Raw genomic sequence first — 115,343 nt, 5'->3', positions numbered from 1 at the left:
AGCTACCTAAAACCTTAAATACATGAAAGCACAGCACTAGCTATCAGTATATTAACAGAGCGCCGCAAGCTTGACTTCCATATAAAATAGTATATATATACTGAACCCAACAAAAAACCACTTAGGGAGCGTAATAATGCACAACAGATTAGCAGAATTTAGACATTTAGCCGGAAAATTTAGCCACAGTAACTGGTGTATCAGTAGCTTATATTAGAAAGATAGAAAGTAATAAGTCTAAAACCAATGTAACCATTAACATTGCATACAAATTAGCAAAGTATTTTAATACAGATATTGAAACACTATTTGATTTAGATCTTGACAAATATCAATAAAAACAGCCCTAATCGCATTGATTTAACAACCATCTAAAACAGGGACGGTTGCAGCGATTCAAATTTGAACGTTCTAATCATCATTGATTTAACAACCATCTAAAACTATCTGGTGCTACAACGTTTACGTTGTAAAGTTCTAATCATCATTGATTTAACAACCATCTAAAACTTTAGCGCTTTTTTTAGCACTCTCTGTAGTGTTCTAATCATCATTGATTTAACAACCAGCTAAAACCCTTAATTAAGGCTCTATCAAAATCAACATGTTCTAATCATCATTGATTTAACAACCAGCTAAAACAGTGCGTCAAGAACCTTATTAAGACCTTTTGTTCTAATCATCATTGATTTAACAACCAGCTAAAACATGATAGAAGTTTAAATAGACCATTACTGTGTTCTAATCATCATTGATTTAACAACCAGCTAAAACCGATTTTTTATCATCAAATTTTAATATAGCAGTTAGTACCAATCGACTAGATCTTGATCTACATAATAACAAGTAATGTTTTTAGATATTTTCAAATTTTGAGGATTAGTAAATTCAAGAAAAATCACACTTGAATTGACTTCCATAGCAAGATTAGCTACCTCTTGCCACTCCTGCTCATCAAAATAATGCGCTACATTACAAAATACAGGAATTGTCCCCAAATCATAATTTTGATGAATTTTTAGAACAGTTTCTATTATAGCATATGGATTAGTTAATATACTCCTATCAAAATGAATTTCCAACAACTTTAATAGCTTTTTCAAATCTTCGTTAAAGTCAATGTCTATAGGAAGATCTTCTAGTAAAAGTGAATCATGCAATACGGTCTCTAGGTTGTAATAAGCTTTAAAGACTTTATTTCTGTTTTCTTCGTCTATAGTCTTTACATAATTATTAACTACAAAAGTTAAATATCTTTTTGAAATGTTCTCACTGAGCAATGGATCTCCCACAAAATCAAAAGTTTTAGTTATTTCAAGAGAATTAAAGTCTCCATCGCTACAAAGCAGCAAATTGTTTTCTCCTTTAAATCCTGAACTAAATCACGATATGCAATTGGACTTTGTAAAGTAATAACTGTTACTCCTGAATCTGGTAAAGTCCACTTTTTGTGTGTCAAATATGACAGAATCATAGAATCACCGTCCGATCAGAAGTATTGCGTACGTCTTCGACGGGCTTTCCAACTAAGAAACGCATATCATTATATTGTTTCTCTGTTACCATTAGTGATTGAACCAGCCCACCATGAGGCAAGAAATTTTCAACCCGCTTTTCTAAGAATTTTGCAGTCTGTCTAGTTAAACAAACTCTTACATAAACAGAAAACTGTACCATTACGAAACCTTCATTAATTAGCTTCTTACGAAACTGACGGTACTCTTTTCTTTCTTGAGCAGTTTCAGTTGGTAAGTCAAACATTATCATTAAGCGCATTATTCGGTACCTCATTAGTTAAACTCATCTCCATTTCTGGTAAGGCATTATTTTCATTATTACTTAGAAACTTCAAACATTCTCTTACATATGTTGTAATTGCATTAGTTAGAATCATTTTTTTACCATTAAAAATAATTTCTAAACTTAAAAGTTCTACTAAACCATATTTTATATCTGGCGTTAATTCCTGAATCTTTTCGTGTGCCTTTACCCAGTAATCGACAAACAGACGAAAAGGTTCCATTAAGTCTGAAGCTAAATTAAATTGATTCTCATTTGAGCAATGATGAATGCCAAAGTAAGACAGGTAACCATTTACAGCAATTTCCCGTGTAAAACTTGAAAGTAAAATAGCATAACCATAATCTAAAGCCGCGTTTACCGCACTAGTATCTCGTCTAACAAAGTCTTTATTAAATAAAAGCATGAAATATTTACGTGCAGAACTTGCCTCGCGATTGGTCACGTCATTTAGTTCCAACTTATCTAACTCAGCTTGAACAGTATCTGTCTTTAAATGATAATTGCTCAAAACAGCAATTTGATTTTTAATTTTGGTGCTAACAATTTTAGTCCACAATAATTCTTTTTGACTTTGATGCCAATTAAACTGTAGTTTTAGTTTATTAGCATTACGTGCCCCAGGGTAATAATCAACCGTTTCGGTAACAGGATTAAACTTTTCATCAACAAAAACTACTTTAGTTTGATTTTGAGCCAATTTACTAATTAATGCACTGGTAATCACTGCCTGCGTTGTTGAAACAAGTAACAGATTAATATCTTCAATTGGAATTTGGTTAATGCCATCACGCGTTTGCACAATCATCATATTCATTGAGTAGGTTAGCTTGGCATGTTGTGTGATAATGACTGATCTCCATCCCATAAAATTCTCCTTGTATTTTCTAAAATAAATGTTAAAATAAAATTGTTGGGTAGCTCCCAGCAACTAATCATTATTGATTTAACAACCAGATTTAAAATCAAACGACATATCATTTAAGATATGAAGTTTCAACGCGGTATTATTACCGTCCTGCCTCAGCTCTATAGCGGAGGTTTTTTTGTACATAAAAATAGAGAGCCAGATTTCATCGGCTCTCTATTTTGCTCTACAAATCTGTTATTTTTACTCTTTTTTCAAACAAGCCAGTTGGCGACTGAAAAATTAATATAGCATTAGACGATAAAGTTATTCCACTTGGTGATTGCATTTTTCCGAATTGTGTTTTAATTCCTAAGTTCTTCAAATCGGAAGCAACCGGGTTATCATGTAGACCATTTAAAATATTACTTAGAGTTTGCTTCTTATCTTTAGCTGTCAAGTTAATAAATTTTGCTCTACCTTCATGTAACCCTGCTCTAAAGTTATTTGTATCAAATAATGGCAAATATGCATCAACCTTCGACAAAATCTCGTCATAAGCACTCACTAAGCGTTGATCTTCATTATCTTCTTTTAGATCCATATTATCAGTGACTGTCCTCATAGTCTCTTGTGACAAGGTAAGTTGTTTCGCATTAACTTGGTAGCTAACTGAATTAAGCATGAACTTTTTATCACCATCTACTATAACTTGCTTAAAGTGAACGTGGTCTTTTATTATTCTGAATCCTTTAATGCCTCGTTTGGGTTTCCCATTTTTATCAAACATAATTAATTGCTCGAGAACTTGGTGTAGCTTATCATTATAATTACCCTGTCTCTTAGCTTGTTGTAATTTAGCTAAGAACCGCATTGGAACGCCTACTACTCTATAAGTGTCCCCTTTAGATTGTTCAATTTTAACAATTACTAGATAAGCATCCGCATTTCCACTATAGCCACCATAAATTGCCGTATCAAGGTCTTTACCTTTAGGAATCAACTTTCGGGTCTTTGCTGTATCGCGCTCCCCCCGTGGATAAACAGTCATATTAAAGAGTCCACTATTTTCAGTAGTAGTTTCGCGCGAAACCAACATATACTTGTAGTTATAAACCTTACGTAGTTTATCAAAAATATCGGGATGTTTAAGAAAGACCACTCTATTACTATTATTCTCTAAAATTTCTTCTGGAGCTTTACGCTGCTTATTATCCTTTTGTAGTATTGGCCACATAAATGTAAACCCTTTAAAGTGATCAATAACTTCTTTTTGCAAATCAGGATTTTGACTAAACTTTTTATACTTCCCATAGACAAAAAATGGGCGGTACTTAGGATAAACCTGATATAAAAAGTTACCGCAGATAATTGACAAGTAAGCATCAATCGCGTGATGATAGTCGTTAACTTCACGGCTCTTGTAAAGGCCTAGCCGCTTACGCAAAGCCGAATTGTCTCCAGCTTTAACCGTAATAATCTCAGAGTCAGGATATTTATTTTGTAAAATAACTGATACCAACTTGACGATTTGGCTAGTTTCTACTAGTTGTCTATTAATAAATCCAGCCTTTTGATACTTGGTTAAGCTATCAGGATTTAATAATAAATTATTCAACTTATACTTGCTTATAATGCCAGCTTTTCGCCACCTCTTCCACATCTCACCAACCGTAATTTGCAAGTCAGAAACTTGGTTATTTGCGAATCTTTTGTAAGGAACGTCGTCTGACTTTTCTGCATTTAATGGTGTTGCTGTTAATACACGATTGTCTAATGAATCGTCTTTAACAAATGACTGTGGCAAAATATGATCAATTTGATAGCCAAAAGATATTTCGTCAATATTGATTTTTTTACCTGTATATGCATCACGTCCTGCTTGCATAAAATATAGAAAATACTTATCTTGCAAAAGCTTTCGACTGGTCATTGCATTTTTTAGATTATTAGTTAAATCCTGATCAACAAGGTCTTTAGCAGTGTCCTGATACATCTTTAATAGCTGGTTACCCCTGATTTGTGACAATTTAGGATTCTGGTCTGGGCTGCGAGTAAATTCAATTGCAAATTGAGACGGAGCCTTTCCTGCAGCTTTAACAACATCTTCGACCACTTTAACTACCTGTCTGATTGCTTTTTTATTGGCAGGAGAAGTGTAAGCGTCAGCCAGAATTTCTTCTACACCGTTTTTCTCTGTGATACTCTGATTTTCTTTTTCTATAGCATCCTTAAAGTCTGGTTCGGTGATAATTTGCATAAAGTTCTTTTGACTATCCCAAAGCTGTTCCATAACATTTTGGCCATTTTGATCATGTAAACCAACTAACAGCTTTTTCGAAAGTCTACCCCAGCCCTGCAAGCGCCAAGTTGATAACGCCTTAAATTGATCTTGAGATAACCAATTAATCTCACGTAATTTTTCTTGAAATATCTTTTTATCTTCAAAGATCGAAGAATATTCAATTATCTTCTCAAAGTCCGCGTTATATTTAGGATCGTCCAATTGGCTTTGAAATACATGTAAGTTCTTTAAGTGGTAGTAACTAGACAAGCTAGAATTAAACTTTGTCGGATCTGCTAAACCTTTTATTTCCACATTTAACAGTTTTTCATTTTGCTTCAAGTAGTTGACTAGCATTTTAGCTGTAACGGTTTTTTTCTCCTTAAATAAGTTGTTAAAAATATCTTGCTTAAGACTTACGCTTATTTTCTTTCCATTAATTCTAAGATTATTTAACTCATTTAAGACTTCAAATCGTTGATAAAGTAAACTATTTGAAGGTAAAACGTCTTCACCTAAAAGATAGGTGTCTTTAATAGTCATTCGCTTAATAAAACGGTTAGCTGATTCTTGTCGATCTATTTTTTGCTCAAAATTCCAAGGCGTAATTTGTCCAGGTTCTTTTCTTACCATCCAGGCAAAATTCTTACCAGAAGTTTTCTCTTGATCCTGTGCAGTAACCATCGGGCCAACATAATACGGTACTCTAAATCTAACTAGTTCATCTAATTTGTATGGCGCCTGCTTTCGATGCTCTTCAACAGGATTCTCAGTAGCTAGAAACGGATAGTACTGACTTTGGTTATCAATAATCTTATCTAACTCAATTTGATGCAGCTGAAATGGGATAACGCCGTTACTGTTAGTGCGCTGCTTAGGCATAAAACTATCAGCTTCAATTTCTTGTAAAATTTGACTAGCTGCCTTGGAATCATCAAGATTTTCTTTAACTACTTTATAAAAATCTTCTTTAGTTAAAGCACCATCTTGACCAAATTTAGCCTTAGCCTCTAATAAGTGACCATGACGATTATTAACATACAAGTCATAACCAAGCCGTAATGTTTTAGCCTTCTGACGATCTGCTTGACCATTAATCACTGCTTTTAGTAATTCATAATGATCTCCATGCTTTTTGTACTTGTTTACCATTGATGCAGATAAACTCTCACCTTCATCAACAATAGTACTCAATATAATTGAACTAAATAGCTTCTTAATTTCCGCAATAATAGTTTGGTCATCTTCATTTAGTTCTGACAATAACGCATCCAATTTGTCGTCTGCATCCGCATCACTAAGTTTAAATTCCCATCTTGCTTTATTGCTTTTATCAATTTCTTTAGCCAAGATAGTTTCAAATTGTGTTTTATAACCCATAATGGCATTAGCAATCTGTTTAGCTACTTTTTTTGCGCTTTTATCGGTAGAGGTTGGTAACAATAACGCGATTTTTTTGACTTTATCCTTTTTATAAGTCGTTTTGTCTGGATCCTTACCCCTTATTACCTCTTCAACAGCATGTGCATTTTTTAAGTTTAACTCCAGCTTTTCGCAGTCTTCATCAGCTTTATTATTAAAAGCCTCATTAATCGAATTTAATACTGACGCTACATCTATTTTAGAAGCTTCAAAGCTTTTTACAGGAGTATCCTGCAAAAAATTGCCACGGTATTTAACAATGTGGTGCATCGCCAAGAAAATCTCACGTAAATCAAATTTGCGGTTTTCTGTCATTAAGGCTTGACGCAGATGATAAATCGTCGGATATTTAATCGTCGGATGTTTCTGGTAAAACTTTGCATCTTCTTTGGCAGTTGGAAAAACAATTGCGGCGTATTTTTGCCGGTCTTTATCAAGGGGGGAAACCCATGATTGATGAAGACGAACAAAAAATGCTGGATCAACTTCAGCCATTGGCTCTGCAAAAATCTCTTCTAGCAATCCTAAACGCCATTTTCTTCGCTTAAGGCGACGGCGTGTAGTTCTAAAGCCGCGACGATCTGCGGCTGAATGTCCTTCTTCAAATAAATGTGAACCGATAGCGGTTTTACCACGTAACTTTAAAAGATTATTTTTCTTGTCGGCTGCAGCCCAACCACATGAGTTTGTCCCGATATCGAGACCTAATATATAGTCATCCTTTTTTTGACTCATTTTCCTTCTCCTAATGACTTTTTAATTACTATAATCATACACTTAAAAAGAAATATAATCTCTACTTTTTTAGTATACGAAAAATGATGGCTTAACTAGCCATCATTTAGCAAAAGTACTTATTTCGATTTTTCTTTAATTGTTTCTGCCGATTTTGCCAGCAGTTTTTCTTCTTCATCAGTTAAAGCCAATTGGACTTGTTGAACTATGCCATCCCTACCAACGATTGCTGGGTATGATAAGTAAGTACCGTATTTCTCCTGGTAATTTGAAACTGGAAGCTCTGTGCGTGCGTCACTTTCAATTGTTTCAACTAATCTAGTAACTGCTGCTGCAATCCCATAATTGGTGTATTGCTTACCCTTATAAACAGTTTGACCGCCAAACTTAATTTCATCATTTAGGTCTTCAAGCTTCCACGGCTTGTCTTTAACCAACTCCGTAATTGGTTGCTCCAAAACTTTAACAGTTGACCAAGCAGTAAATTGCGAGTTGCCGTGTTCACCTAAGTTAAAGCCTTCAACTGAACGAGGATCAACGTTCAAACGCGAGCCAACAGCTCTTTTCATTCTTGAGGTATCGAGAAGTGTACCCGTTCCAATGACATGCTTTTTAGGTAAACCAGTCAATTCTTGATACATATTAGTAATTGCATCAACAGGATTGGTAATTGCGACCAAAATGCCATCAAAACCACTCTTTTTGATTGAAGCTGCAATATTCCCAATTCGTTCTCTGTTGTAGTTTAATTCCGCAAAACGCTCTCCACCAGCTTCTAAGCTAATGTTACCAAAAGCACTAATAATAATATCGGCATCTTTTAAGGCAGAATAGTCATTAATTACAATGTTGGTGTGATGCTTCAAGTTAGCCATTGCATCTTGGAAATCAAGCTCATCCGCAGTGACTTTTGCCTCATTTACATCAATTAAAACTAAGTCATCAACCAAACCTGAAATAAGTAATTGATGTGCTACTGTGCTACCAACATGACCATCACCTATGATACCGATCTTATTACTCATGATATTTGTCCTCCTAGAAAGTAATTTAAGGTTTTATCTAAAAAATTTGTTATCTTTTATTATAGCTGTTTTCCATTAAAGATGAACTTAAATTTAAAAAATAATTAGATTACTAATGAAGTTTCAACAAAAATCAAAAAATGATTTTAACCCTTTTTATCTTTCATGAATTATACTAAGCATTAGGAGGTACATTATGAGACAAATAAAAATTGGTAACACTAACTTTAGTGCTTCTGCAATCGCATTTGGGATAATGCGGATGAACAAGCTGTCAGTTAATGAAGCTGTTAAAGCATTAGAAACCGCTCATGACACAGGAATTAACTTTATTGATTCTTCAGACATATATGGTCATGGCAAATCAGAAGAAATTTTTGGCGAAGCTTTGGAAAAGTCCTCACTTAGTCGTGATGATTTTTACATTCAATCAAAAACCGGAATTTTTGAGGATGAATCGCAAAACTACAAGACAACTCGCTATGATTTTTCAAAAGAACATATCATTAAAAGTGTTGATGGCATTCTTTCTCGCATGAAAATTGACTATTTAGACAGCCTACTTTTGCATCGTCCAGATGCTTTGATGGATCCTGCCGAAATTGCGGCTGCGTTTGATGAACTGCAAAAAGATGGTAAGGTGCGTCATTTTGGCGTGTCCAACTTTAACCCAATGCAAGTCGAACTATTGCAGGCTGGATTGAGTCAAAAATTGCTGATTAATCAATTGCAACTGAGCGTCATGCACACTGGCCCAATTGACTTTAACATCCACACTAATATGACTGATGCTCGCAGCATTGACCACGACCGCGGTGTCTTAGACTATTCACGCTTACACAATATGACTGTTCAAGCTTGGTCACCATTCCAATATGGTCAAATTGAAGGTAACTTTATCGGCAACCCTATGTTCCCAGAAGTTAACGATGTATTACAGAAACTAGCGGACAAAAAGGGCGTTTCTAAAAACGCAATTGCAGCCGCCTGGATACTACGTCACCCAGCAATTGGCCAGGTAATCATTGGAACCATGACACCAGAACACATTGTTGACAGTGCTAAAGGTGCAGACATCTCTCTAACAGCTCAAGAATGGTATGATATTTACCTTGCTGCTGGCAATGACTTGCCTTAAATTTCCATCTAGAAATAATACTCTAGCATTTGTAAAGGAAAGCTAACTAAATATAAAAAGCCTAGACTGTTGTCTAGGCTTTTTATTGATATAATGATTAGAATATATTCTAAAGATTTGTACTTACAATGAACGTTACACCGTTTGAATCATATCCATTATAGTATGTAACAGCTAAACCAATTCCAATGGTTTTAAGAGAGCGGCTTTTTAAATCATCTCTATGGGCAAAATTTGCCTGAGCGTCTTTATAAACAAATTGTTGAAAGGCTTCTTGTGCCATTTTTTGTGGAGTATTATACGTGACAAGTGTTTCTAGCTCTCCATATTTTGCACCAGCGTGCAATATCAGAAGCTTTATATTCTAAACAATTAATAAATAGAAGTCAGAAAAACTTTTACTTTTGTCAGTCTCTTTTGCGCTGATAGCTATTGGGAATATTTAGTTTTTTACGATATTTCGCGATTACCCTCCTACTCAAAGTAACACCGTGATCCGCAAAATGTTCAACTAATTGCTGATCACTTAATGGCTGCTGAGAACTTTCTTGATCAATTAACTTTTGCAAATCATACTCAATTCGTGCCTGAGATAAATCGGTCGTAACTTTGCGTGGAAATAGAATTTTTAAACTAAAAATTTTATTCTGACACTGGATGTACTTGTCCTTTATTGCCCTACTAATCGTACTTGGAGCTAAGTTCAATGCATTAGCCGCATCCTTTAAGCCTAAAGGTTTTAATTCCTGCGTTTGCATTGTAGTTAAAAATGCTCTTTGATATTCACCAGCATATTTTCCCAAGCGAAGGATAGTTTGTTGCCGCTGGTCTATTGCATTTTTCATTTCTAAATAATCTTGACGTTGTTGCGAAAAATATTTACCTTGATCAGATTGTGTTTTTAATTCCTTGTAAGTTTTTTCATCAAATAGTAATTCGGGAATTTGCGACTTCGCTGTTTCAATTGTTAGGCGTCCATCATCAACTTTAAAAATCAAATCAGGTAGCAAATATTGAACGTTTTGCTCAGTCACATATTCACTTGCTGGTATCGGATCTAGTGTCTGAATGTTAGCTAGTGCCTGAGTTAATTGACTAGTCGAAAAATCTGACTGCTCCCATTTTTGTGGATCCGCAAGTAATTCCAAACTGTCAGAAAGTAAAATTTGCATTGCAGTTTCATCAAAGTTCTCTTTTTGACGAGCTTGAATTAACAGGCATTCATTTAGACTACTTGCACCAATCCCACATGGATCTAAACTTTGTAATAGTACTTTTGCTTGCTCCAAATCTGCAAGTGAAAATTCTGATGCTTGAGCAAGTTCATTTAATTTGACGCGCAGGTATCCATCATCATCCAAATTATAAATTAGTAACTTAACAGCACTCTTTTCCCTACTACTCCAGTCACTCATCCTTACCTGTAATAAAAGATGATCGGGCAAGCTTTCACTTTCAGTATCACCAATCCATTCCAAGCTATGAGTTTCACTCTTAGGTTCAGCCAATGTAACAAAGGGATTGCTTTCGCTTAACTCCTTCATTGCACTAACCAAATCATAGGTGCTATAAGACAGAACAGTTAGGTTTTGCTGAAGTTTAGGCGACAAAAAAAGCCGCGTAACTAACTGCTCTTTCGGTTTTAAGACCATTTTTTGCAATCGTGTCATCGGCTTTTCTCCTTTATTATTAATATTATAACAGATAGTCGAGTTATAATAATTGGTATTTTAGCGTGGACGCAAGCTTTCTAAAGTAGGTAAACTTGCTTCTATTCCTTCTGCCTTACCACCATACCAGTATGAAACGGATGAAAGATCATCACTACGTTCAAATAATCCAACGTCATCATTTCCTATTTGCTGTAAAGATACTTGAATGTCTTTCTCAAATTCAATTGGATCAACCAAGTGCCATCGATATAGGGCATTCTGAGGTAATCCGTCATTGCCAAACGCATGCGGTGAATTTGGCTTGCCTGTGCTAAAGTGCTCACGTGAATGATCTACATTACTATGATAAGGGAAGCCGAGATAAGGTGTACAGAAGGTAGCAGGATATGTAGTTCCATCTTCATGATACTTATGAAATGCCCAAGCACCACCAAAATAATCTTCCATTCCAGTGGATGTTACTGTTGGATACTCATTGTCACCATCAAGATAAAATTTGAATTCACCTTCACCCCACCAATATCTTTCTAATGCTGTTAAGCCAATAAATGTACCTACATAATAGCCATGATCATTTAATTTGGGTAGGAGAACATAATCTTCTTGTAGCTCTGTTTGGCGCTGCCTATTCCAATAAGCATGGAAATACAATTTGTTTTCTACATCGGATTCTTCATGGAGTTCATAATTTATTGTGTAAAAGAATGAACGAATATCTTCTCGAAATAGGTTAGTTATAGTGATTTTTGCACCCTTTTTAAAAGGCATTTCAAAATAAGAATTCATTCCACCAGTTGGAGCAACTACAATTGGAATCGAATTAACATCATAGCGTTCCCCAAAACCATTACAGAAAAAATCACCTAGTGGGCAGTTAACTGCCGGTACATTACTGCCGTCCCAATAAATCCGTAATATTGTATTACGCATCACAAAGCTACCTTTTTCAGTATGATCACGAATTGTAAACCAAAGATGTTTAATGGTGCCAGGCCCCTTAATGTCAGCAATTGTCACTTCTTCACTCTTAGGTAAAGTAATACTTGCCTTCCCTTTTCGCGAAGGACCTAGATCACTCGCAGTCATTGCTGCTTTGCCTTTTTGTCCAGTAGGGTTTTCTGGAGTTATTGCTCTAGTCTTAAATGAAGAAAACTCTGTCAGATTATTGAACATCCCTAATTTCTCTCCTTTTCAAATCGAACCTTAGTATCAGAAGTTAAATCTTTACTTATCCCAGTTGACCAACCTTGTGGCTTAAATTCTAGTGTAACTTTTCTCTGCTCTGCGCCATGCAAGTTAGCTATTAATTTTTGTTGTCCACTCTCACTTTGATAACTAAGATTTACTTTTAAGTTATCAGTCAGAGGAAAATCATTCCAGTTAAAACTAGGTATAACTGTTAACGGCCTAATCTTCAATAGGTCTTTTTGTGCATCAAATTCTATACCTAAAACGTTTTTAATCATTAAAACACTGAATGAGCCATCACTCCAGCCACATTTACCGCAGTGGTTAAATCGCATGACATTATCTCCACTGCTTCCTACTTCATATGGCCACCACCACCAGCTACCATCTAAGTCGGTTAACTTCTCTAATATGTCAATCTTTTCCATAAATTTTGAATGGTCATTGACAGTACCCATTAACAAAGTGATGTAGCCGGGAAAGGTTGCTTCGGACTGATCACCCCACGATATTCCCTTACTTAGCTTGCTGTATGTAGGATTATCTGAGCTACTAGCAAATTGGAGTGTTTCCAAATAATAGCCTTCCAATACATCATTAAAGCCATAAAATGGGGCAAGTGTTGTATCAGATTCTTCGCCATCATGAAATTCTAAAGTGATCTTGTCTTCTTTAATAACTCTAGTTAAAAAGTCTAGACCTTGATCTACAATATCAGTTTGATATTGCTTTAAGTCTGTCGCTAATTCTCCATTTTCAGGATTAACGCCTTCTATGAATCGTTTTCGTCCTTGATTGTTTTCAATTAAACAATATTCTAGAATTTGTTTCTTTAGTTCATCAGCAATTTCTTCATAACGCTTTGCTTCATCTGGTTGATTTAAAACTTCACGGTAGATTTTACCAATGCCATTTACAGCTGTCCAAAAGGTGATTTGTGTACCAGTGTGAAATTCCCCTAGCGCAATACCGTCTGATATCCATTGTGATTTTATCAAGCCAAATTTGGAATCGCGACGTGCAATTAGGTAATTTACAACATATAAAATATGTTCCCACATTTGAAGGTTTTGCTTAAGAAATTCAACGTCGTTAGTTTCAGTAAGATATAGTGTTAATAAAATCGCGCTATTCAAAGAATTTTCAACTGAATGTTGGATTCCACCATTAAATTTTCCACCCTTTGGTTTTATTTCATATTGAACAAACCAAAGAATTACCTTTTTAGCTAGTTCATGGTCAAAATATATTGCTGGCAAACTAGCATAAAACATGTCACGAAGCCACGTTCGATCAACAACTGGACTTGAACCCCAATTAGCACCTACCACTTTCCCATTTGTGCTTTCTGAAATACTATTCAGCGCATTAGCTGCTTTACGTGTAATCAAAGTAGCTAATTCTGGATTAGTCGGTATTTCTAGCTGACCGTATTTTCCAATAAGATAATTATAAGAAGAAATTATTATTTTGTTCATTTCTTCATCTGTCACATTAAAAGCTGCGTTAGGATCAGTTAAAGTAGCCCAGCCTGCTTGATCATCCATTACACGCTGATTATTAGCATAGTTAAATTCAACATTATGACGATCAGAATATTTCAAGTGATAGCATTTAGGAAAAATCAGCTTTACATCCTTCGAAGAGTCATTTCTTATGGCACAGAGTTCAATTAACCCACTGACCGATTCTCCTGATTCCAGATAAATTGGTAAAAACAATTGCAAAACTGTGAAATCAGAGTAGCGATGAATAAAACGAGGTATCAGCTTAAACAACAAATCGTATTCAATTTGATGGTCTTCTTTATCTAGCGGAGTTGCATGCCCATTTACTTCGATTTCTGTGCTGATATTTGCCTCTTGAACAAATCCATTTGAGACCCAAGTACCAGGCTTATCTTCCGTAAAATATGCATCTCTAAAAAAGCTAATTGCTTTTATAAGTCCCTTTTCGCTTATACTAGCTTGCATTTTTTGATTACTGACTTCAACCGAAAAGTCTGTAGCAGGAAATAAATGACCATAATAACTCTTTTGGTTAGTAGTTATTTGGCTGTCGTTATTAGTAGTGACATTATAAAACTGATTCTTTTTAGTTTGCCAGCCAGTTTCAAAAATAAATCCAAGTTCTTCTTTCATCTTAAACAATACCAATCAGTGAAGCCAATACAGACAGAATAACAATTGCAAATATCAATGTAATTACGCCAATCTTCTTGTCCTTTAACAGTTTGTAGCAAACTAAAGTAATTGCTACGGGTAAAAGACCTTCAAAAATTTGATCAAGAACGGATTGGACATTCATAATTGTTTTTCCGCCCATTGTCCATTTAATCGTTGTCTTAAAAATGACCATTTGCACAGTCATAGCACCAACCATCACAAGCCCTAAGATACTTGCTGCTTTGGTCAGAACATTCATTAGCCCATTTTCGTAAAGTTTCTTAACATAACTTGATCCAAGTGAATATCCCAAAAAACCACCATAATAACGAATAACATAGTTAGGGATGTTAAACATTACCAAGAAGATAATTGGAGCCAAAAAATTGTCATTACGTGCGAAGTTAATTGCTAATGCTGCACACACTGCACGCCAGACTCCCCAGAATAAAGAATCACCAATACCAGCCAAAGGTCCCATTAAACTAGTTTTAACTGCATTAATTGAGTCCGCATTAAAATCCGGTTCTTGACTATTTTCTTTTTCCATTGAAGCAGCAATTCCCATAACAAAAGTCGACATCGGAACTGTTGTACTGAAGTAAGAAGTTTCTCGTTCTAGAGCTTTTCGTCTACCTTCCTCATTGTTTTTGTAGAATTTATTGATGAATGGCATTAGTGAAAAACAGAAGCCACCACCACCCATTAGCACTGGGTTAACGGAAATATACATTGTTGATGACCGCCAGAACATGCTGCGGATCATTTTCTTTTCATCTTTGGATAAATTTTGTGTTAGTTTCATGCGAAGAAATCCTCCTCTTCTTGACTAATGGTCGCTTTTTCATCCGTTTGCTTAGCTTCAGCTGCAGCAGCTGGCTTATTCTTCATAATTTTCATTTCACTCATATCACGTTCAGCGACAACAACAGCGACAATAGCTGCGAGTACGGCAATAGCCATCAATGGTAATTTTAGGTAAGCCATTAAAACTACGCCCAAGAAGTAATATTGTGCCAATTTATTGTCCCATAGAAGCAGCAGTAACATGGCCATTCCAACGGCTGGTAACAAATTACCTGCAACAGTTAGACCATTCATGATTGTCTTTGGAATTGCTTGGAGAGCAATCTGTACAGCCTTTGAACCGAATAAAACGGCAAAAAATGGAATCATTGCATATAGGCCATAGTGAAGAACCCATAGTCCAAAGTGAAGTCCAACCATTTTCTTGTCTTCACCTTTTTTAGCAAACTTATCAAACAGCGGTGCAAAAGGCCCAATCACAAATGAAAGAATCATGTTCAAAAATTGTAGACCCAAAACGGCGAGCGGGAATGCCAACGTAATATTTGCTCCCATGTTACCTGACTGGATGGTGAAAACAGTTGCTAAGGCTGCTGCCAAAGCAGGCTCTGCTGTACTGGAAATACCAATATTAACTACTCCCATAAAAATAGTTTCAACTGATGCTCCGACCATAAGACCTGTATGAACGTCACCCAATAAAAAGCCCAAAAGTGGAGCTACAACAATTGGTCGACTCAACATCGCGTTACCGAAAAACTCGTGACCAGCTGTACCAATAAATACAGCAATCGCGGTCATTAATGCGTCATAAAACATTTTCTATCCCCTATTCCTTGATTTTCTTCAAAATTTCTTTTCCCGTATGTTTTTCCATATTAGGAGTACCTTGGAAATATGTATCTGGGAATTCATCTACTAACTTCCTTAGATTTTCGATTTCTGCTGGTGACAGCCTAACTTCTTTGGTTAAAGTTATTTCATCTCCTTCAGCATTCATTTTTCCAGCATTACCAATAATGACCTGATCTGGCTTTTCATTAATATGATCTGCTACTGTCAGTGCGTCTTTAACCGTAGTTGTAATCACTAGAAGGCGCATGTCTTTAGAGCGAGCATCATTCAATAACTCAGCTGCATTATCAACTGATAAAACAATTGTTTTAATATCAGACGGTGCCGCCATTTTTAACATCATTTTTTGCATATCATCAGCTGCTGCCTTGTCGTTAGCAACAACAATTCCATTCAGTCTCAGCGCCTTGCTCCAGGACATTGAGACTTGTCCATGAATTAGTCTTTCATCTACACGTAAAGCTGCAATCATTTCTTAACTCCTTATTCAAAAAAATCAGATTTCTGATCTTCTACATTCTTTTGTTCTTTTTCCAACTTAAAAAGTTCAACCTGACTTTGGCCAATCAATTCTTCTAAATGTTCTTCTGTCAGCTCTTCACTATCAAGAAAAACTGCCATTACAATTGCTAGATTAGTTTGAGTAACTATAAAAATATCTTTTTCCTTAGCTGCTTCTAAAACCACTTTTTGATTAACGCTACCACCCTTTAAATCTGTGAAAATCACGGCTGGGCGTTGGGCGCCTTTAATAAAGTCGGTGATTTTACTTGTATAATCAGTTTTGTCTACATAAGCGTCTATCACTTGGATTTTGTCTCCCATGCCAGTTAAGATATCAACTGAGCTTTTCAGACCACTGGCTAAATGCCCGTGACTTGCAATCAATATATCAGTCATCTTGTCCCTCCTTTATTTCCTGTTTACTTTTCTTTTAGCAAGATCTATGCCAGGTTAAACAAAGCTTGAAATAGCAACACAAAAAAAGAAGTGTTTAAAAATTAAACACTTCTTTTTACGCTTTTAAACACTCTTAGATAAACTGTCTAAACAGCTCATATAGCAATGACATTTCGTATGTTGAAACTTTAATATTATATTTCAATTCAATTGGTTGAAAGATACTCTTAGTAATTTTAAAAAATGCACTTTCTTTTTTCGAAGATGGTTCAACCTCAACTTTACCTTCATTGTGCATCATCAATCGTTCAATCATTAAAGCAATGTGCATATAAAGATTCAGCTTGACCTTGCCGTCCAGTTTTAAATTATAAAAGTCTTCGTATTTTTTATTAATTGTTTCAACCTCACTTAAGACAACGTCAGGATTTAAAAAACTCAGTCGTTCTGAAATTCCCTCTTTTGAAAAGAAACGTAACAATTCATTATTAAAACTGTCCAACTGCTCAGGACTTAAATATGGAGAGAGCCACTTCTTGAGCTTGTTTTCCCCGCTTGAATCCAAGATATCGTATAGATTCATGAAGTTAAATTCAACTTCATCTGTAATGTCAATTGTTGTTAATACGAATAGTGTCTGCTTAAAGTATGACCATTTCTTTTCTTCAATTTTTTCCTTTAATGCGTTATAGCCAAGTGGGATGACCTTAATATTATTAGGCAAATACTGTCTCATAATTTCGCTAATCTTTTCGGCAATTCCCAAGCCAGAAATACATGAAACTAAAATATTTAGTGATTGTGAAAAGCCTTCATAATACTTCACACTAATGCCATAGTCTTTATCTGCTTTTTCAGCAATTTGTTTGAATGGCAAGTTTTGCTTCATTTTCAATGCTAAATCAAGTGCCGTTAATGTCGTTAGGTTGTTAACGACCAGTAGATCGCCATCTAATTGAGAGCTAATTTTTGCATAAAGTTGACTTAAAGAGCCCATATCGACCATTAAAATAAACCCATTTGTTGTGTTAAAACTGGCAATTAACTTGTTAGCTTCATTAATGATTAATTTGATATCAGCATCAATTGGCATATCAATTGCATCAAACACATAATTACCACAAAGTGAATTAATAACGCTTTGAATGCTCGTAGCAGTACTCTCCCCGTGCGCAACCATCAGACCACGCAATTGGATGTTTTCATCCACATGATCACTCAATAAGATTGCCAAAATCAAAATCAATCCATTTTGACTTTCTTTATCTAAAACGGATAACTGTTCATAAAACTTATATGACACATGCAATGATCGCGGTAAATGCTCTCTAATAGCTTCTTTAAGATCCTCTAAGTTACAATCGGGCTTAAAGTGATGCTCATAAAGAACGTAGATAATTGGTTCAAGATAATGAGTTTTATTCAAACCATATTGTTTTTCAATGATTTTTTTAAACAAATAACGATGCTGTACATGTAACCCTGATACCAATTCATCGTCAGTAAGAAACTTATTAATTGCTTGAATTTCTAACAGGCAATTATTTAAATTTTTCGTAGAATAGTTAGATGCTAGCTCATTTAACGAATCGTTAATACTTGCCAATTCGTTGGCTAGACTGAAGTTTTTTGTATAAAATCCTTTGTTGCCTTTACCTACCTTGATCTGACCATAATCTTTAAAAAGTGGTAAAGAATTGGTCCGTAAATTCTTTAATGCCAAAGTAATGACATCAGCATCTTGCTCATCATGATAAGCAGCAGCACATGAAACCTTGATAATGTTTTTTAAATAGCCAATATTTCCTGAGTGGTTGAGCTGAACAAGCGATGAAACGACTCGCTTATCAACTATTATTTGTTTATCGATTTTTTGAGCTTCTACATAGAAAAGCGAACTAATTAATTCCAAGCGCTCATCAACTGGCCGATCGATAAAATCAGGCAAATCCACTCTTACTGGTATTCTACGTAAAAAAGTTGGGAGCAAAACTTGCTCTGGCTTCTCTGTAGTTGCCATCACTAGACGGACACTTGCACTTACGGGATGAACATTATCACCAACTTTATAAAATTGTCCTGTGTCTATAAAACTGAATAATTTCTCTTGATTTTCATTGCTCAAGCGATGAACTTCATCTAAAAAAAGATACCCACCGTCTGCTTGCTTTAATAAACCTTCTTTTTCGTTATCAGCTCCTGTATATGCACCTTTAACATAGCCAAATAACATACTGGATATCAACTCTGGATTATTAGCATAATTAGCACAGTTTAGAACAACATAGGGTGCTTTTTCTGTGATAGCACCTTCTTTTTTAGCGTATGTAAAAATTTTGCTCGCCAGATAGCTTTTTCCTGTTCCCGAATTGCCAGTAATTAGCACATCCAACCCGTTTGGTGGATAAGTTACTGCTGCACTTACCTGCTCAAGCACTTTTTCTAGTGAGCCATGATTTCCAATAACGTCGTCAAACTCAGGTGGATTTCTTGTAACTTTTCCTGAAACTTTAGTCCACTTTACAGGACGCTCATCAATCTTTTTTACTTTACCATCCTTAACCAATTGATTAAGATAATGGCTTACAACTGATCTTGATAAATCCAACTCATCAGCTAACTCACTAGTGCCAATTGCTGCATTAGTGGGCAAATTATCAATTTGTCTTAGGACTCGGTTCTTAGCAGTACCCATTATTTCAAACTCCCTCAACTTAACTACCTGTTATAGTTATAAATAATAGCGCTTTCCATTGCAAAAAACTAAAGAAATTTTGAAAAATGTTTTTCCTAGGCGAAAACACTAATTAATAAGCCTTTTGCACTGCCGCATATATTTAGATCCAGTTGACACATTTTTATTAATACTTTATGCTAATCATATTAAAGGTTTGGAGGTAATTTGATGATTTCTAATCAACAATTACAGCAGAATAACCGTTATTACTATAGCTACTATAGATAAGGTCTAAGTTCATCTAGATGAATTTAGACTAAAAAGTTTAAATTTATCTATGATGGCTATAGCTTTTTGAGTGTAATTAGTCACATAGGTTTCTAAGTGGCTAATTATTAGAGCAAAATAGTACTAATAATTAATTTACAGATTAGTTAATGATATCCACTTAGAAATAAGTGGGTATTTTTTATGGAGGATTGCAAAATGCAAATCAAAAAATTAATGGCAGGATTAAGTTTAGCTGGATTACTATTATTAGGAGGCTGCAGCAATGATAAAAAAGCTGATAATGATTCAGACGTAAAACACGTTGGTGTTTTACAAGTCGTTCAACACCCTTCTTTAGACAAAGCATACAAGGGCTTTAAAAAAGGGTTAAAGGAAGAAGGCTATGTCGAAGGTAAAAACCTTAAGATTGATTACCAGAATGCACAGAATAATCAAGATAATCTGAAGAGTATGAGTGAAAAATTGGTTAATGAGAAATCCGATTTAATGCTTGGTATTGCAACTCCTGCTGCTCAAAGTTTGGCAAATGCTAGTCAAGATATCCCAATTGTGGTTACCGCCGTCACCGACTTAAAGGCAGCTAAGCTAGTTAAGTCCGATGCTAAACCTGGTAAAAATGTTACTGGGACCACTGATATGGTTTCGATCGAGAGACAGATTAAGCTACTTCTATCAATTGTTCCCAAGGCTAAAACAGTCGGTATTATGTACAATGCCGGTGAGTCAAATTCAAAAATTCAAGCAGATTTAGCTACAGCTGTTCTTAAAAAAGCAGGAGTCAAAGTTTTAATTAAGACAGCTAACTCAACTAACGATGTTCAACAAGTAACTGAAACTTTAGCTTCAAAGGTTGACGGTATTTTCGTTCCTACCGACAATACTTTTGATTCCGCTGCAGACGTTGTTGGTAAAGTTGTTAAAGAGAAGAAAGTGCCACTAGTGGCAAGTTCAGTTGATCAGGTTAAAACCGGTGGACTTGCTTCAATCGGAATTGATTACGAATTACTTGGTGAACAAACTGGGAAAATGGCAGCTAAGATTTTAGCTGGTAAAGCTAAACCAGCTGAAATGCCGGTTGAGAAAGCTCATGACATGAAATTAGTTGTCAACAAGAAAATGGCTAAGACACTTGGAATTAATCCCAAGTCAATCAAAGCTCCTAAATAACTGCAAGAAATGTAATTCTGGCCACTGATATCAGCGACCTTTTTATTCGGCTAAAATACTCTCCTTCCCTTTTTCAGATACAACCATTACAAAACTTGACTTTTTCTTCTTTTTTTCCTATAATTTTTTCATCAAGGTTGGAGGTATTTGATAATGAATATTTGTCAAAATTCACAACTGAATAACCGTTATTACTTTAGCTACTTTAGATAGTGTTTGAATTCATCAAGGTGAGTTCAAACAAAACGCAAGTTTGAGTTTATCTATGATGGCTAGAGCGATTTGTTTACGGTTAGCCACATAACTTTTAAGTGGCTAGGCGCAACTATTAAAATTACAAAATAATTTTTGTGATACCCACTTAGAAGTAAGTGGGTATTTTTTTATGGAGGATTGCAAAATGCAGATCAAAAAATTAATGGCGGGGCTAAGTTTAGCCGGATTACTCTTATTGGGTGGATGTAGCAATAATAAAAAAGCTGATAACAGTTCAGAAGTTAAGCATGTGGGGATTTTGCAAGTTGTACAGCACCCATCCCTTGACAAAGCATATGCTGGATTTAAAAAGGGTCTTAAAAAAGGTGGCTACGTTGAAGGTAAAAACCTTAAGATTGACTACCAAAATGCTCAAAATAGTCAAGACAACTTAAAGAGTATGAGTGAAAAACTTGTGAACGAGAAGTCAGACTTAATTCTTGGAATAGCAACTCCAGCAGCACAAAGTGTGGCTAACTCAACTCAAGATATCCCAGTAGTTGTCACTGCCGTAACGGATTTAAAAGCTGCTAAGTTAGTTGATTCGAACGCAAAACCAGGCAGAAATATTACTGGTACAACCGACATGGTTTCAATTGACAAGCAAATTAAATTGCTTTTATCAATTGTTCCAAAAGCTAAAACAATTGGTGTTATGTACAATGCTGGTGAAGCAAATTCAAAGATTCAGGCAGATTTAGCAATCAAGGCTCTTAAAAAAGCTGGTGTAAAAGTAGTAGTTAAAACAGCTAATACAACTAATGACGTTCAACAAGTAACTGAAACTTTGGCAGGAAAAGTTCAAGGCATCTATGTTCCAACTGACAATACTTTTGCTTCAGCAGCTTCAATCATTGGTAAGGTTGTTAAAGAAAAGAAAATTCCGTTGGTTGCCGGCTCAACTGACCAAGTTAAAACTGGTGGTTTAGCTTCAATCGGTATCGACTATGAATCACTTGGCGAACAAACAGGAAAAATGGCTGCTAAAATTTTAGATCGCAAAGCTAAACCTGCTGATATGCCAGTTGAAAAAGCAGAAAAATTACAATTAGTTGTTAACAAAAAGATGGCTAAGGCCCTTGGAATTGATCCTAATTCCATTAAGGCCCCCAAATAAATAGCAGAAAGGTAGCGTGAATGTAGAACAATGTTAAATACTTTTTGGGAATTACTTCTCTCAGCGTCCTCACAAGGATTGCTTTGGTCACTAATGGCCATTGGCGTATACTTAACTTTTCGGATTCTTGACTTGGCCGATATGACCGCAGAAGGCAGTTTTCCCTTGGGCGGAGCAATCGCCACAATGTGTCTAGTTAAAGGTGTTAATCCCTTTATAGCTACACTAGCAGCTTTTGGCGGTGGCTTAATTGCAGGACTAGTGACAGGAGTTTTAAATACTAAATTACGAATTCCATCGTTATTGGCCGGAATCATCACAATGACTGGTTTGTACTCGATTACTTCAAGAGTCATGCAAAATGCCGCTAACGTTTCTCTCTTAGGTAAAGAAACAATTTTCTCAATCGCGCAAAAATGGGGCTTATCTAGAAATAATGCAGTTATCGTTATGGGATTAATCATTGCCCTACTTGTAATAGCTTTACTTGTGATTTTCTTCAGAACTGAAATTGGCTTAGCAATGCGCGCAACTGGTGACAATCCACAAATGAGTGCCGCAAATGGTATCAAAACTGAGCAAATGAAGATTTTAGGTTACATGATTTCTAACGGTTGTATTGCTCTTTCCGGTGCATTGCTTGCCCAAAATAATGGTTTTGCCGACTTAAACTCTGGTGTAGGTACCCTAGTTATCGGTTTAGCTTCAATCATTATCGCAGAAGTTCTTGTGCGCAACTTGCCAATCTGGGGACGCTTACTAACTTTAGTCTTGGGTGCAATTATTTACCGCTTGATTTTAGCGCTAGTTTTCCAGATGAACGTTGAACCTGCAGACGCCAAATTGGCTTCAGCCTTAGTTCTAGTTGTTTGTCTTGTATTACCTAATTTCCATTTACCGCGTAATCTAAAGGGAGGAAAAAATCATGCCAGAAGTACTAAAGATTAAAAATTTACACCAAACTTTTGAGAGTGGCACCGTTAATGAAAACAGAGTACTGCGCGGCGTTAATTTAGATTTAGAGGCTGGTGATTTTGTTACCATTATCGGTAGTAATGGTGCTGGTAAATCCACTTTACTAAACAGTATTGCTGGAACCATTCCGGTCCAAGAAGGACAAATCATTTTAAACGGAACTGATATTACCAAATTGCCTGTTACCAAGCGTGCTAAAAATATAAGCCGAGTTTTTCAAGATCCAAAAATGGGAACAGCAGTAAGATTGACTGTAGAAGAAAACTTAGCCTTGGCAATGAAACGTGGACAAAGACGTGGCTTTCGTCCGGGAGTTAAAAAGCAAGATCGCAAGTTCTTCAAAAAACAACTCGCTCAGTTAGGACTTAACCTTGAAAACCGTTTGGATACAGAAATTGGTTTATTATCAGGTGGTCAACGTCAAGCAATTACATTATTAATGGCCACATTGCAACGGCCAGATTTAATTTTACTTGATGAGCACACTGCTGCTCTTGATCCCAAAACTTCAATCACAGTAATGGAATTAACCGAAAAGCTAATTAATGACCAAAAGCTAACTGCTTTCATGGTTACGCACAACATGGAAGACGCTATTCGCTACGGTAATCGACTAATTATGTTGCATCAAGGAAAAGTTGCAGTTAACTTAGCAGGTGAAGAAAAGCAAAGCTTAACAGTGCCTAAGTTAATGGAATTATTCCAAAAGCAAGTTGGTGCTGAAGTTGAAGACGATGCTATGTTATTAGTATAAAAATTCCAAAATAAAAGCTCTGGAATAATACTTTCAGAGCTTTTATTTTTGTTTCAAATCAAAAAAATGATTGCAATCATCTTTCTCCCCCGCAATATTTTTTGTCTTCTAATAACCAAAATATCAATTACATACTAAAAAAAGTTTCACTCACAATAGCAAGTGAAACTTTTTTAATATAAGTACTTCTTTACAGCTTCTTTAGGATCCATCCCCGCACGAATTTTCAATTCTAACTCAATCGCTACATCAGCAATGATTGATTGAGGATCAATCACCTTATAAGGATGATCAGGGGCTTTTTCTTGGGCTAAAGAAAGTTCAGTGCAACCTAACAAAATAACGTTACAGCCGTACTCATCATGCATCTTACGTAAAATACTATGATATAGTTCTGCGTCCACTACACCCTTTTGCTTGATGTTAGTATAAATCAGTTCAGTAACCATCGGCTGAATTTCAGGGCCACCCAGTTCTGCCTGACGGCCAACTGCCGTAATTTCATCAACATATAAATGGTCATAAATTGATCCCTCAGTCGCAATTACGCCAATTTTCTGCTCATTAGGATATTCTTCAACAAACCGGTGCACTGCAATCCGCATCATATGCAAGAAAGGGACATCAGTTAGACTAGCAAGGTCATCATAAAAATAGTGTGCTGTATTACACGGCATAATAAAGAAATCAGGACCTAATTGCGCCTGTTGTAAAACATCCTCACGCAAATTGATGAAAAAGTTTGGTTTGGAATGGTCTTTAATATAGGCTGTTCGATCAGGTACTTGGGCGTCATTAACCAAAACATAATTTAAATAGTCTTGGTCTTTAGTGATTTTAATTCGGTGGTTAAGTTGTCTTGCAAGACTTTCAGTTGCAATTGTCCCCATACCACCAAGAATTGTAAAAAAGTTTCTCATTATTGCGCTTTTCTCACTATTTAAAGTGCTCGTTCTGTCCTTCCAGCTCATTAATCATTTGCTGGGCTACATTGATATCAGAAGGATAAGGAGTATTGACCCCGCGAACCTTTTGGAAGCCATCTTCACCCTTACCACAGATTAGAACAACGTCACCATTTTTTGACATATTAATTGCATCATAAATTGCTTTTTGTCGATCTAATTCGATTGTGACATCAACTTTAGAGTGGTCAATTCCCGCGTCAATTTCCTGGCAGATCTCCATTGGATCTTCAAAGCCTGGATCATCAGTTGTCAAAAAAGCCTTGTCAGCATATGCATTCAAACTCTTACTAAAACCAGGACGTCGTGAAATCCCCTTATCACCAGGTGCACCGACTACTACTATGATTTTTGGATTATCAAATTCGCGTTGCATGAAGCCCATTAAAGCCATCATTGATGCTTCATTATGAGCATAGTCAACAACTACCACACCATGATCCTTAGTAACTTCAGTTTGCATTCTTCCGGGAACAGATACTTGGCTTATCCCTTTAGCAGCAGGGGCATGTTCCATGCCTGCCAGACCTGCACCAATAACTGCTGCAGTTCCGTTGGACTCGTTAAAATCACCAAGCATCTTCAACTGATACTCACCAGCTATCTTAAGCTGCTTTGCCTTGTCACTTACACAGAGAACTTGGAACTTCGTACGAGCCATATCAAGTTCCTCCGTAGAAAAGCGGAAGTCAATTGTTTGCTTTAGGCTCGGATTGGTAAACTTTTCATCCGCAAATAAGTAAATACTATCGGGATCTGTTGTTGTTGTAGCTGCTGCGTAGACTTCATCAAAGTGGGCTGTTTGCGCATTGATAATACACTTGCGCGCATTAACCAACAGTTGTAACTTACAATGTAGATAATCTGCAAAGTTTGGGTGTTCATTTGGTCCAATATGATCAGGCGAAATGTTCAAAAAGAAGCCTAAATCATAAGTTAAGCCAAAGACACGGTTACGCTTATAAGCCTGACTAGAAACTTCCATTACCAAATGAGTCATTCCGTTATCAACTGCTTCACGCATATCACGGAACAAATCAAGTGACTCCGGTGTGGTTAAACTCGACTTAAAAGTATCTTCTGGCTTTTGACCAACAACATTGTTAACAGAAGAAATTAATGCAGTACGTCCACCATTAACTTGATCTAGCATCCCCTTTAAAAAGTAAGAGGTTGTTGTCTTGCCCTTAGTTCCAGTAATTGCAATTACATACAAATCATCTTGTGGAAAACGGAAAAATGTCGCAGATAGCAATGCCATTGCCTTTGAAACATCGCGAACAATCAGTGCGTGCATCCCTTTACCTTCTGGGTATGGCTGTTCAGCCACATAACAGTTAGCACCATTATCTTTTGCCATTGATAAATAAGTTGGTCTAAAACCGGCACCTTTGCAGAAAAACAAGGTGTTGGTTTTAATATCACGTGAATCGTATGACACATATTCCATTTTGGTCATAACAGTATCTTGAACTGCGCTCGATTTAAGTAAGTGATGTTCTTTTAATATTAAAATACAGGTATTTAAAGAAATACTCATGCTATACCCCTCTATTTGTTATCTAGTCAAAATTATAACACAGCTAGGCTAGAGATTTTGTATTCTTTGGGTCTAATGGCAAACAAATGATAAAACGTGTCCACTTATCGTCGGATTCACAACGAATCTTGCCATGGTGCAAGTCGACTATGCTCTTGGTAATAGCTAAGCCCAGTCCAGTTCCACCAGTTTGAGTATTCCGCGAGCCTTCCATACGATAAAAACGCTCAAAAATTTTCTTTAAAGAGTCCTTGGGAATGCGCTCACCGTTATTTTCTACCCGTAATTCAACCTCATTGTTATTAACTAAATTGGCAATCAAGTTTATTTGGGTAGCACCGGTACCATATTTCAAGGCATTAGTAATCAAGTTATTATACACACGCACTAATTTTTCTGGGTCAGCTTGAATCGTCAAGTCCTTGGGTCTTGTTTCAATGTTAAAAACAACCCCCTTTTCATCTGCTTCAAATTCAAAACCAGCTGCTACTTGTTCAAGCATTGAAAAAATATGCAGGGAGGTCAGGTTTAAACTAGTATTAGTAGATTTTAGCGTTGTATATTCAAGCAAATCATGTGCAAGCGACTTCATTTGTTCTGCTTTAGAATACGCAATGTTAAGGTAGCGTTGCTGTTCTTCTGGATCGTCTACACCAGATTTAAGCAAGCCGAGATAACCAATAATTGATGTTAATGGCGTCCTAATATCATGTGAGACGTTGCTAATTAATTCATCTTTTGATTGCTCAATTGCCCTTTCTTCATTAATTGCATTTACAGTACTGTCAACTAAAGAATTGATTGAATCAATTACCTTTTGTAAATCGGTTTTCACTTTAAACGAAATAGTGTGGTCAAAATGACCTTGAGCAATATAGTGCAGCTCTGAAATAACATGGCGCAACTGCATTTGATGATATCGTCTAATTAAACGCCAATATAAGACAATCAAATCGCCGATGCCCATCATGACCAAAAACGTATTTTGCCAGGACCATAGGTGCCGACCCCCAGCAAACGTGATTGTTTTTTTCAAAAAATAAATACCGTTTACCAAGTTCTTATTTTGCAAAATCGTTAAATTGATCAAAATAACGATGGATAAATTGAGTAATAGGAGTAGCACAATTGTAATCACGCCTTCAGCAAACAGTTCACTTTTTTCCGTAGCTGTTAACTTGACATGTTCTTTATTCATTTTTATTTAGGCCTCAACCTTATAACCTACACCCCAGACAGTCTGGATAACGTCTTCGCCGCCAGTAGCTTTCTGGATTTTGTCACGCAAATGCGAAACGTGGACCATTACAGTCTTGGCCGAGACAATAGATTCCTGTTGCCATACTCGTTCGAAAATTTCGTCGGCAGAAAAAACACGATTTGGGTGACTAGCAAGTAAATACAAAATGCCAAATTCCAAAGCTGTTAATTGAATATCTTTGCCATCAATTGTTTTTACTTCGTGTGAATCGCGGTTAATAACTAGAGGGCCGATTTCCAAAACATCCGGTTCGTCATCCTTAACTTGCTTTTGACTACGACGCAAAAGTGAACGGACCCGAGCCATTACTTCAAGCGGATTAAATGGCTTTGAAACGTAGTCATCAGCACCAGTAATTAGGCCTTGAATTTTATCCATATCTCCGGTCTTAGCTGACACAATAATAATTGGAATATCAGAGTCCTTTCGAACTTCTTTAATTACATCAATTCCGCTCATACTTGGCATCATTACGTCCAAAATCATTAACGAAATATCAGGTGTAGTAGTTAATTTAGTGATAGCTTCTTTACCACTATATGCTATAACCGGAGTATAACCTTCATTCTTTAGATAAATACTCAATAATTCAACAATTTCTTTATCGTCATCGACTACCAAAATTTTCATAGGGCTTTGTCCCTTCTTTTTATTTATTAATTATTGTGAATAATCTCTACCACTTATAGTGTAGCAGACTCTATAATTCATATTTTAGCTAATTTTGTTACAATCACCTAACATTCACACATAACTTATCTTTTTGTTAAAAAAGCTGGGCACTTGGCCCAACTTTTAGCTAAAATCATTTATTCCATTTAAGTATTTAATTATCCATTGCCGGTCAATTAAACCAATAAATTTACCATCATGATCCTGAACCGCAACTTTTTCGGCATTACATAAAAGGCTGAGCACTTTAGCCAACTTTTCGTCAGCGCTGATTGCTAGAAGCTGGTCGCTTTCTTGTCCATAATCTTCAGCCAGCTGATTGAAGAGGATTGCTTGTCTTACAGGCGTTTCGTAGATATCCTTACCCAAGCTGCCACGGAAAAAGTCTTGGACGAATTGATTAGCCGGATGACGCAAGATTTCATTGGGCTCGCCCACTTGAAGCAGCTCACCATCTTTCATGATTCCAATTCGATCTGCTATTTTAAGTGCCTCGCTCATATCATGGGTGACAAAAACAATTGTGTTATGTAGATTTTCATGCAGGTCGACAACTAAGTCTTGTAAATTAGTTCGAGATAATGGATCAAGCGCACTAAACGGTTCGTCCATTAAAACAATTGGCGGCTGAGAAGCAATCGCACGTAAAATACCTATTCGTTGCTGCTCTCCGCCAGATAGTTCACTAGGATAGCGAGAAGAATAGCTTTTAGGATCAAGTCCTACTTCGGTTAACAATTGCTCAGTTTTCTTTTGCTGCTTCTTATCCTTGCGCCGACATTCGCCCTTAATTTCTGGAATTAGTGAGATGTTTTGAGCAACGGTCATATTCGGAAATAATGCAATTTGTTGTAAAACATAACCAATATTCCAACGTAATTTTTGTAAATCATATGAAGTAGTTGGTTGCTCATTCACCAATACCTGTCCGGCCGTAGGGTCTTCCAATCGGTTAATCATCTTAATTGATGTTGTTTTACCACTACCTGAATTTCCAACTAAGACGAACAATTCACCCTGCTTAATTTCAAGATTAAGGTCATTAATTACTAACTTATCGGCAAAAGATTTTTTTACATGCTCAAATTTTATTGCTGTCGTCATCTTAATTCTCCTTAATCAAATGATGCTTAACCAAGTATTGGTGTGCAACTTTGCCAGGATCAACGTTTTTTACGTTAACTTCATAGTTCATTTCCTGCATTTCTTTTTCAGTAATCTTACCCGCAAGCTTATTTAGGCTTTGAACAATCTTTGGATGTTTATTGGCAAAATCTATGCTCATTAAAGGCGCACCCTGATAAATAGGAAAATTATGTTTATCATCCCGCAGAATGCTCAAGTGGTATTGTCGTAACTCACTATCAGTAGAATAGGCATCAACAATATTTACCTTATTTTGTTGAATTGCTTGGTAACGTAGTGCTGGTTCCATTGATTTAACAGGAAAGTCAATATCATAACGCTTTTTAATTCCTTTGAAACCATCACCACGATCAATGAATTCCATGGTCATTCCACCCTTTAATTGAGACTGAATTGGTGCTAAATCGCTGATTTTATGCAGATGATGCTTGTTCATAAACGAAGTTTTTACTGCTAACGCATATGTATTGTCGTACACCATTGGCTTTAACAAAGCTAACTTGTCTTGCTGTTTCATTAATTGCCGAGCTTTTTGATAAGTTTGCTGTTCGTCAAGCCCGGAAGTTGAAATTGGCTTTTTAGCAAAAGTCTCTAAAATTGTTCCGGTAAATTCTGGATAAATATCAATTTTATTATTTTTAAGTGCACTATATAAAAAAGTAGTCTTACCAAAATTCGGCTTCAAAACAACTTTAACGTGTGCATCGCCATCTTCAATTAATTCCTTATACATATTAATCAAAATTTCTGGTTCTGAGCCAAGTTTACCTGCAATAGTAATTGTTTCGGTACGGTTCTCCACAGCCTGATAAATACCTGAACCTGCTAAGAAAAGCAGACAAACTGCAAAAACGCCTAAAGCCTTTTTCACAGATGCATGCTCAAGCCATTTAATTAGAGCGCTCAAGCAGATTGCCAGCGCACCTGAACAAACCGCACCAATAATAATCAAAGCAGTATTATTGCGATCAATTCCCAGTAAAATAAAACTACCTAGACCACCTGCACCAATTAATGCAGCCATTGTCGCCGTTCCAACAATTAACACCAGTGCAGTTCGAATACCAGAAATAATTGTTGGTAAAGCTAGCGGTATCTCAACCTTGCATAACTTCTGCATCCTTGACATGCCGAAGGCATTTGCAGCTTCTTCTAATGCCGGATCAATTCCAGTTAGGCCGATATAAGTGTTTTGAAAAATTGGCAGTAACGCGTAGACAACAAGTGCAATTACTGCTGGAACAGTGCCAATTCCAACAAGTGGAATTAATAATCCCAAAAGAGCTAGCGAAGGAATCGTTTGTAAAATACTAGTCACCTGTAAGAGAAATTCCGCTGCCTTTTTGTGTTTCGTTGCCCAAAAAGCAAGCGGCATGGCAATTATCATCGCCAACAATAGCGAAACAAGCGAAATTTGTAAGTGCTGTAAGAGTGCTACCCACAAATCGCCCCTGCGTTCGCTCAGAATTTGAAGTATTTGATTCATCACTAATTTCCTTTTATTAATACCACATGCATGCTAATGCTGAATATAGTATTTTTAACCTATCATTATAATTTTATCTTTGTATAATGATAACACAAACAAGTGTTCTAAGCCAAACATCTGCTTTACGGTATTTCCTTTATTTGAGCGTTTTTATGAGCATACAAAAAATCCCAACCTCTTCTAATAAGAGATTAGGATTTCTTAATTTAAGACTATTCGATTTCCTTTTTACCAGTATATAACTCGTAGTAATAGCCTTTTTCTTTCAATAGTTCTTGGTGATTACCAGCTTCAATAATGTGACCATGGTCGAGAACCAGAATCAAGTCAGAGTTAACAATTGTCGATAACCGGTGTGCAATTACAAAACTAGTTCGTCCGGCCAGCAGGTTATCCATTCCGGCTTGAACAAGTTTCTCAGTTTGAGTATCAATGCTTGAAGTAGCTTCATCTAGAATCATTACTGGCTCATCAGCAATCATTGCTCGCGCAATACTTAGTAACTGCATTTGTCCTTGGGAAAGATCTCCACCATTACCATCAATCACAGTCTTATAGCCTTCATCTAGATTATGGATGAATTCATCAGCATGCGATAAATGCGCTGCTTGGTAAACATCATCATCACTTGCTTCCATATTGCCAAATCTGATGTTATCCATTACAGTTCCGGTAAACAGGTGAGTTTCCTGCAAAACAATTGATAGTGAATGACGCAAGTCATCCTTCTTAATTCTGCTAATTGGAATTCCATCGTAGGTAATTGTTCCTGAATTAATCTCATAAAACCGATTAATCATATTGGAAATAGTTGTTTTACCCGCACCAGTTTCACCAACAAGTGCAACTTTCATTCCTGGTTTTGCATCAAGAGAAATGTTATACAAAATTTGTTTATTTGGTGAGTAGCCAAAGTTAACATTGTCAAACACAATGTGACCTTTGACAGTTACTTGCTTAACAGATCCATCTTTTTGAGGAACATTCCAGTGCCATGCACCCTTAACGTCGCGGTCCTTAGTGATAGTTACATCACCATCATCAGTTTCAACCGGTTCATCTTCCAAATCAAAAATTCGTTTAGCACCAGCCAAAGCCATTACGATTGAGTTTAATTGTTGCGAAATTTGTGCAATTGGCATTGAGAACTGTTTTGCTAGCTGCAAGAAGGCACCAATCACACCCAATGAAATTGGTGCGAGGTGGTTAAGTGAAACGGCACCACCAATAACTGCAATTAAAACATAAAGTAAGTTACCCATGTTACCCATAATGGGGAACAAGACAGTAGCGTATGTATTTGCCTTACCAGCTGCATTTTCTAGGGCATGGTTGTAAGTTTCAAACTCCTCTTCAACTTCTGGCTCATGACTGAAGACCTTGATAACTTTCAGTCCATTAAGCATTTCTTCGTTATAGCCGTTAACTTGCCCAAGTTCTTTTTGTTGCAATTGGAAGTAGTGCGATGAACGAGAAGTTAGGAAACGCACAATTCCTAGTGAAAGCACAAACATCACTAAAGTGAAAATTGTTAACTGCCAACTTAAAGTAAACATTGCCACTAAGGCGAAGACAATGTTTAAAGTTGAGTTCATAAATTGCGGAATTGACTGGGAGATCATTTGCATTAATGTATCAATATCGTTTGTATAACGACTCATGATATCGCCATAGTCATTTTCATCAAAATATGAAATTGGCAATTTTTCCATGTGCTCAAACATTTCATTACGTACCCGATACTGAACCTTTTGAGCTAAAACAGCCATTAAGACGGCAAACAGGTAACTAGAAATAAAACCAATTGCATAAAAACCAAACATCACCACAATTGCTTGCCAAAGTGGACCAAAATTTGGATGTGCTTGTTTTGTTAGAGGAATAATATAAACATTAATTAACCGTTCAATAAATAGTGATCCGATTATGTTAGCCCCTGCCGACAAAATAATGGCGATGATAGATGTAATAAGCATCCAGGGACTAGTATTTGCGATTAACTTCAATAATCTAAATAAGGTAGTAGTTCGCTGCCCCTTCATTTCTGCATTTTTATTTGTCACTGCTTTATCCAAATTCATCACCTACTTCTTTTGTTCTTCTTGGAATTTAGCAATTGAGCTATACAGATCGTTACGTTTCATCAACTCATCATGGTTACCAATATCTTGAATGTTTCCATCATCCATTACGATAATTCGATCTGCATCCTTAATTGAAACAATTCGTTGGGAAATGATAATTTTAGTCGTATCAGGCATTTCTTGTGCTAACGATTCACGAATTTCACGTTCCGTTTGCGTATCAACTGCCGAAGTCGAGTCGTCCAAAATTAAAATCTTTGGTTTCTTCAAAAGTGCTCTGGCAATAGTAATTCTTTGCTTTTGTCCACCAGAAACGTTGTTACCGCCTTGTTCAACCATTGTGTCGTATTTATCAGGCATTTCCTGAATAAAGTCATCTGCATGGGCAATCTTTGAAGCAGCTAAAATTTGCTCGTCAGTTGCATTCTCATTTCCCCATTTCAGATTGTCCTTAATTGTGCCAGAGAATAACACGTTATTTTGCAAAACAACCGCAACATTATCACGTAAAGTCTTTAAGTCGTAAGATTTAACGTTATGTCCAGAAACACGAACTGCGCCCGAATCAGTATCATATAGACGCGGAATCATTGAAACTAAAGTTGACTTTGATGAACCGGTCTTACCAATGATACCCAATGTTTCTCCAGGTTTGATTTTTAAATTTATATCGCGTAAAGCGAAATTTCTGTCATCTGGATTGTACTTAAAGTTAACGTGATCAAAGATGACTTCACCATTAGTTACTTCTTTTAATGGTTTAAGTGGATTTTCAATGGATGGCTTTTCATTAATTACTTCGGCAATTCTTCGACCACTAGCAGCTGAAACGACAAGCTGAGTAATGATCATTGCTAAAATATTCAGACTGTTTAAAACGGAGTTTGAATATGAGAACATTGAAATCAATTGACCGGCTTGTAAAGTACCACCAACGATTTCCTTTGCACCAAACCAGCAAATTGCTAAGTTTGAAATATTCAAAACAGCTATCACAACCATTGAGTTAAGTGACATGATTTTTTGTGCTGTTGAAAATAGCTTGTAAATAAAGCCAGACGACTTCTTAAACTTAGTCGTTTGCTCATCTTCTTGAACATATGTCTTAACTTCACGAATACCACGAATGTTTTCACGAACCACTTGGTTCATCTGATCGTAGCCCCTAAAAATTTTAGGGAAATATGGGTTAGCACTTTTAATAATAAGTGCCATGATAATCACGAAAACAGGAGCAATAACGACAAAGATTAACGACAATCTAGGGCTGATGATTAAAGACATAATGATTGAAACAATCAACATCATTGGCGCTCTAACAGCAATTCTGATCATCATTTGATATGCCATTTGAATGTTGTTAACATCTGTCGTCATTCTAGTTACAAGACTGGAGCTGGAAAATTTATCGATATTTTCAAACGAAAAGTCTTGAACATGGTAAAACATATCTTTTCGCAGATTAGCAGCAAAACCTGCTGCAGCGTGAGCGGAGAAATAGCTCGCACCTGCACCTAAAACAAGTGACACAATTGTAATCACGAACAACAGCAAACCTGTTTTCATGATATACGGCATGTTACCCTTCATGATTCCATTATCAATTAAAATACCAACTAAATATGGTATCAGCATTTCAATGATAACCTCACAAATAACAAAAAGTGGGGACAGCAAAGATTGCTTCTTATACTGCCTAATTGATTTACGCAGTGTATTAATCATTAAGTACCTCTTTCTATCCACGGGAAAATAGCTATTTCTCGGAGTGCAAATTTAATTTAAAAGGATAAATAGACTTAAAAATCTATTTATCCTTGTAAATATATAGTTATTTAATTATAGACCTTTTTTTTACAAAAAGCACCTACTTGTTTGTTGTCGCCGGATTAAAAACTGAACCAATTATCTGGAAATGACGCCGGAATACCCAACGAATTCCGTATGCTGCAACTGCAATAATAATGTTAGCTATTCCAGGCAAAACAGGGTTAATAACTCTTAATGCTGGAATTGCTAATACCCAGAAGCAGGCGAAGAGGACTGCCAACATCAGGACAAAGCCCCAAATCAGTTTTGACCAAGGAATTTTTCTGTTTTTCCCAGCTGAAGGCAAGACCCACTCATTATACTTGGTCATGAAGACACCCATTACACCACCTACAAGAACTAGTGACAAAATCCCCATTTGTGAATTATTCTTCGAGTTTGGTGTAAAGAGTGCAATAACACCGAAAATACCAACAAACAAAGCGATATATAAGAGAGCACTATCTATTGCATATTGCCAAAACGGGATATCAGCTGCTGTCTTTTTCTTTGGCTTCAACATATCAGTTGCTTTGAGCTTGGGTGCCATGCCATAGAAAGTAGATGCTGGTTGACCATGACGTTGAGCAACAACCAAGTCAGCCAATAAATCATCAACGCGTTTATTTGCATCTTCAGTGCTCATTTTGCCTTGAGTTTCTAATTCTTTTTGCAAGCGATAAATGTAATCAGAGTTTTTATTACTCAACTGCTGACGCAGTTGCTCTGGATTCATTTCCTTCACTTCGTCGTCTTTATTTTGAATCTCAACTTTTTCTTTCAGCTTTTCTTGCTTACTCGTATCTATTTTTACTTCTTCTTCAGTTTTCTTTTCAGCCATTATCTTTTCCTAAACATTAAATCTAAATTCAATAATGTCACCGTCTTCGACTTCATAGTCTTTTCCTTCAAGGCGCAACTTGCCGGCTTCTTTAACCTTTTGCATTGTTTCATATTTGTCCAAGTCAGCAAATGAAACAACTTCAGCACGGATAAAGCCACGTTCAAAGTCTGAGTGAATTACACCAGCAACTTGTGGGGCTTTCATACCTTCATGGAAAGTCCACGCACGTGTTTCTGGTCCACCAGCTGTGAAGAATGTTCTAAGTCCTAAGATATGATATGCTGCTCTGATTAAACGGTCTAGTCCTGACTCACTAACACCTTCAGCCTCTAAAAATTCAGCTTTTTCATCATCATCAAGTCCGGCTATTTCTTCTTCAGTAGCAGCTGAAATGCCCAAGCACTCAGCATTTTCACTTTCTGCATGCTTTTTAACGATTTGGAAGTATTGATCACTTTCAGGATCGGCCATAGAGTCTTCAGCAATATTGGCAACATAGATAACTGGCTTAGCTGTCAATAAGAACAAACCTTTAACAATTTTTTGTTCTTCTTCATTGAAGCTGATTGAGCGTACGGCCTTGCCCTCTTCTAAAACTGGCTTGATTTTTTCCAAAACAGCAAGTTCAGCTTTAGCTTCCTTATCTTTTTGCTGTGCAAGCTTCTTTACCTTGTCAATTCTACGGTTAACTGCATCCAAATCGGAAATTGCCAATTCCAAATTAATGGTATTGATATCCTCTTCTGGATCCACCTTACCAGTTACAGAGGTAATGTTGTCATCTTCAAAGGCACGTACTACATGAACAATCGCATCTGTTTGACGAATGTTCTCTAAGAACTTGTTACCCAGCCCTTCACCTTTTGACGCACCCTTAACCAAACCTGCAATATCAGTAAATTCAAAAGTTGTGTGAACAATTTTTTTCGCAGGTACTAATTCCTGAATTCGTGCCAAACGCTTATCAGGTACTTCGACCATCCCTACGTTTGGTTCAATCGTGGCGAATGGGTAGTTAGCCATTTCGGCCCCCGCCTTAGTAATTGCGTTAAATAAGGTTGACTTCCCAACATTTGGCAATCCAACAATACCAGCAGTTAATGACATCTTTATCCTCTTCTTTTTACTTCTAAATTAATTATTATCTTGATTAAAATTTGGTTGGGCAATATTTTCCTTTGGTACAAAGAACTCGTTTTTCTTATTTACAGGATCATTTGCCTTAGTCATAACTTTTTTAAGATTGTGTTCAAACTTTGATCTCGGCATCATCACAATATGACCACAGCCCATGCACTTTAGACGAATGTCTGCGCCCAAACGCAAAATTTCCCACTCATTTACTTTGCAGGCGTGCGGTTTTTTCATTAAAACTGTATCTGCTAAGTTATAACTGATTGTCTTACTCATCAAGATCAACACCCAAGATATCGAGAATTCTGTTCAGCTCATCGACTGAGGAGAATCCAATTGATAAACGACCGTTACCTTTTTTGCTTTCGGAAATATTAACTTTGGAACCCAATTTATCAGATAATTGGTGCTCACTTTCTCGAATAAAGGCTGATTTTTTGGTCGTCTTCTTATGAGGCTTCTTTGCGTTAAGACTAGCTACAAGGGCTTCTACCTTACGAACAGGCATCCCCTCTTTAACTACTTGCTTGGCAACCTCATCAATTTTATCTTTGTTCTTTAGCCCTAGTAGTGTTCTAGCCTGACCCATTGAAAGGTCACCATGCTGCAGAAGGTGCTTAGTTTTGCTAGGCAAAGTAAGTAAACGCAGGTAGTTGGCAATATATGGACGTGATTTGCCCATTCGTTTTGAAACTTCTTCCTGTGTTAAGCCCAAGTTCTTTTGTAGCATTTCATAGGCTTGAGCTTCTTCTAGCGGTGTCAAATCTTCACGTTGTAAGTTTTCAAGAACAGCCACTTCCATCATTTGGCTTTCGGTGAATTCACGTACAATCGCTGGGACTGTTGTTTTCTTGGCTAACTTGGAAGCACGGAAACGGCGCTCACCAGCAATAATCTCATAACCATTAACAGACTTACGAACAATAATTGGTTGAAAAACGCCATTTTCCTTAATTGAATCCGATAGTTCTTTCAGAGTTTTATCGTCAAAACTCTTACGTGGTTGATAAGGATTGGGTCTAATATCACCAAGATCAAGGTCCTTGATTTCTTCTTCAGTTTCTTCAATCTGTGGCTCATCTTCAAATAGCGCTTCAATCCCGCGGCCAAGACCGCCTTTTCGCTTCATTTCTTTATTTTTTGATTCTCTTTCCATGATTCTTCAACACCTCCTTAGCTAAATCATCGTATACCTTGGCACCTCTTGAATTAGGTGCGTATTCTGTAATTGCTTCGCCGTAGCTTGGAGCTTCTGCTAGTTTAGTTATTCGGGGAATAATAGTTTTATAAACCTTATCTGTGAAATAGGACTTAACTTCTTTAACAACTTCTGCGCCCAAATTAGTACGTGCATCCAGCATGGTAAGCAACACACCCTCAACACCTAAGTCCTTATTGAAGTGCTTTTGAACTAGGCGAATAGTATTAAGCAATTGGCTTAATCCTTCCATTGCATAGTACTCACTTTGAACTGGAATTAAAATTGAGTTTGAAGCTGTAAAGGCATTAATTGATAACTGTCCTAAAGAAGGTGGACAATCAATAAAAATGAAATCATAATCGCCACTAACTGTATCAAGCGCTGACTTAAGCCTTGTTTCTCGTGCCATCATGCTGATTAGTTCAGTTTCTGCTCCTGAAAGATTAATGGTGGCTGGTACTAAATCCAGCTTATCAGTTGAAGTATGGAAAATTGTGTCTTTGAGTGGAACATCGTTAATCAACACACTGTAAATATCTTGATCAATTTCCGATTTTTCAATTCCTAAGCCAGAAGTTGCATTCCCCTGTGGATCAATATCGACAATTAAAACGCGGTAGCCACGTTCTGCAATCGAAGCCGCCAAATTAATAGTGGTAGTAGTTTTACCAACGCCACCCTTTTGGTTAGCAACCGAAATTACACTTACCATATTTTCCATGTGCAACCTACTTTCTCTTTAATTCAATCGTAATCATATAATCATCAGGATCATTGTTTTCCTTGACTTTAACTTTGATGCCAGATTCTTTAGCTAACTTAACTGCACGCTTAATTGTGTTAATTTGAACCTGCATGTCCTTAGGTATTCGATTGACAGCGCGCTTTGTTTTTTCCGCCTTGTCCTGTTCTTTTTTATTTTCAAAGTAGCCATCAACGTCTTTGACAATTTTTTCTGTATCACTAACATTAAGATTATTGTCCAAGATTTCATCTAAAACACGTCCTTGGTCTTTTTGGCTTAAGCCTACCAGGCAGCGACCATGTCGCGGCGAAATTTGTCCACTAGCAAGATAGCTTTGAACTTTAGGCGATAACTTCAGCAATCTCATCTTATTGGCAACATATGATTGAGATTTACCAATGTTTTGCGCAAGAGCTGTTTGCGTCAAATTATTTAGTTTCATTAAATTATTATATGCTTGCGCCTCGTCGATTGGATTTAAGTCTTCTCTTTGTAAGTTTTCAATCAGCGCTAATGATGCAGCTTGAGCTTCATCCATATTGTTAACAATTGCAGGAATGGTTTCCCAGCCTAATTGTTTAGCAGCACGAAAACGACGCTCACCCGCAATGATTTCGTATTGCTCGCCCTGTTCGCGAACCACAATTGGTTGCAGCAATCCTTCCTTATCAAGCGTCGTTGCTAATTCACGAATTGACTCATCTGAAAACTCACGTCTTGGTTGATAAGAATTTGGAACGATTTTAGTTAATTCAATATCTTGAATTTGTTTATCTTTAGGAATTTCATCGTGATGTCTTAAAGAAGAAAATAGTGACATGTGATTGTCCCCCTATTAATGAATTGGTTTACGATGCGGTGTTCCCGCTTGTCGTGGATATTTCTTGGGTGTCATTTTGACTTTTTGAACAAGAATCAGCGTTCTTTCTTCGTCACTATAAGGTAATTGCAGTTCTTCAACCTCACTTACCTTCCCACCAAGTGTTGTGATTGCCTTTTGACTATCTTTTAACTCATCATCAGCTTTAGGCCCCTTAAGTGCAATGAAATTACCATCTTTTTTGACTAGTGGTAAGCAATATTCACTCAATACCGCCATATTGGCAACTGCACGAGCAGTTACAAGATCAAACTGCTCACGGTATTGCTTGTTTTGACCGACGTCTTCGGCACGACCATGAACAAGTGTTACATCCTTTAGATCTAACTTATCAACAAGTTCTTGCAAAAAAGTTAATCGCTTACCTAGAGAATCGACAATAGTGACTTTGATTTCTGGTTTTATAATTTTGAGCGGAATTGATGGGAAACCCGCACCAGCACCAACATCGCATAATTCACTGCCCGATTTAAAAAGTTCATCAAACATGAATAGTGGCGTAACACTGTCAAAAAAGTGCTTAAGATAAACATCATTTTCTTCAGTAATTCGCGTGAGGTTAACATGCTGATTAGCTTCAATCAAACTAGTAAAGTATTGGTTAAATTGGTTGATTTGCTTTTCATTTAATTTAAAATTACGCTTTGATAATTCTTGGACAAATTGTTCAGGATTCATTTTTCACCCGTGAAACCTTGTTTCACACCCTATAAATTTAACGCTAAAAGCGGCTTATTGTAAAGCCATTATATCTTATTAATTATGAAATATTTTTTGACTGCCGTCAAAGTCTAAATCAGCAAAATACGCTATAATATCGTCAAAGGAGATCAATATGATTGTTACTTTAATTGTTTTAGTCTATTTGGCCCTAAAAACATATAAGGGATACCAAACTGGTTTTACCAAATTAATTATTAATTTAATTTTCGCAGCAGTTGTTTTTATCGCTGCAATCTTATTTCAAAATCCTGTTGGCAATTGGCTCTATAGCCAAATTACTGGTCAAAACATTCAAACCAGTTTAGCTCCCAGTACCAATTTAATGATTTTTCGGTTCTTAGCCTTTTTCATTATTTTATTTGTTGGTAAATGGCTAATCAAAATTGTTAAAGGCTGGTTTCCAAGCAAAAAGCCTCACTCAACCAGTTTTGGTACGCTTTTAGATGGTGTTTTAGGCGCAACCGCTCAATTTTTTGCTAGCTACTTTTTCGTCTATATAATTTTGTCGATGCTCAATGCTTTGCAAAATCCATGGTTTATTCAACAAACACTTAATTCACCATTTTTACGTTTTATAATTTATAGTACACCAGGCCTATCTAATGGTATGTTCAACTATATTTTTAGTATTAGTCGGACAGCTGCATAAAAAGGTTAAACAAATGAAAAGCAACTACGATTGCCTTTTTTATTACTCTTTTTTTAGATTAACTTTTTCCATTTAAAAATATGACAAATTAATTGGTGATTGTAGTAAACTAGTTTTGGTAAGATAATTTAACAATAATATATGAAATTTTGGAGGAAAAAAGTGGATAAAAAATCAGTGCTTAAAAAAATAAAGACACTTTCTGCTGCAATCTTGCTTGCTGCTCCGATTGCAAGCTCAAGTATCGTTTCGGTTGTTAGCGCTGCTGATGAGGCTCAATCACCTCAAAGCAGTCAAACAACTCAAACACAGCAACCTAGTCAAACTGACCAAACAGATCAAGCTGGGAAAGCTGATCAAACAAAGACGCCGTCTTCATCCGATCAGACAAAAGCGCCTTCGACCACTAATAAGGAGCAAACAACAACTGCTTCAAATAAAAAGGTTAAGACTTTTAAAGTAGCCATTGTTAAGAAGAACTACGGCATTTATCAAGGCAATTTTGAGAACAAAAAATCTAGCTCAAAATACTTCCACAAGACTTTTAATGTCAGCAAAACTTTTACCCACAACGGTAAAAAATACTACTGGATTAACCAAAAAGGCAAACCAACAATTGGCTATATTAACAAAAACGCTGTAGCAACACCTAACCAAGCTAAAATTGTTAAGGCGCCATATGTCAGCCAATATGTTCCGGTTAAAACACCTTGGGGCTGTGCAGGTGCTTCAATGTCGATGCTACTTGGCTCACAAGGTCAAAAGATTACTGCAAGTTTCTTAAAGAAAGTACAAGACAACTTACCAATGCAACCAACTAAGGGTGGTCAAAAAGGTGATGTATACACTGGTGTCGGTTTTGGCTATGTAATCCGTCCTGGTGCTTTAGCTAAATATGCTCGTACCTTTAAGACAGGTAAAAATGTTATTAACATTTCTAGCAAGAAATTAACCTTAGACGACATTAGAATGTACGTTCAAGGTGGAAAGCCTGTTCTTTATTACGGCTTCTCTTCATACCAAAAACCTGGTGACAATGTACGTAACCACTGCAAAGTTATTGTTGGCTATGAAAAAGGTAAATTCTTAGTTTATGACCCTCTATACTACTCAAAGCATGATGGTGCTGGTACTGGTGGCAAGAACATGAACTACGATCATGGTGCAATTGCTTGGCTTCCAAAAGCAACAATTCAACACGAATTCTGCCACAAGGCTATCACTATTAAATAAATTCAATTATTTTAAAAACCAAAGCTGGTCAAATTTTAGCTTTGGTTTTTTGTTACTTAATAAAAAAACTGCTTTTACCATACTGTAAAAGCAGTTTTGAATCTTTACTGATCAAAATTATCATATTCAACGTGTTCATCATTATATACAAAAACGGCGCCAATTCGATCAGGATCGTCATGCCAGCCTTCAATTGGATGTCCCGCAAAGAAAAGCCGTTTGCATTCAATTTCAGCTTCAACTGAGTCCTTGGTAAAAGTAGTTATGCCAGCCAAATCAGTTTCTACTGGGTAGCCAGTTCTTGGATCAATCAAATGATGATACTTATGACCATCTACAACTAGATAACGCTCATACGTACCACTGGTTACAGCTGAGCACTCTGGGACCGTTACTGTTGAAATGTTATTGCCACGCGGCTTCTTAGGATCTTGAATACCAACTGTCCACTGACCATTCGTACGCTTAGGCGAATCATTAACAAGTAAAATGTTACCACCAAGATTAATGATGCCAGCTCTGACGCCGTAAGCATGCCAAAAGTCACGAATTCGATCAGCAATCCAGCCTTTAGCAATACCACCTAAGTCCAGTTCCATCCCAGGTTTCTTCAAGTAGACTGTTTGATTTTTATCATCTAATTCAACACTAAACGGATCAATCAATTTCATTTTTTCTTGTATTTGTTCATCAGTTGGAACATGCGCATCCTTAAACCCAATTGCCCACAGCTTAACTAACGGACCAATCAATGCATTAAAGCCAAAGTTTTCGCGGCTTTGTTCAACTGCTAACTTAACCAAACCATAGACAGCACTTGAAACCTGAACCGGTTCCTTACCTGCAGCATGATTAATATCCATTACCTCTGAATTTTCACGATTTACCGTCAATAAATCTTCGTAGTGATCAATCAGATCAAACGTTTCATTAATCAAAGTATCATCAGTTGTACCAAAAATTTGTAAAGTAATTGAGGTACCTAAGGCATGATGCTGACCTGTTGCCTGCTCTAAAGTTAAATTTTTAATCATTATGTTTTCTATTTCTCCAAGTATTTTTCTTTAATTAGTTCTTTCATTTGATCATCAATCTCAAGTTCATTAGTAATGTATGAATCAAGACCACCAAAATTTTCATTAATAGTGATTAAGCTGGTGTCAAAATAAGAATTAGCAACCGAACCTAAAACACGCATATTGGCACGGAAATTGTCATTTTCTCCTGCTTGTTTAAAGTGCTGGTCACGAACTGCACGATAATCATTCAACATGTAGTTTGAATAAAGATAGTCCTGTCGAATTACCTCCATATCTACGCCTAAAATGTATAAAATAATAATCGTTACCAGACCCGTACGGTCCTTACCTTCAGAACAATGATAAAGAATTGCCCCGTCATCATTTTCTGCTATCAATTTAATAATATGATGAAAGCTTCGTTGAGCTGACTTATTAAGGATATGGTGATGATAGCGTCGACACATCAACTTAAAACCTGCATATTGGTCTTTACGATATTCAGCAAATCCTTTACTCATATCAAGTCCGTGCCCACCAGTATTATCTTCAGCAGAAAGTGGACAAGCATAGTGCTCTACATTGTCCAACTCTTTATCCGGATTTTGTTTACACTCAGCTGGTGAACGTAAATCAATAATTGTACGTAAGCCGTAATCTAGCAAAAACCGCTCATCAGTTGGCGTTATTTCACTCATATTACCAGTCCTCAGTAAACGGTGGGGGCGAATTTTTCGGCCATCAAATCCTACATATCCTCCGATATCACGAGGGTTACGAACAGATTTTATTGGCAACACAATTGGGGCAGTCATCAACAATTTCCTTCCTGACAAAAATAACCGGATAGTTAATCCTATCCGGTTATTTTACTCTCTGCTAAACAATCTAGCAAAAGATTATTTGTTTGCTTGTTCAATAAACTTGAAGAAGTTATCCATCATACCATCTAATTGCTTGATTGTTGCTTCGTCAGTTAATTCACCAGTTTCTTTGTCAAACTTGCTTGGAGCTTGACCAATCAAAACTTCGTTACCTGGCAAAACGTTAGCACTCATATCTGGTGAAAGTAAAATTTCACGCATATCTTCTTGTGCTCGACCAGTACCTTGAGTACCGTATGAAGCACCAGCAACAGCAACTGGTTTCATCTTCATTACGTTAGGACCAGCGTGTGAACCTAACCATTCAAGACTACTCTTTAATGCAGCAGGAATAGTGTGGTCGTATTCTGGTGTAGTGATGATGATACCATCAGCATTCTTAACGTCTTCGATCCAAGGCTTAATAGTGTCATCAGCCATTTCTGTTCTACAGAATGGTGTTAACTTATCAATTTCTTTTACTTCAATATCTGCTTTGTCACCATAACGCTTAGCAATAAACTTTGCTAAAAAACGGTTGTATGAGAAATCAGCGTTTGTACCAACAATTGCTAAAATTTTCATTCTTGGTCCTCCTACTTAGTAACTTGTGCGTACCAACTATCAACTTCATCGAAGAAGTGACCTAAGAATTCAACAGAAGACTTATCAGTTAAGTCACCATTTTCATCAAATTGTTGAGGTGCAACACCCATCATAAACTCATCGCCATTAAAGATCTTAGCACCAAAACCAGGTGCAGTCATCAAACTCTTCAAACGACTTTGTGAACGTGAAGCACCTTGAGGCATTGGAGAAGTTGAAACAATAGCAACTGGCTTACCCTTAAACGGGTGTGTTGCACTTGATAACCATTCAAGTGCGCTACTTAAAGCACTAGTTACAGAGTGTTGTTGCTCTGGTGAACCGATCAAGACTAAATCAGCATCTTCAATTTCTTTAGTCAAAGTTTGAATAGCTTCAGGAGTGTCTTGACCTTCTTTAAACATTGGCAAACCTTTAACAGTTGCTAATTTAAAGTCATATTTGTCAGCAAATTCCTTAGAGATAAACTTAAGTAATGCTTCATTAAACGAATTATTGGCATTTGAACCAGATAATGCAAGGATTTTCATAAAAACCACCTTTCAAGAAAAATAATTTCTTAAATAATTATAACATCATCTGTATTTTTTGGATAAAAAACATAATCATAAGCCTATAGAAGTTTAATCTTTTCATTCTATAACCCTTGTTATATATGGGTTTTATTAAAAAATTATTTTTTGTGATTTTTTTCTTTTTTCGCTCTAGCTTCTTTAACATCTTCAGTATCGAACAGAGAAACCGTGCTAGTCTCACTTAGCCAATCGTTAATAACCGCATCATTAAGCTGGGCAGACAGCACGTTTACAATTTGCGTCTGCGAAAAACTTGCAATACCGTTAACTATTAACGATGCCATACCAATTGTCGTAATCCAATTAGCAATTACAATATTTTTAATTTTTTCATTTGTATGATCTGTGTCGCTATACTGCTCTTTAAACTTAGTAACTCCGAGTTCAATCAAAGTATCAGAAATAACCTTGCTTCCAAATTTTCCGTCAACAAACATTGCGCGAAAAAGATTTTCATGTTGCTCAGCAAATTCAATATATGCCAAATCCATGTCTACCATAGGTTCACTAGTGTACTGTTTCTGCAAAATATTACTTCTAAGGTTGTCCGCAATTTGACGCAAAACTTCGTTACGTAATTCATCCATGCTCTCAAATTCAAGATACAATGGTTGCGTTGAAAAATGACCTGCTTTAGCAATGTTTCGAGCAGTTAAGCTCTCAACTCCATCCTTTGCAACCATTTTATAAGCAATATTTAAAATTTTCTTTTTCCCGATTTCTTTTTTTCTTGCCATTCAATTCCCCTTGATTAATCTTAGTATCTCTATGTTAGAGCTCAGTGTAGGAGTCTACTAGGAAGACCTTATAGTTCGTTATCTAAAAATTCATTATAATAAGTTGAAACCATATCATTTACTTCACTTTTGCTTAACCCCTGAGATGCACAGAAAGAAAAGAATGCGGCAGATAGAATGTAGCCTCTTTCACGATCTTCCGTCAAATTATCAGAAAATCTCAAATTGATACTTTGATTTTCGTAGTTTGTTGTTATTTCAATTGCTTTATCTTCTGGATTTTCCATTTTCTACCTCAATTATAATTACTTGGCTATTTGTTTGATGTTAAATGTTCTGTCAACGTCCTCTAGCATAGGACTTAAACCCCAAAAACTATATATCAAAAACATCCACTTTAAACATTTTTTGCTATTTTTCAAACAGAACATTTAAGTTTTTGAAAATAGTAATTACTTAATAGTGATTCTGTTCTTTAACCATTATCGATTCAGTAATTTATACTATGTTATAAAATAACAAATAGCTATCTACTGTTAAGAATAGTAAATTTGAAACTATTTTGTCAAGAACAATATACTTTTTTATACCCAAAAGCATCAAATCTCAATTGCAAATTTGATGCGTGCTATTGCCTATCATAGATAGCTTGGTATCCAACGTGAGAAGAAGAAAATTGCTAAATAAACTGCAACCTAAAATTTCGATTTTATATTATATACCATTTTCGAGACTATTGCTTTTTTATCATTTCCCCATCCATCATTTCGTAAATATGATCAGCATATTTTTCCAATCTTGGGTCATGAGTCACTAAAATGACTGCCTTTTGGTAATTTTTGGCAAGGTTTTTAAACAATTGACCTACTTCATCTACATTTTTACTATCAAGTGATGCTGTTGGCTCATCTGCCAGCAAAATTTTGGGGTTAGCATAAAGTGCCCGAGCAATTGCGGCACGTTGCTGCTGACCACCAGACAGCTCACTCGGATACTTATTTACTAGTCCGGTAATTCCCAACTGTTCTAATAACTTGTCCATTGTTGCTTGGGTAAGGTTGCCCTGCTTTTTTACATGATCAACAAGTTCAAACTGCTCTTTAACCGTTAAAAAAGGAACCAAGTTGTATGCCTGCAAAACAAAACCAATCTGGTTCAGACGCAATGCATTACTTTGCTTAGCAGAAATATTAGCAATATCCTCACCATTAATGTAAACCTGTCCAGATGTCGGCTTTTGTAAAGAACCTGCAATCGTTAAAAAAGTGCTTTTACCCGCTCCAGACGGTCCCATGATTAACACAACTTCGCCTTCATTGGCCTTGAAATCTATTTGCTTAAGCGCTTGAACTTCTGCTGCACCTGTTCCATATACTTTCTGAACATTTTTCAATTCAATAACTGCCATTTTATTCACCTATCGCCTTAGCTGGATCTACCTTTGAAATTGATCTAATCGGAATTAAGCTACCGATAATTCCTGTTAATAGCATGCCGCATGTTCCACTTAAAATAATTTGCGGTGTAAAGCTCATTGGAACTGCAGCAGGCAGAACTTTTGCGGTTAACCACATTGCAGCCAAACCAATAATTACTCCAACTCCAACCAAAATAACCGATTGGCTGACTGTTGCTGCTACTAAAGTTCTACTTGGAATTCCTTGAGCCCTCATTACAGCAAAATTATGCATCTTTTGCATTGTCAGAATGTACAAAAAGACTGCAATAATAATTAACGAAATAACGAACAGAAAGCCAATCATTAATTGGAAAGTCATATTTTGAGCTGTGTAACCCGGCAGCTTTTTAATGAACTGAGCAATCGGGTAAGTCTTACTGTTAGTGTGATTATAACTGTAATTTGCATTCCGAGAAATTATTGCAGATGACTTTATATTAGGCATCCCTTGACGTAATTTGCGCCAACTTGCTAACGAACCATAAATAATTGGTGCAATATTTATCTTGGCGTTTTTAACAAAACCAACAATACGATACTTGTTTGCGGAGCCGTTTAATTCAAGCTTGTCACCTAGCTTATAGCCTTTTGTCTGAAAGGCTTGATCGACCACAACTTCACGATCCTTTTTGGCTTTTCTACCAGCAATTAATTCCTGATCATCGTAAATAAACTGATCTTTCTTTACCCCAATAAACTGGGCCGAAACCTGTGGGCGGTTACTGTTTTTAGCAACTACAGGTGTCTGACCAAGTAAGGCTTCATTTTTAGTTAGCTTTGTTTTACTCAAATCATCTTTAGTTAAAAGTGATTGACTCATGCTCACATTAGCATTTTTATTTAATACCACTTGCTTGGCATCCCAAGACTCAATTGCCTGCGTATTTTCACTCGCTAAACCAACTGCTAGTGACGATAAGATAAAGATTAAGTAGCTGATTAGGAAAATCATTAAAATGATCAATCCATAACGCAACTTTTCCCGTTTAATTTCTTTAATCGCTAAAAACATTAATCTGACTCCTTTTTAAGTAGCGTCAAGCCCACCTTAAGCTTAGACAAAACAAGCTCCTTTTGCGTTGGTTCAGCCAGTATTTCCCTAATAGCAGCATGACTGAGAACCATAGCGCTCCAATTTTGCGGACTTAATTTAACTAACACGTCCTGAGGAAATGGTTTACTAACTGTGCTCTCGTTATACAACATATGCATTTTAACTAATTTGGCATATTTACTACCTTGCGTTTGATCAATGAAATCAACCACATTCTGATAAAAAATTTCAGGCTGATAGTCTGCTGGCGTCTTAACAAAAGAATGAATTTGTTTCATTGCGAGCTGATACAGATATTCGTATGCATCAGACAAATCTTCAAAGTACTTGTAAAAAGCTCCACGCGCAATTTCAGCTTCTTTAACAATCCGGGCCACCTGTGCCTCAGCCAACGGATGATTGCTAAATTCGTTGAGTAAAGCTTGGGTAATCTTCTCTTTTTTGTCCTGCGGTAAATTTACGAAAGTTGGTTTTACCATTTCCTCATCTCCTTTTCTTAAAAAGTGACGCCGTGTCACTTTGGTAAAATATTAACTCTTATAATTTTTTCCGTCAATCAAAAAGCTCTTACACTTTTTAATCAACTTAAAAATTTGGCAATAAAAAAGAGCTCTTTTCGAACTCTTTTCCCTGTTTATTTAAGCACTAATAATCGATTGTAATAGTTTATCCGAGCCACATGATCACGATATGAGATTTTAGCTAATGCGCAGTTATCAATTGTTTCAAATGCATTGATATCTCCTGCTGTAAAATAATGGGCAAACATCATTCTAATTAATGTGCCATGACAAACAGCCAAAATCTTTTTATCGAGATATTTCTCCTGCAATTCATCGAGGAAACTGCCACAACGTTGATCAAGTTCCGCAAAAGTCTCGCCATGTGGCGCGTATTTAACGTAATTAGCTGCCGCTTTTCCCCATGGATCAATCGCATCCGGATACTTTTTACCTAATTCTGTTAAATATTTTCCATCCCACTCACCGAAATTGAACTCTACTAAGCGCTCATCAGTGATTATTTCTTTTTGACCTTTGGTAAAAATTTGCGCTGTCGTCAACGCTCTTTTCATCGGACTACAAAATACAAGGTCAAATTGATTAGGATCAAAATTTGCTGCAGCTTCTTCTGCATATGTACGCCCCTCTTGGTCAAGGTCATGATCAAACCGTGACCCCTGAATTTTCCTAGTCTTATTTAAATCTGTCTGACCGTGCCGTACAAAAACAATTTCCATGCTAATCTCCATTTACTAACTTATCGGTATTAATGTCGCTTGAAGTCAAAGTCTGTTCGAAAGACATACCTACTAGATGTACTTTCTTCAGCAACAAACTGAAAGCCAAAATCATCAAATTCCTGCAAATCTTCCGGCTGCTTAAGTTGGTTTTCTGAAATAAAACGAACCATTTCACCTCGTGCCATTTTAGCATGAACGCCAACTGTCTTCCATTGCCCATTTTTTTGTTCCTGAAAATCAATCGTAATCATTTGTCGTTTATCAGATAAGTACGGCGTAATATTCTTTGAATATTCCTTTGAAGCCAAATTAATTACGACATTATTTTTATCAAAGAGATTATTGGCCAAAGTTTCGCCCCAATATTTATAAAGGTTTGGTTCTCTAAAACCTAAAACTTTGTTCTTCATCTCTAAACGGTATGGCCACACACCATCAAATGGCCGCAAAACACCATAGAGACCAGACAAAATGCGCACATTTTTCTGCAGGTATGCCAAGGCTTCAGTTGTAAACAAGTCCGGTGCCATGTACTGATATTGAATACCTGAATACGAGATAATTGCTGGCGTTAAGCCCTCTACTTCAGTTATGTCCAGGGCAGCGAGTTGTTTTTGTCCTACTTCAGTAGTGCGGTCACTTCCACCCCAAATTGCCTTTAATTGCGTAAAACTGCATTTTTTTAAAAAATCGGATAGTTCTTTTGCCTGGGTTAAAAACTGTGGCTGTGATTTCGCCGCAAAGGCATTAGTATCAACTTTCATTTTCATTGCTGGTGAGATAATAATTTTCATCTTTCGTATTTACCGCCTTTTAGGTTAAACTTAATAGTATGAGTATTAAGGAGAGAGATTTAATGAATCCTGATTTTGCTATTATCTTAAATTTTAAACTAAAAAGCACCAAAGATGTAGATGCTGACTTTTTAGTAAAAACTGCACGCAATATTGGTGCTAGAGCTGTTGCAACTAATCAATTGCAAGCTGACTTCGAAAAGGCTTGTGCTAAATATACTATTGCCCTAGTTGATACGCAAACTGGAGTTGATTTAACTCCTGACAATGTAATTGATGAAATTATTAATCACCGTAAAGAAGGAAACAGCATATTTATCAATGTTGAAGTGGATTCTGCCAATTCACTTAGTGAAAGCACAACAGAAATGTTCACCGCGACCAACAATTGGATGCACATTTTTGGCCATGCTTTAAACGAAAGCGAACCATGCGCATGCACCAGCGACAACGGTTTTGTCTTGCAAAACCGTCACATGCAATATCAAAAATATGTTTTTGTTAAAAAACCACTAGCACAAGAAGTAGTGGTAGACGGTATTGCAGTTGAACCTAACCGAATCGAAATGATCGAAAAGCGAACTGAACCAAAATTTAGCTATGAAGATGGCAAACTAACTATTGATTTAGCAGATATTCCTGAAAGTGATTTTGACTGGCAAATTATTCGTGTACAGGAGCACAGGCCAGAAGACGATATTAAAGAAACTAAGTTTTAAAGTTCAACAAAAAATAGCACTTAATATAAGTTAAGTGCTATTTTATTTTTGATTAAGATACTCCAGTATTGGTTTGAGATCCTTTTCTTTTTTCTGTTTTGGAATATCAGGGTTTTTCAGGATTTCAAATGCAGGTTGAACTACCGCATATATCTCCCTGTTCTCTAAACTATCAATCGTCAAATAACTAATTTTAAAGTAGGCCTCCAAACCAGTTGTATCATTTTCATCTAAAGCCTTTTGTATGAGGAATATAAACACCTTTTTCAAGTTACGAGTTCTTTTCTTTTTTTCACGTTTCTTATCATAGACAGGTAAAAATAGCGCCACGCAAACAGCAGCAATCTCTGCTATAGCTGTTACCCACTCAGATAATGGTCCTATTTCCATGATATCACCTCCGTTCAATTATACTATTGCATCAAAAAGTTCAACTATTTTTATCACTACCAATGGCCAAGTAATATTATTCACACTGTATTTTTATGGTGAATTTACACCACAAAATTAACTATATGCAACTTGAATAATTTACAATAAACTAAAACACTTCAAGGAGAGTTATAAATGAAATCTAACAAACCGTTTTATCAAAAGTGGTGGCTTTGGCTAGTTGCCTTCTTTGCCCTTACCTTTTTCGCTAATGATTCAACTTCAAGCGAGCATCAGAGCAATCAAACTAATGAAGCTCGCTCTGTAGAAGTTACCCACAAAAAAGATGCACCACAAGCCAAAGCAAAAGTACAGGAACTTGTAGTTAAACATAATAATCAAAAACCCACAAAGCAAGTACTGACCGTCAATAAAAATGTTACTCAGAAAACGCAGTTTAACCAAGTAAAATACTACCGTCAAGGAAAAAGTCGCGTTGTTTATATTGCACCTAGGTCTGGTAGTAGATATCATTATAATCCTAACTGCCGCGGTCTCAGGCCTGCAAGAGGAAATATCTCTAAAATATCTAAGAAAAATGCGATTAGCCGCGGCTACACTTTATGTAAATGGGAAGATTAACTATGAAAAAACGCAGTCATTTTCAACTGCGTTTTTAAGTGTATCTATTTATTACCTTCGGCTCTTGATTTATATACGCCTTCAGCGGTATTGATAATTAGTTCTTCGCCCACTTTGATAAAATCAGGAACTTGAACTACTAAGCCAGTTTCCATTGTTGCAGGCTTACCTGTACCAGTAACTGTAGCACCCTTAATACCAGGTTCAGTATGAGTAACTTTCATTGTAACAGTTGCTGGTAATTCAACGCCAAGGAGTTTACTGTCATTAGCAAATTCCAATTGAACTTCAATATTTGGCATCAAATAAAACTTATCATCACCAAGTTGTTCACCAGAAACTTCATATTGTTCATAAGTTTCGGAATCCATGAAAGTATAAACGTCACCTTCGTTATAAAGGAATTGTGCTTTCTTTTTAGTAATGTCGATTAATTCAACCTTTTCAGTTGGACGCATCGTCTTATGAACCACCGCACCACTTTCAATGTTACGTAAGTCCATTTGCATAACAGTATTGCCCTTACCAGGTTTGTGATGGTTTGCCTTAAGCACCCGAATCATTTTACCGTCTTGACTAAATACCATACCCTTTTTTAAGTTAATTGCCTGTACCATTGTTTTTTCTCCTTTTTATTTTAATCGTGTTTAAATTACAGAAAAAACTTTACGCTGGAGGCAATGCAAATTTTTTAATTAATAATAAATAAATCGTATTCATACCGTTTAGTATAGCAAAATTGACCCAAACTAGGTACTAAAAGTTAAAACTGTCTTAGATAGATTTCATCAATTTTATGGCTGGTTGTTTTATGCAAAATTAAGCTGGCCCGTTGTTTAGTTGGTGCAATATATTCACGCAAATTAACCAAATTCACCATTTGCCAAGTATCTTGTGCTAATTGAATTGCATCTGCTCGAGGACCGTTAGCCATCTCATAGTAAAAATTAGTTGGATCATTTTTATTCATTTCAAGCACGCGTTCAAAACGTTGCATGAACCATTTTTCAATTAGTTCTTCATCAGCATCGATGTAAATTGAGAAATCAAAAAAGTCACTGGTAACAATTTGCCCATTAGTTGGTAACTGTAAGGTATTAATTCCCTCAATGATTAAGATATCTGGCTGCTTTACATGTCCATACTTACCTGGAACAATATCACTTAATTCTTGTGAATAAAGCGGATAGGCAATATTTTCTTTGCCGCTAAGGACATCCTTTAGAAAGTCACTCAATAAGTTCATATTGTAACTTTCAGGAAAACCCTTCCGATCAAAAAGGCCACGCCGTTTCAATTCCTCATTCGGATAAATAAAGCCATCTGTTGTCATTAAATGAACATTTAAGTTAGGAAATGTTCGGCTAAGTAAAACTTGTAGAAGACGAGCAGTTGTTGATTTACCAACTGCAACCGAACCAGAAATACCAATGATAAAAGGTGCAGCTAGCACATGCTGCCTTAAAAATTCACTCTGCTTTTGCTGCAAAGTACGTTTTTCTTGGTACACCAAATAAAGATAGTTAATTAGGCTACCATAAATTTCTTGAACATCCGTTAAATTAATGACATCCCCTAATGATTTAATTTTTGCAAGTTCGTCCTTCGTTATTCTAACAGCATCATTAGAAGAAAAAGATGCCCATTCGTCTCGATTAAAACGCAAATAATTTTTCATCTTTAGTCTTTCCCTTACCTTATGTTCAAATCATTAACGATATCAAGTTAAATTATCTCTTTGCAAAAGAAAAACTCACGTTAAAAACGCAAGTTTTACTTCTTTTTATAAGTTATAGTACATCATAATGTGTTCAATACCAGCTTCAGTAAAAACTTCACCCTTAGTCTGATAACCTAATTGATCATAAAAAAGTTTAGCTTGCATTTGAGCATGGCAAATTAATTGCTTAACACCAAGGTCGCGTAGATATTGGTGCACCTGCTGCATCATTTTTGTACCAAGATGTTGTCCACGTGTTTGCGCATCAACTGCTACACGGCCGAGGACCCACTGATCATTTTCTTTAAAAATACGGCAAACAGCAAGTGCTCTATTTTGCTCTTCGTTCTGCAAAAAGACCTGGATTGCAGTAAGATCTTGATCATCAAGTTCAGGCTCAGTGATTTTCTGTTCCGTGACAAATGTATCAATGCGCAACCTTGCAATGCAGTATACCTCTTGACCTGACATGTCAGCAATTTTTTTAAACTTAAATGTTTCCTGTTTCTCCATCTTAGCCTCACCTATTTTTCTTCGTAAGTTTCTTGATCAACATCAAGTAGAGGACTTTTAGCACCTGTATAAATCATATCAAGCTTATACATTGCACGCGAAGTGATTGTGTAAACCAGTTGCGTTTCATCAAGACGGTGATAGCTCTTCTTTGAGGCATCCCACATAATGACTGCATCGAATTCCAATCCCTTAGCTAAATATGACGGAATAATCAACGTTCCATCAACCAGTCGCTGATTAGCGGTTGCAATCAAAGTGGCTTTTACACCATTTTTCTTCAATTTTTCTGAAACAAACTTAGCACTTTCAAGGTCTTTAGTAATCACCGCTGTTGTCAACTTGTTTTGCTCATTTTCCATTAATACTTCTTGCAAAACTTTTAACGCCTCAGCCTCGTCATCTCGTCCCCAAACGACAGGCTTTGGTCCTTGCCTGTTAAAGGACTCAATTTTTTCACCCTGACGTAAAATTTGCTTAGTAAAATCTGTTAATTGCTTGGTTGAACGGTACGATTTAGTTAGCTGAACAACATCAGTTTTCTTAGGATCGAACAAACCACTAATTTGTTTAAGTAAGCTTCGACTCTCATCCTTAGTGAAAATAGCCTGGTTTAAGTCTCCCAGCATTGTGAACTTGGCGCGTGGAAAATTATATTTAAGGTAGCAAAGTTGAAATGGCGTGTAATCTTGAATTTCATCAATAAAGGCATAACGCATTTCATAATCAACGTGCCGCCCAGTAATCATGTCATATAAGTAAAGATAGGCAGAGACATCATTCATATGAATATAGTGGTTCTTAAAGCTAGCTTTGACTTCTTCAACATGGTCATTCCACTGGTCTTCAGTAATATTCCATTTAGAAAGATCAGTCATTTTCGGAACGCGACGCAAGAAACTAAGGTATTGCGCACGCATATTAATAAAGTTATTACGCTTTATTTGTTGGAAAACTTTATCCAGTGCCTTAACCACAATCTTGCGGCTTAAGAATTTTTCTTCTTTTTCCTCGGATTCAAATTCTTGATCAGGCCGGTCATATAGCTCGTTAAGTTGTTCTTGACTCAGGCTCTGAATTTCATCAGCTACCCAAGACTTTTTAGCTTCAGAATTAATCTTGCGGTTAAGCAATTTAATTAACTCTTCACGCGTTGCATCAATTCGGTTGCTTAAATTGTAGTTCGAATTGTAGGAATAATAAATTTCATTGATTTTTGCATTTTCAAAAAATGGACGCTTTTTGTCACGGAAATAAATGTTCTTAAAGATTACACCACGTTGATTAAGGTGTTTTGCATAGCGAGTCAGCAAGTCAAAGAAACTAGTTGAATCTTTAAATTGACTGATTGCTGAATCGGCAGAATCATCCTCAAACTGATCAAACAGGTTTTCGACATTCATGCCAGGCAAACGACGTGCAACAAATTGCCAGTATGTCATTTGCACCATATTCTGTTCACCCATCTCAGGCAAAACATTTTTAATGTAGTCATTAAATAGCTGGTTAGGGCTAAACATGATAACATCGCTACTTGTTAAATTACCACGGTACCGATAGAGCAAGTATGCTATTCTTTGTAAAATTGCAGATGTCTTTCCCGACCCAGCAGCACCTTGAACAAACAATAAATCAGCGCTTGTATTACGAATAATCTTATTTTGCTCGCGCTGAATTGTCGTCACAATCGACTTCATTTGCGTACTGGACTTTTCACCCAAGACCTCAAGCAACATTTGATCACCAATCGATTCATTGGTATCAAACATATTGACAATCTTACCGTCTTCAATCATAAATTGTCGCTTCTTGGTCATCTCAACGGTAATTTCACCTTCAGGAGAAACGTAAGAAACGTCGCCAAGCTTGCCATCATAATAAATTGAAGAAATTGGGGCACGCCAGTCATAAATTAAAAAGTGATCATTTTTGTCAGCAAAGGAGCCTAAACCAATATAAATAGTTTCTGCAGGCTGACCATTTTCTTTAAAATCAACTCGTGCAAAATACGGCTTTTGCTCTAATTTTTGGATTGTCGTTAATTGCCTAGCTGCATGTTGCCATGCATTCTCGCGTTCATCAAGAAGTTGCTGCTGTTGATGAATTGATAAAGCTGTTTCCATTGAGGTGGAATAGCCGTCATAGTCTAGTTTTACATCATCAAAAAAGTGAGAGTTAAGATCCTTAGCTTCTCCTTCTGCCGACTTAATTGAAGAGGATAACTCCGCCTTTTTGGCTCTAATCATTTTTAAGATATGATCAAGGTGCTCTTGCTCAAACTTTTTTTCATCTACTCTATTTAACATAACGTCACCTGTTTTTTCAGAAATTAATTTTTATATTTTTCGAAATTATAATGTTCATATATACTTTATTTGCAGTTTTTTTATTTTTATATTTTCAATCAAAATCCGTGAAATTTTAAGGATTTATGTCTATAATACAGTTAAAGAATAGTTTGAAAGCAGTACATTTTCCTTTAAATAACAACAGTATTGGAGCTGATAAATTATGAGTACCTTTCATCATTTTCTAAATAAACTATTTTATGCATTAGTTGCCACAGTAGCACTCAGTGGGTGCTTTGATATACTTAACTCTGGAAATATTCCACTTAGCAACATACAGAATCAAATCGTCTATGCAAAAAAAGCAAAACGTGTAGCAAAAAAGACAAAAAAGGAAACAGCTTCTGAAGAATGGAAATGGCCTCAGCCTAGTGCCACTGTATATATCGACTTAAAGGGAGACCAGAATCTTATCGTAGCTACCAATCATGCAATCAAAGTTTGGAACGAAACTGGGGCTTTTACGTTCAGTAAAACTAAAAATAAGAGCCAAGCTGATATTATCGTTAAAAGTGCCTATAACCCAGACGTTAATTACGCCGGCTACACAACTTTCCATTTTTACGTAAAATCAGGCCAACTATTTTCTGCAGATACCACCTTAAATACCTATTACCTTGACAATTTCTCAAGCTACAATTACAGTTATGAACGAGTTGTTAACACTGTGGAACACGAACTAGGTCACGCAATTGGGCTTAAGCACAATAATGGTCAATCAGTTATGTATCCAACTGGCTCCATCTATTCTATTCAAGAAACAGATATTGAAACTGTAAAAAAACTTTACAATAAATAAGTATATTAAAAAAATATAAGTAGGTAAAATGAAAAGAATCTATATTGTTCGTCATGGGCAAACATACATTAATCGCTATAATAAAATGCAGGGTTGGTGCGATACACCACTAACTGATAAAGGTATTGCTGATGCCAATGAAGCTGGTGAAGCTCTTAAAGGTGTTGCGTTCGACATTGCTTTGTCTAGCGACTTGAAACGTGCTAGTGATACTTGTGATATTATCATGGCACACAATACTAATAATGATGTACTGCAGCATATAGCTTCCCCATTTTTCCGCGAACAATTTTATGGTTACTTTGAAGGCATGGATTCTGATGCAGCATGGCAAATGATTGGTGGCCCGCACGGTTACAGGAATCATTATGATTTGTTTCAAAAAGAACCACTCGATAAGGTTAAAGACTGGATTAAAGAGGCCGACCCCTTTCATGATGCTGAAAATGCAGAAGAATACTGGAAACGACTCAATCAAGGCTTCAATCTGATTGATCAGCTTGATGGGGCAGAGAATATCCTACTTGTGACTCACGGTTTCACTATTCGTAGTATTGCCGCAAAATATGGAGATTTTGATATTAGCAACGGTCCCCGTAATGCTTCAATCTCAATTATGAATATAACTGATAAAAACAAAAAAGTAATTTCATACAATAAAATGAAATTGTTCTAGCTACATTTTCTTCACTTAATCAAAACCTCAATTATCAACATAACTGAGGTTTTTTATTGCTCACAAGTGTTCTATATTTTCTCATAGTCATGCAAAAATATCTAGGCAAATTGCAGTTGTTCACTAAATAATATAGATTTATAATCAAAACTTTTTAATTGTTTACTGCTATAATTATCATGAATATTATTATATTAGCTAGCAAAGGTAATTAAGATGAAAAAAAGCCTTTATTTTTTTAAAAAAACAGTCTGTGCGTTATCTGTTTCAGCTGTTCTCATTGGATCATTCTTTTTAAGCAATAATCCTAGTTCGCCAGCTTCTTTTAGACAAGTTACCTATGCCAAAGAAACACAACACCGTCGGTGGAAAAAAGCCAAAGCTTTGATTTACCTTGATTTAGGGAAAAATGACGATTTAATTGCCGTAACTAATGATGCAATTAAAGAATGGAACGAGACAGGTGCATTTACGTTCACAAAAACTAAGAATAGGAAAAAGGCTCAAATCACAGTTGTACCTTGGTACAATTCAGAAACCCGCTATGCAGGTTACACTCATTGGCGCTATTATGTCAAAAACCACCGTCTCGTTGCTTCAACTATCCAGTTAAACACATATTACTTGTGCGATTTTGCAGATGATGCTGAGCGCTACCAACAAGTACTTCAAGCTATCGAGCATGAACTAGGACATGCAATGGGGCTTGATCATAATACAAAAGTGCCGTCCGTCATGGACACTGAAGGAAGGTACCCTATTCAGCCAGTCGATGTTAAAAACGTTAAGAAACTCTACCATAAATAAAGCTTGCTCCATAGATAAAAGACCACTCACATTTTTAGTGAATGGTCTTTTTACTCTCGAAGTAACTACTTAGCCACCGAAGTACACTTTCTGCACTTCTGGATTAGCTAATAGTTCCTGTCCTGTACCAGTTAATTCAATTTTACCAGTTGCCAATACATAACCTCTATCAGCAATCGAGAGAGCTTGTTTAGCATTCTGTTCAATCAACAAGATTGTTGTACCCTTTTCATTCAGCTCTTTAATAATCTTAAAAATTTCCTGAATATACAAAGGTGACAGTCCCATCGAAGGTTCATCAAGTAAAAGTAATTTAGGTTTAGCCATCAACGCACGACCAATGGCCAACATTTGTTGTTCACCACCTGACAGCGTTGCAGCATCCTGATTTTTACGCTTTTGTAAAATTGGAAAGCGTTCAAAAATTTCCTGATAAACCTTGTTTACTTCGCTACCATTTTTTTGTAAAAAGGCACCCATCTGCAAGTTTTCCATTACCGTTAGTCCGGAAAAAATATGCCGTCCCTCTGGAACTTGTGAAATCCCGTCTAATACTATTTGCGGAGCCTTTTCTTTAACAATGCTCTTACCCTGATATGTGATTTGACCATCCTTAGGTTTAAGTAGTCCAGAGATTGTTTTAACAATTGTCGACTTGCCGGCACCGTTTGCACCAATCAAAGTCACAATTTCGCCTTCATTTATTTTGAAACTTACCCCTTTAACAGCCTGGATAACACCATAGTTAACGGACAAGTTTTCAACTTCGAGCATCGCCATCTAGACTTCACCTTCTCCCAAATATGCCTCAACCACTTTATTATTTGTCCTGATTTCCTCAGGGGTACCAGTTGCAAGTAATTCTCCTTGATCGAGAACATAAATGCGTTCAGCCAAGTTCATAACAAGAGACATGTCATGCTCAATCAATAAAACAGTTATGCCAAACTCTTTTTGCACCCGCTTAATTAGGTTAGTTAAATCTGCTGTTTCCTCTGGATTCATTCCAGCGGCAGGTTCATCTAAGAACAAAATTTTAGGCTGTGTTGCCAAGGCTCTAACTATTTCTAAGCGGCGCTGCGTTCCATAAGGTAGATTTTCAGCTAATAATGCTTGGCTATCTGTTAAATCGAAAATGTCTAGCAGCTTTTCTGCTGCTGCTCTCATTTCCTTTTCAGTTCGATAATAGCTTGGCAAACGAAAAACAGTTGTCAAAAATCCTTCTTTGTACTTATTTGTCATGGCAGTTAAAACATTGTCCATAACTGTTAAATTTTTGAACAAACGAATATTCTGAAAAGTTCGTGACAAGCCTAAATCAGCAATTTGGACAGCATTCTTACTGGTTAAATCATAAGTTTGCTTGTCAACTCGTAAATCTATTTTGCCGCTAGTTACAGGAACCATCCCTGTTAATAAGTTAAATAGCGTTGTTTTACCAGCACCATTTGGACCAATAAGGGCAACCAATTCATGTTCATCTAGATGAAGTGAAACATCGTTAACTGCGGTTACACCACCAAATTTACGTACCGCATGTTCTACTTGCAGTAAATGCTCCATGCGCTAGCCCCTTTCCTTTTTACCAAAATGTTTACCAAGATTCTTTAATGAAAATTCCCAGTTACCGAGCAGTCCTGATGGCTTGAAGATCATAATTAAAATCAGTGCAATTGCATAAATAACCATTCTTAGCGCACCAAAGTTTTGTAAGACCGTATCTAACACGCCTAAAACAACTGCTGCTAAAAATGTTCCGGTCATACTACCAACACCACCTAAAACAACAATTACAAGAATCGAAATAGACTCCATAATTCCAAAGTTTGATGGTGAAATAGTTTGGATATAGGATGCATGCAAGCTACCAGCAATCGCAGCTGTTGTCGCACCAATAACAAAAGCGGCTACCTTCCACTTGGTAGTATTAATTCCCATCGCTTCAGCAGCAATTTCATCTTCACGTACGGCTTTGATTGCTCGTCCGTTTTTAGATCTAATAAAGTTCATCAAAACTAGGGTCGTTAAACAAACCAAAATATAAACAGTTGGCCAAGAGCATAGTTGAGGAATATTAAACATCCCCGCTGAGCCACCAGTAATCTTCAGGTTATTGATGATGTTGCGAATAATTTCAGCCGCACCTAAAGTCGCAATTGCTAAATAATCACCCTTTAATCGAGTAAACGTTGCTGTTCCGACAACTAATGCAATAAGTGCTGCAAGCGCCATCCCAACCAGCAATGACACAATAAAACCTATTTCAGTGCTTACGTGCTGGGTAATAATCGCGGTTGCATATGCACCAATTGCCATAAAACCAGCGTGTCCAAGTGAAAATTGGCCACTAAAACCGATAATTAAGTTCAATCCCGTTGCCAAAATAATATTGATTCCGATTGTGACCAACATATTTTCAATAAAGTCATCGATCACGCCTACCATAATTAACGCATTGATTAGATAGAAGCCAGCAATCATAATTACAAGCCACGACAAGATGTATTTCAAATTTGCTTTCATTTTGCCACCTAAACCTTTTCTTTAGTATTTTTGCCAAAGATACCGGCTGGTAAAAAGAGCAAAATAACAATTAAGACAAAGTAAACGACAGCATCTTTGTATGCAGATAAACCAATTGATTGGAAAAATGTTTCCAAAATACCAATCAGAAAACCTCCTAATGATGCACCAGGTACGGAACCAATTCCGCCCAATACGGCTGCCACGAAAGCCTTGATTCCCGGTGTCATTCCCATCAGCGGATCAATTTGGTTATAGTACATCCCAATCAGAATACCGCCAGCACCGGCTAAAGCCGAGCCTAAGGCAAAAGTAAATGAAATCGTGTGGTTCACATTTACACCGACTAACTCAGCTGCATCTGGATCAACCGAAACGGCTCTCATTGCTCGTCCCATTTTGGTCTTTTTGATAATTACCTGCAGCAAAACCATTAAGATCAACGCTGTAGCCAAAATCAAAATTTGAATATTAGAAATGACAATGCCACCAATGTTGTAATTAACTTGTTCCATTACTTGGGGAAAGCTGCGTGCATTAGAGCCTACTAAATATGACATACCATTTTCTAGCAAAAACGATACACCAATAGCAGTAATCAAAACCGCGATTCTAGGTGACTTTCGTAGAGGTCGATATGCAAAATATTCAATCACTACACCAGCTAGTGCACTAACAATCATTGCTGTAAGTAGAGCGGTAATAAAGTTAAAGTGCCAAAGGCTAATTACGTAGTAGGCACAAAATGCCCCTAACATATAAATATCGCCATGAGCAAAGTTAATTAACTTAATAATGCCGTAAACCATGCTATAACCCAACGCCAACAAGGCATATATCGAGCCTAATGATAAGGCATTGATAATTTGCTGTAAAACTATCTGCAAATTTGATCGCTCCTTTGAAATATCTCTATTAACTAAACGTGTTTTTCGTTAATCAACCTTGTAAAAATTACTGATTTTTCCGTTAGTCATTTCCTCAGTTATGATTGGTCTTTCAGGGTTGTGCTTTTTATCAATCGTGATTTCGCCAGTAACACCCTTGAAGTTCTTAGTCTTAGCTAAACCTGCAGTAATCTTGACTGAATCATCTGATTTTTGTGTTTCAATTGCATTTTTAACTAGGTATACCGCATCATAAGCAAGTGCTGAAAAGGCAGGAGCATCAGTGTGGTAACGTGCCTTGAAAGCCTTCATAAACTTCGAAGCAAACGGATCCTTAGCTGCAACACGAGTAGAAAATGGTGTGGTGTAGAAAATATTTGTGGCATTCTTAGGACCTGCGATTTGTGGTAACTTCGGATCAGCCATTCCGTCACCACCAACGATTGGAACCTTGATACCCATTTGACGAGCTTGCTTGATGATCAAACCTACTTCAGTGTAGTAACCAGGAACATAAATCGCATCAACGTTTTTCGACTTAAATGAAGTTAAAACAGCGTTAAAGTCCTTATCGCCTGCTGAGTAGGTTTGGTTAGCGACTACCTTACCCTTATATGTATTTTGGAAGGCCTTAGCTAGTCCTGTTCCGTAATCACTTGAATTATCAGCGTAAATAGCAACACGCTTGGCCTTTAATTTATCCATTACGAATTCTGCTGCTTTAGTTCCTTGGAAATTATCTTGGAAACAAGCACGGAAAACATACTCTTGAACCTTACCGTCTTTTTGTAAAGTATATTTTGAATCCGTTGCTGATGGACTGACACTTGGCACAGCTGCTTTCGTAATATTTGGAATTTCAGCAGTACCTGCACTTGTGGTTGCAGGCCCAACAATTGCCGCAACCTTGTCCTTAGTAGTTAACTGAGCTGCAACAGAGGATGAAGTAGCAATTGCCGACTTATTGTCACGTAAAATCAATTTAATTTTCTTCTTGTGGCCATTAACGTTAATTCCACCGGCTTTATTGATTTCATCAACTGCAAGTTGGACACCTTGTCTTTCCGCATTACCATAACCGGCAGCAGCTCCAGACAGCTCTAAATTGGCACCAATTTTAACAACGTCATGTGCTTGGGTTGTTCCCTTGCTACCACTGTTTTTAGCAACGGAACAGCCCGCCACCATAAATGCAGCCGCTCCTAATGTGACAGCACTCATTACTCTTTTACTAAACTTACTCATTTTTTCTCCTTTGACATTTACCTACAAAAACACCTCATTCAACTTAATGAATGAGGCGCTAGGTCATTTATGAGTTAAGCCCCATTCATCAAGAAGCAAACAAGGGCTCAACTTTACAAACTGCATTCAGCAATCTACTTAGGTTAAGTCCTACTTGACAACAAGGCAATAATTATCTTTTGCGTATTGACTATTCTAATGTTCTTTTTATTTAATTTTGTAATTTTCATTAAAATAGCCTCCCAAAAATTTAATTTAACACTTAGAATTATAGGTATCTTGTTTTTAAGTGTCAAGAAATATTTTAAAAATAATTTAATTTAACCAAAAACCTTGAATGAATAGTTAGCTTTCTCAGCAAAAATAAAAAGCTGTAATCTCAATGATTACAGCTTTTTTCACTCTTTTGTTAAAACAAGTTTTTCATACAATTTGACTGTTAATAAATAATAAAATGAATAAAGAATAATAAAAATAGTAAATGGAATCCAGATACTACGGTAGGGGTTTTCTAACAAATCTTTGAAAAGTTGCAGTCCAAAAAGAACATCAGTCACGCCTAGAAGTGCTGGTAAAAGAAACAGAACACCGATTTCTATTTTGATAGAACGCCGTAGTAGCTGTTTCCTTGTTCCTATTTGGTAGAGCATCCGGTACTTCACTTTATCACCAGCAGCACCACTTAAAACTTTAAACATTAATGTTGAAGCAAGCATAGTCAAAAAGGCAAAGCCGAGAAAAAAGCCCATGAATTCAAACGAACTACTGTAAGCAAGTGAGTTTCCGTAAAAAGCCGCTTTAGACTGAGGCACGAGGGCGGCAAAAGCAGGCTTTTCTTTTACTTGCTGACTTTCCATTTTAGCGATAATAGGATAAGCCTGGCGAAAATCTTTAACTCGAAGAAGACTAACAAAGTTTTTCTGACCACTAAGTTTGCTTAACTCCTTTGACGAGACAAGCTTAACTTTTTGCTGGCCATGGTTTGGAACCATCCGCATAAAAATAGTATTATCTATTGCATTGCTATCAGATATTTTATTTACTTGCAGTGCTTTAACAGTATATTGAGTGACACCTCTGTTATTGGAATAGTTAACACTGACATATTTCACTGGCTGTTTCGAAATTTCTGCTTGATCAAAATAAAGAACTTTTTTGGTTTCCTTGTAATGGTATGTCTGTTTACTAATTAAATCCAGTTTTGACTCGGCCTTTTTGACGGCAGAAGAATTGCTAACAATTGTTGCATCGTAATAAACAGACTGCGTTGCTAAATCATTGAGCGAATCAAAGTTTAAGCCAACGGTGATTGCACCAAGTGCAAGAGCAAACAGCAAAGAAATCATTGTCAAAACTCGAGTATAGCTTTGCAGCCGAAATTTCAACTGCCCCAGCGTAAATATGCGAATGCCATGATAAGAAAAACTATTCCTTTTTAACAAAAGCCCCACAAGCGAACTAAACACTGCAGCAAAAATCCAGTATGAACCAATTACAATTGTTACCAAAGCGGTTGGAATAATTTTAAAAACTTGCTCCTTTGGCAGTGTCATTACGTAATAACCTATTGCCAGTAAGAAAACACCGCCTGCTGCTTCGATTACTCGTAAAAATGGACGATAGCGAAATTTTACTGGTGCCTGATCTTCATGTAACAAAGTAATAACAGGCGTGTGCGTTAACTTGTATACGTTAGCCAAGGCCACCACCAAAAATATTACTAAGAAAAACGCAATCGTAATTATAATCGCATTAGGTAAAATGACCTGAAAATGTGGTATTTCTAAGCCTAACTTGCTAATTAGTATTTTTAGACTAATCCAGGTTAAACCAAACCCAAGTATAAGCCCTAAGAAAGTGGCCAAAAGACCAGTGATTAGGGTTTCACCAAAAATCAGTCGCCCTATCCTAGTGCTTTTAGCACCCAGCATCATGTACATGCCGTAATCATGCTTACGCATGCTGAGTAAAAACGTATCGGCATACAATAAATAGACTAAAGTAATAATGACTAATAAAACAATGCCAAAAATAAAAATATATTTTAAGTAATCTGTTCTAACGTGGATGTCATTTTTTATGAAGGCTGGGTTAACTGCAATTGCTAAAAACATATAGAAAACCATGCTAGCAACAGTTAAACCTGAAAACAAAACCAGATAGTCCTTTAGCCTGCTTTTTATTCCCGTTAAAGACAACTTCCAAATCATACGCACTCCTCTTTCCTAAACTAGCAGCTCATTCTCCTTTGTTGAGAACACTATCCGATTTCAAAACGATTTTTTCATATAACTTCACTGTTATTAGGTAATAGAGGAGGTACAAAATGATAAAAATTGTAAATGGGATCCATAAGTTGTGGTACGGGGCTGGAAGGAAAACTCTAAACATCTGTAACCCAAATAGAACATCGATTACGCCTAATATTCCCGGTAAAAGGAATAAGATACCAATCTCATTTTTAATTGAATTGCGTAAGACAGACATTCTAGTGCCCATTTCAAACAACATCTGATAGCGGATTTTATCGCTAGCAGCACCAGTTAAAATCTTAAACATCAAAGTAGAAGCAAGCATAGTTAAGAAAGCAAAGCCCAAGAAGAAGCCCATGAATTCAAAGCCACTGCTAAAGTTCATAACTAGCTGATAAGCTCCTGCCTTACTCGATTGATAAACATTGGCATAATTTTTGCTTTCTTCTAGCTGCTGCTTTTCAATTTTTAAGAGGATTGGATAGTCTTGCTGAAAATTCTTTACGGTTAGAAGGGTGACAAACTGCTTGTCGCCCTTTAAACTAGCCCATTTTTGCTGTGAAACCAAACGAATAGGCTTATGGTGCTTAGCAGGAAGCATTGAGTTCAAAACGTTATTAGCAGTTGTTCCCTGCTTAGCCAGATCAGCAATTTTCAAATTTACTGTCTTATATGCTGGTGTGTCATTTTTGACATAGAATTCATTGTTTTTGACTGGATTAGCACTGAATTCAGTCCGCTTAAAGTACAAGTACTTTTTGTTTTCTTTATAATGATACGTTTGTTCGTGCTTGATATGCAGCTGCTTTTTAGCTTCTTGAACTGCAGAAGAGGAACTTACAATCGTCGTGTCATAATATGTGCTTGCAGTAGCTTGATCTTTAAGTGTACTAAAGTTCAAGCCCACCGTGATTGCTCCTAAAGCCAAGGCAAAGAGTAGCGAAATAATTGTTAAGATCTTGGTGTAGTCGTGAATCCGAAACTTTAACTGGCCTAGTGTAAACACCCGGATTCCGCGGTAAGAAAAGTCTTTTCGCTTTAATAGAAAGCCAATTAATGCACTGAAAAAAGAATTAAATGTAAAGTATGATCCCGCTACAATCGTCACTAAAGCAACTGGAATGATAATTAAAATCATTGCTGCGGGAAGACTGAGCGTATAGTAACCTATGGCTAGCAGAACTAGGCCAGCAATTGCTTCCACTGAGCGCAGCCCCGTTTTATGACTCATTTCAGCTGGCTTTTGCTCGTCTTTCAAAAGGCTGATTACTGGTGTACGTACTAATTTACGTGCATTTTTGAGCGCGCCGAAGAGAAACATTAAAGTGAAAAAGATTAATGTCCACAAAACGGCATTAGGCAAGATGGGACTAAAATGAGTAACCGTTAAACCCAGTTTATCAATTAGTAATTTAGCAACAACTGTAGTCAAGCCAAAGCCCAGAATAATGCCAGCTGAAGTGGCTAAAATCCCAGTAATCAATGTTTCTAGAAAAATTAGCAACCCAATCTTGTTGCTCTTGGCTCCTAGCATCATATACATGCCATAGTCGTGCTTACGCATGCTTAGCAAAAACGAATTAGCGTAAACAAGATAAATCATTGAAATAATGACTAGTAATACAATGCCAAAGCCAAATGTAAATTGAACATATGAAGTTGAGGTTTGAATATCGTTTTTGATAAAGGCTGGATTAATTGCAATGGTCAAAAACATGTAAAAGATCATGCTTGCAACAACCAAGCCAGAGAACAGGACCGTATAATCCTTAAAACGATTTTTGATTCCTGTTAAAGATAATTTCCAAATCATATTCGTTTCCTCTATTCATCGGTATCTAAATGGTCAATCAATAAGTGATAAAACTCTTGCCGCGACAGCTCGTTTTTCAACATTTGCTTACCAATCTTACCGTCTTTAATAAAGAGAATTCGACTGGCAAAACTAGCGGCAAACGGATCATGAGTAACCATCAATGTTGTAATGCCATCATTTTGATTCAAATCTTCCATTGTATCCAATAATTCGCGTGCACTCTTTGAATCAAGTGCACCGGTTGGCTCATCTGCAAGTAAAATTGCTGGTTCATGAACTAACGCTCTGGCTGCTGCTACCCTTTGCTTTTGACCTCCGGAAACCTCAGCAGGATACTTGGCTAATATTTGCTCAATTCCAAGTCGTCCAGCAATTCGATCGATTAACGGATCAATTCGCTTAGTTGATATTCCACGCAAACTTAGCGGCAAAGCAATATTTTCGCGATTAGTTAAGTTTTCCAGTAAATTAAAGTCTTGAAAGATAAAGCCAATTTGCTTACTTCTAAAATCGGCTAACTGATTGGCGTTTAACGTACTATTATCTTCATGATTAATAAAAACATGACCACTTGTTGGCTTATCGAGAGTTGACAAAATGTTAAGCAGGGTCGTTTTCCCTGAACCTGAAGCACCCATAATAGCCACATACTCACCCGAATTAACCGTGAAGTTAATGCCCTTTAGTGCCTGATATTGCTTTTCGCCGCGCTTACCATACGTTTTGGTTACCTGCTCTACACGTAGTATTTCAGTCATGTTTTCTTTTCCTCCTATTAGTCACTGTGTATTATATATCTAATACACTAATCCTGTTTTGGAATTTTGTCAAACAAAAAAAGCACTTACTTATGCAAGTGCTTTTATCAGCTAAGTTTTGCTGTATTTCTAGTATATAAAATTAAGCTTTAGCCAATTCTCTTCATCACTTTTTTTAGTGGTATCACAATAATCGGTGTAACTATTGCTGTAAAAATTGCTTCAATCAAGCCGTTCATCCCTAAAGCAATAATCAAAGCCTCGATTAATGGCGTTCCTTTGGCAAAATTGCCCATATAACCAATTAGCCGACCTGAATCATTCATAAAAACAAGGCTGGTTAATAATATGACTAAGACTGTATTGGTTAAAGAGGTAACCGCACCTGCAATTGCATAGCTGGCTTCTCTTATTCCATTTTTCTTATTCTGAAATAGTTTGCCTATTAGACCAGGAAAAAGTCCAGCACACACACTTGGAATTACTGCGATGAAAACATTTTGAAAGAGCATCAAGCTGACAATATCGCCTGGCTGTGTAAACGCCAAGATCAATCGTAAAATTCCCCAAAACAAACCAAAAACCGCTCCAGCCACTGGACCCATTAATAAGGCATAAATTGCAACTGTTAATGGCGCAGTCGTAATTGCAGGTAACCCAGGCAGGATACGAATGTAGCCAATGTTAGGAACAAAGGTCTGAAGTAAAAAAAGTGCGATGAATAAAGCTGTAATTGCCATGTTTCTTGTTTGTTCTCGTCTCATGTAAGTTTTCTCCTTAATAACATTTTGCTATTATATTGCTAAACTTTTTAAGTCGCAAACAATTATATTAGTTGCTAAGGCCATGATAATACAGGTTTAAACTCTAACTGTCCTTATATGCTTTTTCCTAATCCTGTTCTTCTTCAAAAAAGGCTCTAAATTGCTCGGCCTCTTGGAGCAATTTTTCACGATTATCGACCTGCGGTAGCTTATAACCCACAAAATAAGGTGAAGCAGCAAATCGCGCAATTAGCTTAGCACAAATTTTGCCTCCTTCACGCGGATAAAAGAATAAATTATAGGAATCACAACGCCCCTTCGACACCACATTTAACATGTACTTGGTTCCCGCTTGAATCCAGTCTGCCCATAGGTCAACACTAGACAAATCACATAAATTAAGATTTAATTCAACATAGCCATGAATTGGTGCAGTTGAAACGTTAATCTCAACTCCAGCTTTATCAAAGAGGGTTATACCCTTAAAATTAGCTTCATCAATATTCCGATAGCCGTCTTGCTTTTCAAGTCCAACAATTTGCATGTGTGGATGCACAAGTGAGCCTCCTGAATTTGGACCAAAGTTCTTGTACCATAAAACGGACTTGAACTGTTTTTGGGCCCTCATCTTATTGAAGCAGTTCAGGGAAAACTGAATTAATTGTCGATTGAACGCTTTAGAATAGGTCGCAATATCACCATGATGATCACTCGACTCAATTAGAACAGTTTGAACCGTGTCACGTAACGTTGGATACTTATTACGCAACCAGATCATGTCTCCATTTTTTTGATAGATATTTTCTAAGCTGTCAACTTCACAAAATGGACAGCCCGAATTATTCTTTACTTTACGATATGAATTAGGTTTATTTTTTGCAATATTTACATCAAAAATTAACGGGTCAATATCCATCATATCCTCCAAAAAAATCTATCTTATCTATTTTACTAGCGCCGCAATAGATGATAAACTGGAACCGCAATTATTTTATAAAAAGTTATTTATAGTGGGTAAAATTATGCAATCTAGAAAAGACTTACAGAAACACAACAATCGCAACAACTTTTATTTAATTATGGTTGGCATCTTCATGATTTTAGCCGTTGTCTTTGGTGTTATTTTATATAACCGGCACGTTGAATCACAAAAGGCAGCCAAAGAATTTGCTATTACTCATTTTAACCCTAATGTAACCATTTATGGTGTAAAAGTGGGAAATCTAACTGTTGATAAAGCAACGAATAAAGTCAATGCAAAAGCTAACAATATGGTTGTGTTGGAAAAAGGTAAGGTTTCAATTGAACGCGATCCCAAGCTTAAGACAATCCAGCGCGAAGAAGTTAAAAAATATTTCGATAAACAGCACACGACAATGCCTGATAAACGAATTTTTGACTACAAATACACAGATCTTGCAGCAGCTAATGATGCGCTTAAAAATGTTAGTCAAGCAAAATTGAATTATCAAATCGCTGGCAAGTCATACAAATTGCAAGCCCGCGACTTGCTTAACGAAGTTACTTTCAAACAAGGCAAGTTTAACTTCATTAACTCCGAAAACTTAACCGCCAAGCTTAACCAGATTGATCAGGAAGTTACAACCTTGCACAAAAGTTATAAATTCACTGTTCCGGTCAAGAAAAAATTGGATGGCAAGGAAATTACTGTTAAAAATGAAAGTTATGGCTGGGGGGTTAACGTTAAAAAAGCACAAGCAGCAATTGAACAAGCCTTCTTAACCGGGAAAACCAAATTAGATGGTAAAGACTATATTTACGGTCTAGGTTACAGTACCTACGGACTCGGCTATGGTCAAAATAATCATGGCATTGGTGACGACTATATTGTTGTTTCCTTGAAAAAGCAGGCACTTTGGATCGTCAAAAAGGGAAAATTGGTTGTTTACCTAAACGATGTGGTTACAGGAACCAAAAATGGCGGTAAAGGCAACAGAACTCCTACTGGTGTTTGGTACATTCACTATAAAGAATCCCCATCTGTTCTTCGTGGACGTAACAATGATGGTTCAAAATATGCCTCACCAGTTAAATATTGGATGCCATTTACCTTAAGTGGTTGTGGCCTGCACGACGCAAGCTGGCGTGGTGATTGGACTAAAACCGCCTACCTCCGTGGTGGTTCACACGGTTGCGTTAACATTAAACCAGCTGAAGCGAAAAAAGTTTGGCGTAACGTAACTAAACATGAGCCAGTAATTGTTTATGATTAGAGTTAAATCCTAAGCAAAAAAGCAATGCTTTAAATTAAGCATTGCTTTTTTTATCTAAAAATCATGACGCGATCGCCAATATTTCTGAATGAAACTATTTAGTAATAGCTTCATTAATCTTCTGGTTAACAACTGCCTGTTCTTTAGTTACTAAGTCAGCCTTAGTAGCAATAACCTTAGTATCCATTTGAATCTCTCGGCCTAAACCAGGTTGATCAATTTTTGGTTCAAAGAAAGTAGTGAATTCCTCTAAGCGAGCTAGGGTATGGAATGCTTTTGCCGTAACAGTTATAAAACTTGTAAATTCCATATCGCCACCGATAGTCTTTTCAAGCCAAGCCCATTCAGCACGAATCCAATCCCAAGCTAGTTGCTCACCTTGCTTGTTAGAAAGAACTGAGAAGTACCATGAACGCAAATCTTGTGGTTTGATAATGTCATTGTTTTCAAAGTTATCAACAATTTGCTTAAGGTCTTCCTTGTCCTGAGTTGAAGTTATGGCTGCCATAAGGTCTTGCTTAAAGTATGGATCAACTGCAGTTTGATACTCTTTAACTAGGCGTTCAATAAGCTCTGAACTGTGGTAGTTTTTAGTTTCGTTAATCAAAACATATGGTCGAACTGAAGCTTCAATCTTAATTAAGTCTGCCTCGTTTTCGGCAAAAATTTGGTGACCTGCTTTTATCACAGCTGGGTTGCCAGCATATAATGCAGCTGATAATTCAGTTGGACGAATTTGTAGCTCATCAGCAGTATCTGTTTTTTTAGCTTCCCAGCCAAGACGTTCTACTTGTTTACTTGAAAGTTGATTAGTAAATTGCTTTAAGTTCTTTTCTTCATCAGAATCTGGTGTGACAAACTTACGTAAACTAGCTACAGCACTGAATAAAGCACCAATTACGATGTTAGAATCAGAGTCAGCAAATTTGGGTAACAATGGCACGATTTCTGCATATGAAATCTGGTTGCCTTGAGCTAAAAGACCCAAATCTTGCAATAATTGTAATTGATCAACAGGCTTTAAGTCGTCAACTTCAGCAATAATATCAGCCATCAGCGTTTCGTCGTAGTTAACGATAAAGTGTGAGCTATTACCAACATTAAGGCGTAGTGCGTGACCTGCTTTTGCACGTAAGTCACTATAATCACCAAGATCGAGTTCTCTATCAGACATAATCTGAGGTGCGTCAAAGTTTGCATTTAGCGGAATTGCCCACTTGCGGCCAATTTCCTTACCTTCGCCAGCAAAGAATTGCTTCTGTGTTAAGATCAAATGACCATTTGCGTCAACTTTAGCACTAACTACAGGGTAACCAGGTTGATCTAACCAAGTATGCATAATTTTGCCAATGTCCAAATCAGTTGCAGTTGATAAGGCATCCCAAAGGTCATCACCAGTTGCATTGCCAAACTTGTGTTGATCGAAATAATATTTGAGGCCCTTACGTAAGGCATCATCGCCAAGCAATGCTCTTACCATTACAAGCATCCTTGAGCCCTTAGCATAAACAATCGCACTGTCGAAAATCGAATCAATATCAGCTGGATGCTCTACTTCAACGTGAACCGATTGAACACCATCAGTTGCATCACGGTTTAAAGCGGCTGGCACTTCAGAAACCTGGTATGTGTTATCCCAGACATGCCACTCAGGTTCAAGTGCATCAACTGAGACGTATTCCATCATGTTGGCAAAACTTTCATTAAGCCACAGGTCATCCCACCACTTCATTGTAACCAAGTCACCAAACCATTGGTGAGCCAGTTCGTGAGCAATTACAGTTGCAACATATGCTTTTTGGTCAGCAGTTGCATTATCTGGATCAAGTAAAATTGCTGCCTCACGGTAAGTAATTAGACCCCAGTTTTCCATCGCACCAGCTGAAAAGTCTGGCAATGCAAGTTGCCACGAATGTGGTAATGGATACTTAGTTTGATAGAATTCTTCATAAAATTCAATTGCTCGCTTAGCAATGTCTAAAGCAAAGTCTAATTCTTTTGCTTGGTGTGCCTTTGTTGCAAAGACACCAACTTTTACACCATCTTTGGTTTCAGTCATCTTAGATTGCAATTCACCAAATGCAAAAGCAATTAGATAGCTGGACATTCTAACGGTTTTTTCAAAGTAGTGTACACCGTCTTCAACCTTAATTTCAGGCATGTTAGCAATAGTTGTTTCGCCTTCATGTTCATCATATTTCAGTGCCAAAGAAAAAGTAGCCTTAGCTTCAGGTTCATCAACACATGGAAAAGCTTGACGAGCAGAGGTTGTTTCAAATTGCGTACCGATAATCTGCTTTTTAATCCCATCTACTGTGTAATATGATGGATAAATGCCCATCATGGTATCAGTTAAAGGAGCAGAATACTTAATTTCAACTTCTGTCTTGCCAGTCTTACCCAAATCTATCTTAATTGCTTCTTTTTCATCATCGACTGTGAAAGGAACATCTTGGCCTTCGCTAGTCACTGAAACGATCGTCAGGTATTTTTGGTTGACCATGATTGAATCCTCAATGGCCTCACCTGTAATTGTAGTAGTACCTTTAATGGTTTTCTGTTCCCGGTTTACCTCAATATAGAGATCGTAATGCTCGGGATGGAAAGTTTCATAAAAATGTTTTACTGTCATTGTCTGCCTCCTAGATATAGCAATATAACAAATTTTACCAAAACTATTAGGAAATAACATTAAAACTCGTTTGTAAGCTTTGCGTGTTTGTTTTGTAACAGCAATGAAATATTGCTTGTGTAGTATTATCAATAACAATAAATCAAGTTTAAACAGGGAATGAAGAAATTGAAGAAAAGTAAAAGTATTATTTTAAAGTTAGTCGCCGCGTTAGCCTTATCGTTTAGCTTTACCACAATTGCACAAGTAACTACTGACCACTCTGATGTTCAAACGGTTCAAGCTGCCAAAAAACAGTCAAGTGCTGAACGTGCTGCAAAGAACTGGATTGCGATGCGTGAATCTGGTGGTAACTACTACGCTAGAAATGGTGTTTGTTACGGTAAATATCAATTAAACATCAACTACTTAAAAGGTGACTTATCTCCCAAAAACCAGGAACGTGTTGCTGATAACTACGTATATGGCCGTTACGGTTCATGGGTTAATGCCAAGAACTTCTGGTTAGCTCATCACTGGTATTAAAATTCGTTTCCCAAAAATAAAAAAGTCTAACAATTTGTTAGGCTTTTTATTTACTATTTATTTGTTTTGAGCATTTGCTCAATCTCGGCAAAATATTTTCCCCACTGGTTTTCTTTTTGTGTGCCACATTCCTGCTTTAGCAAATACGCTAGCAATTTCTGCTTATCAGGGCGATCAAGAAACAGGTAGCTTTATTGAGAATCGGAATAATGCAGCCATCATTTTTCGGCATAAAATAATCATATATTTCTTCATATTGGTCGTGTTGAATCAACTGGCCAATTTTAGCCAAGGTATTCGCATCATTTTGAATTAATGAGGGACATTTAATAAACAATTCAATGCCACCATTTTTACCAGTTGTGTACACAAAGGCCTGGAAGCTGTCCTTAAAGAAACGTTTACGATACTCAATCACTTTTTGACCGATTAAAATTTCATTTACGTATTCTTCATGCATTGATAGTAATAAGGTGGGTAAAAATGGTAAGGTGGGTAAAAATGGATCGTATACACTGTTTTCAACTGTCTGCAATATTCTTCTCCCTTAAAAATAGAAAATAAAAAGCTGTTCCTCCATCAATTGAGAACAGCTTTTTTACTTTTTAAGCTCTGTGTCGTAATAAATGAGCCTTAGCTGGTTCTACCTTAAGCCAGTTGGCAAAGAAGGCAAAGCCAAAAACCATCAGCGCAATAATTGCAGCCAAGATAAACAAACCATTATTACTGTTCAAAGCAATTGTTTGCTCATCTTTTAAAAAGGCGTCTGACTCATTAACTTGATTGCACAATCCAAAGAATAACATGATTAGACTGCTCAAAGTTAGTACGCCATTAATTGCTGTCAAAACTTTTATTTTCGTTAACTTCAAAAAATCATGTCCTTTCTTTTGATTCAAATATGTGCCATTATATACCCTCAGCAAATAAATGCAATACTTTTCAGCCAAAATAGTCCATTATTTAGGCACTTTTACAAGTTGTTTTTGATTTATTGATTCAACTTTTCAGGTTAATAAAAAAGAAGCTAATCGCTTCTTTTTTACCATTCACTCTTTAACCATTCTTGTGCTAATTCGAACCAGTGACCAGCATGTGGATTATCTTGCCATTCTCTTCCCTTAACCACCATATCAGTTCGAGCAAGTGAAAAGCCATGACCACCGCGATTGAATAGATGCGCCTCACACGGCACATTATGTTCACGTAAAGCTTCAAGATATTCCAATGTATTGTTGACGAGTACAATTGGATCATCCCACGCATGGAAAATAAAGGTTGCTGGTGTTTTATCTGTTACACCTAATGCACTATTTTTAACGAAATCATCAGCAGGCACCTTGTCCAATTCATCTTCTGGAATATCAAAACCAATTTTAGCTAGGTTAATTAGTGGGTAACCTAGAATCGTCTTATTTGGCAACACCGCTTTACTAGTAAAATTAAATTCTTTTTGGTATTCCGGTGAATTGGCCATGCTATTAGCCAAGCTAGCAACGTGCCCACCGGCCGAAAAGCCAACTGTAACAATTCTTTCCGGATCAATTTCATATTCAGCGGCGTGATCACGGAAGTATTTAACCGTGCTTAAAACGTCAAGTCCTGCATCAGGGTATATATCGCCCTCATCTTGAACCAAATTATATTCCATCACTACACTATTAAAGCCGCAATTATTAAAAGCTAATGCAACCGGCTCCCCTTCGCGCAAGGATAAATGATCAAAACTACCACCAGGAATAACAATTGCGAGCGGATGTTTAGCGGTTACTAAATCTCCAATCGAATCCAAAGTGTATGTGTGCACGTTAAATGCCCTGTTGTTAAAGTTAGTTAATGTTAAATCTGTTACTTTCATTCTTTTACCTCATGCTTCACCATATTCTTTGCCAAGAAAGCCGTTGATAGGGGTACCGTTAGCAGTACGGCAATCAGCGAGTACATGACAATCAAAATTTCATTAACAAACATCTTTTCGTTGAGAATTTCACCTAAAGTGTAATTTAGCCTAATATACCATAAAAATAGAGATAAAAAGCTGCCAAACATTCCAAATAAAATCGTGTTCATTGATGTTCCTAATACATCATTACCTATTTTAGACCCGCTCGCCATTAAATCCTCGTGTGAAATTTCCGGATTGTGCTTTTTGATTTCTAATAAACCAGAGCTCATTGCAACTGCGGCTTCAGCAACTGCACCTAAGGTCGAAAAAATCGCAACAGCTACAGCAATTAGTGGGTAGCTTAATCCTGGCATTTGCGATAAACCAACCAAAATTTCACCCGCTTCTGGCCCAAGGCCCGCAGCTTGAGCAAGCCATTCACAGCCTAAAATCAGCACACTGACGACTAAGCAGACAATAAACGAACAGGTAAACGAATTTTTGGCCACCTGATAGTCATGTGTCCCTAGGAAAATAATTGTTACTAATTTTAGTGGAATAAAAATCAGAATCAAAATTGGAATATTAATGCCCCATGAGATTAAAATTGCCAGCAAGATCAATAGCAGTGTGTTAATCAGTACACTGAAAAAGCTTCTAATTCCAGTTTCACCGCCAACGATGGTCATCAGAATTGCTAAAACAATAATTAGTGCCATTAACGTACTCAAATTTGCTTCCACTCCTTTCTCTTTTTCTCTTCCAAAAAGAGAAGACTACAACCTGTTGCAAAGACAACGGTCAACACAATTCCAATGGCCGAAATTACGCTTTGCGTTACGCCAAGTGATAATGTAAAGCCAAAGGTTGAGCTAAGCGTATTATTGTCACGCAAATAAATGATTGTCAGTGGTAATTCTTCTGACATGAAAATCAGTACTAGAACATTGATTAAGGGGCCCATTATTTCCTGTCCCATGGTGCGACCACTTTTGACTAACTGCTTAGCCGTCAAGTCCTTTTTAGTTTGGACTAGTTCATATAGACTAGAAACGATGTCTGTTGCTTCATCCATAACTGCACCGAGGATTCCCAGCAGTGTTTGCGCCAGAAAAATTCCGCGTGGATCTTGTGTTGCATAATCGCCTGTTTCATATTTGATTTCCGATTCTCCTGTCAGTCGCATAATCAAATAGCATAATGCAAAAGAAACAACCGTGCCAAGGATTGTGGCTAACCATGTCGCTAGCATTTTTTTATTTAAACCTTGAACAAGAACTAAACTGAAAAAGGAGAAGACAATATCAGCTAAACCAAACAGTAGCACGATATATGAACCGTTTAACTTAATATCAGTCATAATCAGCAAGTAAAATAAAGCCCAACTTAACGCCATTGAACACATCAAGCCCAGGGCTTTTTTACCAGAAACGGCCACCATCAGTGTCATCATGATCGTAAGTGCGAGCGCAAGTATCCAATCCCTTTTAGGTCCCTGAATAGCTGGATCATTGTGCTTGATATTAACAAAAATCCGTTGACCCGCTCGATATTTTTGCGTAATCAATTGCGAAGGGTAGTAATAGTTTACTGTACGGAAGGTTTGCCCCTTGTATTTGCCCGATAAAATTTTTAAATGTAAAACTTGCTTTCTTGTTTCGTCCTTGTTGTCATACACATCTGTACTTTTTTCGACCAGCGTATCTTTAATTTGCCTATCGCTGATGACGGCAACATCATGCTTAGTATAGATGTCTGTGGCAAAGTATGTACAAGCCGTCAAAATCAAACCAATGACTGCAACAATCATAGCAACAAGATAGCGTCGCTTAATTCTCTTCAATTTGACCATCCTTAAATCCATAATGGTTCTACTCTACCGCAAAAATAGCAATTTGGAATCTTAATTTAGCTTAATAAGTTAAAACTTAATATTAATAAAAAAACGGCTTTAAAAAGTCGTTTTTAATTATTTAGATATCCAAAAATCTTTGCCACCAGTGTGCCTTTTTGGATTCGATCTGCATATCAGTCAAAGTCCGCAAGCCACTATTGTTGGCACTTTTTTCGGCATTTTCCTTAGCTTTAGCTAATATTTCTTCATGAACTTCTTCACTTGATTTTTGGCCATCATCGACAACTTGGGCACGCTTCTCCGCAGCTGTTAACGGTTTATCGATGTCAGGATCGGCTTGATCAAGTAAGTCCGTTTCATCATCCGTAATAATACCTGAAATATCAGGTAGCCCAGCAAAGGCACTTTTGTCAGAATCTTTTTGGCCTAGTTCTTTTTGCTTAGCTAGTAAGTCTTTGTTTTGCTTTTCAATTCGATTCAACTGCTTCTGCAATTTATCAAGTGCCGAATTTTGTTGCACAATCGTCTGCTGTAAAGCCGTTAGCAATTTTGCCATTTGCGAAGGTGACATCACTTCTTGTTTTTCCTGCTCAGCTTTTGTTTGAGCAGCCTTCTTAGCTTTATCTTTTTTATCACTAACAGCAAAAATCTGTTGGGCTGCCTCTTGCAGCGTCAGTCCATTATCTTGAGCTAATTTATGAAAGTCCTTGAGGTCTTGTAAGTCCTTTTTACTATATAAACGGGCTTTTTGCTTTGTCCGTGCATAATAGTCCGGCTTACCCGTCACTTTTTCAACAATCAGTGAATACTTCCGCAAAGTTGGGACACTGATTTTTAATTCCTTAGCAGTAGCAGCAGGTGCAGTTAACTCTTCAAAATCATGCTTATCTTTTGTCATTAATTAATACTCCCAGCATAATCCAGCTTAATCATGTTTATGTAGCAGTGTTTTTTTGTGCTCATGGCGTTCTTGAGCGTACTCAATTAGACGTGTGATTAATTCAGAGTATGGGATGCCTGCTTCTTCAAATAATTTAGGGTACATGCTAATGTTAGTGAAACCAGGTAGCGCATTGATTTCGGTTAAAATTAGTTGATGATCACTTTCACGCAATGTTGAGTCAACACGTGATAAACCACTACATTCTGTGGCTTGATATACCTTTAAGGCATTTGAACGAACTTTTTCGGTAATATCTGCTGGTAAATCTGCCGGAATCTGCAACATAGTTGTTGAGTCATCATCATACTTATTTTCATAACTATAAAAAGTACCTTCAGCGTTGATAATTTGACCAACACCAGAAACGATTGGCTTATCATTACCTAGCACAGCAGTTTCAACTTCAGTTCCATGAATTGTTTCTTCAATTAAGACTTTGTCATCATATCTAAATGCATCTTCCAGTGCGTCATTGAATTCTTGTTCATTAGTTACATGATGAACCCCAACAGAAGAGCCTTGATTAGATGGCTTCACAAACAAGTCGCTACCTAATTTTTCGCTAACTTTTGCATAATTGCGCTTATCATTATTCACATCTTCGTATTCAAACCGCTTAATTGAAATCCAGTCAGCAACTGGTACGCCAACGCGTTGAGCTAAGATTTTCGTAAACTCTTTATCCATTGTAACCGCAGATGCCAAAACATCGTCACCAACAAATGGCTTGTCGAGAATACGGAAAAGTCCCTGCAAACAACCATCTTCACCTAAATTGCCGTGAACAATTGGAAAGAAAACATCGATTTCAGGTAAATCAGCCAGCTCAATCAGATTGGAAATGTTCGCGACTTTATGTGGATTTTCTACAGTATACTTGGGATTCTCAAGAACTTTAAATGAATCTTCCTTACTTGCCAAATAACCGTCATTGGTAATCCAAATTGGACAAACATCAAATTTGTCCTTATCAATTGCATTATAAATATTGTGGCCCGACATAATTGATACTTCATATTCGGAGGAATTGCCACCAAAGATCAGACCAACCTGTGTTTTTCTAGTCATTTATTCTACCTCTTAACTAATGTTTCTAACTTTTTAATTATACGGCAATAAACTTGTAAAAAAGTGTAAATTAAACGATTTTTTGAAAAAATTTCCTTATTTGTTCTCTTTAATGTAAAAAAGCCCCCATTTACTGCGGCTTAGGGAACTTTTATTATGAAACAAGAAAGGTGAATTTACTTATTTTGCTAGTTACTAACTCTCTTTTTAAGTCCAGCCGTAATCTTACTTAATTAGCATTATTCCCACTTAATGCGACAAAGTTTGTTAATTTTAGTGGGATTTTTCGCCAAAAATTGCTGGTGGTATGCAACTGTTAAATAAACTTCATTATTGCCAATTAACTGTAAACCCTCAAATTCGGTGTAATAGCCAGGAATTTCTAATGCGGGCTGCTCAGTCAAGTCAACCATCTCCCAATTAAGCGGATTAGATTCACGCCACGGAATTTTCACAATTTTTCGATTGTGTCCCATCTTGTCACTAGCGGGCTGGCTAGATATATACAAGTCATTTTGTTCTTTGCCACTTTGATCAAAATAATGGTTAAGGGCAAAGCCCTGCAACGAACCAACTTGACCCCTGCTCCCAGACAAATTAGGAATCATAAATGCATCCAGACAGTTAAGCTGAGTAATATCAACTGCTTTATTAGGTGCTTTTGCCTGATCAAGAGCAGCATTAAGCGCATTTAACTGATAGAGCGCAAAATAGCCATTATGATCATTGTCACCGTACGCAATTAGTGCATCTTGTTGATCAGTCGAAACAGCCAGTTCCACCCTAGCAAACTGGTCACTGAGACAGCCAATTCCGAATTTCTCACCGGCATGATTTAAGTTGGTTAGACATGGCACACCCTTAAGGTTAGTTATCGGTCTAAGTCTTGGTAACTTTAGGCGAGCAATTTGAGAAGACCAACTAGACCAGCCTTGCTGCTGATTCATGTCATTGGGCTTTACCCCAACAAACCATTGCTTCTTTCGCCCGGCACTTTCAAAAGTCTGCGTATGACCTGCTACTTTTTGCACTATTCGCAAAGTTGGCCAACTTTTTTTAAAAGAAACATTGCGTCCTTTGCGACCACGGTAAACAAAAGTTGCGCCACCGACTTGCTGCAAGGCATACGCATGGCTTTTCCCCACATAAGTTTTTTGGACCACTACTTGGCGCAAGTCACGATCGACTGGACCAGTTACTCCGTCCCAATCATCTAAATCACTAATTAATTCAATCTGAATATTATGGACTTTAAGAATTCTCTGATTAAACGGCATTATCTTTCTCCTACACGTAAAAAACTGATAATTAGCACCTTTATTTTAGTATTTTGCAAATTTTAACACTGATTTGCAAAATTTTGACTTATAATAAATTGAGAATCAGGAGGGATAAAGTAAAGTGTCACGTAAAATCATTTTAATATTAACTAGCTTACTTTGCGTTCTTCCTTTTAACATTAGTGTGGTTAGTGCTGCCGAGTTCACACCAGCTGAGACAGCCAAAATTCAGCAGCTTCGGCAAGACTATAACGCTCTAGACCAGACCACCTTTAATACTACAAATCTTTATGCAGTTAAACCGCAATTTAATCGCAAATTTAAAGAAGGCATACTAGCACCTGCTTATCTTGAGCAGCAACTGGCTTATATTAACTATTATCGTCAGCTCTTCAACTTAGAACCAGTTAGTGACAATCATCAAGACAACATTAGTGCTCAAAAAACAGCAGCAGTGTTAGCACTACTTAATGCCAACCCTTTAATTAATCAGCATAATTTACCTTACGAAAAAAGGCCGAAAATTGTCAATCGTGGAACTTGGCAAATTGCACGTTCGACCTCTAATGCAGCAAACCTGAACTTTAATACATGCAACCAGTCTGCTGGAGACGTCGTAACGGATTTACTCACTGATTCATACAATCTCTCAGGAACAGATACGGGACATCGCGCCTGGCTACTGTCAACCAGGCTAACTACCATTGGACTTGGTGCAGCTTATGGCAAAAATGGTTATCGTTATTCAGTTCAAAAAGTCATCAATTCGACTGATGCTTTTCGCCTGGCCAGCCAGGCGCAAGTCGCCTATCCAGAAGCAGGTGTTTTTCCCATCGAACTTTTGAAAGGGAAAAACATTGCTTGGTCACTTTATCTTTCTGATCAAGTAATTGAAGGAACCCCGCAAATTACAATAACTGATGAAGACACTGGCATCAGTTATCAAGCTAAAAAAGTTGAAAACTTTAGTGATGCCGGCTATGGTAACTTTCAATCAGTTATTAGCTATTTACCGGGTGATATACCTTTAATTTCCGGACACGAATACCGCGTCGATATTAGCGGTATCACTAGCTACCGTTTTAAATTATTTCAGTTAAAACAATAAAAGCGCGATTCCCTTTAATAATAATGGAATCGTGCTTTTTTATTAGAGATATTTTTTAACTGCTTCAAGTAAGTCAGCTTCGCTATTAACAATTGTACCATTAAGTTTAATTAACCCGGTTGTATACAAGTTAACATAATGGAACTGATTCTCAGCAATTTGACCTAATGCCTGTAGCTTTTGCTGGTTACTACTACCCTGTTGACGTGTGTCCGTATAAAGACCGATAATTGGAATTTCTTTTGCATAAGCAACACCAATTTCACTAGCCACACCATTATCAATGCTTAAGCCATCAAGAACTGCCACCATCAAATCGCTGGCAAGCAATTTTTCTGTGTCGGCTTGGGCAATCATCTTGGAATCAGCGTAAGCCTGCTTGTTATTGATTGAGTCATTTTCTTGAGGTAAGTATAAATCAATCGTTTGATCTAATTGTCTAATTTTAGCTGCGAGTTGCGCATTGTAATTAAGTTCTGCCTGAGAGAACAGTGCGTTTGCAAAATAGATTTTCATGTTTGACTCCTTTGGTCATTTTTCAATCACGTATAAATAGCTGAAGCCTTAATTATTAGGAGAAGTAATCTTCCAAGGAATTGCACTGAAAACGTACAAAAGCACGCCAACAATCACAAAATCAAGGAAAATACTGCTGCCAATTTCAAGTAAATAGCCTAAAACTGCAACACCTTCAACATTAATTATGACTGGAATAAGGGCAAATATTCCTGCAACCAGTATTAGCCAAAAGCCTGCCCACATAATTGATGCAGTCGTAACATGTATCAGCATCTTTTTAGTAAAGACTGCTCTTATTTCATTGAATAATGAGCGCAGACTAATTACGGCCATTATCATTAAAACAATATTTAACAATAAAAGACCAAAGGCAACATTTCCACCAACAGTGACGGTATTCAAACTAAATGCATCCATTACTTCATATGGGGCATTACTACCTTGCTTTTTCAATTTTTCTTGCACTAGCTGCGCATCACTCGATGCTCCCTGATCGATATTCAAATTAATATCATACAAGATATCGTTAGCTAAAGTTAACTTGTTTACTTTAAACCATGGCTTTAAAGTGTAATCAATAATGTGGTCGGCAATTGGTTGTGTCTGCTTAGTTGTTAATAAATTAGCGTCATCAGTTTGCCACGCCCCAATTTCTCTTGCGAGCGTATTAAAGTGCCTATTGACTTGTCTGACAACCACAACTTGATTGCTTTCAGACCTAATTTGTCCTTTCATAAAAAAAGGATTGAGAAAAGTCACTGAGACCATTACCAAGGTTACAATTAATAAAATAATAAAAGATAAAGCCTTTTGATATTGGTGCTTTTCTTCCTGAGTGACTCTACGCAAATCTGTTTGCGCACTGCTTGTCATATATGTCCTTTCTAACAGACGATCTCCTTATCTTCATCAAACATTGTATCAATTGCATTGTGAATTGCTTTAATGTCAATTGACTTAATTATCTTATGACCTGCTTCAAGTGCTTTATCTACTTGCTCTTGATTACAATGCAAAAAGCTATACATCAATGAACTAGTAGCATAATCTGCCAACTGTTCTGCAGAAAGATTAAATCGACTGCTATCATGATAGAGGCGTCCAACGCCAGTTACAACAAAAGCAATACCATACTCTACTTCATTAAGATTGTAGTGATCTTCGTCAAAAATCTGGTTTTCTTTTACCCAGCTATTGAGCATACTACTCCAGTTATCAAGTGTTTCATTGCTACTGAAGACCTCTGAAATAATTCGCTTGAGTCCCTTATCATAAATGCCGAGCATCGCAACTGTGTAAATAAACGCTTTGGTACGAGCACAAATGTTACCTTCCTTAGTAGGATTGAACTTTCTTACCTGTTCATCCAGCGTATTAAGGATATTGCGAACCACATCATCAGTTAATTTTGCTTTATGTGGATAGTACGATTGAAGAAGAGATTTAGAAATTCCGGATTTTTCTGCAATCATCTGAAAGGATACATTGTCCATTCCGTTTTCCCTAATCAAATTGAAGGTATTACTTAAAATTATTCGTCTTCTCTTGAAGTTTTTACGTCGTGCCATTTTATGGTTTCTCCATTCTTACACATTTTGTTCTTATTATATCAGTGTTATGAAATAAATAAACAAAAATACACAAAAACAGCACAATTGTTGCTACACAAAGGTTTATGTGTACAGCAATAAAGTGTATAAATTGTTAAATTACTTCAAGTCACTTTCACTCAGCAAGTGCATTGAACGATCATTATAAACATAGTTAATTCCCCGCGCAAGTAGTAAGTCAACTGAAATCCGAACCATCCGGTCAGGATAATGATTGTGCTTGATTGTGTCCGTGACAACAATCTGCTCAATTGGTAACTCATTAAGTGTTTCTAGCGCGTTTTGTGAAAGAAGTGCATGAGTTGCAGCAACATAGACCTTATTAGCACCCGCTGCCAAAACAGACTTAGTTGATGAAGAAATTCTTGAACCTGTATCAATCAAATCGTCGACAATGATACACTTTTTACCTTTAACATCTCCAATAATGTCATGAACATCAGCATCATAGCGTGCGCGACGTTGATCAACGATTGCAATTGGAGCATCAAAAAATTGCCCAAAATTACGTGCCAATTTTGCGCCAGAGTGATCTGGTGAAACAACGACAATGTCATCATCTTCTTTAGTTGCAATACCATTGTCAAGGAAGTATTGCGCTAAAAGTGGCATAGCGTGTAAGTGATCAACTGGCACATTGTAGAAGCCTTGAATTTGCGAAGCGTGAAGATCCAAAACAATCAAGTGATCCATACCTGTTATTTGCAGTAAATTAGCAATTAACTTAGCTGTAATTGGTTCACGTGAACGTGTTTTGGTATCTGAACGTGAATATGCTAGGTAAGGGATAACCACGTTAATTCGGTGTGCAGAAGCACGATGGAGAGCATCTAACACAATCTCAAGTTCCATGAAGTTTTCATTTACTGGATCTTGAATTGACTGGATAACAAAAACGTCACAACCTCTGACACTTTCGCCGATATTAACTTGAATTTCGCCATCGCTAAAATGCTGAACAGCAGTTTCGATTAACGGTTTCTTTAAAATTGTGGCAATCTTTTCATTTAAAACCGGATTCCCACTTAACCCAATTAACTTCATTGGGTGCATCAACTGAAGAATTTCTTCTTTATTCATAGCTACCTCTTTATTCAAAATACTAACTTTGCATGACCTATTATAACTAAAAAAGACTAGTAATGCCCAGAAAAGGACAAAAATCAAACAAAAAGCCGAAAAAAAATCTTCGGCCCTTGTATATTGATAATTATTTAAAAAAATCTTCCATTAAATTAAGCAGTTTAAAACTTCTAACTGCATAACTTTCATGCTTTTGGCGCGGCATAATCATTAATTGTCCTTGAGGGATAATTTGACTATACCAGCGAACATGCTCAACTTTAACCCAGTCTTTTTCGCCCACAACACAATATGTTGGAATTGAAATTGCCTTTAAGCTGTCTACTGACATGAAACTTTCAGTCAATTCAACTTCGCTATCACGGTTGCGTTTTAAAAAGCGCATTACGCCTTCCGTTAAATAATGATACGGCTTAATGCCATTACCATTGACGAAAACACCAGCTACCATTAATTTCTTAAAAATAGTTTGATCTTGGCTTGCAAGCATCATTGCAACCAAACCACCAGCGTCAAAGCCAAAACAATAGCAGCCCCTAATGTCAACTTGCTTAATAAAAGCAGCGACATCATCAACTTCAGTTTGATAATGCTTGGCAATTTCACCCTCACTTAAACCGTGCCCGCGCATGTCGAGGACATAGACAGTATAATAAAGGCCAAGCGGCGCAATAATTTGATCAAACATCCCGCCATCAAGGTGATGACCATGCAAAAGAAGAAGTGGCTCGCCTTTACCAAGCTTGCTGTAATAGAGTTCATTACCATTGACTAGTTCTTTCATCGCTGATCCCTTTCACTTGCCTCAATTAGCTCATGCTTAGTGCCTTTTTCTTTTTTATGCTCTTGCCACAAGCTATGAATCATTGTTCTAATGATGAAGTAATTTGCCTTAAAGTTATCGGGAATCATTTTCAAGTTAAACTTGTGAACCATACTATCCTTGCGTTGCCAATAATGATATAGCGGCGTACTATCGCAATAAAAACCATCGGTTAACGCAAGATATTGAACAGTAAAAATCTGGTCCTCCATAAAGGCCAAATCGCTCATAAAATGCAAATGATTATGTTTAACTACAGATAATTTATAGCCCTTATTCCACGTATAGCCCTTAACTGGTGTAGCTAAAAAATGATTGTCCATCAGTGAACCTAAGGGATTACCTACTAACTGGTATGTACGCAATTTATTCTTCATACCATGAACATTTTTCTTAGTGGCCGGAATTGACCCCTCTTTATTTTCGTAATCTAACCAAAAACCACAAGATACCATTGCTGCATCAGGATGATCATGAAAAGCGCGAACGAAAAAGGCTGTGTAGCCAGAATCGACCCAATCATCGCCATCATGAAAAGTGAAATATGGTGTATCGACATTTTCAATCCCAACATTACGCGCATCCGAAAGACCGCCATTAGGCTTATTAATTATGTTGAAATAGCGGAATTGATCACGATATTGTTCCGCAATTTTTCTTGTGCTATCAGTTGAGCCATCATTAACAATTAACAATTTGAAGTTTGGATCGTCTTGCTTAGCTAAATGATCAAGCGCACGAGCCAAATATTTTTCAACATTGTAAACTGGCATGATGACAGTTAATTCAGGTTGCTGAATCATCGCACCCCTCCTTTATTGAGTTATATTATACCATCTTAAATATTAAAAATATCGTAAACTAGCCGCCTTTAAACTCGATTTTAAACTTTTATAAGCAGCATTTAGTATAATTGATAGCGATAAAAGGAGTTGATTATTTTTATGAAAAAAGCAATCTCACTTGTCGCTACAATCACGACACTGTTATTTAGTACTATTGGTCTAGTCAGACCGCAACAGACAGTTAAGGCTGATGACCTACCGGTTGTCTGCCTTGGTTCATCCCTTACAAATAGCCAGCGCAGCGGTACTTTAAGTACTCTTAGCGATCCACTAAACGGGGCAAGCTACCAAACTATCAACATTACTGGGGCGGACTTAGTTAAATACCTCAATCCTTCGGGTTCCAACTTTACAACCAATTCTGGTGTTTGGTCCAGTGCGATGATTCAAAAAACAGCGCAAGGTAGTGGTATTAATGTAAGGATTCTTGATTATCAAGGAAGAAATAACATTACCACGATTACAGCCAATCAATACAAGAATGCAGCTGTTACCGCCGGAATTGCAGATGCTAATATCTACGTTACTAGTGCTGTGCCAATTGATGGTTCAGGCGCACTTGCCGGCGTTTACGCTGCTTACAGCAAAACAGGCGAAAATCTTAACCAAAGCCAGGTTAATGCTGCTCAGGATGAGATGGGCACATTAAGCAAAATTACCAAAGAAAACAAAGATAAAGACGGCTATTCTGATGCTCAATTGAACAATGCAGTTGCAGGAGCAAAGCAAGAAATGGGTAAAGTTGGTAACAACATTAGCGATAGTCAAATTCGTGATATCGTCAACAATCAAATCAACATTAACCATTTGGGTGACACAATTAACAACAACCAGAAACAACAGATTATTAATGTTCTAATTGAAATCCGTAATTCTGGTGCGTTAAAAGACAACAAGTTCAAAGAACAAGCCGGTGCAGTATCCGAGAATATTAAGAAAAACGCCAAAAATATTTTTGACAAAATCAACACACAAGAAAATCGCAATTGGCTTGAGAGAATGTGGGATAATGTGACCAACTTCTTCAGCCATCTCTTTAGTGGAGCAATTGTTATCAACTTCTAGTTACATTTGATCCATGAACTGATTAAGAGTATGGTCTACAAATTCATTACCGCGATTATTTGCATGGCCTTTTGTCCATTCAAATTGAGCGTCGGTAAACTGATCTAGTAGTTGATCCAGTTCTTGCCAGCATTCCAAGTTAGCAATTTCGCCTGGCGTGCTCTTCTTCCAGCCACGTTTTTTCCAGCCCTTAAGCCAGCCTTTTGTGATTGGATTTAAGACATACTGTGAATCAAGGACAAATAATAGTGGTTTCTGATTAAAGCCTAATTCAATTAGTTTTTTCAAAGCTTCAATTAGCGCCGTTAATTCCATTTTATTATTGGTTGCGCCGAACTCACCATTTGAATCATAAGTGGAGCATTTTTTGCCCGCTTCATCCCACTCAATTAAGTAAGCCCAAGCCGCTTTGTCCGTTTTCTTAACGTGACCACCCTTAAAGTTGCCAGTATTGCGGGTCCCGCCGTCCGTGTAAATTGTCGCAAAAAAGGCTGTTGTATCTTGCTGCATATTTACTGAGCCCTTGAGTTCTTTAGGCTTACGTTCAGCGACCGGTTGTTTTTGCTTAACATCATGGCTAGCCTGCCGAATTTTGGCAATTGCTTGTTTAAGCGAGTCTTCATCTTTTTGAAAGACCTGATCAATAGTTGGTTGATCCCAATCCAAATACTCGGTAGCGTCAGTTACCTTGGTAAAAGATTTATATTCGGCATTAGGATAGCCATCAACTTGTTTTTTGGCCGCTTCCCAGGTGCGATAAACACCTGGCTGGCGGCCTTTTTTTACTGCATAAAATTTCATATGTACCTCACTCACTAAAATACGATTAGCAATGTTAGAATATAGATAGTTTAATTTTTAAGGTGGCATGTATGTTCTTCAATACTAAAAAATATAAGGAAGAAGCAGAGAAAAACCGCAAACTCAATCTAGCAGAAGAGCCAAGTAAATTCAATATGATCTCTTTGGCTATTTTGGCAACAATTGCTCCTTTGCGGATTTTTTTGCATCTACATAAAAGAAAGATTGAAGATGACGTCACAGTTGAGAATAAACGCGGATCATTTGAGCAAGTTCCAATCATCTACTTTCATGGCTTCCGCGGCGGTGATTACACCACTCAAATGATGGTTAAACAAGCCTTAGCAGATAAAGGAGACCCTCATTTTCTCAAGGTAACAGCGGATTTATGGGGTAACTTCAAACTCGAAGGAACTTGGACGGGCGACAAGAATCCAATTGTTCAGGTTGTCTTTCGGCAGCGAATCGTTGGTGTATATGCGATTGACTATTACTTACGGTTTATTTTACCCTTTTTAGCTAAAAGATATCATTTTACGCACTACTCAGCAGTTGCCCATTCATTAGCCTGCCCCTGCATTGTCAGAACGGAAATGCGTAAGTATCGGAAAAAGAATTTTCCGCACTTAGCCAAATGCGCTTTTATTGCCGGGCCTTTTGATGGCGTTACTTACATGGGTGATATACCTAATGTAAATGAACTTAACAGCAGCGGACGACCCACTGTCATGAATTTACATTACCTCTATCTCATGCTTCGACGAAAACATTTCAATTCAAATATTTCTGTCTTGAACATTTATGGTAATGTACTTGATAATACTAACAGCGATAAATTTATTTCTGTGATTTCTGCCAAGAGCATTCGTTATATTCTGGCTCCTAACGTTAAATCTTACCATGAAGTTGAAATTCGTGGGAAAAAGTACGCCGAACATAGCTGGATGCATGATAATCCACTTGTAATCAATATCATAGATAAATTTATTGGACTAAAAGATTAATTTTTCTGGAGGATTCACGTGACCCTGCTCCGCGACATTTTTTACATTATCATTATTACTAATACTATTTTAGCCTTTTACATTGTCTTTCATCGACGACGCTCAGTTTCTACCACATGGGCTTGGCTGATTATTTTGCTAGTATTTCCTGTGATTGGAATTACACTTTACGGCTTTTTTGGCCGCGGAATTTCACAGGAAAATATTTTTGCTATCAACAAACAGCACCATATTGGTTTACGCAATGTTCAGAAGTCAATTACTAAGGCACCGAAAAAAATCAGTGCTTCTGACACCTCTAACAAGGCCAAAATGGTTGTGCACTTTTTCGACCGCAACAGTGAATCACCATTAAGTAAAAACAATCACGTCAAGTTATATACTGACGGCGAGCAAATGTTTCATGACATGATAAGTGACATTGAAAATGCTCAACAAACAATCAACGTTGAGTTCTATACTTTTTACAATGATGAGATCGGCAATAAAATGCTTAATTTATTGATTAAAAAAGCCAAAGAAGGTGTCAAAGTAAAGCTACTTTACGATGCATGGGGGTCTCTCGGTGCCACTAAGGCCTGGTTCGACCAATTAAATAAAGCCGGTGGGGAGGTTCTTCCCTTTGTTACTTCCAGAAACATGATTACGCGGTATCGAATTAACTATCATTTGCACCGTAAAATTGTGATTGTCGACGGAAAGACTTCATGGACCGGTGGCTTTAATGTTGGTGACCAATACCTTGGCCGCAAAAAGAAATTCGGCTACTGGCGTGATAGCCAAGTTCGTATTGTTGGTTCTGCATCATTACTTTTGCAAGAGCGTTTTGTTATGGATTGGAACGCCTCAATTCAAGATGAAGCCCAATTGATCACCTTTAACACCCTGCTTTTCCCTGATTTAGATGAAAATGAGATTCATCCTGGTGATGTAGCAACCCAAATTATTTCTGACGGTCCCGATCGTGATAACGCCAATATGCGTAACGGGATCATTAAACTAATGTTCCAGGCGAAAAAACGCCTGTGGCTCCAAACACCTTACTTAATTCCAGATGACGCGATGTTTGCTACTTTGCAAACAATTGCCATGTCAGGAGTTGATTTGCGAATCATGATTCCATGCAAGCCAGATCATCCCTTCATTTATCGGGCAACGCAGTGGTATGCAAACGAGCTTTCACGCTATGGCGTTAAAATTTATATTTATGACAAGGGCTTTATTCATGCCAAAACGATTGTTGTCGATGATGATTTTTCAACAGTTGGCTCAATGAATCAGGACTATCGTTCCTACGACCTGAATTTTGAAGACGTAGCTGTTTTTTATGATAAGAATTTCACTGAAGAAGTAGCGAAGTCATTCGAGCAGGATATGCAAGACTCTACTTTGCTTACTCCAGAAATGATTGAGCAGCAAGGACGCTGGTTGCGGACTTTGCAAAGTTTTTCAAGAATGCTATCACCTATTTTATAAACAAAGAAAAACCCAATTCCTTTAAATTAGGAATTGGGTTTTAACTTGCGTTTAACACATTTATAGAATATCTTGAATTTCAATTCTAATACTGTTGTGTGCGTAGCTTTTAATTGTTTCAACAATCTGGGCTACACCAGTAGAAAATTGTAAATAATATTGCCGATTTTTCTGGGTTGTAATTATGCAAATAACAGCATTCTTCTTTGGGTTGGGCACTTTGATTAAAGTTACCAAAGCTATTTCTGAATATGGCACCGTGCGACGAAAGTAACCGGAAACTACTACTCTTTTAGAAGCAAAACCAGTAAAACCATCAATGATGCTCATCAATAAAATGATGGCTAAAAAGATAGCTATTCCCGGATCGCCTTTTTCAAGCAGCTGCCAAGCAAAACCAATCCAAATGAAAATTATCGCCCAGATAATTGAAGAGGAACGGTAATGTCCTCTCAAGTTAATGTTGGCCTGCCAATACCAGCTATAACAAGTATAACCAAGCAGTATGGCATCCATAATAAGATAAAAACTTGCCATAAAAATTCCTCTCAGTAAATATACTTACCCATTATAACAGAACACGGCTTTTTGGTTTGCTAAAACAATTTTTGAAATAAAATTAATTTTTGCTTGCATTTTAATTAAAATAATTGTTAAATAATATTAAATTAAATGCGATGAAAAAGACGAGTAAATAATTTATCTCTTTAAGTGAACTAGTGATAGTGCGAAACTAGCAGACCCTGAATTATCGAAAAACACTTTGAGCTGCACACTGAAATGATTACAAAGTAGGTGGCGCCGTCTCCAGTACGTTACCACGCTGGTGAAGCATGATTGTGCTTCATGAGTTGGTCCGAATTTCGGACAATCTAGGTGGTACCGCGGAAAAAAGCCTTTCGTCCTTGTTCTATTAGAATAAGGCGAAGGGCTTTTTCTTTGCTTTAATATTTTTTGGAGGTAAACAACATGTCCTTAATTTTGCCAGAAAAATACCAACCAACTCTAACTATTCGTGATACAGAAGCAGCAATTGTCTTCATCCGCGAACGATTCCAAGAAGTCTTAGGACAAAAATTACATTTACAAAGAATGTCGGCACCACTTTTTGTTGAAAAAGATACCGGATTGAACGATAACTTAAACGGGGTTGAACGACCAGTTGCCTTTGATGCAAAAGATCTACCTAAAGATGATACAGTTGAAATTGTCCATTCACTTGCCAAATGGAAGCGTATGGCGTTAAAGAAATACGGCTTTGGTATTCATGAAGGTCTTTTTACCAACATGAACGCTATCCGTCGCGATGAAGATTTGGACAACTTCCACTCAATTTACGTTGACCAGTGGGATTGGGAAAAGATCATCGCCAAAGAAGAACGGACCGAAGACACATTAAAAGAAACGGTTAGAAAAATCTTTTCAGCAATTAAGCAAGTAGAAACTGAATGTGCCGAACGCTATCCTGCTTCTACCTACCGACTCCCAGAAGATGTTCACTTTGTTACTACACAAGAACTTGAAGATACCTGGCCTGACTTAAGTCCTGAGGAACGTGAAAACAAGATTGCGAAAAAAGAAAAAGCTGTTTTCATTATGAAAATCGGTGATAAGTTAAAGCGTAGTGGTCTACCACACGATGGCCGTGCTCCTGACTACGATGACTGGGCATTAAACGGTGATTTGATTTTCTGGTATGAGCCTCTAGGTCAAAAACTTGAAGTTTCTTCAATGGGCATCAGAGTCAGTCCTGAAAGTCTCCACGAGCAACTCGAAAAAGCTGACTGCCTTGACCGCGAAAAATTGCCTTTCCATCGTCAACTACTTAAAGGTGAATTACCTTACACCATTGGTGGCGGAATTGGTCAATCTCGTTTATGTATGCTCTTACTTGGTAAAGCTCATATTGGTGAGGTTCAGGCAAGTGTTTGGCCAAGCGAAATGCTCAAAGAGTGTGAAGAACATCATATTCAACTTCTATAATTAAATAGTAAAAAGAAAAGCCCCTAGCTTGGAAAATTCCACCTAGGGGCTTTTACTATATCTTAAATTAATAATCAAACTGAAGTTACGTGCTTTAAGAATCGCACTAATAGATCCAGCTTCTAGCCTATTTATCAATTGTTAGTGCGGGAAGATAAGTGTACGGATAATCGCCATCGTAATTAAGCCAGGCTTTTAACTCCTTAATTGATTTCAGAGCAATTTTTCTGTTATGACCATGAAGTTTCTTAGCCTCCGCTTCAGCCTGTTTCAATGAAACCTTTTTCCCGTCAGATTTTTGATCCATAGCTTTTGTTTCAGCCTTAATCAATTTCTTTAAAGCTTTTTTCTTAGCATCTACGTGATAGAAGTTTCCATTGACTAAGCTAATCCAGCCTTGCTGCTTTCCACTTTGGTCAACAAGGTGGCCCATAATTTCTACCTTTCCCAAACCAAATTCTGTAATCTTGAACTTGGTCTTCTTTTCTACCATTTTTTCAACCCAATCCTTATTGTATGGTTGAACATCATACTTAGAAGAATTAGGGCATTCAGGATATACAATGGCCTTTGGTGAAAGTACGAACACATAGCCATCTTTTGCCAAACGTCCTGCAGGCACATAAGTTATATCGGGTTCTTTGACCTGATTAGTTTCTGCTGGCTGCTCCGCACTAGCTGCTTTTACTTCAATTGAATGACCCAATATTGTAAAAGAAGAGAAAACGGCTACTGAACATAGAAGGTTTTTCAAAAATTTATGTTTCATTTTTTGTCCCCCAAATGAAAATTAAATAATAAATTACATAATTTCATTTTACATTTATTACAAAAACATTTCAATATTAACCACTTATTAATTACAAAATATTAATTAATCGATAAGTGTATAGTCAATTCCGCCTAAGCTTTTGTTCATTAAGAAGTTAATCTTCCCAGCTAAAAGCAGTATAGTAGATGGGAACACATTTTTAGAAAGGACATAAACATGATTGATTCAACCCAAATAACAGAACTTAAAGATGATCTTAACCAGGCACAACACATTACTTTTTTAACAGGTGCTGGTGTTTCTACCCACTCAGGTATTCCCGACTACCGCTCAAAAAACGGGATTTATGATGGAGTTAATGAAAGCCCTGAGACCATTTTAAGTGAGGAAACGCTCTACCAGCGACCTGAATTTTTCTATCAGTTTGTCATGAATAATATGTATTTTCCTGATGCCCAACCTAATAAAATTCATCAAAAAATTGCGGAATTTTGTAATGAAAAAGGCGACCTAATCACACAAAATGTCGATCACCTTGACCATAAGGCAAATAATCACCATGTAACAGAATTTCATGGTAGTTTATATGATATTTACTGTACAAAATGTCGTCAGCCAGTTTCATATCAAGAATATGCTAACTCTTTCCGCCATAAAAATTGTGGCGGCATCATTCGTCCCGGTATTGTCTTATACGGTGAGCAAATCGACCAAACAAACCTTTCTAAGTCAATTAATGCTATGAGCATGTCAGATCTAATAATAATTTGCGGCACCAGCTTTGTAGTCTATCCTTTCGCTCAGCTTCTTTCTTACCGTCAGCCGGACGCAAAGGTTTGGGCAATCAATAAAACGGCTATTCCTGCTGCAGGCATTTCCGCCATCATCGGTGATGCACTGGATGTTTTCCAGCAAATCTAAGTCTATAATTTATTTCACTTATTAGGAGCACTTCTCTTGCCTTGTGGTAAAATACTAGCAATTGTTTAATGCGCGAACTGATTATTTATTCAGTTTGAGCACTTAGAAAAGAGTTTTTTAAATGTCAATTATTAAAATGTATGCTCCATTTTTTAGTGCTAGCAATTGGCTCCATGTTTTAACCAGTGGCAAGGACTGGCTAATCATTCTGACACTTATTTTAATGGAATGTCTGCTTTCAGTTGATAATGCAGTTGTTTTAGCCGCACAGACTAAGGTATTACCCACCAAGAAAGAGCAAGAAAAATCGCTATTCTATGGTATGTGGGGAGCCTATATTTTTCGCTTTATTGTAATCGGAATTGGCACTTACCTAATTAACTTTTGGGAAATTAAGTTAGCGGGCAGTTTATACCTGTTTTACCTAGCCTTTAAGTTTTTCTATGATCAGCGTCATCCGCAAAAAGCGCAAGCTGAAGAAAAAGCCGAAGGCGAAAAAATTGCACAGCATTCGCCCAAAAAGGGCAAACACTTTTTATCACTTTTCTGGCGAACAGTTATTTCAATTGAAGCAATGGATATCGTCTTTTCAATTGATTCTGTTTTGGCCGCACTAGCCGTCTCGAGTAATCCTGTTGTTGTTTTAATTGGTGGCATGATTGGAATTTTATGTATGCGAGGTGTCGCCGAAATAATTATCAAATTAATGGATATTATTCCTGAATTGCAGCCAATGGCCTACGTTTTGATTGCAATTATCGCCTTAAAATTGCTTGTTTCATTACCACCACTTCACTATGAATTACCGAACACTGTTTTTGCGATTATTGTTTTTGGCGTCTTAATTATCACAATTGCGTTTCACTTTTTACGGCTTAAAAAGCATGGTCGTTAACTATAATTGAGAAATAATTTTTTCTTTGAGCACAACCGCCTGGTTATGCTCTTTATTTTTAGCACCGTATAAAAACAACACGTCTTGTTTCCGCAACTGCTTTTTCACTATGGACACAAACTCGGCCATGGCTGAATTTGCTTCAAGTTCTGCTAGATACCTTTGCTTAAATTGCATAAATTTATTATCATCATGATTAAACCACTTGCGAAGCTCTTTACTGGGTGCAAGTTCCTTAGCCCAAACATCAAGGCTGGCATCTGTCTTGCTTATACCTCGTGGCCATAATCGATCCACTAAAATGCGATACCCCGCAGGCTGCTCTTTTTCATAAATTCGAACTAATTTTATCTGATTCACTTTATTCACCTCTTTGTTAAATCTGGTGTACTACTCAAGGGAAAAATGGATTATTCAACTTACTTTACTAACTACTCAACTGAAGAAATTAGTGCCGATCTACTTGGTCGGCCATTAACTTATAATGATGGCAAACGCACTCTTGGCGGTTATATTGTCGAAGCAGAAGCATACTTAGGAAAAAAAGATCGTGCGGCACATTCTTATGGTGGTCATCGTAGTCCTGCAAACGAAGGTCTTTATGGCCGCGGCGGAACAATCTATATTTATGCTCAACGACAATACTTCTTTTTCGATGTTGCAACTCAAGCAAAAGATGAACCACAAGGTGTCTTAATCAGAGCAATTGAACCTGCCTGGGGAATTGAACAAATGATTAGTAATCGCTCAGGCAAAGACGGAGTTTTATTAACAAACGGCCCCGCTAAAATGATGCAGGCTTTTGGCATTCATGATAAAAATTGGGATCTACATTTTTTAAGTGATTCACCCTTTGCAATCGACTTAAATGATCAACATCAAAAAAGGCCGCAAGAAATTGCTAAGAGTGCCCGCATCGGTGTCAACCAATCTGAATTGGAATGGGCAAATAAACCATTGCGTTTTTTTGTTGCCGGCAATCCATATGTTTCGCGAATGAAGAAAAATGATTATCGTGCTAATAATGGCTGGCAATAAGCGCTAATTTCAACTATAAAAACTGGTAAGAATACACATTTGGTTTATAGCTGTTGACAAGTTAACCTTTTTAGCCTATCCTGTTGGTTAAGTTAAATAATTTCCAATGCAATAGAGGTTGCGGTAATTACGAAACTAATCTGAGTGAACGAACACAATGAAGATTAGCGTAAGAGTTATCGCCGAAACAAAAGTGCTATTCGCTTTAACACTTTCGTTGGGCTGCAGGAGAAGATCTTGCAGACTGTCCTAGTTAATACTGGGGAGCGCTATATGATTTGTCTAAAATATGATCAATTATAACCTCGTTGTTTTGTAAACAGCGAGGTTTTTATTTACGCTTTTTATTGTATTGGCTTTATTTGAAACAGATTTCTCGGAGGTTTTCAAAATGAAGTCAAGAAATAAGTGGTTTACCGCTCTAATCACGGTGATGCTTAGTTTCATCATTACAAGCAATTTTGGTATTACACAAGTTGATGCCAAAAAAGATGATGGTGAACTAAAGGTAGCAATGGAGGCCAACTACCAACCATATAATTGGACTCAAACTACAGACAAAAATGGTGCGGTGCCAATCGAAGGCTCACGCACATATGCCAACGGCTATGATGTTAAAATCGCAAAAATAATTGGTAAACAATTGCATCGTAAGGTTGTTGTAGTCAAGACTGAGTGGGATGGTTTACTTCCAGCTTTAACCAGTGGCAAAGCTGACCTGATTATTGCCGGAATGAGTCCAACTGCTGAGCGTGCAAAAGCGATTAATTTTACTAAACCATATCGAAACAGTACTTTTGTTGTTATTACAAAAGTCAACAGTAAATACGCCACCGCTAAAACGTTAAACGATTTTAAAGGTGCTAAGTTAACTGCTCAGCAAGGTACTTCGCACTATGCACTAATTAAGCAACTTAAAGGTGCCAAAAGACAACCAGCAATGCGTGACTTTGCTGCAATGCGTCAAAGCTTAATTTCTGGTACCATTGATGGCTATATTGCCGAAGATACCGAATCAACCTCATTTAAAATGGTTGACCCTGACATCAAGGCAATCCCAATTAGTAAAATGGCAGGTTTCCGCATTTCTAAAGAGGATTCAACTACTGCAATCGGCATCGCCAAGCCAAACAAGGATTTACTCAAGCAAGTTAACCAAGTCTTAGCTACTATTCCAAATTCTGAAAGAACCAAGCTAATGACTACCGCCATTTCACAACAACCAAAAACTGATGAAACTAGCAAGAAAGGCAAACAAGATCCTTGGCTCGTCAGTGTTTGGAAACAATTTGGCGGCATGATTTTAAGTGGTATTGGTATGACCCTTCTTCTTGCTTCAGTTGGTACGATTGCCGGTTTCTTCATCGGTCTTTTCGTTGGTATTATTAGGACTATCCCTACCCCAACTAGCAGAGGTAAAAGATGGTTTTCGAAGTTTATTAACTGGCTCCTATCCGTTTATATTGAAGTTTTCCGCGGTACCCCAATGATGGTACAAGCAGCCGTAATTTATTATGGAATTGCTCAATTCTGGCACATCAATATCGATCGTACACTTGCTGCACTAGTAATTGTTTCGATTAACACAGGCGCATACTTGGCAGAAATTATTCGTGGTGGAATTATTTCCACTCCAGAAGGACAATTTGAAGCTGCCAGCGCATTAGGAATGACCCATAACCAAAGAATGTGGCATATTATTTTGCCTCAAGCTATTAAGAACTGTTTACCTTCAATTACTAACGAGTTCATCGTTAATATTAAGGACACTTCTGTTTTGAGTATTATTTCAGTCTCGGAACTTTTCTTTGTCGGTACAACAATTGCCAGTCAGACCTTTAAGTTCTTCCCAACTTACCTGACAATTTCAGCTATCTACCTGATTTTAACCTTTACAATTACCAGAATCTTTAATCTGATTGAAAAGCACTTGCAAGGAAACAAAAACTACAACTTAATGGCTAATCAAGTTCAAGTAGGCACAGCTCAGGATATGGAGGCCAAAAAATAATGACTGAATCAAATGAAACTATTTTAAGCTTACAGCATTTGCAAAAAACTTTTGGACAACACCAGGTGTTACGCGATATTTCACTTGATATTAAAAAAGGCGAAATCGCAACTATTATTGGCCCGTCAGGTGGTGGTAAATCAACCACTTTACGCTGCATTAATTTACTGGAAGAGCCCACAGCTGGTGAAATTCACTTCCACGGTGAAAACGTCCTTGAGCAAAACTATAATCGTAATATTTACCGTGCTAAAGTTGGGATGGTTTTCCAACAATTCGATCTTTTCGAAAACAAAAATGTTTTAGCTAATTGCATGGTTGGCCAAGAGCTAGTCTTAAAACGCTCCAAGGACGAAGCACGTAAAATCGCCCTTGCCAACTTAGAAAAAGTTGGAATGGAACAATACATCAACGCCCGCCCAAGTCAACTTTCTGGTGGACAACAGCAACGTGTTGCCATTGCTCGTGCTATTTCGATGGATCCGGAAATTTTATTATTCGATGAGCCCACAAGTGCTCTTGATCCTGAAATGGTCGGTGAAGTTTTAAGCGTTATGAAAAACTTGGCAACAACCGGTTTAACGATGATTATCGTGACGCACGAAATGGCATTTGCTAAAGAAATTTCTGATCAAATGTTTTTCATCAGTGACGGGGTAATTGCCGAGCAAGGTAAACCAGACCAACTATTCAATCATCCTCAAAATGAGAAAACAGCGAAGTTCTTGAATAATTTTCAAAACAACTAACTTTAAATAAAAAGATGTTCCAAAAATGATGTGAACCCTAAAATTAGGACACTTTAATTAGCTGCTAACTGAGGACTAACTTCCGATATTCAATCGGAGTTAGTCCTTTTAGTTTGATTTTGATTCTTTTCTGATTGTAATACTCAATGTAGCCTCTAATTACATTATCGCGGCTCTATATCTTGCTTAATTACGTTTGACAAAAATCTATTTCTATTATTATATATAGATAATATAACCCGTCTTTTATATTAGCTGGTTAAACCAGTTTATTTTACCTCATCAACAGGAGAAAACTCATGAAGAAAAACGGCTACAAAATCAGCACCTGCGTTCTCGCACTTTTACTTATCGTAACATTAGGCTTTTTGCTCTATACCACTAGAAAACCGCCTACCAATTATGGTGGTTTTACTAATACTGCAACGCCAGGAAATGCTTTAAATCCTCATGTAGAAATTTCGTGTGGCACGAAACCCAAATATGCCATATACGTAGACGGGCATAAATTTGAAAGAGGTACTTATAAACGTGTAAGTAACAGCACTTTTACCTTAAAAGATACAGATGGCAAAGAGTCAGGCGTCGTCTTTTTATCAAACAATGGCTCTTACTTGTATCATTCCAAACTAAAGAAAAAGCTGATTAATATTAAGAAACTTCCGGGTAAACCTACTGAAGAACCTATAAATATCCACTAATTAAAAGTATAAATGTTATTAGTTGTAACAAAAAAGGTATTAGATTTCTGATCTAATACCTTTTTATATACTCTCTTAGTCTCGCCTTAATCATCGTTTTCTCTGTGCCATTCTTTAATCTGCTCCAGCCTCTTTTTAAAGCGGTCTTCATGACCTTGCGAAGTTGGCAAATAATATTCATGGCCTTCTAAATTTGGCGGCATAGTTTTCATTGTCGTTAACTTGTCTTTAGCATAATGAGCCAATTGGTAATCTTTGCCATAACCTAGGTCCTTCATTAACTTGGTTGGTGCATTGCGAATCTGTAATGGCACTGGTTCATCAATCGTCTTTTTGACATCATCTTCAGCAGCTAATCTAGCTTTATAAACCGCATTTGACTTTGGCGCAAGCGCCAGATAAATCACTGCTTCCGTCAAATGCACATCACATTCAGGCATTCCTAAAAACTGACAAGCCTGAAAAACATTGATAGCTACATTTAATGCATTAGTGTCCGCCAAGCCAATATCTTCACTGGCAAAGCGCACCAATCTGCGAGCAATATATAGTGGATCTTCTCCACCTTCAAGCATCCGCGACAGCCAATAAATTGCCGCATCTACATCGCTGTTACGCATCGACTTGTGAAGCGCTGAAATGATGTTGTAGTGCTCTTCACCGTCTTTATCATACAAGACTGATTTTTGCGTGATTAACTGCGACAAGCCATCCATAGTTACACTGACCGTATTACCAGTTTTATGACCGTTTAAAACCGCCATTTCCAGCGTGTTCAATGCTGTTCTTGCGTCGCCGTTGGCAAACTTGGCAATTGCTTTAATTTCTTGGTCGCTAATTTTAACTGACAGTTTGCCAAAACCATTAGGATTGGCCAGCGCATTTTTCAATAACTTAATAATGTCAGCAACTTCTAGAGGCTTTAAAACAAACACTTTACAGCGTGATAGCAAAGCCGAGTTGACTTCAAACGAAGGATTTTCAGTCGTAGCTCCAATCAAAGTAATACTGCCACGCTCAACGTAGGGTAAAAATGCATCTTGTTGTGCTTTATTAAAGCGATGAATCTCGTCAACAAAGACTAGTGTCTTTTGCCCCATTTCGTGTTCTTGCTCAGCTTGCTTCATAATTTTACGAATCTTGGTAATACTGTTATCAACCGCGCTAAAATTGAAAAAGCTGGCCTGACTTTGCCTAGCAATAATTTCTGCTAAAGTTGTTTTCCCAACTCCCGGTGGACCCCAAAAAATCATTGAAGAAACTTGATTATTATCAATAATTTCCCGCAATATTTTTCCTGGTCCCAAAAGCTGTTCCTGTCCTACAAATTGATCTAGATTTTGGGGACGTACGCGGTTAGCCAATGGCTCATTTTCACCATTATTTGCAAACAATGATTCTTGCTTCATTATATTTCCCTCTATTTAGTTTCAACCTTCTACTACTTCCAATTATACAAGTATTTTAGAACTAGAAATTTACGAAAGATTATTTTATTAAAAAACGGGATTAATTCGCACGCTAAGTGAACTAATCCCATTATTGCTTTAATTAATACTCTACATTATGAATCAGCTATTGATCCTTTATCTTGAAACGTCCTCTAATAGAATTTATTTAAACTTCAACGATTTAGGCATCACTGGTTTTTTGCCATTATACATGACATAGGTTTCTTTAGGACTCTTCTTGGCAGAATGACTATAAAGTTTTTGTAGCTGCTTTGCAGTATACTTTTTGCCCTTAGGGTTTCTAATTGTTCCTTTGCCAACAGCTTGAATATGCTTAAAGCCTTTGCCCACTCCCGAACTCTTGCGCAATTTGTAATGTCCTAACTTGACTGCAAAGCCATTAGGATTACCAGCTTTTAGCAAAATTTGACTATTATGGATGTTAAAATTACTCAGGTCAACTGCAGCTAATTTTTTATCGTTTTCAAACATGGTAGTTGAAGATTCTAATTTTGGTAAATGCCAGCCACTTAAATTCACATAAACCAAATTAGAACAATCACTAAGCATCCCAGTCGTGGTATTAACATTAGTCATTCTGAAATGTGAAAGATCTAGGCTAACCAAACTCTCATTACCCGTAAACATACAAGTCATGTCTTTAACATTCTCAGTGTTCCAGCCATCCAAGTTTAAATTAGTTAAAGATCGATCTCCAGAAAACATCTTCAACATGGTGGTAACTTTAGCAGTATTTAAATGACTTAAATCCAGATTTTCTATGTTAGAATCTTTCGCAAACATTTCCCGCATATTGGTTACATTTGATGTATCTAAATGCGTTAAATCTATATTTTTTACATTCGGATTTTCCGCAAACATTCCTCTCATGTTTTTAACATTATGCGTATCAAGCTTAGCTAGATTTATTTTCTCTAACTGCGAAAAGCCTTCGAACATGGATGACATATTTGTTACTTTGGTCGTATTCAATTTACTCAAGTCGACATCCGCTAAATCAGGACAGTCAGCAAACATATACGACATACTTGTTACATTACTGGTGTCCCAATTGTCTAAAACTAGTTTTGTTATTTTGCTTGAACCAAACATATTTGACATATTGATAACATTACTGGTATCTAATGAACTTAAATCCAAGACTTTTAGCCCAGTTGTTCCAGAGAACATGGAACCCATGTTTGTAACTTTACTGGTATTGAGTTTGGCAAAATCTAAATTAGAAATATCAGCCTGCTCAAACATTCCCGACATATCAGTCACATTGTTTGTATCAAGGTTATCAAAATTAAGATTTTGAAGTTTGGTTAAACTAAACATATTACTCATTTCAGTAACACGACTGGTATTGAAACTAGTCAAGTTAATGCTTTTGGCAGTGCAGCCACTAAACATAGAATTCATTTTAATAACACTACTAGTATTAAAACTGCTCAAGTCTAGCGTTGATAGTCCTGTAGACTCAAACATACCACTCATATCTGTTACTTTATCAGTTTGAAAATGACTTAAATCAAGCTCAGTCAGAGCTTCATCCCTAGCAAATAAACCTTTCATATCAGTTACTTCACTGGTGTCAACCAAGTCCAAGCCTTTAATGTCCTTCAGATTATTTAGCTTGCTAAATTTATTTTTTGAATCTGCTGGGAGTTTTACCGGGGAGGCAAAAACAATATGAGTAATATTATCTCCCCAAGTCCATTCTTCATTAAACGGACAACTCGAAAGAGTACTATTTTTCTGAGTTCCTTTAATTGTCAGAGTTCTGGTAACAATATCATACTCCCAGTTGCAGTCACCATCTTTGCCTGACCAAATACCTGGTAATTCTTGAATTCCATTATCCACTTTATTGGTAGTAGCCGGTTTATTAGCCACAGCGAAAACTGGTTTAACAGTATCTGCCATTAAGTTCAGTCCATAAAAAGCCAGACTACTACTAACGCCAACTTTTTTAATTAACCCTAAAATTTGTTTTGAATGGTTATGATTCATTTATCATGACCTCCTTTTTCATTCATTTAATTATAAGCCATCTCAACCCAAAAACATTGTAAAATATAACTATCTTAGTTATAAGAAAATGATGAATGTTAGACAAAATCCATTAAATTTCCTAGATAAAGTAAATTTGAATTTCATTTTGGGTTACAATAATATTAAACTATAAGCTCATCTTTGTGAGGTCATAATATGAAACTTTTTAAGAAAATTTGTATTGGACTAACAGCCTTATTATTAACTGCTAGTCCAATGTTGACGCATATAACCAATTTTCAAACAGTAAAAGCTGCTCGAAAATCCAAAGGAAAAATTACGCTGTTTAAAAACGATTATGTTTATACTCAAGCAGGCAATAAAATAAAATTGAATGACAATCACGGCTATCGCGTTCCTAGTGATTTTGCTGTCAGTCCTACAGGTTACTTGATTACAGACATGAAAAGCGATGATTTTGGCGATCACAGAAGCAGCCAGCCCTACTACGGTACCAAAAAAATCAATGGTCAAAAATTTTACGACCTTGGACATAACTATTACGTTAATGAAGCAAACGTTTTAAAAGTCAAGGGACGCAATGTCGCACAAGGTACATTGACAATTAAACGTGATGCACTAGTTTATACCAAGGCTGGCAAAGCAACTGGAAAAAAACTAAGAACTAATTCAGTTGTCAAATATCAGGGTAAAGCTAAGGCTGCTACCAAAACACCAAAATATTTTTACTACCTGAGGGATGTCGCCAGATACTTACAACCCCAATATATACCCACCTACAAAATAAAAGGAAAATATTTTTATTCCTTAGGACATAATCGTTACGTCAATGCCGCCAATGTCGGCTATATCAATGGGCACGTTGCTCGTTATAACGGTACTTCAACGGCTACTGTCCTTAAAAACACCAATAGCATAACGGTGAATTATTCCGAAGCAAAACGTAAATTGAAAAAAGGACAAAAGATTAAGCTTGATTTAGCTGTTATTCCTTACCTAAGTGACGGCTTTGACAACTATCTTTACAGACTGCACGACCATCCTGACGAATATGTAGATGCTACCGAAATTAAACTTCAAAGAGACTTACCTGTCATTGATTATCGCGACTTAGTTTACACTTATGTCACCTCATTATCAGGCAATGGCAATAGTGTTGAACTTTATGATTTCTCTGGAAAGGCAATTGGCAAACGCATCATTAAACCACTGTATAGTGATATTACAGTTGATGGTTTAATGTACATCTGGGTTCCTGAAGAAAACAAGGCTGAGTTATTTTATCATTGCTTAAATTACAGTGATGATAATGTTGTTGATGACAGCCACCCAGATCCAATACAAGATCCAGATTCAGTACACCGCACAAATAACAAAAAATTGAACTATGGAAATAACTTTATCAAAGTTAGCGATGTTAAAATTCGCAGTGGTTTAAAGCTGAAAGCACTTAATACAATTGAGCAGGCTGAAAAAGGTCAAAGGATTGCAACATCACCTGAAAAACAAGAACTACTAGCACTGTTCAATGAAGGCAAAGATTTAGATCAAAATGCTAATTATGATACGAACCTAATGAATAATTATGATAGCTCCTTAAGTAATGCCTCTGCCGTAATAAGATCTGACAAAGCGACTATCGCTCAAGTTGACGAGGCCGTCTGGTATCTTAAAACCGCTAAAAAGCAGCTGACAACCATGTCAGTACCTGCTGGTGATTAATTATTTTAATGTAAAAAAGTAAACCTCGAAATTAAATTGATTTCGGGGGTTTATTATATTATGTACTGTTTGATTCTTTTTGCTTAATCAATAAGAACAGCGCCATAAGTACTTTTACCTTAAGTCGTATTTTACTATACAGATATTAAGTTATAATAAATTTAATAGAAAGGATTAGTAAGGAGGTAAATCATGAAACTAACAAAAAAGATTGGATTGGCTATGACTGCTTTGATTTTAGTTACCACTCCATTTCTAACTAATTTTAGCCAAACGCAAATAGTTGCCGCTGCTAAAAGCAGTAAAGTGGCCGCAAAGGGGAAAATCACGTTAATCTACGATGCCCATCTCTATAATAAATATGGTCATAAAATTAAAAATAAGAACAAATATCTGCCTTATGCTGACGATGATATCAATGGCTACAAGTACATTCCAGAATTTAATGCAGATGTTATGCAATACTACGGCACCAAAATAATTAATGGTCAAAAATTCTATAATATTGGTAGTGATTGCTACATTAGTATGGCTGATATCAAAGAAATCAACGGTAAAAACAGCAAAAAAGGCAAATTGGTTTTAAATCAAAAATCAGCCGTATACACTAAAGCCGGTAATAAGAGCGGTTATACTTTACCTAAACGAGCCATTGTTAAGTATCAAGGCGCAGTTAAAGAGGCCAAATCAAAGCCAAAATACTATTATAGTAAGTATTATAAATCAGATGACAATGAGCATTATTTCTATCTTCCACTTACTAAAATTAAGGGCAAAAATTATTATGCAATCGGACAAAACCATTATATCAAAGCCAATAATGTGACAAGTCTTGATGGTTATCCCCTGATTTATAATGGTGTCACAACAGCCACCGTCTTAAAAACGACAGCAACTCAAACTATCAAAAATCAGAAAACAAAACGTATTTTAAAAAAGGGACAGAAAATAAAAGTTGATTTAGCTGTTAGGCCTTGGGCCGAAGATTTTGAAGGCTATATTTTCCGCCTGCATGATCATCCTAACGAATACATATATGAAAATTATATCAGTTTGAGAAACTACTTACCTACTTCCGATTACCTTGCCCAAGTCTGTAGTTTCGTCAAATCAAAAACTTCTACAAATGTTAAGCTGTATGATGTCACAGGCAATCCTATTGGGGTTAGTTTTAATACTGCAGAGCTGTCTGCTTTCAATGTTGATGGCTTATTCTATATTTGGAATAAGGCTGAAAACAAAGCCGAATTGTATTACCATCTTCTAAGCCGCAGCTTTAACAGAAAAGACCTCAACAATAATGACGGAACGCAATTAAGCAGTCCTACAGATGATGAAAAGACCAATGAGAATAGTTTATCTACGACTGAAAAAATAATTTCCGTTAACAGTTTCGTCAAAGCTAGCGATGTAAACTTTTATGACGGTATAAAACTTTCGCCTTTAAATACTCCATTAGAAGCTGAACAGAAACAAAAAATAGCAACTGACAACGATAAAGCACAGCTACAGAAAGCCTTTGATTCTGAGCAGCAAAATATTACTGGCAGTAGCCGCCATGCTGGGCTTACACTTGGTTATGACTATGCTTTAGTCAACGCAGCTGTTGTTTTAAGATCAACTAAAGCGACATTGGCACAGGTAGATGAAGCACTCTGGCTATTAGAAACCACTAAAACGCAGATAAAAACTTTATACTTCGAAGATTTCAGTTAAAGTTTGCTAGAAAGATAAACTAAAAAGGATTAGTTCAAAGCTGAGCTAATCCTTTTATTTTTCTAAAAATTAAAAATGAAGTGATTTTGGCAGTTGCGGTTTTTTGCCATTATACATGACATAGGTTTCTTTAGGACTCTTCTTGGCAGAATGACTATAAAGTTTTTGTAGCTGCTTTGCAGTATACTTTTTGCCCTTAGGGTTTCTAATTGTTCCTTTGCCAACAGCTTGAATATGCTTAAAGCCTTTGCCCACTCCCGAACTCTTGCGCAATTTGTAATGTCCTAACTTGACTGCAAAACCTTCAGGATTGCCAGCTTGTAGTAATATTTGACTGTTATGAATATTAAAATGACTAAGATCAACGCCAGTCAGCTTTTTATCATGATAGAACATTTGCGTTGAATCATCTAGCTTGGACATTTTCCATCCACGTAAGTTAACGTATGTTAGATTAGGACAATCCATAAACATTCTAGCAGTTTCAACAACTTTACTCGTTTTCCAGCCGCGTAAGTCTACAGTTTCCAATTTGGTATCATTTCTGAATAGGTCAATCGTGCTGTAAAGATTTTTAGTGTTCAGCTTGCCCAAATCGACATTAACTAAATTTTTATCGTTTCTAAACATGTTTCCCATATCCGTCAAACTCTTGGGGTTCCATCCCTTCAAGTTTATTTCGGATAAAGCTGTACAATTTCTGAACATATTGAAAGTACGCGTAACTTTGCGAACATCAAAATGACTAACATCAATTTTCTTAACGTTTGCAACTTTTTCAAACATACCAACCATATAAATGACATTGCGGGTGTCCAATTTACTTAAGTCCAGTTGATCAAGATGGTTAAAGCCGGAAAACATGCCTGTCATATCCTCAACCTTACCGGTATTCAAATTGCCCAAATCGAAATCTGTTAGGCTATTCATATTTTTAAACATATACTGCGTGTCTGTTAAGTTACGTGTATCCCAGCCAGTGGTATTTACCTTTACTAAATCAGATGCGTCAGCAAACATATACGCCATTGTTGTTACATTTTGGGTGTCGAAATGGCTTAAATCAAGACTGGTTACTTTTTTAAGCTTCTCAAACATGCCGTTCATTTTAGTAACATTGTGAGTATCAAAATTACTCAAGTCTAAATCAGTTAGGCTGTCATTTGCAAACATCCCACTCATATCTGTCACTTTCTGTGTGTTGAAGTTTTTAAGATTAAGTTGTGTAACCTTGGCATCCGCAAACATTTTGGCCATGTTAGTTACGTTACTGGTATCAAAGTGGTCTAAGTCCAATTGATTAACAACAGTATTATTAAACATATTTCCCATATCGGTTACTTTGGATGTGTTGAAATTCTTCAAATCCAACTGGTTAGCCTTTGCGGATTCAAACATGCTGTTCATGTTCACTACATTTTTGGTATCAAAGTGACTGACATCTAGTTCGGGCGCTCCTAAACCAAAAAACATTTGGCTCATATCAGTTACCTGGCTAGTGCCAAAGTGGCTGACATCAAGATCCGTTAAGTTCGAATCGCTTAAAAAGAGCTTTGACATATTAGTTACTTTACTAGTATCAACTTTGTCTAGGCCTTTGATATCTTGTAGTGAACTTAATTGAGCAAATTTTTCTTTTGAATCAGGTGCCAGCTGTACAGGATTTTCAAAAGAGATATGTTTAATATTTCCAGCCAAACTGAGCTCTTTAGTAAAAGGTGTGCTGGAAAGTTGTGCACCTTTAGCACCACTAATAGTCAATGTATTAGTCAGAACATCATATTTCCACGTGCAATCTCCATCTGTACCTGTCCAAAAGCCCAGCTGAGTATTAGCAGTATTTGTGTTAAGTTTTGTGCTATCGGTTTTATCACTTGCAGCAGGTGCAGTAGCGGCCGCAAAAACATGCGAGACAAGGCCGCTTCCACTCGTCATTCCTAAGAGTGCCAAAGCTACACCAATGCCTATTTTTGGTAGATTAGTTCCTTTTACTTTTTGAAATTTCATACTTTATTCCTCCTCTTACAACTTATTTTAGTCCTTTAAAATCAAATGATATCGTCTTTTTCCTTTTCCTGGGCTAATTTCCAGCCTGTCATAAAGTGCTGTTCACGTAAAGAACGCAACTCGTTATAGTCACTATCCAGGCTATCAATTGCATCCTGCAACTTTTTATTTTGCTTACGCATCTGATTTAGTTCTGGATCATTGACCACACCCTTAAGATGCATTTTTGCCACTAATTCACGCCTTTTTTGTTCAAACTCTCCTTTAAGTGTTGCCAACGCATTTTCATACTTCACTAGTTTCTGGTTGACTTGGGGAATCTGACTGTTCAGCTTAACAAACAATTCATAAGGCATATTAGACTTAATTCGATTACATTCCTGACAAGAAAGAATCAAATTATCGAGGTCATTATTGTGTGAAAGTGAAACGGGATCCTTATGATCAACACTGCGTCCCCTTCGGCCACAGTATTGGCAGCGATAATGGTACTTGGCCCGAATACGCTCACGATCAATATAGTCGACTTCATTAAGTTTAAAATCAACACTCAAGCCCATTTTTTCAAGGTTTTCGGCAAAGGTTAATTCAAGGCGGGGAAGAAAGTCGCTTTTTCCTGTTTCACTGTCAATTATTGCTTGATTAAACTCGGCTCGTTTAAGCTGCTGTTGGGCCAACTCATTTCCATCGTAATCTTGGATAAAGGCCTCATAACGTTTTCGCTGATCTTTTTTGGTCACCAAAAAAGCGGCCTCTTCATCATCTTTCGTTGTTTCATTTTTGCCAATAAAAGTATAGAGCAGTCCTTGGGCAAAGATAGCAACCGCCGTATTGGCAAAGTCTGCTGGTTCTTTTCCACTTTGAATACAGATATCACAAATGCTAGTCAATTGTGGATTCATTAACCCCGCTTGTTTAAAGTGTCTTGAATTGATACGCAATCCGCATGCACCGCATTGAAATTTCACTTTATCACTGCTCCTTTTGGCTAAATGCTTCTTAAGTCAATTTTACCCCAAATTATGGTAAGAAAAAAAGCGGATCACAATTGATCCGCCTTTATCGTTTTTATTTCAGACTATTTGTTTTCGTCTGCTTTGGCCTTGTTCAAGAAAGCAACAACTGCTGCTACGTGAGCAACACGCTTCTTACCGTTTTTCTTGTTCTTAGGTCTTTGGTTTGGTTCACAACCAGTGTTGTAATTTTCACCTTTACGCATAGTACTATACTTCCTTTCAGATTTTCGAAAATCTCATTTAGTTTACCACGTAAGGCTCAAGCAGGCAAGGATGCTTCCTTAAAAGTAACTTATTACCATTTATTTTTTCACAAAAACAAAAAGACAATCTAAATTAGACTGTCTTTTCGCATTTAATTAAAAAGTTTTAGCGTATTAGTTGTTACTATTTCTATTTATTATATTCATTAACTGTGACAGCACCGTCAATCACGCCGCCATCGTCTGCAAGACTCATTGCTGCATTCTTTTCATCAACAACTAAGTCGTTACCTAAGTATTGCATTTCAGCAGGACTAGTATATAAGTCAAGGCCTGCATTGTTCTCAACTTCAATTGTAAAGTCAGGGTCTTTTTGATCCAAAATCACAAATTGGAAACTTGAACCAACGGTGCATGTACCACCAACGTCAGAATACTTATTAGAACCATCATTCAATGATAACAAAACTACTTGGCCATCCTTAACTTGGCCCTTAATCTTATCTGCAGCTTCAGGTTTGATATTTACTTTAACAGTTTCTGAATTACTCATAATAAAATTACCCCCTAATCTTTGTCTGTTTCCCTAAGTATAGGGTATAGTAAGTTGTGAAGTCAAAAATTATGTTTATTAATCTTGCATCCTTTTTGCTAGCCAAAAATATATATTGCGAACACAGAAAAAAAAGCTCAAAATAGACTTATTGACTTTGGATGATTGTAATGTGTGAAAGGGGACATTTTATGACCGTCTTAAAAAAAGTTTTTAGTGACCGCATTTTGCAAATTACTGCAGTGGTGACACTGATAAGCCTTTTTTTCGCTAGACCGCGTCTCGAAGACATTAATTTACATACAATTTTTTCTGTAGCTGCAATGCTAACTATCATTCAAATCTATGCTTACTTGCATGTTCTTGATGTTTTAGCCTATAAATTGACCAGTATTGCTGATAACATGCAGAAACTGAATATCTTGTTCACCTTATTAGCAATCATCTCTGGAATGTTCTTAGGTAATGACATAACTGCTCTTACATTGATTCCACTATATTTAAATATTGCCAAAAGATGCGATTTACCACAAATTTTGCCGGTTACGTTAATTGGCATGGGCGCAAATATCGGTGCCGCGTTTACGCCATGGGGGAATCCACACAACATTTTTCTTGTCAGCAAGTACTCTGTTAATGCTCTTGAGTTTTTCTCGTGGTCATTGCCATTACTACTTTCTGCTTTGGTGATCGCATTCATTATCTTTCACTTTATTCCGCGCACCAAGATTCCAGTTCAAGATATTAAACAAATTGAAATTAGTGTACGACCAACTGTTATCACTACCGCAGTTTTCGCTCTGTTCTTTTTGGGTGTCTTTAAAGTTATCAATGTAGTAATTCCAATGATTGTTGCGATTATCTTGGCTCTACTAATCAATCCCAAAATTTTACTAAAAGTGGATTACGCACTATTACTAACTTTTACCTGCTTTTTTATTTTCATTAGTGATATCCAACAGATTCCAATCGTCGTTAGTTTAATTCACGCAACGGTGAATTCTGAAACTTCTACCTACTTTACTTCCATCCTCTCAAGCCAAGTCATCAGTAACGTACCTGCAACTATCTTAGTCGGTAAGTTCACCACTCACGCCAAGGCACTGTTTCTAGGCTCTAATATCGGTGGCTTTGGCTCACCAATTGGCTCAATGGCTAACATGCTAGTGCTCAAGACCTTTACACAAAATGCCTCAGTTTCACGCGGTGAATTTTTCAAAAAATGGATTGTGATGCAGTTCGCCGGTTTGCTTATTTTGACTTTAATTGGCTGGGTACTGCTCCTAGTTTAAAAGTTAATTATTTATTAGGTTTTACCAGTAAACGCTGTGTAAAGCCTTTTTTTATATTCAAGTGCACAGTTATCAGTTATAATTAACTAATATTATTCTAGGAGGAAAAACAATGTCTAATCTTACCTTAACAATTTGGATAGCAGTAATTATTGTCGTATTAATATTGGCAATTTATATCGCTATCTACAATGGCTTGCAAAAAGCCAAAGTATATACTGACGAAGCTTGGAGTCAAATTGATGTTCAGCTAAAGCGTCGTAACGACTTAATTCCTAACTTAGTTGAAACCACCAAAGGTTATGCTAAGCATGAAAGTGAGACACTAGAAAAGGTAGTTCAACTGCGTAATCAATTAACTAACATTCCTAGTGATGATCACGCTGAAACTTTAAAGGTATCGAATCAGCTTTCAGATAGCTTAAAAACTATTTTTGCTTTATCAGAAAACTATCCTGACTTAAAAGCAAACCAAAACTTTGCTAAATTGCAAGAAGAATTAACTAACACTGAAAACAAAATTGCTTATTCAAGACAGCTTTACAACTCATCTGCTGCTCTTTACGATCAAAAGCTATTAACCTTCCCTTCAAATATTGTTGCTGGAATCCACGGCTTTAAAAAGGTTGATTACTTGCAGACAGCCGAAGCTGAAAAAGAAGTTCCTAAGGTTAAATTTTAGATACTAATCTCATGTTATTTCAACAAATTGCTCGTAATAAACGAAAAACAGCTGGCATCATGGTGGTGTTTACGCTCATTTTAGCTCTTGCTGGCGTTGGATTCGGCTATCTTTTTGCGGACAATCCAATCTTGGGACTGATTATTGCCCTTGTTGCTTGTGCAATCTATTTGCTAATAGTTTTGCCCAATCCGGCTAACTTAGTAATGAGCTTGAATCATGCCCAAGAAGTTCATGAAGCTGACAATCCCGAGTTATGGCATGTTGTTCAAGACATGGCTCTTGTTGGTAAAGTTCCGATGCCGCGTGTTTTCATCATTAATGATGCCAGTCCAAACGCCTTTGCAACAGGGCGGGACCCTGAGCATTCAGCAGTGGCAGTTACACAAGGACTCCTCGACATGATGAATCGTGAAGAACTCGAGGGCGTTTTAGGACACGAAATCTCTCACATTAGAAACTATGATATTTTAGTTTCAACCATTGCCGCTGTTTTAATAGGCGTTATTTCATATTTATCTGGTATTGCCAGCCGCTATATCTGGTGGATTGATGATGATCGTGATAGTGACAATGATAGTAACAACGCTATTGTAATGGTTTTTAAAATTGTTGCGATTGTCTTTGTTCTTATTTTGGGACCACTTTGTGCTAGTCTTGCGCAAATGGCATTATCGCGTAATCGCGAATACTTAGCAGATGCTTCCTCAGTCGAATTAACACGTAATCCGCAAGGATTAATATCTGCTTTGGAAAAAATTGATGGTTCTGATCCAATGAAACAAGCAGATCCAAGTAGCGCGGGAATGTACATCGAAAACCCACTTCATAAAAGGGGTACTAAACATTTATTTGATAGTCATCCACCTACAAAGGACCGAATTGAGCGGTTAGAAAAAATGTAATTTTAGTTATTAAAAAATGCATCCCTTATAGGGGTGCGTTTTTTGCTCATTTTATTTCAGATTAATATTGGCCTGTCTAAACAGTTCAGCCCGCATTTGAACAGGCGTTTCATGATAGTACTCACCGAACTTTTTATAAAAGAATGATTTCCCATTATAACCCACTCTAGTAATAATTTCCTTGACTGAAATGTCGGGACGGGCAAGTAAATTGCGCGCTTCCTGCATTCGCCTCTCGTCAACGTGTTCGACAAAACTTTTACCAGTCTTCTGCTTAACCAAGGTCGAAAAATAATTCGGATTCAAGCCA

At 37.0% G+C, this 115,343-nt stretch carries 112 protein-coding genes, 1 pseudogene, 1 CRISPR repeat array, 1 riboswitch and 1 other annotated feature (1 of these 116 only partly in view); of the genes and pseudogenes, 31 read left to right on the top strand and 82 right to left on the bottom strand.

Features of this window, described 5'->3' with window-relative positions; genetic code table 11:
* Nucleotides 1-188: 188 nt before the first annotated feature.
* Nucleotides 189-338 (top strand): annotated as a pseudogene (locus DKL56_RS07960) (helix-turn-helix transcriptional regulator); the annotation flags it as partial.
* Between the two features lie 69 nt (nt 339-407).
* Nucleotides 408-774: direct repeats of the CRISPR family, unit length 37 nt; unit sequence TGTTCTAATCATCATTGATTTAACAACCAGCTAAAAC.
* Nucleotides 775-806: 32 nt separating this feature from the next.
* Here DKL56_RS07960 and csn2 read toward each other — a convergent pair.
* The 5 genes from csn2 to DKL56_RS01055 form a co-directional block, all read right to left on the bottom strand.
* A complete protein-coding gene (gene csn2, locus DKL56_RS01075; protein WP_239440584.1) occupies nt 807-1,352 on the bottom strand; it encodes a type II-A CRISPR-associated protein Csn2 in 546 nt (181 codons plus the stop codon).
* Between the two features lie 118 nt (nt 1,353-1,470).
* Entirely contained in the window at nt 1,471-1,776 is a 306-nt protein-coding gene (cas2, locus tag DKL56_RS01070; RefSeq protein WP_109715099.1) for a CRISPR-associated endonuclease Cas2, read from the bottom strand.
* Nucleotides 1,754-2,668 (bottom strand): type II CRISPR-associated endonuclease Cas1, encoded by a 915-nt coding sequence (cas1, locus tag DKL56_RS01065; protein WP_109715098.1) that lies wholly within the window; start codon nt 2,666-2,668, stop codon nt 1,754-1,756. Before cas1 ends, cas2 begins: the two co-directional genes overlap by 23 nt.
* A gap of 226 nt (nt 2,669-2,894) precedes the next feature.
* Nucleotides 2,895-7,088 carry a type II CRISPR RNA-guided endonuclease Cas9 gene (cas9, locus tag DKL56_RS01060; protein WP_109715097.1) on the bottom strand — a complete coding sequence of 1,398 codons (4,194 nt, stop codon included), beginning with the start codon at nt 7,086-7,088 and terminating at the stop codon, nt 2,895-2,897.
* Nucleotides 7,089-7,207: 119 nt separating this feature from the next.
* Nucleotides 7,208-8,113 carry an L-lactate dehydrogenase gene (locus tag DKL56_RS01055; RefSeq protein WP_109715096.1) on the bottom strand — a complete coding sequence of 302 codons (906 nt, stop codon included), beginning with the start codon at nt 8,111-8,113 and terminating at the stop codon, nt 7,208-7,210.
* A 196-nt stretch (nt 8,114-8,309) separates the two neighbouring features.
* On the opposite strand from DKL56_RS01055, the gene DKL56_RS01050 reads away from it, so the two are divergent.
* A complete protein-coding gene (locus DKL56_RS01050; RefSeq protein ID WP_109715095.1) occupies nt 8,310-9,251 on the top strand; it encodes an aldo/keto reductase in 942 nt (313 codons plus the stop codon).
* Nucleotides 9,252-9,360: 109 nt separating this feature from the next.
* On the opposite strand, the gene DKL56_RS01045 is transcribed toward DKL56_RS01050, so the two are convergent.
* From DKL56_RS01045 to DKL56_RS01005, 9 genes are all read right to left on the bottom strand, one after another.
* A complete protein-coding gene (locus DKL56_RS01045; RefSeq protein ID WP_109715094.1) occupies nt 9,361-9,597 on the bottom strand; it encodes a hypothetical protein in 237 nt (78 codons plus the stop codon).
* A gap of 61 nt (nt 9,598-9,658) precedes the next feature.
* Nucleotides 9,659-10,921 carry an RNA polymerase factor sigma-54 gene (gene rpoN / locus DKL56_RS01040; RefSeq protein WP_109715093.1) on the bottom strand — a complete coding sequence of 421 codons (1,263 nt, stop codon included), beginning with the start codon at nt 10,919-10,921 and terminating at the stop codon, nt 9,659-9,661.
* Between the two features lie 60 nt (nt 10,922-10,981).
* Nucleotides 10,982-12,097, bottom strand: coding sequence for a glycoside hydrolase family 172 protein (locus DKL56_RS01035; RefSeq protein WP_109715092.1), 1,116 nt, complete (start codon nt 12,095-12,097; stop codon nt 10,982-10,984).
* A gap of 2 nt (nt 12,098-12,099) precedes the next feature.
* Nucleotides 12,100-14,253 carry a glucosidase family protein gene (locus tag DKL56_RS01030; RefSeq protein WP_109715091.1) on the bottom strand — a complete coding sequence of 718 codons (2,154 nt, stop codon included), beginning with the start codon at nt 14,251-14,253 and terminating at the stop codon, nt 12,100-12,102.
* Between the two features lies 1 nt (nt 14,254).
* On the bottom strand, nt 14,255-15,082 hold the full coding sequence (locus tag DKL56_RS01025) for a PTS system mannose/fructose/sorbose family transporter subunit IID (protein WP_109715090.1): 828 nt from the start codon (nt 15,080-15,082) through the stop codon (nt 14,255-14,257).
* The gene (locus DKL56_RS01020; RefSeq protein ID WP_109715089.1) at nt 15,079-15,903 is read right to left on the bottom strand and encodes a PTS mannose/fructose/sorbose/N-acetylgalactosamine transporter subunit IIC; all 825 of its coding nucleotides are present in this window, start codon (nt 15,901-15,903) and stop codon (nt 15,079-15,081) included. Before DKL56_RS01020 ends, DKL56_RS01025 begins: the two co-directional genes overlap by 4 nt.
* 10 nt (nt 15,904-15,913) lie before the next feature.
* Nucleotides 15,914-16,411: a PTS sugar transporter subunit IIB gene (locus DKL56_RS01015; protein ID WP_109715088.1), complete on the bottom strand. Its 498-nt coding sequence runs from the start codon at nt 16,409-16,411 to the stop codon at nt 15,914-15,916.
* Nucleotides 16,412-16,422: 11 nt separating this feature from the next.
* Nucleotides 16,423-16,839 (bottom strand): PTS sugar transporter subunit IIA domain-containing protein, encoded by a 417-nt coding sequence (locus tag DKL56_RS01010; protein WP_109715087.1) that lies wholly within the window; start codon nt 16,837-16,839, stop codon nt 16,423-16,425.
* Nucleotides 16,840-16,972: 133 nt separating this feature from the next.
* Nucleotides 16,973-19,534: a sigma 54-interacting transcriptional regulator gene (locus DKL56_RS01005; protein WP_109715086.1), complete on the bottom strand. Its 2,562-nt coding sequence runs from the start codon at nt 19,532-19,534 to the stop codon at nt 16,973-16,975.
* A gap of 468 nt (nt 19,535-20,002) precedes the next feature.
* Between DKL56_RS01005 and DKL56_RS01000 the strand changes: the two genes are divergently transcribed.
* From DKL56_RS01000 to DKL56_RS00985, 4 genes are all read left to right on the top strand, one after another.
* Nucleotides 20,003-20,974: an ABC transporter substrate-binding protein gene (locus tag DKL56_RS01000; protein ID WP_109715085.1), complete on the top strand. Its 972-nt coding sequence runs from the start codon at nt 20,003-20,005 to the stop codon at nt 20,972-20,974.
* 400 nt (nt 20,975-21,374) lie between these two features.
* The gene (locus tag DKL56_RS00995) at nt 21,375-22,346 is read left to right on the top strand and encodes an ABC transporter substrate-binding protein (RefSeq protein WP_109715084.1); all 972 of its coding nucleotides are present in this window, start codon (nt 21,375-21,377) and stop codon (nt 22,344-22,346) included.
* 30 nt (nt 22,347-22,376) lie between these two features.
* Nucleotides 22,377-23,294 carry an ABC transporter permease gene (locus DKL56_RS00990; RefSeq protein ID WP_109715083.1) on the top strand — a complete coding sequence of 306 codons (918 nt, stop codon included), beginning with the start codon at nt 22,377-22,379 and terminating at the stop codon, nt 23,292-23,294.
* Complete coding sequence (locus tag DKL56_RS00985; protein ID WP_109715082.1) at nt 23,272-24,075, top strand: ABC transporter ATP-binding protein; 804 nt, start codon at nt 23,272-23,274, stop codon at nt 24,073-24,075. Before DKL56_RS00990 ends, DKL56_RS00985 begins: the two co-directional genes overlap by 23 nt.
* A gap of 173 nt (nt 24,076-24,248) precedes the next feature.
* Here the strand turns inward: DKL56_RS00985 and DKL56_RS00980 are convergent, their stop codons facing one another.
* The 15 genes from DKL56_RS00980 to rsmG form a co-directional block, all read right to left on the bottom strand.
* A complete protein-coding gene (locus DKL56_RS00980) occupies nt 24,249-24,995 on the bottom strand; it encodes an aspartate/glutamate racemase family protein (RefSeq protein ID WP_109715081.1) in 747 nt (248 codons plus the stop codon).
* A 16-nt stretch (nt 24,996-25,011) separates the two neighbouring features.
* Entirely contained in the window at nt 25,012-26,580 is a 1,569-nt protein-coding gene (locus DKL56_RS00975) for a UDP-N-acetylmuramoyl-L-alanyl-D-glutamate--2,6-diaminopimelate ligase (RefSeq protein WP_109715080.1), read from the bottom strand.
* A gap of 43 nt (nt 26,581-26,623) precedes the next feature.
* Nucleotides 26,624-27,778, bottom strand: coding sequence for a sensor histidine kinase (locus DKL56_RS00970; protein ID WP_074426012.1), 1,155 nt, complete (start codon nt 27,776-27,778; stop codon nt 26,624-26,626).
* A 6-nt stretch (nt 27,779-27,784) separates the two neighbouring features.
* On the bottom strand, nt 27,785-28,471 hold the full coding sequence (gene croR / locus DKL56_RS00965) for a response regulator transcription factor CroR (protein WP_046305986.1): 687 nt from the start codon (nt 28,469-28,471) through the stop codon (nt 27,785-27,787).
* Between the two features lie 165 nt (nt 28,472-28,636).
* A complete protein-coding gene (locus DKL56_RS00960) occupies nt 28,637-29,617 on the bottom strand; it encodes an ABC transporter ATP-binding protein (protein ID WP_109715079.1) in 981 nt (326 codons plus the stop codon).
* Between the two features lies 1 nt (nt 29,618).
* Nucleotides 29,619-31,145, bottom strand: coding sequence for an ABC transporter permease/substrate-binding protein (locus tag DKL56_RS00955; RefSeq protein WP_109715078.1), 1,527 nt, complete (start codon nt 31,143-31,145; stop codon nt 29,619-29,621).
* A 215-nt stretch (nt 31,146-31,360) separates the two neighbouring features.
* Nucleotides 31,361-33,229: an ABC transporter ATP-binding protein gene (locus DKL56_RS00950; RefSeq protein ID WP_109715077.1), complete on the bottom strand. Its 1,869-nt coding sequence runs from the start codon at nt 33,227-33,229 to the stop codon at nt 31,361-31,363.
* Nucleotides 33,230-33,232: 3 nt separating this feature from the next.
* Entirely contained in the window at nt 33,233-34,957 is a 1,725-nt protein-coding gene (locus DKL56_RS00945; protein ID WP_109715076.1) for an ABC transporter ATP-binding protein, read from the bottom strand.
* Nucleotides 34,958-35,099: 142 nt separating this feature from the next.
* A complete protein-coding gene (locus DKL56_RS00940; RefSeq protein WP_109715075.1) occupies nt 35,100-35,882 on the bottom strand; it encodes a DUF1129 family protein in 783 nt (260 codons plus the stop codon).
* A gap of 9 nt (nt 35,883-35,891) precedes the next feature.
* A complete protein-coding gene (gene ychF, locus DKL56_RS00935) occupies nt 35,892-36,992 on the bottom strand; it encodes a redox-regulated ATPase YchF (RefSeq protein WP_109715074.1) in 1,101 nt (366 codons plus the stop codon).
* Between the two features lie 27 nt (nt 36,993-37,019).
* Nucleotides 37,020-37,295 (bottom strand): DUF951 domain-containing protein, encoded by a 276-nt coding sequence (locus DKL56_RS00930; RefSeq protein ID WP_074426018.1) that lies wholly within the window; start codon nt 37,293-37,295, stop codon nt 37,020-37,022.
* A complete protein-coding gene (locus DKL56_RS00925; protein WP_109715073.1) occupies nt 37,288-38,175 on the bottom strand; it encodes a ParB/RepB/Spo0J family partition protein in 888 nt (295 codons plus the stop codon). Before DKL56_RS00925 ends, DKL56_RS00930 begins: the two co-directional genes overlap by 8 nt.
* Nucleotides 38,153-38,932, bottom strand: a complete 780-nt coding sequence (locus DKL56_RS00920) for a ParA family protein (protein WP_046306204.1) — start codon at nt 38,930-38,932, stop codon at nt 38,153-38,155. The genes DKL56_RS00925 and DKL56_RS00920 overlap by 23 nt, the downstream gene beginning before the upstream one ends.
* A 16-nt stretch (nt 38,933-38,948) precedes the next feature.
* Nucleotides 38,949-39,785 (bottom strand): nucleoid occlusion protein, encoded by an 837-nt coding sequence (noc, locus tag DKL56_RS00915; protein ID WP_109715072.1) that lies wholly within the window; start codon nt 39,783-39,785, stop codon nt 38,949-38,951.
* Between the two features lie 15 nt (nt 39,786-39,800).
* Nucleotides 39,801-40,523, bottom strand: coding sequence for a 16S rRNA (guanine(527)-N(7))-methyltransferase RsmG (rsmG, locus tag DKL56_RS00910; protein ID WP_109715071.1), 723 nt, complete (start codon nt 40,521-40,523; stop codon nt 39,801-39,803).
* 157 nt (nt 40,524-40,680) lie between these two features.
* Between rsmG and DKL56_RS00905 the strand changes: the two genes are divergently transcribed.
* Together DKL56_RS00905 and DKL56_RS07935 are read left to right on the top strand one after the other, a co-directional pair.
* Nucleotides 40,681-41,217, top strand: a complete 537-nt coding sequence (locus DKL56_RS00905; RefSeq protein ID WP_109715070.1) for a CvpA family protein — start codon at nt 40,681-40,683, stop codon at nt 41,215-41,217.
* 162 nt (nt 41,218-41,379) lie between these two features.
* Nucleotides 41,380-42,450 carry a C39 family peptidase gene (locus DKL56_RS07935; protein WP_338035261.1) on the top strand — a complete coding sequence of 357 codons (1,071 nt, stop codon included), beginning with the start codon at nt 41,380-41,382 and terminating at the stop codon, nt 42,448-42,450.
* Nucleotides 42,451-42,554: 104 nt separating this feature from the next.
* Here the strand turns inward: DKL56_RS07935 and DKL56_RS00895 are convergent, their stop codons facing one another.
* The 11 genes from DKL56_RS00895 to yaaA all read right to left on the bottom strand — a co-directional run bounded on the left by DKL56_RS00895 (nt 42,555) and on the right by yaaA (nt 50,800).
* Nucleotides 42,555-43,484, bottom strand: a complete 930-nt coding sequence (locus DKL56_RS00895; RefSeq protein ID WP_109715069.1) for an FAD:protein FMN transferase — start codon at nt 43,482-43,484, stop codon at nt 42,555-42,557.
* Between the two features lie 8 nt (nt 43,485-43,492).
* The gene (locus DKL56_RS00890; RefSeq protein ID WP_109715068.1) at nt 43,493-44,284 is read right to left on the bottom strand and encodes a tyrosine-protein phosphatase; all 792 of its coding nucleotides are present in this window, start codon (nt 44,282-44,284) and stop codon (nt 43,493-43,495) included.
* Between the two features lie 84 nt (nt 44,285-44,368).
* Nucleotides 44,369-44,917 carry an NADPH-dependent FMN reductase gene (locus tag DKL56_RS00885; RefSeq protein WP_074426026.1) on the bottom strand — a complete coding sequence of 183 codons (549 nt, stop codon included), beginning with the start codon at nt 44,915-44,917 and terminating at the stop codon, nt 44,369-44,371.
* An 11-nt stretch (nt 44,918-44,928) separates the two neighbouring features.
* Nucleotides 44,929-45,468, bottom strand: coding sequence for an NADPH-dependent FMN reductase (locus DKL56_RS00880; RefSeq protein ID WP_109715067.1), 540 nt, complete (start codon nt 45,466-45,468; stop codon nt 44,929-44,931).
* A gap of 143 nt (nt 45,469-45,611) precedes the next feature.
* Entirely contained in the window at nt 45,612-46,250 is a 639-nt protein-coding gene (locus DKL56_RS00875) for a TetR/AcrR family transcriptional regulator (protein ID WP_109715066.1), read from the bottom strand.
* Nucleotides 46,251-46,318: 68 nt separating this feature from the next.
* On the bottom strand, nt 46,319-46,537 hold the full coding sequence (locus DKL56_RS00870; protein WP_074426029.1) for a hypothetical protein: 219 nt from the start codon (nt 46,535-46,537) through the stop codon (nt 46,319-46,321).
* A 446-nt stretch (nt 46,538-46,983) separates the two neighbouring features.
* Nucleotides 46,984-47,658: an ABC transporter ATP-binding protein gene (locus tag DKL56_RS00865; protein WP_109715065.1), complete on the bottom strand. Its 675-nt coding sequence runs from the start codon at nt 47,656-47,658 to the stop codon at nt 46,984-46,986.
* A gap of 1 nt (nt 47,659) precedes the next feature.
* Nucleotides 47,660-48,721 carry an ABC transporter permease gene (locus tag DKL56_RS00860; protein WP_109715064.1) on the bottom strand — a complete coding sequence of 354 codons (1,062 nt, stop codon included), beginning with the start codon at nt 48,719-48,721 and terminating at the stop codon, nt 47,660-47,662.
* On the bottom strand, nt 48,721-49,242 hold the full coding sequence (locus DKL56_RS00855; protein ID WP_109715063.1) for a TetR/AcrR family transcriptional regulator: 522 nt from the start codon (nt 49,240-49,242) through the stop codon (nt 48,721-48,723). The genes DKL56_RS00860 and DKL56_RS00855 overlap by 1 nt, the downstream gene beginning before the upstream one ends.
* A 155-nt stretch (nt 49,243-49,397) precedes the next feature.
* Nucleotides 49,398-50,003, bottom strand: a complete 606-nt coding sequence (locus tag DKL56_RS00850) for a histidine phosphatase family protein (RefSeq protein WP_109715062.1) — start codon at nt 50,001-50,003, stop codon at nt 49,398-49,400.
* A 29-nt stretch (nt 50,004-50,032) separates the two neighbouring features.
* The gene (yaaA, locus tag DKL56_RS00845; protein ID WP_109715061.1) at nt 50,033-50,800 is read right to left on the bottom strand and encodes a peroxide stress protein YaaA; all 768 of its coding nucleotides are present in this window, start codon (nt 50,798-50,800) and stop codon (nt 50,033-50,035) included.
* A 62-nt stretch (nt 50,801-50,862) separates the two neighbouring features.
* Between yaaA and DKL56_RS00840 the strand changes: the two genes are divergently transcribed.
* On the top strand, nt 50,863-51,519 hold the full coding sequence (locus tag DKL56_RS00840) for a hypothetical protein (protein ID WP_109715060.1): 657 nt from the start codon (nt 50,863-50,865) through the stop codon (nt 51,517-51,519).
* A 42-nt stretch (nt 51,520-51,561) separates the two neighbouring features.
* Here the strand turns inward: DKL56_RS00840 and DKL56_RS00835 are convergent, their stop codons facing one another.
* Nucleotides 51,562-51,909 carry a hypothetical protein gene (locus DKL56_RS00835; protein WP_109715059.1) on the bottom strand — a complete coding sequence of 116 codons (348 nt, stop codon included), beginning with the start codon at nt 51,907-51,909 and terminating at the stop codon, nt 51,562-51,564.
* Nucleotides 51,910-52,086: 177 nt separating this feature from the next.
* On the opposite strand from DKL56_RS00835, the gene DKL56_RS00830 reads away from it, so the two are divergent.
* Nucleotides 52,087-52,533 (top strand): hypothetical protein, encoded by a 447-nt coding sequence (locus DKL56_RS00830; protein ID WP_109715058.1) that lies wholly within the window; start codon nt 52,087-52,089, stop codon nt 52,531-52,533.
* A 44-nt stretch (nt 52,534-52,577) separates the two neighbouring features.
* Here DKL56_RS00830 and efp read toward each other — a convergent pair whose 3' ends face one another.
* The 4 genes from efp to helD all read right to left on the bottom strand — a co-directional run bounded on the left by efp (nt 52,578) and on the right by helD (nt 57,072).
* Nucleotides 52,578-53,150, bottom strand: coding sequence for an elongation factor P (gene efp / locus DKL56_RS00825; RefSeq protein ID WP_109715057.1), 573 nt, complete (start codon nt 53,148-53,150; stop codon nt 52,578-52,580).
* Between the two features lie 146 nt (nt 53,151-53,296).
* Entirely contained in the window at nt 53,297-54,211 is a 915-nt protein-coding gene (gene coaA, locus DKL56_RS00820; RefSeq protein ID WP_109715056.1) for a type I pantothenate kinase, read from the bottom strand.
* A 105-nt stretch (nt 54,212-54,316) separates the two neighbouring features.
* Complete coding sequence (locus DKL56_RS00815) at nt 54,317-54,766, bottom strand: GNAT family N-acetyltransferase (RefSeq protein ID WP_109715055.1); 450 nt, start codon at nt 54,764-54,766, stop codon at nt 54,317-54,319.
* Nucleotides 54,767-54,777: 11 nt separating this feature from the next.
* Nucleotides 54,778-57,072 (bottom strand): RNA polymerase recycling motor HelD, encoded by a 2,295-nt coding sequence (gene helD / locus DKL56_RS00810; protein ID WP_109715054.1) that lies wholly within the window; start codon nt 57,070-57,072, stop codon nt 54,778-54,780.
* Nucleotides 57,073-57,277: 205 nt separating this feature from the next.
* Between helD and DKL56_RS00805 the strand changes: the two genes are divergently transcribed.
* The 3 genes from DKL56_RS00805 to DKL56_RS00795 all read left to right on the top strand — a co-directional run bounded on the left by DKL56_RS00805 (nt 57,278) and on the right by DKL56_RS00795 (nt 59,396).
* Nucleotides 57,278-57,913, top strand: a complete 636-nt coding sequence (locus tag DKL56_RS00805; RefSeq protein ID WP_074426046.1) for a matrixin family metalloprotease — start codon at nt 57,278-57,280, stop codon at nt 57,911-57,913.
* Between the two features lie 28 nt (nt 57,914-57,941).
* Entirely contained in the window at nt 57,942-58,589 is a 648-nt protein-coding gene (locus tag DKL56_RS00800) for a histidine phosphatase family protein (RefSeq protein ID WP_074426047.1), read from the top strand.
* Nucleotides 58,590-58,805: 216 nt separating this feature from the next.
* Complete coding sequence (locus DKL56_RS00795; RefSeq protein ID WP_109715053.1) at nt 58,806-59,396, top strand: matrixin family metalloprotease; 591 nt, start codon at nt 58,806-58,808, stop codon at nt 59,394-59,396.
* 69 nt (nt 59,397-59,465) lie between these two features.
* On the opposite strand, the gene DKL56_RS00790 is transcribed toward DKL56_RS00795, so the two are convergent.
* From DKL56_RS00790 to DKL56_RS00745, 10 genes are all read right to left on the bottom strand, one after another.
* A complete protein-coding gene (locus DKL56_RS00790) occupies nt 59,466-60,176 on the bottom strand; it encodes an ABC transporter ATP-binding protein (protein WP_109715052.1) in 711 nt (236 codons plus the stop codon).
* Nucleotides 60,177-60,959: an ABC transporter ATP-binding protein gene (locus tag DKL56_RS00785; RefSeq protein WP_046305925.1), complete on the bottom strand. Its 783-nt coding sequence runs from the start codon at nt 60,957-60,959 to the stop codon at nt 60,177-60,179.
* 3 nt (nt 60,960-60,962) lie between these two features.
* Nucleotides 60,963-61,919: a branched-chain amino acid ABC transporter permease gene (locus tag DKL56_RS00780; protein WP_109715051.1), complete on the bottom strand. Its 957-nt coding sequence runs from the start codon at nt 61,917-61,919 to the stop codon at nt 60,963-60,965.
* An 8-nt stretch (nt 61,920-61,927) separates the two neighbouring features.
* Complete coding sequence (locus tag DKL56_RS00775; RefSeq protein WP_046305923.1) at nt 61,928-62,806, bottom strand: branched-chain amino acid ABC transporter permease; 879 nt, start codon at nt 62,804-62,806, stop codon at nt 61,928-61,930.
* A gap of 48 nt (nt 62,807-62,854) precedes the next feature.
* Nucleotides 62,855-64,051, bottom strand: a complete 1,197-nt coding sequence (locus DKL56_RS00770) for an ABC transporter substrate-binding protein (RefSeq protein WP_109715050.1) — start codon at nt 64,049-64,051, stop codon at nt 62,855-62,857.
* A 398-nt stretch (nt 64,052-64,449) separates the two neighbouring features.
* Nucleotides 64,450-66,261 carry an FtsX-like permease family protein gene (locus DKL56_RS00765; protein ID WP_109715049.1) on the bottom strand — a complete coding sequence of 604 codons (1,812 nt, stop codon included), beginning with the start codon at nt 66,259-66,261 and terminating at the stop codon, nt 64,450-64,452.
* 28 nt (nt 66,262-66,289) lie between these two features.
* Nucleotides 66,290-68,116, bottom strand: a complete 1,827-nt coding sequence (locus DKL56_RS00760; RefSeq protein WP_109715048.1) for an FtsX-like permease family protein — start codon at nt 68,114-68,116, stop codon at nt 66,290-66,292.
* A gap of 11 nt (nt 68,117-68,127) precedes the next feature.
* Nucleotides 68,128-68,877 carry an ABC transporter ATP-binding protein gene (locus tag DKL56_RS00755; RefSeq protein WP_074426054.1) on the bottom strand — a complete coding sequence of 250 codons (750 nt, stop codon included), beginning with the start codon at nt 68,875-68,877 and terminating at the stop codon, nt 68,128-68,130.
* Between the two features lie 149 nt (nt 68,878-69,026).
* A complete protein-coding gene (locus tag DKL56_RS00750) occupies nt 69,027-69,641 on the bottom strand; it encodes an ECF transporter S component (protein WP_109715047.1) in 615 nt (204 codons plus the stop codon).
* Nucleotides 69,642-69,768: 127 nt separating this feature from the next.
* Nucleotides 69,769-70,557, bottom strand: coding sequence for a DUF4931 domain-containing protein (locus DKL56_RS00745; RefSeq protein ID WP_109715046.1), 789 nt, complete (start codon nt 70,555-70,557; stop codon nt 69,769-69,771).
* A gap of 106 nt (nt 70,558-70,663) precedes the next feature.
* Between DKL56_RS00745 and DKL56_RS00740 the strand changes: the two genes are divergently transcribed.
* Nucleotides 70,664-71,875, top strand: coding sequence for a L,D-transpeptidase family protein (locus DKL56_RS00740; RefSeq protein WP_109715045.1), 1,212 nt, complete (start codon nt 70,664-70,666; stop codon nt 71,873-71,875).
* A 94-nt stretch (nt 71,876-71,969) separates the two neighbouring features.
* Here the strand turns inward: DKL56_RS00740 and DKL56_RS00735 are convergent, their stop codons facing one another.
* Entirely contained in the window at nt 71,970-74,507 is a 2,538-nt protein-coding gene (locus tag DKL56_RS00735) for a M1 family metallopeptidase (protein ID WP_109715044.1), read from the bottom strand.
* Between the two features lie 159 nt (nt 74,508-74,666).
* On the opposite strand from DKL56_RS00735, the gene DKL56_RS00730 reads away from it, so the two are divergent.
* On the top strand, nt 74,667-75,032 hold the full coding sequence (locus DKL56_RS00730; RefSeq protein WP_074426058.1) for an aggregation-promoting factor C-terminal-like domain-containing protein: 366 nt from the start codon (nt 74,667-74,669) through the stop codon (nt 75,030-75,032).
* Nucleotides 75,033-75,180: 148 nt separating this feature from the next.
* Here the strand turns inward: DKL56_RS00730 and DKL56_RS00725 are convergent, their stop codons facing one another.
* The 8 genes from DKL56_RS00725 to DKL56_RS00690 form a co-directional block, all read right to left on the bottom strand.
* The gene (locus DKL56_RS00725) at nt 75,181-75,567 is read right to left on the bottom strand and encodes a hypothetical protein (protein WP_109715043.1); all 387 of its coding nucleotides are present in this window, start codon (nt 75,565-75,567) and stop codon (nt 75,181-75,183) included.
* Nucleotides 75,568-75,637: 70 nt separating this feature from the next.
* Nucleotides 75,638-75,904, bottom strand: a complete 267-nt coding sequence (locus DKL56_RS00720; protein WP_162542490.1) for a hypothetical protein — start codon at nt 75,902-75,904, stop codon at nt 75,638-75,640.
* A gap of 170 nt (nt 75,905-76,074) precedes the next feature.
* Nucleotides 76,075-76,890: an alpha/beta hydrolase gene (locus tag DKL56_RS00715; RefSeq protein ID WP_109715041.1), complete on the bottom strand. Its 816-nt coding sequence runs from the start codon at nt 76,888-76,890 to the stop codon at nt 76,075-76,077.
* Nucleotides 76,887-77,648: a YibE/F family protein gene (locus DKL56_RS00710; RefSeq protein WP_046306197.1), complete on the bottom strand. Its 762-nt coding sequence runs from the start codon at nt 77,646-77,648 to the stop codon at nt 76,887-76,889. Before DKL56_RS00710 ends, DKL56_RS00715 begins: the two co-directional genes overlap by 4 nt.
* The gene (locus DKL56_RS00705; RefSeq protein ID WP_390885306.1) at nt 77,645-78,727 is read right to left on the bottom strand and encodes a YibE/F family protein; all 1,083 of its coding nucleotides are present in this window, start codon (nt 78,725-78,727) and stop codon (nt 77,645-77,647) included. The genes DKL56_RS00710 and DKL56_RS00705 overlap by 4 nt, the downstream gene beginning before the upstream one ends.
* 163 nt (nt 78,728-78,890) lie before the next feature.
* Entirely contained in the window at nt 78,891-79,670 is a 780-nt protein-coding gene (locus tag DKL56_RS00700; protein WP_109715040.1) for a transcriptional regulator, read from the bottom strand.
* A gap of 27 nt (nt 79,671-79,697) precedes the next feature.
* Nucleotides 79,698-80,783: a D-alanine--D-alanine ligase family protein gene (locus tag DKL56_RS00695; protein ID WP_109715039.1), complete on the bottom strand. Its 1,086-nt coding sequence runs from the start codon at nt 80,781-80,783 to the stop codon at nt 79,698-79,700.
* Nucleotides 80,784-81,022: 239 nt separating this feature from the next.
* Nucleotides 81,023-82,060: a helveticin J family class III bacteriocin gene (locus tag DKL56_RS00690; RefSeq protein WP_109715038.1), complete on the bottom strand. Its 1,038-nt coding sequence runs from the start codon at nt 82,058-82,060 to the stop codon at nt 81,023-81,025.
* Nucleotides 82,061-82,184: 124 nt separating this feature from the next.
* Between DKL56_RS00690 and DKL56_RS00685 the strand changes: the two genes are divergently transcribed.
* Entirely contained in the window at nt 82,185-83,171 is a 987-nt protein-coding gene (locus DKL56_RS00685; protein ID WP_109715037.1) for a CAP domain-containing protein, read from the top strand.
* 42 nt (nt 83,172-83,213) lie between these two features.
* Here DKL56_RS00685 and DKL56_RS00680 read toward each other — a convergent pair whose 3' ends face one another.
* From DKL56_RS00680 to DKL56_RS00655, 6 genes are all read right to left on the bottom strand, one after another.
* On the bottom strand, nt 83,214-83,687 hold the full coding sequence (locus DKL56_RS00680) for a nucleoside 2-deoxyribosyltransferase (protein WP_109715036.1): 474 nt from the start codon (nt 83,685-83,687) through the stop codon (nt 83,214-83,216).
* A 48-nt stretch (nt 83,688-83,735) separates the two neighbouring features.
* On the bottom strand, nt 83,736-84,563 hold the full coding sequence (locus tag DKL56_RS00675; protein WP_109715035.1) for a hypothetical protein: 828 nt from the start codon (nt 84,561-84,563) through the stop codon (nt 83,736-83,738).
* Nucleotides 84,564-84,574: 11 nt separating this feature from the next.
* Nucleotides 84,575-85,258 (bottom strand): TetR/AcrR family transcriptional regulator, encoded by a 684-nt coding sequence (locus tag DKL56_RS00670; RefSeq protein ID WP_074426068.1) that lies wholly within the window; start codon nt 85,256-85,258, stop codon nt 84,575-84,577.
* A gap of 141 nt (nt 85,259-85,399) precedes the next feature.
* On the bottom strand, nt 85,400-86,380 hold the full coding sequence (locus DKL56_RS00665; protein ID WP_109715034.1) for a ribose-phosphate diphosphokinase: 981 nt from the start codon (nt 86,378-86,380) through the stop codon (nt 85,400-85,402).
* Between the two features lie 130 nt (nt 86,381-86,510).
* Nucleotides 86,511-87,167 (bottom strand): alpha/beta fold hydrolase, encoded by a 657-nt coding sequence (locus tag DKL56_RS00660; protein ID WP_046305893.1) that lies wholly within the window; start codon nt 87,165-87,167, stop codon nt 86,511-86,513.
* Nucleotides 87,164-88,009 carry a glycosyltransferase family 2 protein gene (locus tag DKL56_RS00655; RefSeq protein ID WP_074426071.1) on the bottom strand — a complete coding sequence of 282 codons (846 nt, stop codon included), beginning with the start codon at nt 88,007-88,009 and terminating at the stop codon, nt 87,164-87,166. The genes DKL56_RS00660 and DKL56_RS00655 overlap by 4 nt, the downstream gene beginning before the upstream one ends.
* A 141-nt stretch (nt 88,010-88,150) precedes the next feature.
* On the opposite strand from DKL56_RS00655, the gene DKL56_RS00650 reads away from it, so the two are divergent.
* Nucleotides 88,151-89,116: a DUF1002 domain-containing protein gene (locus DKL56_RS00650; protein ID WP_109715033.1), complete on the top strand. Its 966-nt coding sequence runs from the start codon at nt 88,151-88,153 to the stop codon at nt 89,114-89,116.
* Here DKL56_RS00650 and DKL56_RS00645 read toward each other — a convergent pair whose 3' ends face one another.
* On the bottom strand, nt 89,117-89,917 hold the full coding sequence (locus DKL56_RS00645; RefSeq protein ID WP_109715032.1) for a ribonuclease H family protein: 801 nt from the start codon (nt 89,915-89,917) through the stop codon (nt 89,117-89,119).
* Nucleotides 89,918-89,988: 71 nt separating this feature from the next.
* Between DKL56_RS00645 and DKL56_RS00640 the strand changes: the two genes are divergently transcribed.
* Complete coding sequence (locus DKL56_RS00640) at nt 89,989-90,921, top strand: alpha/beta hydrolase (protein ID WP_109715031.1); 933 nt, start codon at nt 89,989-89,991, stop codon at nt 90,919-90,921.
* Nucleotides 90,922-90,939: 18 nt separating this feature from the next.
* On the top strand, nt 90,940-92,397 hold the full coding sequence (gene cls, locus DKL56_RS00635) for a cardiolipin synthase (protein WP_074426075.1): 1,458 nt from the start codon (nt 90,940-90,942) through the stop codon (nt 92,395-92,397).
* Nucleotides 92,398-92,457: 60 nt separating this feature from the next.
* On the opposite strand, the gene DKL56_RS00630 is transcribed toward cls, so the two are convergent.
* Entirely contained in the window at nt 92,458-92,934 is a 477-nt protein-coding gene (locus tag DKL56_RS00630) for a hypothetical protein (protein WP_046305882.1), read from the bottom strand.
* A gap of 131 nt (nt 92,935-93,065) precedes the next feature.
* Nucleotides 93,066-93,307, top strand: a binding site (T-box leader).
* Between the two features lie 59 nt (nt 93,308-93,366).
* On the opposite strand from DKL56_RS00630, the gene asnA reads away from it, so the two are divergent.
* On the top strand, nt 93,367-94,380 hold the full coding sequence (gene asnA, locus DKL56_RS00625; RefSeq protein WP_109715030.1) for an aspartate--ammonia ligase: 1,014 nt from the start codon (nt 93,367-93,369) through the stop codon (nt 94,378-94,380).
* 127 nt (nt 94,381-94,507) lie between these two features.
* Here asnA and DKL56_RS00620 read toward each other — a convergent pair whose 3' ends face one another.
* Nucleotides 94,508-95,149 carry a hypothetical protein gene (locus DKL56_RS00620; protein ID WP_109715029.1) on the bottom strand — a complete coding sequence of 214 codons (642 nt, stop codon included), beginning with the start codon at nt 95,147-95,149 and terminating at the stop codon, nt 94,508-94,510.
* Nucleotides 95,150-95,368: 219 nt separating this feature from the next.
* On the opposite strand from DKL56_RS00620, the gene DKL56_RS00615 reads away from it, so the two are divergent.
* Complete coding sequence (locus DKL56_RS00615; protein WP_109715028.1) at nt 95,369-96,073, top strand: NAD-dependent protein deacylase; 705 nt, start codon at nt 95,369-95,371, stop codon at nt 96,071-96,073.
* 121 nt (nt 96,074-96,194) lie between these two features.
* Nucleotides 96,195-96,968: a TerC family protein gene (locus DKL56_RS00610; protein WP_109715027.1), complete on the top strand. Its 774-nt coding sequence runs from the start codon at nt 96,195-96,197 to the stop codon at nt 96,966-96,968.
* On the opposite strand, the gene DKL56_RS00605 is transcribed toward DKL56_RS00610, so the two are convergent.
* On the bottom strand, nt 96,969-97,328 hold the full coding sequence (locus DKL56_RS00605; RefSeq protein WP_109715026.1) for a DUF488 domain-containing protein: 360 nt from the start codon (nt 97,326-97,328) through the stop codon (nt 96,969-96,971).
* Nucleotides 97,329-97,373: 45 nt separating this feature from the next.
* On the opposite strand from DKL56_RS00605, the gene DKL56_RS00600 reads away from it, so the two are divergent.
* The 3 genes from DKL56_RS00600 (at nt 97,374) to DKL56_RS00590 (ending at nt 100,766) form a co-directional block, all read left to right on the top strand.
* Complete coding sequence (locus DKL56_RS00600) at nt 97,374-98,006, top strand: DNA-3-methyladenine glycosylase (protein WP_109715025.1); 633 nt, start codon at nt 97,374-97,376, stop codon at nt 98,004-98,006.
* A 104-nt stretch (nt 98,007-98,110) separates the two neighbouring features.
* Nucleotides 98,111-98,286: riboswitch (Lysine riboswitch) on the top strand.
* Between the two features lie 111 nt (nt 98,287-98,397).
* On the top strand, nt 98,398-100,017 hold the full coding sequence (locus tag DKL56_RS00595) for an ABC transporter substrate-binding protein/permease (RefSeq protein WP_109715024.1): 1,620 nt from the start codon (nt 98,398-98,400) through the stop codon (nt 100,015-100,017).
* The gene (locus tag DKL56_RS00590) at nt 100,017-100,766 is read left to right on the top strand and encodes an amino acid ABC transporter ATP-binding protein (protein WP_109715023.1); all 750 of its coding nucleotides are present in this window, start codon (nt 100,017-100,019) and stop codon (nt 100,764-100,766) included. The genes DKL56_RS00595 and DKL56_RS00590 overlap by 1 nt, the downstream gene beginning before the upstream one ends.
* Nucleotides 100,767-100,830: 64 nt before the next feature.
* Here the strand turns inward: DKL56_RS00590 and DKL56_RS07955 are convergent, their stop codons facing one another.
* Complete coding sequence (locus DKL56_RS07955) at nt 100,831-100,926, bottom strand: IS3 family transposase (protein ID WP_109716013.1); 96 nt, start codon at nt 100,924-100,926, stop codon at nt 100,831-100,833.
* Nucleotides 100,927-101,065: 139 nt separating this feature from the next.
* Between DKL56_RS07955 and DKL56_RS00580 the strand changes: the two genes are divergently transcribed.
* Nucleotides 101,066-101,467 (top strand): hypothetical protein, encoded by a 402-nt coding sequence (locus DKL56_RS00580; RefSeq protein WP_109715022.1) that lies wholly within the window; start codon nt 101,066-101,068, stop codon nt 101,465-101,467.
* Between the two features lie 86 nt (nt 101,468-101,553).
* On the opposite strand, the gene DKL56_RS00575 is transcribed toward DKL56_RS00580, so the two are convergent.
* Both DKL56_RS00575 and DKL56_RS00570 read right to left on the bottom strand, forming a co-directional pair.
* Nucleotides 101,554-102,876 (bottom strand): replication-associated recombination protein A, encoded by a 1,323-nt coding sequence (locus DKL56_RS00575; RefSeq protein WP_109715021.1) that lies wholly within the window; start codon nt 102,874-102,876, stop codon nt 101,554-101,556.
* A gap of 204 nt (nt 102,877-103,080) precedes the next feature.
* Nucleotides 103,081-104,934, bottom strand: coding sequence for a BspA family leucine-rich repeat surface protein (locus DKL56_RS00570; protein WP_109715020.1), 1,854 nt, complete (start codon nt 104,932-104,934; stop codon nt 103,081-103,083).
* Nucleotides 104,935-105,132: 198 nt separating this feature from the next.
* Between DKL56_RS00570 and DKL56_RS00565 the strand changes: the two genes are divergently transcribed.
* Both DKL56_RS00565 and DKL56_RS00560 read left to right on the top strand, forming a co-directional pair.
* Nucleotides 105,133-106,659, top strand: a complete 1,527-nt coding sequence (locus tag DKL56_RS00565; RefSeq protein ID WP_109715019.1) for an SLAP domain-containing protein — start codon at nt 105,133-105,135, stop codon at nt 106,657-106,659.
* Nucleotides 106,660-106,851: 192 nt separating this feature from the next.
* The gene (locus DKL56_RS00560) at nt 106,852-108,375 is read left to right on the top strand and encodes an SLAP domain-containing protein (RefSeq protein ID WP_109715018.1); all 1,524 of its coding nucleotides are present in this window, start codon (nt 106,852-106,854) and stop codon (nt 108,373-108,375) included.
* 69 nt (nt 108,376-108,444) lie between these two features.
* Here the strand turns inward: DKL56_RS00560 and DKL56_RS00555 are convergent, their stop codons facing one another.
* The 4 genes from DKL56_RS00555 to DKL56_RS00540 form a co-directional block, all read right to left on the bottom strand.
* A complete protein-coding gene (locus tag DKL56_RS00555; protein WP_109715017.1) occupies nt 108,445-110,382 on the bottom strand; it encodes a BspA family leucine-rich repeat surface protein in 1,938 nt (645 codons plus the stop codon).
* Nucleotides 110,383-110,423: 41 nt separating this feature from the next.
* Nucleotides 110,424-111,350, bottom strand: coding sequence for an HNH endonuclease (locus DKL56_RS00550; protein WP_109715016.1), 927 nt, complete (start codon nt 111,348-111,350; stop codon nt 110,424-110,426).
* Between the two features lie 110 nt (nt 111,351-111,460).
* Nucleotides 111,461-111,601, bottom strand: a complete 141-nt coding sequence (locus tag DKL56_RS07885) for a hypothetical protein (protein ID WP_090094091.1) — start codon at nt 111,599-111,601, stop codon at nt 111,461-111,463.
* A gap of 190 nt (nt 111,602-111,791) precedes the next feature.
* A complete protein-coding gene (locus tag DKL56_RS00540) occupies nt 111,792-112,154 on the bottom strand; it encodes an iron-sulfur cluster biosynthesis family protein (protein ID WP_046305846.1) in 363 nt (120 codons plus the stop codon).
* Nucleotides 112,155-112,345: 191 nt separating this feature from the next.
* On the opposite strand from DKL56_RS00540, the gene DKL56_RS00535 reads away from it, so the two are divergent.
* The 3 genes from DKL56_RS00535 to htpX all read left to right on the top strand — a co-directional run bounded on the left by DKL56_RS00535 (nt 112,346) and on the right by htpX (nt 115,033).
* Complete coding sequence (locus DKL56_RS00535; protein WP_109715015.1) at nt 112,346-113,446, top strand: SLC13 family permease; 1,101 nt, start codon at nt 112,346-112,348, stop codon at nt 113,444-113,446.
* 112 nt (nt 113,447-113,558) lie between these two features.
* Entirely contained in the window at nt 113,559-114,128 is a 570-nt protein-coding gene (locus tag DKL56_RS00530; protein WP_046305843.1) for a LemA family protein, read from the top strand.
* 11 nt (nt 114,129-114,139) lie between these two features.
* The gene (htpX, locus tag DKL56_RS00525) at nt 114,140-115,033 is read left to right on the top strand and encodes a zinc metalloprotease HtpX (protein WP_109715014.1); all 894 of its coding nucleotides are present in this window, start codon (nt 114,140-114,142) and stop codon (nt 115,031-115,033) included.
* 51 nt (nt 115,034-115,084) lie between these two features.
* On the opposite strand, the gene DKL56_RS00520 is transcribed toward htpX, so the two are convergent.
* A protein-coding gene (locus tag DKL56_RS00520; RefSeq protein WP_239440583.1) for a helix-turn-helix domain-containing protein crosses the window boundary here: on the bottom strand, nt 115,085-115,343 show its 3' end. The gene runs 680 nt beyond the window's last position; only the last 259 of its 939 coding nucleotides appear in the window; its start codon lies off the right edge, out of view; its stop codon occupies nt 115,085-115,087.

This window comes from Lactobacillus apis, from assembly GCF_003150935.1.
In the GTDB taxonomy this organism is placed as follows: Bacteria; Bacillota; Bacilli; order Lactobacillales; family Lactobacillaceae; genus Lactobacillus; species Lactobacillus apis.
Note: the sequence above shows the minus strand (reverse complement) of the source record. Positions and strands in the feature narration are given on the sequence as shown.

Excerpts from the sequence above, each read along its gene's own strand:
- DKL56_RS00755 (WP_074426054.1), bottom strand. The coding sequence starts at position 68,877 with ATGACTGAAATACTACGTGTAGAGCAGGTAACCAAAACGTATGGTAAG.
- DKL56_RS00535 (WP_109715015.1), top strand. The coding sequence starts at position 112,346 with ATGACCGTCTTAAAAAAAGTTTTTAGTGACCGCATTTTGCAAATTACT.
- DKL56_RS00955 (WP_109715078.1), bottom strand. The coding sequence starts at position 31,145 with ATGAATCAAATACTTCAAATTCTGAGCGAACGCAGGGGCGATTTGTGG.
- DKL56_RS00870 (WP_074426029.1), bottom strand. The coding sequence starts at position 46,537 with ATGGAAAATCCAGAAGATAAAGCAATTGAAATAACAACAAACTACGAA.
- DKL56_RS00610 (WP_109715027.1), top strand. The coding sequence starts at position 96,195 with ATGTCAATTATTAAAATGTATGCTCCATTTTTTAGTGCTAGCAATTGG.
- DKL56_RS01050 (WP_109715095.1), top strand. The coding sequence starts at position 8,310 with ATGAGACAAATAAAAATTGGTAACACTAACTTTAGTGCTTCTGCAATC.
- DKL56_RS00790 (WP_109715052.1), bottom strand. The coding sequence starts at position 60,176 with ATGGCGATGCTCGAAGTTGAAAACTTGTCCGTTAACTATGGTGTTATC.
- cas2 (WP_109715099.1), bottom strand. The coding sequence starts at position 1,776 with ATGCGCTTAATGATAATGTTTGACTTACCAACTGAAACTGCTCAAGAA.
- DKL56_RS00795 (WP_109715053.1), top strand. The coding sequence starts at position 58,806 with ATGAAAAAAAGCCTTTATTTTTTTAAAAAAACAGTCTGTGCGTTATCT.
- DKL56_RS07885 (WP_090094091.1), bottom strand. The coding sequence starts at position 111,601 with ATGCGTAAAGGTGAAAATTACAACACTGGTTGTGAACCAAACCAAAGA.
- DKL56_RS00805 (WP_074426046.1), top strand. The coding sequence starts at position 57,278 with ATGAGTACCTTTCATCATTTTCTAAATAAACTATTTTATGCATTAGTT.
- DKL56_RS00980 (WP_109715081.1), bottom strand. The coding sequence starts at position 24,995 with ATGAGAAACTTTTTTACAATTCTTGGTGGTATGGGGACAATTGCAACT.
- DKL56_RS00735 (WP_109715044.1), bottom strand. The coding sequence starts at position 74,507 with ATGACAGTAAAACATTTTTATGAAACTTTCCATCCCGAGCATTACGAT.
- DKL56_RS00670 (WP_074426068.1), bottom strand. The coding sequence starts at position 85,258 with ATGGCACGACGTAAAAACTTCAAGAGAAGACGAATAATTTTAAGTAAT.
- DKL56_RS00620 (WP_109715029.1), bottom strand. The coding sequence starts at position 95,149 with ATGAAACATAAATTTTTGAAAAACCTTCTATGTTCAGTAGCCGTTTTC.
- DKL56_RS00895 (WP_109715069.1), bottom strand. The coding sequence starts at position 43,484 with ATGATTAAAAATTTAACTTTAGAGCAGGCAACAGGTCAGCATCATGCC.
- DKL56_RS00750 (WP_109715047.1), bottom strand. The coding sequence starts at position 69,641 with ATGAGACGAGAACAAACAAGAAACATGGCAATTACAGCTTTATTCATC.
- DKL56_RS00970 (WP_074426012.1), bottom strand. The coding sequence starts at position 27,778 with ATGAATAAAGAACATGTCAAGTTAACAGCTACGGAAAAAAGTGAACTG.
- DKL56_RS01015 (WP_109715088.1), bottom strand. The coding sequence starts at position 16,411 with ATGATTGCAGCTTTACGTGTAGATGAAAGACTAATTCATGGACAAGTC.
- DKL56_RS01030 (WP_109715091.1), bottom strand. The coding sequence starts at position 14,253 with ATGAAAGAAGAACTTGGATTTATTTTTGAAACTGGCTGGCAAACTAAA.
- DKL56_RS00600 (WP_109715025.1), top strand. The coding sequence starts at position 97,374 with ATGGATTATTCAACTTACTTTACTAACTACTCAACTGAAGAAATTAGT.
- yaaA (WP_109715061.1), bottom strand. The coding sequence starts at position 50,800 with ATGAAAATTATTATCTCACCAGCAATGAAAATGAAAGTTGATACTAAT.
- DKL56_RS00860 (WP_109715064.1), bottom strand. The coding sequence starts at position 48,721 with ATGTTTTTAGCGATTAAAGAAATTAAACGGGAAAAGTTGCGTTATGGA.
- DKL56_RS00865 (WP_109715065.1), bottom strand. The coding sequence starts at position 47,658 with ATGGCAGTTATTGAATTGAAAAATGTTCAGAAAGTATATGGAACAGGT.
- DKL56_RS00595 (WP_109715024.1), top strand. The coding sequence starts at position 98,398 with ATGAAGTCAAGAAATAAGTGGTTTACCGCTCTAATCACGGTGATGCTT.
- DKL56_RS00630 (WP_046305882.1), bottom strand. The coding sequence starts at position 92,934 with ATGGCAAGTTTTTATCTTATTATGGATGCCATACTGCTTGGTTATACT.
- DKL56_RS00815 (WP_109715055.1), bottom strand. The coding sequence starts at position 54,766 with ATGGAGAAACAGGAAACATTTAAGTTTAAAAAAATTGCTGACATGTCA.
- DKL56_RS00655 (WP_074426071.1), bottom strand. The coding sequence starts at position 88,009 with ATGATTCAGCAACCTGAATTAACTGTCATCATGCCAGTTTACAATGTT.
- coaA (WP_109715056.1), bottom strand. The coding sequence starts at position 54,211 with ATGAAAAATTATTTGCGTTTTAATCGAGACGAATGGGCATCTTTTTCT.
- DKL56_RS00715 (WP_109715041.1), bottom strand. The coding sequence starts at position 76,890 with ATGAAAGTAACAGATTTAACATTAACTAACTTTAACAACAGGGCATTT.
- DKL56_RS00675 (WP_109715035.1), bottom strand. The coding sequence starts at position 84,563 with ATGACAAGCAGTGCGCAAACAGATTTGCGTAGAGTCACTCAGGAAGAA.
- DKL56_RS00730 (WP_074426058.1), top strand. The coding sequence starts at position 74,667 with ATGAAGAAATTGAAGAAAAGTAAAAGTATTATTTTAAAGTTAGTCGCC.
- DKL56_RS00540 (WP_046305846.1), bottom strand. The coding sequence starts at position 112,154 with ATGAGTAATTCAGAAACTGTTAAAGTAAATATCAAACCTGAAGCTGCA.
- DKL56_RS01005 (WP_109715086.1), bottom strand. The coding sequence starts at position 19,534 with ATGGGTACTGCTAAGAACCGAGTCCTAAGACAAATTGATAATTTGCCC.
- htpX (WP_109715014.1), top strand. The coding sequence starts at position 114,140 with ATGTTATTTCAACAAATTGCTCGTAATAAACGAAAAACAGCTGGCATC.
- DKL56_RS01000 (WP_109715085.1), top strand. The coding sequence starts at position 20,003 with ATGCAAATCAAAAAATTAATGGCAGGATTAAGTTTAGCTGGATTACTA.
- DKL56_RS00695 (WP_109715039.1), bottom strand. The coding sequence starts at position 80,783 with ATGACTAGAAAAACACAGGTTGGTCTGATCTTTGGTGGCAATTCCTCC.
- DKL56_RS00925 (WP_109715073.1), bottom strand. The coding sequence starts at position 38,175 with ATGGAAAGAGAATCAAAAAATAAAGAAATGAAGCGAAAAGGCGGTCTT.
- DKL56_RS00780 (WP_109715051.1), bottom strand. The coding sequence starts at position 61,919 with ATGAAAGCAAATTTGAAATACATCTTGTCGTGGCTTGTAATTATGATT.
- cas1 (WP_109715098.1), bottom strand. The coding sequence starts at position 2,668 with ATGGGATGGAGATCAGTCATTATCACACAACATGCCAAGCTAACCTAC.
- DKL56_RS00615 (WP_109715028.1), top strand. The coding sequence starts at position 95,369 with ATGATTGATTCAACCCAAATAACAGAACTTAAAGATGATCTTAACCAG.
- DKL56_RS00560 (WP_109715018.1), top strand. The coding sequence starts at position 106,852 with ATGAAACTAACAAAAAAGATTGGATTGGCTATGACTGCTTTGATTTTA.
- DKL56_RS00960 (WP_109715079.1), bottom strand. The coding sequence starts at position 29,617 with ATGACGACAGCAATAAAATTTGAGCATGTAAAAAAATCTTTTGCCGAT.
- DKL56_RS00760 (WP_109715048.1), bottom strand. The coding sequence starts at position 68,116 with ATGATTTGGAAATTATCTTTAACAGGAATCAAAAATCGTTTTAAGGAT.
- croR (WP_046305986.1), bottom strand. The coding sequence starts at position 28,471 with ATGAAAATTTTGGTAGTCGATGACGATAAAGAAATTGTTGAATTATTG.
- DKL56_RS00705 (WP_390885306.1), bottom strand. The coding sequence starts at position 78,727 with ATGATTGTTGCAGTCATTGGTTTGATTTTGACGGCTTGTACATACTTT.
- DKL56_RS00920 (WP_046306204.1), bottom strand. The coding sequence starts at position 38,932 with ATGGTAAGTGTAATTTCGGTTGCTAACCAAAAGGGTGGCGTTGGTAAA.
- DKL56_RS00590 (WP_109715023.1), top strand. The coding sequence starts at position 100,017 with ATGACTGAATCAAATGAAACTATTTTAAGCTTACAGCATTTGCAAAAA.
- DKL56_RS00575 (WP_109715021.1), bottom strand. The coding sequence starts at position 102,876 with ATGAAGCAAGAATCATTGTTTGCAAATAATGGTGAAAATGAGCCATTG.
- DKL56_RS00880 (WP_109715067.1), bottom strand. The coding sequence starts at position 45,468 with ATGAAAATCCTTGCATTATCTGGTTCAAATGCCAATAATTCGTTTAAT.
- DKL56_RS00830 (WP_109715058.1), top strand. The coding sequence starts at position 52,087 with ATGAAATCTAACAAACCGTTTTATCAAAAGTGGTGGCTTTGGCTAGTT.
- DKL56_RS01055 (WP_109715096.1), bottom strand. The coding sequence starts at position 8,113 with ATGAGTAATAAGATCGGTATCATAGGTGATGGTCATGTTGGTAGCACA.
- DKL56_RS00800 (WP_074426047.1), top strand. The coding sequence starts at position 57,942 with ATGAAAAGAATCTATATTGTTCGTCATGGGCAAACATACATTAATCGC.
- DKL56_RS00945 (WP_109715076.1), bottom strand. The coding sequence starts at position 34,957 with ATGATTAATACACTGCGTAAATCAATTAGGCAGTATAAGAAGCAATCT.
- DKL56_RS00930 (WP_074426018.1), bottom strand. The coding sequence starts at position 37,295 with ATGAGTAAGACAATCAGTTATAACTTAGCAGATACAGTTTTAATGAAA.
- noc (WP_109715072.1), bottom strand. The coding sequence starts at position 39,785 with ATGTCACTATTTTCTTCTTTAAGACATCACGATGAAATTCCTAAAGAT.
- asnA (WP_109715030.1), top strand. The coding sequence starts at position 93,367 with ATGTCCTTAATTTTGCCAGAAAAATACCAACCAACTCTAACTATTCGT.
- DKL56_RS00555 (WP_109715017.1), bottom strand. The coding sequence starts at position 110,382 with ATGAAATTTCAAAAAGTAAAAGGAACTAATCTACCAAAAATAGGCATT.
- ychF (WP_109715074.1), bottom strand. The coding sequence starts at position 36,992 with ATGTCATTAACTGCTGGTATTGTTGGATTGCCAAATGTTGGGAAGTCA.
- DKL56_RS00660 (WP_046305893.1), bottom strand. The coding sequence starts at position 87,167 with ATGAAAGAACTAGTCAATGGTAATGAACTCTATTACAGCAAGCTTGGT.
- DKL56_RS00530 (WP_046305843.1), top strand. The coding sequence starts at position 113,559 with ATGTCTAATCTTACCTTAACAATTTGGATAGCAGTAATTATTGTCGTA.
- DKL56_RS00835 (WP_109715059.1), bottom strand. The coding sequence starts at position 51,909 with ATGGAAATAGGACCATTATCTGAGTGGGTAACAGCTATAGCAGAGATT.
- rpoN (WP_109715093.1), bottom strand. The coding sequence starts at position 10,921 with ATGACACGATTGCAAAAAATGGTCTTAAAACCGAAAGAGCAGTTAGTT.
- DKL56_RS00650 (WP_109715033.1), top strand. The coding sequence starts at position 88,151 with ATGAAAAAAGCAATCTCACTTGTCGCTACAATCACGACACTGTTATTT.
- DKL56_RS01025 (WP_109715090.1), bottom strand. The coding sequence starts at position 15,082 with ATGAAACTAACACAAAATTTATCCAAAGATGAAAAGAAAATGATCCGC.
- DKL56_RS00645 (WP_109715032.1), bottom strand. The coding sequence starts at position 89,917 with ATGAAATTTTATGCAGTAAAAAAAGGCCGCCAGCCAGGTGTTTATCGC.
- DKL56_RS01010 (WP_109715087.1), bottom strand. The coding sequence starts at position 16,839 with ATGACTGATATATTGATTGCAAGTCACGGGCATTTAGCCAGTGGTCTG.
- DKL56_RS00745 (WP_109715046.1), bottom strand. The coding sequence starts at position 70,557 with ATGGATATTGACCCGTTAATTTTTGATGTAAATATTGCAAAAAATAAA.
- DKL56_RS00785 (WP_046305925.1), bottom strand. The coding sequence starts at position 60,959 with ATGGAGCATTTACTGCAAGTAGAACATGCGGTACGTAAATTTGGTGGT.
- DKL56_RS00690 (WP_109715038.1), bottom strand. The coding sequence starts at position 82,060 with ATGCCGTTTAATCAGAGAATTCTTAAAGTCCATAATATTCAGATTGAA.
- DKL56_RS00890 (WP_109715068.1), bottom strand. The coding sequence starts at position 44,284 with ATGACTGCCCCAATTGTGTTGCCAATAAAATCTGTTCGTAACCCTCGT.
- DKL56_RS00875 (WP_109715066.1), bottom strand. The coding sequence starts at position 46,250 with ATGGCAAGAAAAAAAGAAATCGGGAAAAAGAAAATTTTAAATATTGCT.
- DKL56_RS00840 (WP_109715060.1), top strand. The coding sequence starts at position 50,863 with ATGAATCCTGATTTTGCTATTATCTTAAATTTTAAACTAAAAAGCACC.
- DKL56_RS00640 (WP_109715031.1), top strand. The coding sequence starts at position 89,989 with ATGTTCTTCAATACTAAAAAATATAAGGAAGAAGCAGAGAAAAACCGC.
- cas9 (WP_109715097.1), bottom strand. The coding sequence starts at position 7,088 with ATGAGTCAAAAAAAGGATGACTATATATTAGGTCTCGATATCGGGACA.
- DKL56_RS00700 (WP_109715040.1), bottom strand. The coding sequence starts at position 79,670 with ATGACAAAAGATAAGCATGATTTTGAAGAGTTAACTGCACCTGCTGCT.
- DKL56_RS00975 (WP_109715080.1), bottom strand. The coding sequence starts at position 26,580 with ATGAGTATTTCTTTAAATACCTGTATTTTAATATTAAAAGAACATCAC.
- DKL56_RS00885 (WP_074426026.1), bottom strand. The coding sequence starts at position 44,917 with ATGAAAATTTTAGCAATTGTTGGTACAAACGCTGATTTCTCATACAAC.
- DKL56_RS01020 (WP_109715089.1), bottom strand. The coding sequence starts at position 15,903 with ATGTTTTATGACGCATTAATGACCGCGATTGCTGTATTTATTGGTACA.
- DKL56_RS00565 (WP_109715019.1), top strand. The coding sequence starts at position 105,133 with ATGAAACTTTTTAAGAAAATTTGTATTGGACTAACAGCCTTATTATTA.
- DKL56_RS00765 (WP_109715049.1), bottom strand. The coding sequence starts at position 66,261 with ATGATTTGGAAGTTGTCTTTAACGGGAATAAAAAGCAGGCTAAAGGAC.
- efp (WP_109715057.1), bottom strand. The coding sequence starts at position 53,150 with ATGGTACAGGCAATTAACTTAAAAAAGGGTATGGTATTTAGTCAAGAC.
- helD (WP_109715054.1), bottom strand. The coding sequence starts at position 57,072 with ATGTTAAATAGAGTAGATGAAAAAAAGTTTGAGCAAGAGCACCTTGAT.
- DKL56_RS01035 (WP_109715092.1), bottom strand. The coding sequence starts at position 12,097 with ATGTTCAATAATCTGACAGAGTTTTCTTCATTTAAGACTAGAGCAATA.
- DKL56_RS00580 (WP_109715022.1), top strand. The coding sequence starts at position 101,066 with ATGAAGAAAAACGGCTACAAAATCAGCACCTGCGTTCTCGCACTTTTA.
- DKL56_RS00995 (WP_109715084.1), top strand. The coding sequence starts at position 21,375 with ATGCAGATCAAAAAATTAATGGCGGGGCTAAGTTTAGCCGGATTACTC.
- DKL56_RS00985 (WP_109715082.1), top strand. The coding sequence starts at position 23,272 with ATGCCAGAAGTACTAAAGATTAAAAATTTACACCAAACTTTTGAGAGT.
- DKL56_RS00770 (WP_109715050.1), bottom strand. The coding sequence starts at position 64,051 with ATGAGTAAGTTTAGTAAAAGAGTAATGAGTGCTGTCACATTAGGAGCG.
- DKL56_RS00680 (WP_109715036.1), bottom strand. The coding sequence starts at position 83,687 with ATGAAAATCTATTTTGCAAACGCACTGTTCTCTCAGGCAGAACTTAAT.
- rsmG (WP_109715071.1), bottom strand. The coding sequence starts at position 40,523 with ATGAATCCTGAACAATTTGTCCAAGAATTATCAAAGCGTAATTTTAAA.
- DKL56_RS00850 (WP_109715062.1), bottom strand. The coding sequence starts at position 50,003 with ATGGAAATTGTTTTTGTACGGCACGGTCAGACAGATTTAAATAAGACT.
- DKL56_RS00665 (WP_109715034.1), bottom strand. The coding sequence starts at position 86,380 with ATGAATAAAGAAGAAATTCTTCAGTTGATGCACCCAATGAAGTTAATT.
- DKL56_RS00740 (WP_109715045.1), top strand. The coding sequence starts at position 70,664 with ATGCAATCTAGAAAAGACTTACAGAAACACAACAATCGCAACAACTTT.
- DKL56_RS00570 (WP_109715020.1), bottom strand. The coding sequence starts at position 104,934 with ATGAATCATAACCATTCAAAACAAATTTTAGGGTTAATTAAAAAAGTT.
- DKL56_RS00990 (WP_109715083.1), top strand. The coding sequence starts at position 22,377 with ATGTTAAATACTTTTTGGGAATTACTTCTCTCAGCGTCCTCACAAGGA.
- DKL56_RS00940 (WP_109715075.1), bottom strand. The coding sequence starts at position 35,882 with ATGGCTGAAAAGAAAACTGAAGAAGAAGTAAAAATAGATACGAGTAAG.
- DKL56_RS00905 (WP_109715070.1), top strand. The coding sequence starts at position 40,681 with ATGATTGTTACTTTAATTGTTTTAGTCTATTTGGCCCTAAAAACATAT.
- DKL56_RS00855 (WP_109715063.1), bottom strand. The coding sequence starts at position 49,242 with ATGGTAAAACCAACTTTCGTAAATTTACCGCAGGACAAAAAAGAGAAG.
- DKL56_RS00950 (WP_109715077.1), bottom strand. The coding sequence starts at position 33,229 with ATGAATTTGGATAAAGCAGTGACAAATAAAAATGCAGAAATGAAGGGG.